Origin of the sequence: Paenibacillus sp. P36 (assembly GCF_045866505.1) — a bacterium.
Taxonomy (GTDB): Bacteria; Bacillota; Bacilli; order Paenibacillales; family NBRC-103111; genus Paenibacillus_E; species Paenibacillus_E chondroitinus.
Genome location: NZ_AP038372.1, coordinates 510,971 through 626,313 on the forward strand (window position 1 = coordinate 510,971; position 115,343 = coordinate 626,313).

The following is a 115,343-nucleotide window of genomic DNA, read 5'->3' on the forward strand; positions in this document are numbered from 1 at the left end:
GAGTAAATGCTCCCTGATCCACGGATATTAGCGAATTTCGGCTTTAATCGCTTCCACATTTCTTAATGTGATTAACTTTTTATCAATTTGTATGAGGTCGTCGTCCTGGAGCTCTTGCAGCACCTTGGTAACGGACTCCCGTACAGTGCCCACCATATTGGCGAGCTGCTGATGCGTCAATTTGACATTAATCAGAAGGCCGTCCTGTGCAGGGATGCCATGCTGCTCGGATAGGCGAATAATGGTTTTAATAATGCGTGAACGCACGCCAAGAAACGTCAGATCATAGATCTGGTCATTGGCCTGACGCAATCGGCCCATCGTTGTTTCCAAGAGCTTTAGGCATAGCCTAGGGCTCTTCTCCATGTATTGCACGAAGGAAGTGCGCTTCAGCGCATAAAGTGTGCAGGCTTCCAGCGTCTCAGCGGTTGCCGATCGGGTAAGACCGGCGCTAATCAGAGACATCTCACCAAAAAAATCCCCGTCCCGAAACAAAGCCAGAATGATCTCCTTGGCTTCATCCAACCGATATATTTTGACGACACCCGATTTGATAAGGAATAACTCCTCGCCTGCATCGCCTTCTAAGAATAGAATGCTGCCCTTCTTCACTTTTTTTTCAATAAACAAAGGCGCGATGCCTAATAAATCAGCTTGTGAGAGTTCTTGGAAAAGAGGAACATTTTGAAGTAGGGGGACGATTGATTTCACAGGGCTCTCAACTCATTTCAGGATAATATTGGTTACCGTTATCGTACTACTTTCCCGAAAAACCGTAAACAATTTCCACCATTAATAGTCCCAAAGGAGGATGTCCAAGGATGTCCCTAGGTCGCCACACAGGGGTCAAATGAAAAAAAAGAGCTGCCCTCAAGTAGAAACATCTACTCGATGGACAGCTCCTTGTATGGCTAGCTTATTTCGCAGCGTCGTAACGCTTGCCAACTTCAGCCCAGTTCACAACGTTCCAGAACGCTGCGATGTAGTCAGGGCGTTTGTTTTGGTAGTTCAGGTAGTAAGCGTGCTCCCAAACATCAAGACCAAGGATTGGCGTTTCGCCTTCCATGATCGGGCTGTCTTGGTTAGGCAAGCTGTATACTTTCAATTTGCCAGCTTTGTCAACAGCTAGGAAAGCCCAGCCGGAACCAAAGCGTGTTGTTGCTGCTGCAGCGAAGTCAGCTTTGAATTTGTCAAAACCGCCAAGCTCGCTCTCGATAGCTGCTGCAAGCGCGCCAGTAGGTGCTCCGCCAGCGTTTGGTGCGATAACTTCCCAGAACAGGGAGTGGTTCGCGTGTCCGCCACCGTTGTTGCGAACAGCAGTGCGAATATCTTCAGGAAGGCTGTTCAGGTCAGCGATCAGGTCGTTAAGGGATTTATCGTGCAGAGCTGGATGCTTGTCCAAAGCTGCATTCAAGTTCGTCACGTAAGCGTTATGGTGACGATCGTGGTGAATTTCCATCGTTTTTGCATCGATGTGTGGCTCAAGTGCATCGTTCGCATAAGGAAGAGCTGGTAGTTGATGTGCCATTGTATAAATACCTCCTAAAATTATGTAGATTCAACTTCTTCATTATGAAGGAATTTCGATAATAAAGCAACATCTATGTTTACTAAGTCAGACGCCGCGACGTTGAATTTCCTGAATGATTTGACTGTGGATATGGGTGCCCTGCTCATTAAGCCAAGGGGATAAGTCGCTCATTTGCCTGTGGCTGCTCTGGAGTTCAATCTCCGTCCATTCACTGGGCTTCATTGTGCTAAGTACTTGGAAGTCGCGGATTTTCCGCGGATATTCTGAACTGGATTCCTCGTGGGTAGACATGGTTTCACCTCGCATTCCTCCTATAACATCCGAAATTTTTCCACCTTTTATACATGCCTAATCACAAAAAGCTGATTTTCACTGGCCCCGAAAAAAAGTCGTGAATAATCCGTGGAAATTCAAGGGAAAATGAGACGAGAAGATTGGATGAGGTAAGAGGGTGTACATGATGAGTTTTGTTCGCCGATTATTTCGCTGGACGAACCGGATATTCATTCAAGGGCCCGAACCGGGGCAGAACAATCATTTCACGCCAGGGAGCAACTCGCTGCATACCACTCTTACAGAGAATGTAAAGTTACTGCAGACGCTTTTTAACAAAACACCAGATTTGGTCGTCCGTACCTTCACTTATAAACAAATGGATAGCCAAGCGGCACTTGTGTACCTGTCCGGACTTGTCGATAAAAATGCAATCAACAACAACGTCTTGCGCCAGCTCATGTTTCACCATGCGGATACAACAGAGGGCGAACTGCCTGTAACGCTTGGACTTATGAGCACGATAGCGACATGGGAGCAAATAGAGACCTCTATTTTGCACGGATATAGCGTCCTCTTCGTTGATAGGCTGCCACATGCCTATGCCATGGATACGCAGGGCTGGCCGCAAAGGGCGATTACAGATTCGCAGATCGAGGCTTCATTAAAAGGAGCTCATCAAGGATTTGTCGAAACGGACGCTCAAAATATTGCGTTAATTCGCCGGTATATTAGCAGCACGGAGCTGAAAATCAAGGAGTATTATATAGGCCAAAGAGCGAAAATCAAGGTTTCACTTTTATATTTAGAGGATGTTGCGTTGCCCGAGCTTTTGCAGGAACTGGAGAACAGAATTACGGGGTTAAATGTAGACTGCATATTAAATACAGGAGAACTTGCCGAACATATCGAGGATAACTCCTTCTCCTTGTTTCCGCAATTTATTACGACGGAACGGCCCGATACAGCGGCCTCCCAAATTTTGCAGGGAAGAATTTGCGTTGTGCTCGATCGTTCGTCCAGCGTATTGGTTGCACCCATGAACCTGGTGTCCTTTTTTCAAGGCATTGATGACTACAGCATGCGTTGGCCCGTGGCGACCTTCCTTCGGCTGCTGCGCATATTGGCCTGTTTTGTGGCTGCTTTCCTGCCGGGGATCTATATTGCCTGCATTTCCTTCAATCATGAAGTAATTCCTCTAGATCTTATTTTATCTATCGGTGAGTTTAGAGCTGTTGTTCCATATCCGCCGCTTATTGAAGCCTTAATCATGGAGATTATGCTCGAAATGCTTCGTGAAGCCGGCATTCGCTTGCCAGCTCCCGTAGGACAGACGGTAGGCATTGTAGGCGGGATCGTTATCGGGCAAGCGGCTGTTCAAGCGGGCATCGTCAGCAATCTTATGGTCGTAATCGTGGCCTCTACGGCGGTGGCTTCTTTCATCCTTCCCAACTATGACATGGCCTCGTCCATTCGGTTAATCCGGTTTCCTATGATGATTATTGCATCCATTTTTGGCATTGTCGGAATCGTAGCCGGGTACATGGTTTTGATTGCGCACCTCATTAATTTAAAGTCACTTGGCCAGTCCTACACCTCACCGCTTGCCCCCATACGCCCAGGGGATTGGAAAGATGGTTTTGTACGTCTGCCACTGTGGAAGATGATTATGCGCCCCCAAAGCGTTAGAACTCTTCAGAAAAAGAAGATGACCTCAAAACGGGCAGAAGGTGATGACAGCTAATGCCACAAACAGAGAATACCTATGAAAATAACAAAATAACACGCTTACAGTTTATCTTTTTGATTCATGGGATGCAGGTAGGTGTAGGCGTGATAACGATGCCATCCACTTTGGCAGGAATTAGTGGGACGGATGGGTGGATCGCGATTTTTGGGGGCTGGGTATGTTCGGTTGTGGCGAGTCTGGCTATGATCCAAATCATGAAAAAATATCCTGGCGGGACCGTGATCCATCTGGTAAGGCATTACTTTGGCAAGTGGTCCGGTACCCTTTTGACCCTCATTATTGCTGTCTACATGATTCTGTTCGCCTATTTAATTTTTGACCGAATGGCTCTGATCATTAAAACTTGGATTATGCAGCAATCTTATACTTATGTGCTTATGTTGTTATTTGTTGTGCCGGCCTTTATGGTCGTAAAGGGAGGCGTTCGAAGTTTAGGACGCTTCGCAGAAGTCGTGATTTTAAGCACTGTATGGATGCCGTTCATCCTGTTATATGTATTTAAGGAGGCAAATTGGATAAACCTGCTTCCGGTTCTAAAAGAGGGTTGGATGCCAGTTTGGCACAGTGTAAGCTCAACGATCCTCTCCTTTTTGGGTTTTGAAGGAATCATGTTTTTTTACCCTTATTTGGAAAATAAAAAAACAGCTTCCGCCAACGTGGTAATCGCTAATACCCTAACACTTGCGGTTTATTTATTTGTGACGATCATTTGTTTTGTTGTCTTCAGCCCAGATGAAATCACCCAATATCAACTAGCGCCGCTTTCCGCTGCCAAAATCATCGAATTTCGTTTTCTAGAGAGGTTCGATATTATTTTTTTATCCGTCTATACACTCCTCATTTGCAAAACGTGGTTTCCTGCACTTCATATTGCCGTGCAATGCACCGAGCAATTGATTGCAAAAGGGAAAACGAACGCACATATGATCGTTCTGTTGGCAGGGATGATCGCAATCACCTTCTTTTGGGATCTGAGTTGGCATGAAAGTAAAGTTTGGATCGCGTATTTTAATCAGCTTGGAGTGGGTGTAGCGTACTTGCTTCCCTTTGTTCTATGGGGACTCCTTATCATGAAGAATTGGATCGTGAGGTGGCGGAATTGATGCGGGTTCGAAGAGCAATCCTGCTCCTTATTGTTGTGCTGTTGATACTTCCAGGATGTGATGATCGGACTGACTTGGAAGACATCTCTCTTCTTCTTATGCTGGGTATTGATCTGGACAAGGACAATAATCTTGTCTTTTATTCTTCAAGTCCTGTATTTAACAAGGAAGCGAAGGAAAAAAATGAGCAAACCAAGGTGTATTCCCCGACCGTGAGAGGAGCAAGAAACGAGTTGGATGCTCGTGTTTCAGCGCTTATAAGTTCTGGTAAGGTCCAAAGTATTCTTGTAGGATCGCGTGTTCTAGAGCACGAGGGATGGCTCAAGATGTTGGACATTTGTTTCAGAGATTCCAAATCGAATATATTGGCGAAAGTTATTGCGGTTGATGGCCCTGTCGAGGACATTATGTTCTTCAAGCCCTTGAATAAACGAAGGCTTCCACTGCATGTGGCTACGCTTATTGATACAGCAAAAGAGAGAAATCTGATTGCAGCGACAACACTTCATAATCTGCACAGTCAGATATATGAAAAGGGAATAACGCCATACTTGCCGCAATTACGCAAAAATAGAGAAATTGTCGCGACGGGGACTGCACTGCTGAATAAGAAAGGAAGATATGTAGCGAAATTGAATACCGCAGAAAATCAACTTTTGCTATTGCTTCAAGGAGGCATAGAAGGAAGTCTTTCGTATTCTGTGCAATTGCCGGAAGAAAGCAAGGACGACCTTTTTTCCGAAGGAGCGGTCACTTTTTATATCATGCATTTCACAAGGAAAGTGAAGGTAACTTATTCACAAGATCAGTTTCATTTTGATGTCTTGTTGAATCTGCCTATTTTTATGACGGAAAAGATATTCACTCTGGATATAGATAAGGAAGGCAAGAAGCTGGAAGAGATGATTACGACTCAGTTGGACAAGCAATTCAAGGAACTCATTGACAAGTTTCAAAAGCACGAGATCGACCCGATCGGTTTAGGCTTGTTCGCACGTGCTCATCAGTATGAAGCATGGAAGAAGGTGGACGATCGATGGGGCGAGGCGTTTGCCAAAGCGGAAGTAAATGTGCATGTAAATACGCAACTTAAGGACGCAGGGGAAGTGAGGTAGAGCAGAAATAGAGCCATCCTGTATGGGCAGAATGGCTCTATTTTAATTAAAGGTCGGAAGGTAAACCTCAACGGTTGTTCCTTCTTTATCTTTGCTGAACACGTTTATCGTTCCGTTATGGCTTTCAATAATCTTTTTGCTGACCATGAATCCAAGGCCTGTTCCTTTTTCCTTTGTTGTATAGAAAGGCTGTCCAAGCTTAGTTATAATGTCCTCGGGAATTCCGCAGCCTTGATCGATAAAGCGGAGAATCAGGCTGTTTTCGTTCTGTGTTTTCACTTGAATGAGAAGGGTTCCGCCAAGTGACATAGCCTCTATGCCGTTTTTAATGAAATTGATGCAAACCTGTTTTAACTGATTTTGATCGCACAAAATCGGGGGAAGATCGGGTTCGCATTCCGTGATAATTTCCACATTACTAAGAATCGCTTGTGATTCCAGCAACGTAGTTACTTGAGATAAAATGTTGCGAATATCTTTACGATCCGATTGGATCAGCTGAGGTTTAGCCAAAATCAGCAGCTCGCTGAGAATCATTTCGATGCGCTCAATTTCTGAGGACATAATCTCATAATACAATTTTTTCTCGGAAACGCCTGATTTCATAAGCTGAACGAAACCTTTAATTGCTGTGATCGGGTTCCGGATCTCATGGGCGATCCCGGCAGCTAATTGACCGGCGATAGAAAGTTTTTCTGAATTAATGAGCATTTGCTCGGCTTGTTTCTTTTCCGTAATATCGTGACACGTGCCAGCGATGCCAATAATATGACCCGTCGTGTCATGAATAGGAGATAACGTTGTGCTCACATCAACGAGCGAGCCGTCTTTGCGCAATCTAACCGTTTCGAAACCGATTACCGATTGCCCGGATAGGACCTGCTCGTGAAGTTCCCTTGTTTGCTGAGCGAGATTTGGTGGTGTGATGGGCAGCAATTGATGGATGATTTCCTCGGACTTCCACTGAAAAAGCTTGTCGAATGCGGCATTGGTTTCAACGACCTTTTCGTCACGGTCAATGACCCAAATCGCGTCCCCATTGTTTTTGATGAAGGATTCAAGTCTTTCCTTGGTCGCGCAGAGCTCATCTTCCGCCTGTTTGCGTTTTGTAATATCCCGGCCGACGGCGACGATTTTTTCGACATCGCCTTCTTCATTGCGAATCATTTTGACCGTCGTTTCAAACCAAACGTAATGGCCCTCTTTATGGCGGATACGACATATAAACATATTGACATCCGGATTATCGAGCAGACAGCGCTTACCCCAAGCAAGCAAATCATCCGGATGCCAGAGATCTATCATTTTGGTTCCTACGATTTCATCCATTTCATAGCCTAGCAAGCTACGTACAGCCGGAGAAATATGACGGGTTAAGCCCTCCGGTGAGGAAATTGAGATAATGTCCAAAACATGATCGGAAATCATACGATACAGCTCATGAATTTGTTCCAAATGTTTCGTCATGCTGATCTGATAGTGGACGTCTTTTTCATAGAGAAGGCGTTCTTTCTCACGCAGCTCGTTTTCCGCCTGTTTTTGATCGCTGATATCAATAATTTGAGAGACGAAAAACGGATGGTGACTCTCCTCATCCTGAGCAAGAGATACAGCCAAGAGGCACCATACAATATGGCCGTCCTTATGAATATACCTTTTTTCCATTTGATAGGAATCCCGTTTGCCAGTAAGCAGTTCAGTCATTAATTGCAGATCAAGGATCAAGTCCTCCGGATGGGTGATCTCCTGAAAAGTAAGGGAGGACAACTCCAACTCCGAATACCCTAGTATGGTGCAAATAGCCGGATTAGCTTTGAGACAGCGTCCATTCAATGAAACAAGAACCATGCCGATCGGAGCATATTTAAAAGCTTGTATAAATAAAGATTCATTTATTAATCTTTGGTCTATGGACATGGACAAAACTACCTCCGCTAAGGGCTTAACTCAAGATTCCAACTGAAGTGTTCTACCAGGAAGGGGGTTATTCCTGCCTATACGGCATTTAAATTAGGCGGAAAGCCGCAGTGCTAGGCGATAATCTCTCTTAATCTGACAGTTCTTTACATTGCTTCTATCAAATTATACAATTGTCGCAAACTCATTATAGGTATGGAGGTATGGGGTTGCTCGCAATGATACATAATTCGAAAAAGAGATTCCGCTTAAGTCCTCCCCAAGTGCTGGCTATCGGGTTTATTTTGATCATTATCGCGGGATCGATTCTGCTGTCTTTGCCCGTTTCCATAGCGGGGGAAGGTCAAATGACATGGACCGATGCCCTATTTATGGCGACCTCCGCCACTTGCGTAACAGGGTTGTCCGTGATTAATACAGGCGCGCATTTATCAACCTTTGGGGAAATTGTACTTATTTGTCTTGTCCAAATCGGCGGTCTTGGTTTCATGACCATGTCCACACTTATTGCCCTCGTTCTGCGGCGGCGCATCTCCTTCCAGGAGCGTCTTATCCTGCAGGAGGCGATGAATCATGAGTCTACGGAAGGAATCGTTCGGCTTGTTCGAAAAGTCTTGATTTACGCGCTCTACATTGAGCTGGCCGGCGCCGTGTTATATGCAATCCGTTGGTCGTTTGAGATGCCTATCGGCAAGGCCGTATACTTTGGCATATTTCATAGCATCTCGATATTCAATAACGCCGGGTTTGATCTATTCGGAAGCATGCCTGACCGGCCGGGAAGTTTGATGCATTATGTCGAAGATCCCTTCGTGAACATCGTCTCTATGCTTTTAGTCATTTTAGGTGGTATCGGGTTTATCGTGATTTCCGATTTGCTAACGTATCCTAAGAATAAAAAGCTTACTCTGCACAGCAAGGTGGTGCTCAGCGCTTCTGCGGCGCTCATCTTTATCGGGGCTATCGTCATTCTTATCTTCGAGTTCACGAATACGCATACGCTGCAGCCGCTCTCCGCGATAGGCAAGCTGCTCAGCTCGCTGCTGCAGTCCGTTTCATCGCGTTCAGCAGGCATTAATACCATCGATATTCCATCGATGCGGCAGGCGACGCAGTTCTTCATCATTATCATGATGTTTATCGGGGCTTCGCCCGGTTCCTCCGGAGGGGGCATCAAGGTAACGACCTTCGTCATCCTTGTCGGTGCGGTGATCGCCATGATGCGGGGCCAAGAGGAAATCGTGCTGTTCCGCCGCCGCATTTCGAAAGATCGGATCTATAAGGCGATTACGTTCACGCTGCTTTCTTTTTCATTGATTGTCATTGCCACCATTGTTCTGACCATAACAGAGAGCTATCCGTTTCTTGGCGTATTGTTTGAGGTCACATCGGCGTATGCCACAGCAGGAATGTCGATGGGATTATCTTCACAGCTGACAGAATTTGGCAAAGTATTTCTTGTTATACTGATGTTCATTGGGCGGCTTGGACCCGTTACACTCGCTTATATTTTGATTCCGCTGCCGGAGAAAGAACATTTCCGCTACCCGGAAGGAAAGATCACGATAGGATAGCTGATTGCATACGGAGCCTTCAACGGGGAATAGTAAGGTAAAACTTTTCCTGATTGGAGGTTTTTTCTAACGTGTTTTTATTAAATGTTTGCACGACCTTGATTGCTGTTGTCGCAGTGGTTTCCTTAGGCAATATGCCAAAGCTTTTTGACCGTTTCGAAAAATGGGTGTACTACATGGTCATCTTAATTGCGATTGAACAGCTGCATTCAGCGATTGTAGATAATTTCAAATTGATACAATTTGCAGAGTCATTCTGGGCCTTTTACTTTTATAAGCTCAATCAAATCCTTATTTTCCCTATTGGCACCTTGTGGCTGCTCGTTCCTATTTTTCAAGCGAATACACGGTTTCTGATCAAAATCCTCTATATAGGCATCTGGTTTTCAGCCTTAACCGGCTCTTATCACTTATTTCAGTTCTTTGGTATTCTGACCTTAACGGGGTGGAATATCGGTTATTCCATGGTCATCTGGTATACCGCTTTGCTCGAGTTAACCTGCTTCTGCTTAGTTTTCAGAAAAATGCTTGGAAAGTGTGATGGCCATGATCCTCTACCCACCTGAACACTTTGATATCAATGAGTGGTTTACCTTGATTTCACTCGCTGTCACCGTAACCATCGCTTTTCTGCTGCCCAAACGTTTCTCTCCCGTTGCGATTACCGTGTATACCGTATTCACCGTTTTTATCTCTCAGTCGGTTGATTCATTGATTGCCGTCAAACCTTTCGATATGTACGATGTCAGTGATAGTTCCAAGTATGAGGTGATGGACATTGTCATTTATTATCTTAACTATCCTCCGTATACCTACATCTTTTTGTATTTTTATGATAAATGGCAATTAAAAGGCGTAGTCCGAATCCTATATGTAGGCGTCTTCTCGGGGATATCCGTGTTTTTTGAATGGTTAGCCTGCCTTTGTCACGTTTTTACGTTTAATGGATGGAAGCTGTGGTACTCACCATTTGTTTATCTTGTCGTGTTTACGCTGTACATCATTGTCCATCATGCGACAGAGAAAGTATTAAGAGGATATGCAGCAAGGAGCCACTGAGTTCATACTGCCTGACGGGGTCTGACCTGTCAGGCTTTTTTGCGTTCTTGATTTAAAATTTCTAATATCGGGAGAAAGATGATAAAATAAGGTTATCGTTTCGCGGTTATCGGGAGAGAGAAGGAGAAATGAACGAGCACTTACGTGCAGAAAGAAGCATTAGGAGGGGAAATGACATGGAATTTTCTTGGAAGCGAAATCTGGTTACATTATGGATCGGCGTTTTTTTCTGCGGGATGGCCTACACCATATCGGTTCCATTCTTGCCGATATTCCTGCACACGGAGCTCGGGATTGATAAAGGGCTCGAAGCATGGTCGGGTATCACATTTGGCATTACTTTTCTAGCGAGCGCTTTAATTGCACCCTACTGGGGATCACTTGCTGACAAATATGGTCGCAAACCGATGCTCATTCGTTCAGGGTTCAGTTTAAGCGTTCTTTATTTTGCGACGTTTTTCGTACATGATCCTTATCTGTTCTTAGTTGTACGCATTCTGCAAGGGCTGCTTGCCGGCTTCGTTCCGGCGTCCATTGCGCTGGTTGCCACGAACACTCCGGAGAAAGAAGTCGGTTATGCCCTTGGCGTCATGTCTACCGCAGGAGCCGCAGGAAGCGTGATCGGCCCGCTGGTTGGCGGATTTGTCAGCCATTGGGTAGGGAATAGGGAGTCCTTTCTGGTCTCCGGCTGTGTCGTCTTGGTGGCGGCTTTCATCGGCCTATTCGGGGCCAAGGAAAAAAACTTCAACCGCTCCGCCGAGCGTTCCAGCGTCTGGGACGACTTGAAATCGGCTGCGCACAACCGATCCTTCATGATGATCCTTGGCGTCACTATGCTGGTGGCTACCTCGGTCATGATCGTTGAGCCGCTGCTTACCATCTATGTGCTCCAAATGGGGGGCACCCAAAGCTCAGCGTCGCTAAGCTCAGGCATCATCTTCTCAGCGGTTGGCGTAGCCACGGTCATAGCCGCTCCTCGATGGGGCAAGCTCGGGCAAAAGCTCAGCTACTCCAAAACACTGTTCATCGGGCTGCTGGGTGGAGGCATAGGTAATCTGCTGCAGTTGGGCACTCATCATTTGCTGGCATTCGGCATATTGAGGTTTAGTTACGGGCTGTTCTTCGCCGCCGTCTATCCGGCGTTAAATGCTTTGATTGTGAAATTTACGGATCCCAGCTTTCGGGGCAGGGCTTTCAGCTTGAACCAATCGGCTACTCAGCTTGGGACGATGAGCGGTCCGATCATCGGCGGCTTCTTGGGCGGTTGGATCGGAATTCCTCTCGTTTTTGCCATCAATGGGCTTGCCCTGATTGGTGTGGCATTTTTCTACAAATATCGCGGTCCGCAAGCGGTTGTTAAAGAGTCGCAAGCTACTTAGCAACTAACATCGATGCCTGACGGAATTTCATCCGTCAGGCTTTTATTTGTTGCAGTTGGCGGAATGCTTAATGCGCAATTTGTTGAAAACGCTTGCATTTAAGCGCTTTCAAGAGGTTTTTAGAAAAAAACAAAGATTTTTGTGAATTTTAACACATTTTCAGCAGGATTCCGTCCTTTTTTGTCGTATTTACTAAATTACCATAAAATTAATCCTAGAAAATGAATAGGGGATTGGGAGAGAACCGTATGCATGTTCGTTCATTTCAGCTTGGTGATACGTCTTCGGTGACATCACTTTTACAGGATGTTTTGTCGGAAATCTGCTATGAAGAAACGATGGAAGCATTTGCTCGTCAACTTTCTTGGGATACGGAGCTTGTGCTGGTTGCACAAGAAGAATCAGAAATCGTGGGCGTGATTATTGGCACCATCGATAACAACAATGGCTATTACTATCGAATTGCAGTTGCCACAGAGTATCAGCGTAAAGGTATCGGAAAAGCTTTGATCGAAGCGATGAAAATGAGGTTCCTCCAACGGAACGTGAACAAAATTATGGTAACGGTAGACGTCCATAATGAAGTCGTACTCCCTGTGTATGAGTCGGCGGGTTATAGTACATCTGATTTTTCGCGTGCTGCGCATCGGTTGAGCATTGTGAAGAAAGTCAGCGTGTAGTCACGGCAGTGACGAGAGTGAAATTGAACAGATTTGAAGCTAGAGAAGCATATCTGTGCCGCCATTGCATTTGGGGGTCAGATATGCTTTTCTATATAATAGGGGAACTTATCGGCAGCTATCAATAGAGGAGCTTTGAGACATGGATAATTTCGCGCCGTATGTGATAAAAAGCTTCAAACATGACGGACATTTACACCGGATGTGGCTCACGAATTGGCGAGTGCCGCCGCACGTCATGCATGCCGACCATCTTCAGCAGGACATGATGGTGTTTATTAACAGCCAGACGAAGATCCAGGAAGCTGACGGGAAGGAATGGGTCAGCCGTATTCCGGGCGTTTCTTTTTTTATTCCAAAGCAATGGTTTAATATTGTTGCCCTTATTGAAGATACAGGGGTCAGATATTACTGCAACGTAGCGTCTCCTATGTATGTGACAGGGCAAGTGCTTACTTATATCGACTACGACCTTGATGTCATTCGAATGCCGGATCGTTCCGTGCATATCGTAGATGAAGATGAATATGAACGCCATAAACTGAATTATCACTATTCAACACTTGTGGAGTCAAAAGTGAAAGATGGACTTGCCGCCATTTTGGAACTGGCAAGTACGGACAAGCCGCCATTTCAAGATGACTTGGTCATGCATTATTACGAACAGTGGGAAAAGCAAAAGAACGGAGGAGCATGAATGAGCTTCTTTGTAGGCCGTAATGAATCCAATCAAGCAGCTTCACAGTCCAGGAATGTCAAACAGACAGAGGTAAAGAGCCTTACCCATGAGCTGTGGGATTGGACGAAATCCATCCTCGTAGCTCTTCTTGTCGTTATTCTTGTGCATCAATTCGGATTTAACTTGTCCACGGTTCGGGGACATTCGATGGATCCAACGCTGCAAGAGGGAGAATGGCTGTTTGTGAACAAGGCAATTACGTACTTCAAATCGCCTAAACGCGGTGAAATCGTCATCCTGAAGGAGACGGAGGAGTATGCTTTTACCCACCATCCTTTTTTGGTGAAAAGGGTGGTAGCCGTTGGAGGCGACGAGGTGAAAGGCCGAGGCGGCGCTTTGTATGTGAACGGCGAGAAAGTCGAAGAGCCGTATACCGACTCGCCCATCGAGGACGGCGATTTCGGCCCGATGCAGATCGGGGAGGGTCGCGTCTTCGTGATGGGCGATAACCGCCATACGGCGGCGAGTGCGGACAGCCGCAGGTTCGGGGAAGTCCCGGCCAGCCTGATTCAAGGCCGGGCTGAGTATGTGCTGTGGCCATTCTCAATGGCCGCAGACCTGTAAGGTAAATACGAACAGATGAAAGAGGTGAGGGTGTTTTGGCGGTTTCCATTGTCGCAGCGTCAGAGACAGAGATTAGAAAATTACAGCAAGAGATTGTGGAAGCCGCGCCGTCCCTCGGTATAGATAAGATCGGCTTCACGTCAGCTGAACCGTTCACAGAACTGAAAGACATCCTTCTCCGTCACCGGGAGAAGGGGTTCGAATCCGGCTTCGAGGAGCCGGATATCGAGAAGCGGGTGCATCCCGAGCTGAGCTTCGACGCGCCGCGGTCGATCATCTCCATCGCGGTCGCGTACCCGTCGAAGCTGGCTAACCCGCCCCGATCCGAGCCAGGGGCGTATCGGGGGATCATTTCTCGCTCCTCCTGGGGGAGCGATTACCATGATGTGCTTCGCGACCGGCTCGCGAAGCTGGAGGCTTTCATCGCGGAGCGCATGCCGGATGCGCGATTGCAAAGCATGGTCGACACCGGCGTGCTGGTCGACCGCGCTGTCGCGGAGCGGTCCGGCATCGGCTGGTCCGGTAAGAACTGCGCCGTCATTACGCCGGAATGGGGCTCATGGGTCTATTTGGGCGAAATCATCACCAATATTCCGTTCAGCCCCGGTACGCCGATGATAGATCAGTGCGGCGACTGCACGATCTGTATCGACGCTTGTCCCACAGGGGCGCTCGTTGGCCCGGGACAGCTCAACTCATCCCGCTGCATCTCCTTCATCACCCAAACGAAGGGATACATCGCAGATGAGTACAAGCTTAAAATCGGCAACCGGCTCTATGGCTGTGATACCTGCCAGATCGTCTGCCCGAAGAACAAGGGGATGAACTGGACGCATCATCCGGAGTTCGAGCCTGACCCTGAGAAGGTCAAGCCGCTGCTGATTCCCTTGCTCACCATGACGAACAAGGACTTCAAAGAGCAATACGGACGCATCGCGGCGTCCTGGAGGGGCAAAAAGCCCATTCAGCGCAACGCGATCATCGCGCTGGGCAACTTCAGGGACAGCTCCGCTGTGCCTGTGCTTACGGAGCTGCTGCACAAAGATCCGCGGCCTGAGATTAGGGCAACGGCCGCATGGGCGCTGGGGCGCATAGGGGGCGACGATGCCGCAACAGCTCTGGACAAGGCCCGAGGGGCCGAGCAGGAACCGGCGGTGCAGCAAGACATTGAGAAGGCGATGACGGCCATCCGGCAAGCGAATCATGCAAGCTCGCAGACAGGGGAGAAGAATCCGACATGACATCTAATCAGCAATCCGCTGCGAACAAATTGATCTATACGGAAGTGGCTACGCCTATAGGCGCGCTTGTTCTCATTACAAGTCCGAAAGGACTTTGCCGTGTTGCTTTCGGCACCATGAGCCAGAATCAAGCGGACCTGCAAGAGTGGACCACACGTTGGTTTGGCAAGGATACGGAGCTCCAGGAGGATGCAGGAACACTTGCGCCAACCGTACAACAGCTGGAGGAGTATTTTAGAGGAGAACGGCTAAAGTTTGATGGGGAATTGGATTTGCAGGGTACGGACTTTCAGAAAAAAGTTTGGACTGCCCTGCTGGACGTCCCATACGGAGAGACAGCTTCCTATAAGCACATTGCCGAGGCGATTCAATCACCGAAAGCCGTTAGAGCAGTAGGCGGCGCAAATAATAAAAATCCGATTCCCGTAATCATTCCCTGTCATCGCATCATTGGTGTAAGCGGCGACTTGGTGGGGTATGCCGGGGGTCTCGACATGAAAATACATTTACTTGATTTGGAACGCGAAGAACGCCCCCATATGAATCCAAAGAATAACTAACCGTGGAGTGATCCTATGAAATATGTACATTTGGATTCCGTTGAGTCGGGTCAATATTTAGGCCGTACGATATTTGCCAGCAACGGTTCGATTCTGCTTTCGGAAGGCGTGCAGTTAACGGTTTTCATGATCAATACGCTCAATCGAATCGGTGTTACGATGATCTACATCAAGGATCCGAACCTGGAAGATGTGGAGATTCCCGAAATCATTTCAGAAGAAACGAAACGTGTCGTTATGCAGCAAATGGGGCAAACCTTCGCGGCGCTCCGATCCGGCAAGGAATTTAACTCCCGTGCTATGAGCATTTCGATCAACACTTTGCTCGACGAGGTGATGAAGAATCGGGATGTGCTCGTCCAACTGACGGACATTCGGACCAAGGATAACGAGATGTATGTCCATGCGACCAACGTCTGCATGATGGCGGTGCTCGTAGGTATTAATATGGGGTTCAATGAGAGCCAGTTGAAAGAGCTTGCCATCGGCGCCCTGCTGCATGATGTGGGGAAAGTTGAGCTCACCTGTGACGATGAGTCGTCTGACAGCAGGAGGCATCATACATGGCGCGGGTTTGAGCTTTTGAAAACCAAGCGCGAATTCAGCTTGCTGATTGCCCATGTCGCCTTCCAACATCATGAAGCATTGGACGGCCAGGGCATTCCGAGAGGTTTGACCAGCGACGACATCCATATTTATGCCAAAATTACAGCTGTCGCGAATATGTACGATAACTTACTCTTCGATACTTCCATGGGACGCCGGATGCTGCCCTACGAGGCATGTGAGCATATGATGGCGCTGGCTGGAACAAAGCTGGATCGAGAGGTTTTGATTCATTTTCTGAAAACTGTTTCCATCTATCCGACCGGGGCTTCCGTCCGTCTATCGAATCGCGAGACCGGCGTTGTTGTCGGTCAGCATCGCGGATTGCCGACCCGCCCGATTGTCAGAATCGTCAAGCAGGATCAGATGGACAGAGAGCTGGATATTAAGGAAATCGATTTGGCAAAACATACCACCGTTTTTATTGAACAAGTTCTATGATTTATGGCCAAGTCATTTGTAAAGCGATGAGTAGAAATGGTATGATAAGGCAAGCAATCTAACCAATCAACACTTGCAGGGGGCAACGTTATGTGGAGTTATCTTATTCCTATTCTCACTTTGATTGTGGGCTTAGTCGGCGGATTTTTTATCGGCGTGTTTTACTTGAAAAAGCAGTTGGAATCCATGCAAAATAATCCCGAGATGCTGGCCAAAATGGCGAAGCAAATGGGCTACAACATGAATAAACAGCAGTTAAACAAAGCGCAGCAAATGATGAAAAACCAAAAGTGGAAATAATAGTGGGGCTCGTGACCCCTTCAAAGGGCTTTGCTGTCTAACCGTACAATCGGAGGACAGCAGGAGCCCTTCGTGTTATAGTCAGGTTTTGTAAAATTAGGACATACCAGTACGATTCAGAGGTGGCTAGTCGATGGCAAGCAACAAAGACCGCATTCTGGAAGCTGCGATGGATCTATTTCATGATCATGGCTACCAAGGAACGGGACTAGAGGACATTTTGTCGAGCAGCGGGGTATGTAAAAGCAATTTTTATTATCATTTTAAAAGCAAAGAAGAACTGGGTTTAAAGGTCATTGAGCGCAAGGTAGATGAAATGCGGCAATCCGTGTTGGAGCCAAGTCTGGGGAATACTAAATTATCGCCAAAGCAGCGCGTGTTGGAATTGTTTGAACGCATGCTAAGCTTCTGTGATGAGAACGAGTGCCGCAAGGGTTGTTTCTTCGGGAATTTGGCGCTAGAGCTTAGCGATTGCTCAGAGGAGCTGCGTAAGCCGCTCAGCCGCTTTTTCAGCGAGATGGAGACCGAGATTGAGGCTTGTCTGAAAGAAGGCCGGAAACAAGGCGAGCTATCCCTGCAGGGGCTAGCCCCAGTCGAGCTTGCTGCACCTATCGTCTCTCTTTGGCAGGGCGGCATGCTGCTTACCAAAACGCATAAGGACAGCAGGGCTATGAGAGATGGGATCAAGGTTTTGACAGTCTGCATGGGTTAAAGGATATGAATGAGGAGAGTGGAGCCATTGGCATCAGTTGAATACAGAAATACGAGAGTAGCTGAGAATCGCGAGCTGATTGAGAAGCATGTGCGCGAAATTTTGCGATTGATCGGCGAAGATGTGGACCGGGAAGGTTTGTTGGACACACCTGCACGCGTAACGCGCATGTATGAAGAAATTTTTTCGGGCTACGACGCAGACCCGCGGGACGTGCTTGGTGTAACCTTTGATGAGCAGCATGAGGAATTGGTGATCATCAAAGATATTATTTATTACAGCCAATGCGAGCATCATATGGCGCCGTTTTTCGGCAAAGTGCATGTTGGCTACCTGCCGAGCGGTAAAGTTGCGGGGTTAAGCAAATTTGCCCGTTTAGTCGATGTCATCACCCGCAAATTGCAGGTGCAGGAGAGAATAACATCCGAAATCGCCGACATTCTCGATGAAGTGCTGAAGCCGCACGGCGTGATGGTCGTTGTGGAGGGCGAGCATATGTGCATGTGCTCCAGAGGGGTCAAAAAGTACGGCAGCGAGACGATCACATCAGCGGTGCGCGGTTCTTTCCGTACGGATTCAACGCTGCGTTCTGAATTTTTATCATTGATTAATAGGTAATTCGTGAGTAAAGGGGTGTGCATAAAGACAAATGTCTTGTGCAGCATCCCTTTTTTTATGGAGAATGTGGCTGCATGACTTGTTGCCGAATAGATGAATATAGTATTCTTTTATAAATAAATGGCCCCAGGGTGACTAGCGTACATGCTATAGCATAAACTGATCATAGCAAGCATACGAATCGCTAGGTGTACAATTCCGGGGGTTGGCAAGAGCACGAGAGCACCAGAGGGGGCAAGCAGATGAAGAACATACGAAAATTTCGGCCCGGAGAGGCCGCTTCCTCTAAAGTGAGTGAAGAACGGGATGAATTTGAGCGGGATTACGCAAGATTGATCCAATCACCGACCTTTCGGCGGCTGCAGGGCAAGTCGCAGGTGTTCGGAGCCGGTTCAGGCGACTATTACCGGACGCGGCTGACCCATTCGCTGGAGGTTGCCCAAATCGCTAGAGAAGTGGCGAAACGTCTGGAACGGACGAACCCTTTTCTGCAAAAAAGAGAGCATCCGGGTCTCATCATTGACCCTACCGTTGTGGAGTGTGCGTCGATTGCGCACGATTTCGGCCACCCGCCTTTTGGTCACAAAGGGGAAGAGGTGCTGAACCACATCCTGCTGAAGGATCATGGTTTGAAATACGAGGGCAATGCCCAGAACTTCCGAATCCTGATGTTTCTTGAAAAAAGGGCGGGCAGTGAAAGCGGTCTGGATCTTACCGCGGCTGTGCTGCTTGGCATTAATAAGTATCCTTTCCTGCTGGAGGAAGAAGGCCGGCTCAAGGGGGTATACGCCTCCGAGTGGGAGATTATCCGGGAACTGCGGAGGGAATGGAATATGCCGGAAGGCTGCTCCACGTTGGAAGCGCAATTGATGGATTTATGCGACGATATCGCGTACTCTACGCATGATATTGAAGACGGCATTCGGGCCGGCAAAATCCAGATGAACGCTACGTTTTTTGAGAATCAACGCCTGATCCGCCATTTGGTAATGGAAATTTTGAATGATCCCAATAAACACAAATTCGGCTGGGAGCAAGTCGACATCGAGCAAATGGTCAAAAAGGTGCTGACCGACTATCTCGAGCAGTGGCAGCAGATTTTCGTTGAATGCAATCGCGAAGAATCGCGTACGCGCAGAGAGATGAAAGCACGCTGGGTGAGCTCTTTTGCTAGTCGTTTGGACATTCTGGACGATCCTGAACGAGGCTGGAAAAAGGTTGCGCTCGTCAAAGACAGAGCGGAGGATATGAATCTCCTGCGGACCATGGAGATCTTGAAGAAGCTGGCGTGGGTCACGCTGATCAAGGATTTCCGGGTACTGCGCCTCCAGAAGCGGAGCGAGATCATCGTCGAGCGGCTGTGGGAAAGCTTTATCGATCAAGACAGGGGAATGTGGATCATTCCGCCCGATTGGATCGATAGCTATGAGCGCCGGAAGGGTAGCTGGAGCTGGCCGCGGTTCGTGGCGGACTATATATCCGGCATGACCGACGCATACGCGGAGAAGGTGTATGCAGAGCTGTTCGCGAGCAAGTCAGGTTCGATCTACGAGATGGACTAGGCGCAAAAAAATATCGACCCCGCAAGGGGTCGATTTTATAGGGAGGAGGGAATACCAACGTCAGTTAACAGCTGCTACAGTTTCTTTCGGCGTCAGGCCATTAAGAAAGCTGAGAGAAGTGCGCACATACTTTTTGGGCTCTGCGCGGTATAACAATTCATGCTGAGCTTTGGGGATAATCCAAAGTTTGGATTGCGCGTTGTCTTGCACCTTGAAAATATCCTCTACCATTTCATATGGAGCTTTGGAGTCATCCGTTCCATGAATGAAATAAATAGGCATGGAATAAGCGGTTGAAGTGACCTTTTTATATGGAACCTCGTGCAAGCTCACTCCGTTCAATAAAGGGAAAAATAAGCGGACAAGCGGTAGAGACGGGAATTTCGGAACATTCACAACTTGCTTCATATTGTGATAGAGTGTATCCGGATTCAGCATGAACGTGCTGTCCAGAATCATCCCTGAGATATCCGTACCATTTTGGAGAGCGGCTTGCAGCGCTGTTCCAGCACCCATTGAGAAGCCCCAGATATAAATAGGACCATTGGATAAATGCTTAACATAGTTAATCGCTCCCAGCAGCTCCTGTGACTCCTGAATACCACCGGTCATGATGCGTTCATTGCCTGGTTGCACATAGCCATAATCGAACATCAGCACATTGTAGTTCTGCAAATGCAGCTCACGGGCCAAATTATAGAGTGGAACCCACAATTCTTCGCGATTACCGCCATAGCCGTGAGAGAAGATCACGGTTTTGTTGGAAGGAGCGGGAATGAACCAACCGTCTAAATTCGAGGTTCCGTTCAGACTTGGGAACGTAATGCTGCTGTAGGGAAGACCTACGGCTCTCATGGGATCCGAATGAAGCGGATCAATATGTGGCCGTGCCAGCGTCCAGGCAATATAGGCGTGAAAAGCCAGCAACAGCGAGGTACATAACGTCAGGAATGAGATCAGGATGGTGAGAACCAGCCTTTTTTTGCGTAATAGCGGACGGGTAACGACCTGTTCGAGCGTAGGTTGAATTGAGCCTGGGGATAGTGATGTTGATGACATCGCAGTACCCTCCCTCCAGAAAAGTAGTGTGTTCAAATGGGCTGCTCTGAGAAGTTATAAGGAGAAAGGAATAATTATCTAAATTTTCAGATAAGTAATCTATTATCTTAATCTTATTCTGTATGCGCTTACAAGTCAATGAGGGTGCGGGAAATGTAAAGTCACTGTAACCTTTCTGTAACAATTCAAGAAACAGATGTTTGACCTTTACGCAACGTTGGAGTTTGGTTATACTAGATATAACTGGGTTTCATATAGTGAAACTATTTGATGCTTCCGCAGACAGTTGACTATGAAAGTGGTGTTCGTCATGGAAGATAATAAACTGACGGTGCGAGCTGTAGAGCGTGCTTTGGATATTATGCTCTGTTTTACCGAATCGACCGAATTAACGTTGACAGAAATTGCAAGTCGTGTTGATTTACATAAAAGTACGGTGCATCGGCTGCTTGCTTCTTTGGAAGGCAAGGGTTTTATTATGCGCGATGCCGCGACAGATAAATACAGACTGGGCTATCGGCTGTGGGAGCTGTCCGCCAACCTCTCCCAAGAGGGAGACCCCGGCATCATTCTGCTACCGGAGATGGAAAGGCTGCGCGATCTCCTCGGCGAGACGATCTCGCTTTACGTACAGGACGGCCTGGAGCGTATCCGCATCCAAGCCGTGCAGAGCAACCACGCCATTCGCCGTGTGGCCCCTGTGGGGGCGCGAATGCCGCTTTACGTCGGCGCCTCGAGCAAGGTGCTCGTCGCCTTCGCAGAGCCCGCTGTGCAGCAGCAGCTGCTAGCCTCGGCCGACTGGCCGACCGGGCTGGATCAGCAGGCGTTCCTGCAGCAGCTGGGCGACACCAAGCGCGCTGGCTTCGCCACGAGCGTGGAAGAGCGCGAGCCCGGTGCGGCGGCCGTGTCCGCGCCGATTATTGATCGCGGGGGCCGGCTTGTGGCCGCCCTCGCCGTCTCAGGCCCAGCGAACCGGCTTACGCTGGAGCTGATGCAAGAGCAGGCGCCGCTTATTATGGAAGCGGCGCGGCGTATGGGCACGATGCTGCGCTAGCGCATCGTCCCCGCAATCCTCTATCCAAGTACTTGGATAGAGGATTTTTTGCTTCTAGGAGGCCATACTAGAAGAGGGAAGGGAGTGGCAAGTATGAAGAACACCGCCTCGATGCTGGCGATCTGGATTAGTCTTGCCAGCAATATCGTACTGACTGCCATCAAAATTATCGTTGGCCTTCTTTTCAATAGCCAGGTGCTTATAGCGGATGGAATCCATAATGCCGGAGACGTCATTGCTACGGCGACGGCGTATAGCTCCATGCGTGTTTCGTCTAAGCCCGCTGACGTGGACCATCCTTACGGGCATGGCAAAGCGGAGGTGCTCGGCGCTTTTATCGTTGCGATTATTTTAGCTGGAGCCGCCGTATACATTGGTTATCATTCTATTCATGCCTTATTCGAGCCAGCTGGTGAGGCGCATGTGATTGCTTTTATCGCAGCGGTTATCTCGCTCATCTGGAAGCAAATTCTTTATGTGTACACGATGCGGGTTGGCCGTAAAATGAACAGCAAAGGATTGATCGCCACGGCCTATGATCATTTGGCGGATGTCTACGCGTCGATTGCTGCTTCTGTCGGGATCGGGTTGGCGCTGCTTGGGGACCACTTTGGCTACGGATTTCTCGCATATGGGGACCCTGTAGCGGGGATTATCGTCTCCATTCTGGTCTTGAAGCTGGCTTACGAAATGGGCCAAGACTCATTCGGTATTCTTATGGAGCGGAGCGTAAGCACCACACAGATTGAGCAGTACGCGTCGCTGATCCGCTCTGTACCCGAGATCAAGCGGATTGACCGCTTGAGAGCACGCGAGCATGGTCACTACATATTAATTGACGCGCGGCTTGGCGTATCGGGTACATTGACCATCCAAGAAGGCCACGACATTATTCGCGGCATTAAACACAAAATCCAATCTGCGCATAGCGATGTGGACGAAGTCCTGGTGCATTTGAATCCTTGGTACAAGGAGTCTACGTAACTTATAAAAAATGAAAAAACACCTTTCATCAGCGGCTCCAATTCGAAGCGGCCAGATGAGAGGTGTTTTTCATTTTTACTTGGCAAAAATATGATTGCCGATCTGAACCGTCTGCGGACGTGACCAGATCCATTTGCTTGTCGCTGTCTTTGGATTGAAGTAGTAGAGAGCACCACCGGTTGGATCCCAGCCGCGTACAGCATCCTGTGCAGCCTTGTATGCCGTGCTGTCCGGCGTCAACCAGTATTGCCCGTCATCTACGGCCGTGAAAGCGCCAGATTCAAAAACAATCCCTTCGATTGTATTCGGAAACTCACTTGAATTCAGACGATTCATAACGACCGCTCCTACTGCGACTTGTCCTTCATAGGACTCACCGCGAGCCTCGCTGTAGATCACTTTCGCCAGCATATCAAGATCCGTTTGATTAACCGAATACTTACGTAAGCTCTGCCATGTATTAGCACCAACAATACCATCAATCGTTAAGCCATAATTATATTGAAAATTACGTACAGCTGCGGCGGTAACAGGACCGTACACGCCATCTAGCGGCTGTTGGTAATAGCCTAACATTTTAAGACGGAATTGAGCATCCCAGACGTCTCCGTTCTCACTGCCTGGTTGCAACGTTTCAGCCGTTGCGGCTGCTGTTGGATGGCTCCATTCGCTTACTGAAAAACCAAGACCAATCGAAGCGATCAGCATGACAAGGACGAGCCTTTTTAATGAGTTCATCTTCATCTCCCCTTTCGCTGTTACCCATTATAGGTGGGCAGGTAAGGGGGCTCAACCCGCAGTTATTACCAATGTAAGTCAATCACTTGCGGCTCTAAGGATACAGCCATCTCCAAAATCACAAAAAATCCGAGAATGCCATACGGCAATCCCGGATTTCTTAGCTGTGTGTGTATTGCTTTATTGATGGTTATCTTAGTTTTTCTCAGCCAAAATTTGGCGAAGAACGGTTTGCAGAATACCGCCATTACGGTAGTAGTCCACATCAACCAAGCTGTCCAGACGAACAAGTGCGCTGAACTCGAAAGTTGTACCATCTTCACGAGTAGCTGTCACTTTTACTGTTGAACCCGGTTGAACATCGTTGCTCAAACCTGTGATATCGAATGTTTCACGACCTGTGATACCGAGAGTTTTCCAGCTTGCTCCTTCAAGGAATTGAAGTGGAAGAACGCCCATACCTACAAGGTTACTGCGGTGAATACGCTCGAAGCTTTCCGCGATAACAGCTTTAACGCCAAGTAGGAATGTACCTTTTGCTGCCCAGTCACGGGAGCTTCCAGTTCCGTACTCTTTACCTGCGATAACGACAAGGTTTTGTCCTGCAGCTTGATATTTCATGGATGCATCGTAGATGGACTCTACTTCGCCAGTTGGCAGGTAAGTGGTTACGCCGCCTTCTGTTCCTGGTGCCACTTGGTTACGAATACGGATGTTCGCGAAAGTACCGCGCATCATCACTTCGTGGTTACCACGACGGGAACCGTAGGAGTTGAAGTCTTCTCTTTTTACACCATGGTTGATCAGGTATTGACCTCCAGGGCTGTCAACTTTGATGTTACCTGCAGGGGAGATGTGATCCGTTGTAACGGAATCGCCCATGAGTGCCAAAGTTTTCGCGCTGCGGATATCCGCGATATCGTCAAGAACTGTACCCAGATCAGTGAAGAACGGAGGCTCTTGAATGTATGTGGAATTCGTGTCGAATTCGTATAGGTCGCCTTCTGGAATCGCGATTTCGTTGAAACGCTCATTCGCGCGGAATACGTTGTTGTATTTGTCGCGGAACATGTCAGGGCTCATTGCTACGCCAAGAGCTTCTTGAATCTCTTGGTTTGTAGGCCAGATGTCTTTGAGGTAGACAGGTTGATTGCTTTGGTCGTAACCGATTGGATCGTTAGCCAAATCAATGTTTACTGTACCTGCAAGTGCATAAGCAACAACAAGTGGAGGTGATCCAAGGTAGTTAGCTTTTACTTGAGCATGAACGCGGCCTTCAAAGTTACGGTTACCGGAGATAACGGCAGCTACTGTCATATCGTTGTCAGCTACTGCTTTGCTCACTTCTTCAGGAAGTGGACCGGAGTTACCGATACAAGTTGCACAGCCGTAACCTGCCACGTGGAAACCAAGTGCTTCTAGGGACTCAAGCAAGCCTGCTTTTTTGAGGTACTCAGTAACAACCAGGGAACCTGGCGTCAAGGAGCTCTTCACGAATGCAGGTTTTCTCAAACCGCGAGCTACGGCTTTCTTAGCCACAAGACCCGCACCTAGCATAACGCTTGGGTTGGATGTATTTGTACAGGAAGTGATCGCTGCGATTACAACGGAACCAGTTCCCATTTTAACTGTCTCGCCATTCGGGTAGACAACATCAACTTCTTCGTTGATTTTCTCTTCCGTCAGACCGTATCCGCCTTTGTCGATTGGTGTACGAATGATGGAGTTGAAGGACTCTTTCATGTTCGTAAGCTCAACGCGGTCTTGCGGACGTTTAGGACCAGCCAAGCTTGGTACTACAGATCCAAGATCAAGTTCGATGACATCTGTGAATACTGGATCTGGTGTGGAATCCGTACGGAACATGCCTTGTGCTTTGTAGTAAGCTTCTACAAGCGCGATTTGATCTTCTTCACGGCCAGTTGATCTCAAGTAGTTCAATGTTTCGCTATCTACTGGGAAGAAACCGATTGTTGCGCCGTACTCAGGAGCCATGTTCGCAACCGTTGCACGGTCAGCCAAGGAGATGTTGCTTAGACCAGGACCGAAGAACTCAACGAATTTACCAACAACGCCTTTTTTACGCAACATTTGTGTAACTGTTAGAGCCAAGTCAGTAGCTGTAGCGCCTTCTGCCAAGTGGCCAGTCAATTTGAAACCAACAACGTCTGGAGCTACGAAGTAAAGAGGTTGTCCAAGCATACCAGCTTCCGCTTCGATACCGCCGACGCCCCAACCTACAACGCCAAGACCGTTGATCATTGTTGTATGGGAGTCAGTACCTACGAGGGAATCCGGATAAACGACCGTTTCACCATCGATTGTTTTTGTAGCTGCAACAGAAGCAAGATACTCCAAGTTAACTTGGTGAACGATACCTGTTGAAGGTGGAACGGCACGGAAGTTATCAAATGCTGTTTGTGCCCAACGAAGGAAACGGTAACGCTCTTCGTTTCTTTCGAATTCTAAGTTAATGTTCATGTCAAGCGCATCCGGGGAACCGAAAGCGTCAACCATGACAGAGTGGTCGATTACAAGGTCTACAGGAACAAGCGGGTTGATCCGTTTAGGATCTCCACCTTCACGAGCCATTGTCGCACGCATTGCCGCAAGGTCAACGACGACAGGTACGCCTGTGAAGTCCTGAAGAACGATACGAGCAGGAATGAAAGGAATTTCTTTGTTGTCGTCACGGCCTTCAGCCCAGCCGGCGATTTGTTTAACGTGTTCGCTTGTGATTGCACGGCCGTCAAATTGACGGATAGCTGCTTCAAGCAAAACGCGAATGGAAACTGGAAGGTTGCTAACTGTACCGTGACCTTGGTTTTCGAAGTCAGGCAAGCTGTAGTATTGGAACGAATTCGTTCCGACAGTTAACTGCTTACGCACAGAAAAAGTGTCCTTGTTGGACATGGATAATTCCTCCTTTAATATCTTCATCCATTGGTTTCATCTAATGAAACTCAATTTCATTAATCCCCTAACTCAAGTATAGCGTTTCGCTGTGTTTGAGTAAAGATTTATTTCAATCATTTTTACCATCCAAATGTCATATATTGAATCAATTCAAAGCAAATCGGGCTCGTCCTATGATGACTGTTATTTTGCCGCAAACATGTACTTTCCATAAATAAAAGTTTCAATAAAGATTGAACCCGGTAAGCGACGGCGCAGACAATTCTCACACAACTCGTACACAACTTTCCTGCCAAAACTTTTTAGGAGGGTAACCCCGATGTCCTGGAAAACAGCGCTCTATAATTACGTCCATGCTAAAAATCAGTCAGAGCTCGAAGGCTCCGCAGCACCGCTCCAAGCCTACTTGTCAGACAGCGCTTATGTACGTAAGCAGGAGGTCAGGGTTCGCAGGCTTCTGGAAAGTTTTCGCGATCGCGATGCCAAGCTGGTGCGAGGGGAAACGAAGCTGCGCCTTACCGGGGTTAGAGAATCGGCGCATGGCGTTATTGCGGATATCGTGTTGCACCGGTTTATCCACTATCGCATCGGTTCCATCGACCACATGGAGGAGCGCATTGAGCCGGAGCGAGTTGTGATTGACAGCGCAGCGGATCGTTGGCAGGTTAGAAGTACAGAGTCCCTGCAGGGAGAACAATCGCTTCCGAACAAGCCGCGGAGCGTCTTTTTCTCTGAGCAGCCGGATTTTGTGGAAGGCCTTCGCAGAGCACCGTCACTGCCGTATATCAACCATAGTATACTCAACAGCGGAGCCCAGGAATTCGTTCCGCGCAAAATCATTTATAACCGCGACAAAGCCGTCCAATATGCGGAAACGTGGTGGCAGACGCCCAACCCGAAATATGAGCAATTCGAAGTGGATTGCACCAATTATGTGTCTCAATGCCTCTTTGCAGGCGGGGCTCCAATGGACTATACTGGGAAAAGGGATTTGGGTTGGTGGTACGCTGGCAAAAGGGGCAACCAAGAGTTATGGAGCTTCAGTTGGGCGGTTGCCAATAGCCTGCAATCTTTTTTGGCGCATAGCCGCAAAGGGCTGCACGGTCATGAGGTTCATGACCCGCGCGAACTGCAGCCTGGCGACACGATTTGCTATGACTGGGACGGCGATGGCCGGTTTCAGCATAATGTTATTGTGACGGGCAAAGATGCGAATGGCATGCCACTTGTCAATGCACACACGTATAATAGCCGCAATCGTTATTGGGCTTATAAAGATTCGCCAGCATGGACGGAGCGGACCAAATACTTCTTCGTTCGGGTTGCAGATGAAATGTGAACGTAATATTTTGAAGGAATAGAACGACTAGACGGAGGTACGCAATGAGCGGCAAAATAAGAGTTGGACTAATTTATGGGGGGAAATCGGGGGAACATGACGTTTCTTTGCAAACAGCAATGGCCGTTATGAAAGCCGTAGACTTCACCAAATATGAAGTGGTACCGTTTTACATTTCCAAAAAAGGGGAGTGGAAAAGCGGCGCACCTCTCTTGGCACCCGTTGCATCGAAAGAGGAATTGACCTTCAGCAGCGGAGACTCCGCGAATGCACCTGTTTCTAATGCTCTGGCACCTATTTTCGGGGCTGTTCACGCGAAAGGCGATGTAGCGATCTCTTCCGCCGCGGCAGCTGGAACGAAGGAAGCGAGCCTAGATGTTGTTTTCCCGCTTTTACACGGTACATTTGGTGAAGACGGGACGATTCAAGGATTATTGGAAATGGCGAATATTCCTTACGTAGGAGCAGGAGTGCTTGCTTCCGCCGTCGGCATGGATAAAGTCATGATGAAGAAAGTTTTTGCGCAAGAAGGACTTCCGCAATGTATTTTCCGTCATTTCACACGGACGGAGTGGGAGAAGAATCGCGCGTATCACCTCATTGAGCTGGAAACTGCGATTGGTTATCCGTGCTTCGTGAAACCGGCTAATTTGGGTTCCAGCGTCGGTATTTCCAAAGCGAGAAACCAAGAGGAGTTAATTCAGGCGGTTAGTTTCGCCTTCCAATACGATCGCAAAGTCATTATTGAAGAAAATATTGATGCCCGCGAGATTGAAGTTGCTGTTCTTGGGAATGATGAACCTCAAGCGTCAGTAGTCGGCGAAATTGTATCTTCGAACGAATTTTACGACTACAAAGCCAAATATGTCGACGGAAAATCCGCGATGGTCATCCCGGCAGATATACCGGCCGAAACAGCTGAACAAGTTAGACAGCTGGCCGTTCAAGCTTTCTTGGCTGTTGATGGCAGCGGCTTATCCCGCGTTGACTTTTTCTTAGGCAAAGCTGATCAAAAGATCTATATCAACGAAATCAATACGATGCCAGGCTTCACGCCTTACAGCATGTATCCGCTGTTGTGGCAGGAATCCGGCAAACCTTACACCGAATTGCTGGATGATCTCATTCGTCTGGCGGTTGAGCGGCATACAGCGAAGCAAAGTATCCAATATTCTTTTGATGTGGAGTAGATGCTAATGGGATTCCAAACGGAGTTTAACTCGGTCTGTAAGTTCAAGTCCGCGCAGGAGCTTTTCGAGCTGCTGGAGTACGGTCGCGGCAAAATGGTGAAAAGCGGCTTCCGCGTGTTCCCGACAGGGCAGAAGGTCATCGCCTACACGCCTGACAATCAAGCGATCGCCATCGTCAAAATCCTTGCTTCGATCGCGGAAATCAATTTCCAAGGCGAAGAAGTAACGCAAGTGGAGATGGAGCTCGTTCGTCGGTTGACGGAGGAAGAGGCGCAGGTACAGACGAAGCTTGCTCATGAGATGTTTTTTGGTGAGCAAGCTTAGTTGGTGGTAGAGGAAGAGGAAGACATCGTCCGTTAGGGACGGTGTCTTTTTTTGCTTTTGGGCGTGCTTCGCTGCACAAAGTACAAACATTTTGGCCCCTTTAGCCTCCCTTGGCCCCCCTTGGCACCATGGCGTGCTTCATTGTACTTTGTGCAATTTGAAAGCGGATTATTGCTCGCTATCGCTCCCTTCGTTGCACAAAGTGCAATCATATTGGCGCTTGTTGCCCAAAAACTGCAGTTTGCAGGCTGTAATGTTGTACAGAGTACAATATAGGGGAGGGTTGAGGGGGAATTGTGGTACTTATGTTGCATAAAGTACAACGAGGCCAACTGAAACGCCGAAAAAAACTACGCAAACATGTGTCAAATGCGCCAAAAGTCTGCGTTAACGTTGTGAAACAAGCTAAGATCCATCGGAAGAGCCAAAAACCGTTCGCTGCTAGTTGCAACGCCGAAAAACAACGCTAACATGTGTCCAATGCGCCAAAAGTCTGCGTTAACGTGTAAAACAAGCTAAGATCCATCGGAAGAGCCAAAAACCGTTCGCGGCCAGCTGAAACGTCGAAAACAACACTAACATGTGTCCAATGCGCCAAGAGTCTGCGTTGTAAAACAAGCTAAGATCCATCGGAAGAGCCAAAAACCGTTTGCGGCCAACTGAAACGCCGAAAACAACGCTAACATGTGTCCAATGCGCCAAGAGTTTGCGTTAACGTTGTAAAACAAGCTAAGATCCATCGGAAGAGCCAAAAACCGTTCGAGGCCAACTGAAACGCCGAAAAACATCACTAGCATGGACGGGTACGCCAGCCCTGGCGTGTTTAACATCGAAACTGCGAGCAATTTTCCAAAGGAAACCCACCACAAGGTTTTCCTCCCAGACAGGTACTATAAGAAATTAGTACTTATTCTCTCATCCAGCCAGAGCTACAATTAAAGCAGTAGACTTCACAGCAAGGGGATGAACAGGATGAAATTTACCGCCTACTGGCTTTTTAATATCGTGCTCGGCATACCGACGCCGTATGTGCTTATTTATATGATTTTCGGCTTCTATGGATTCATGGCTCCTTCTTCAACTGAACAAAAATATATGGCGGCAGGGGCGCTGCTCCTGTATCTTCTTGTATGGCTGTTTGGCAATTTGCTCACTTTGCGAAAAGAGGACCGCGCCACTAAGCTCGGCATGCTTGCGCTAAGTCCGTTACCTATAGCCATTACGGCTTTTTGCGGTTTTAAAATCATTGCTGCACTTTCCTAGCAGCGTTTCAATGAATGTGGCCACTGGAAAAAGGGTAACCTAACACAGGATTTTTACCTGAACTTTCTTGGGGGTTACATGTGCATGATTATTCGCCTTGGGTATGTGGCGATGTCGACGGTTGTTAAAAATGCTTCACCGTCTAAAACAATGACAGTCACGAACTTCAGCAAGCTGCTGGATCGGGAAGCTGCCATCCGGAAGTTGGAACGCTTAGGTGCGGAAAACCTGCATAATACATTAAGATTACTGCGTCATAACCGGGCTCACGATATCATGGTGTTCCGTTTCTCGTCTAGATTCATCCCTCTTATTGGGCATGAAATGCTAGAGGATTGGGACCCGATTCCGACGCTATCGGCGGAATTCGAGGAACTAGGAGCCTATGCGAAGCAAGCGGGAATGCGCGTGAGCTTTCACCCGGACCACTTCACGGTTCTGAGCACTCCAAGAGAGGATGTCTTGCAGAAGTCCATCCTGGATCTGGAACGGCATAACGCGATGCTGAATGCGATGGGGTTTGGTCCAGAGGCTATGTGCAACATTCATGTAGGCGGTTCGTATGGGGATAAAAAGAAAGCGGCAAAGCGATTTATCCAAAACTTTTCCAAGCTGCGCCCCGAGATTCAAAAGCGGATTACTCTGGAGAACGACGATAAAACATTCAATGCGTTAGAGACATTGGAAATTGCTGAAACAGTAGGAGCGCCAATGGTTCTGGATGTTCACCATCATGCCGTTAATAACGAGGGCGAAGATGCCGCCGAATTGTGGCCGCGTATTCAACAAACCTGGACAAACGGACTCCCGCCGAAGATTCACGTCTCAAGTCCCAAAAGCGAGACCGATCCAAGAAGCCATGCCGATTACGTGGAAGTAGGGCCTCTTCTTGTTTTTCTGCGTGCGATTGCCCCTGTTACCCCAAGGCTCGATATCATGATTGAAGCGAAAATGAAGGATGAAGCACTATTTCGTCTTATGGAGGATTTTAAACTCGAGGAAGGAATCGTTGTGCTCGATCAAGCCTCGATCCAGCTGTAGCGCTTCAGATTTATTTCTTGAATTGTTTGGCAAAATGGGGTACTTTTGAGATTGGGTATGAATGACGTTTAATCCAATGTTGAGAGGGGTTTTTCACGGCCATGAGTCAACTGTTAACAGGAAAAAATATACTTGTCATGGGTGTTGCCAATGATCGCAGCATCGCATGGGCGATTGCTCAATCCTTAGCGGCACAAGGAGCAAATTTGGTCTTTACGTTCGAAAATGAGCGTGTTGAGGAACGCGTGCGCAAGCTCGCTGATACGATTCCAGGTTCTACACTTATGCCTTGTAACGTAACGGTAGACGCTGAAATTGATACGCTGGCTGATACGCTTAAAGCGAAGTTCGGTGTCGTTCATGGCCTTGTACATAGTATTGCTTTTGCAAGAACGGAAGAATTGGACGGACTGTTCGTTGACACATCGCGTGACGGCTTTGCCTTAGCGCATGACATCAGCGCATATTCCCTTGTTGCCGTTTCCAAACGCATTTATCCGCTAATGACAGAAGGCGGCAGCATCATGACAATGACCTACCTTGGCGCTGAGCGCGCAATGAAAAACTACAACGTTATGGGCGTTGCCAAAGCGGCATTGGAAGCTTCCGTTCGCTATCTGGCGGCTGACCTCGGTCAATTCGGCATTCGCGTGAACGGTATTTCCGCTGGTCCGATTCGTACCTTGGCTGCCAAAGGCATCAAAGATTTCAACTCGATCCTGCGTCAAGTAGAAGAGAAAGCTCCGCTGCGCAAAACGACGGAAACAGCAGAAGTTGGCGATACCGCGATGTTCTTGATGAGCAACCTGTCCCGAGGCATCACGGGTGAAGTTATTTACGTTGACGGTGGTTACCACATCGTTGGAATTTAAGCCATTATAATGTCTAATGATAATCGAGAAACCGTATTGCCTACGCGGCAGTATGGTTTTTTTATTTGTAAAATGTCTGAAAATCTCCTTTTTTTATTAATAAATGTATAAATGTACGAATATTTTGGGATGAAACGCACTAGTATTTAAAACGTATAATTTACTATACTTAACTTACTTCTAAATCTAAATAAATAAAAAAGAAAGAGTTGATATAAGTGGTAAATGGTGAGGCGGAGCCGTTCGTCATCGGCAGTAAGAGTTTTACAGCAGTGGCTATCAATACGGCAGCCAAGGCTGGGCAATGGATCAAGAGCAAAATGGGCGATATCAGCCGTATTGATACGAAATTTTCTTCTCAGGACCTGGTGACCGAAGTGGATAAAGGGTCGGAAAAGCTTATTCGCAACTTGATCATGACGCATTTCCCGGATCATTCCATTCTCGGTGAAGAAGGCGTGGAGCCTGGTCCGGAAGCATCGGCCAAAGCACTTCAAGCCATGAGCGAAGAAGAATACTTATGGATCGTAGATCCAATCGATGGAACAACGAACTTTGTTCACGGGTTCCCGTTCTTCTCTGTTTCGATTGCACTCGCGCACAAGGGTGAGATTATTGTCGGTGTCGTTTATGACCCGTCTCGTGACGAACTATTCGTTGCTGAGAAGGGGAAAGGTGCTTATATGCACGGCAAAAAGACAGTCGTATCGCTCGATGGACAGCTGTCCAGCAGTCTGGTTGCAACAGGTCTTCCAGCAGATCGCAATGGCGCATTACCGATTAACCTGAAAGGTATTCAAGCGTTATCTCCCAAAGTGCGCAACCTCCGGATCGCAGGCTCCGCCGCGCTTCACTTGGCTTATGTAGCCTCAGGACGCCTTAGCGGCTTCTGGGAAATTGGTCTGAATGCTTGGGATATTGCAGCGGGCGCGTTGCTGATCCAAGAATCAGGCGGTAAGGTGACCGATACCGAAGGCAGACCTTACAATCTGGCGGTTCGCAACATACTTGCTACCAACGGCCAGATTCATGATGAGCTGCGGCAAGAGTTGGTTAAGGCCGAAGCTACCGGATTTTAGCTTTTGTCATATAAGGCAGAAGAAACCTGAGACATACGTCTTGGGTTTTTTCTACAGTTTTCGAGTTAAAGGCTAGACATGCTTCATGGGGGAAGGGAACTGCAGGGCGCTATTTGATTGAAAATAGCCACTTGAGGCATGGGGAGGGAACTAGGATCCGCTATTTCATCTGTTCGCATAGAAGTTAGGCCATTTCTGTCCGAAATAAAGCCCTGTAGTTCCCCGGAGGCACACGAATATCTATTTTATACATAAATAGAGGATTGGAGTTCCCCTATACATAAAGGAAGTGCTCTCTTGTCAGATTCTAATCTTACTATCTGGTACAAACGGTAGTTATACACTATAATATGAGATATATGCATTATTTAAACGTTTCAATTAACGATCAGGAAATGGATGGAGAACTTATATGACGACGAATTCACAATCGCAAGCGGTTACCGGACCTGACATTATTACCTTTGGCGAAACAATGGCGCTGCTGATGCCTTCCAACGGCAAAGGATTGGAGTACTCGTCTGAACTGCATAGCTTGTTTGGCGGTGCGGAAAGTAACGTGGCAATCGGAGTATCCCGCCTTGGAGGCAAAGTAGGCTGGTTTGGACGTCTAGGTAAAGACCCGATGGGCCGTTTGATTTACAAAAAAATTCGCGGCGAAGGTGTCGATGTTTCCCGTGCAGAACTAACGGCAGAAGCGCCGACTGGGCTTATGATGCGCGAAATGATCATGGGCAAAACGTCCGTGTACTACTATCGCAAAAACTCAGCGGCAAGCCAGATGAGCGCTAAGCATTTGGATGAAGGCTACATTGCTGGGGCGAAAATCCTTCATATCACAGGCATTACACCGGCGCTCAGCGAGTCTTGCAAAGAGGCTGCGTTTGAAGCGGTTCGATTGGCTCGTAAACATGGCGTCAAAGTTAGTTTCGACCCTAACCTGCGGTTGAAACTTTGGGGGATAGACGAAGCGCGTCCCGTGCTTCTAGAACTTGCCAAGCTGGCGGATATTTTCCTGCCGGGTCTTGATGAGCTGAAGCTGCTCTACCAGACGGAGGATTGGGATGTCATTGTGGGCAAGCTGCGTGAATTGTCCGCTGTTTCCATCGTCAAAGGCGGAGAGAACGAAACTTACGTCGTAACCAAAGATTCAATCACAGCGGTTCCTTATTTCAAAGCGGAGCAAGTGGTGGATACGGTTGGCGCAGGCGATGGCTTTTGTGCGGGATTTTTGGTAGGCTTGTCCAAAGAGTACGACTATGCGGAAGCGGTGCGTATCGGTAATCTGGTGGGCTCCTTGATTGTGCAAACCGAAGGAGACTGGGAAGGTGCTCCGACTTGGGAGCAAGTAGACGCAATTCTTAACGACGTTAAACATATAGAACGCTAATTCCATGCTTGCATAAGAAGGGGAAGATTCCATTGAAAAAATTGAAACTTGTTCAGCAAATATCAAGTGAAGGCGTCGTAGCCGTCCTGCGTGGAGAGACGCCGGAAGAAGTAGTTGAAATGGCGGATCAAGCCATTGCAGGAGGCATTAAAGTCATCGAAGTCACGATGACGGTGCCGTTCGCGCTGCGCGCAATCGAGGAGCTGGCGAAGCGCTACTCGAGTACAACGCAGGACGCTTCCAAATACGCGATTATCGGGGTGGGCACGGCCCTAGACCCGGAGACAGCGCGTGCAGCGATCCTGAGCGGGGCCGAGTTCGTTGTCGGCCCGTCGCTTAACCCGAACACGGTTGCACTCTGCAACCGTTACCGTGTACCCGTCATGCCGGGCTGCATGACGATTCAAGAGATTCAAACGGCGCTGGAGCTTGGCGTCGATATCGTGAAGCTCTTCCCCGGCAATCTCTACTCGCCGGCGATGATTAAGGCCATTAAAGGTCCGCTGCCGCAGGCGAACATTATGCCAACTGGCGGGGTCTCGCTGAGCAACCTCGGCGAATGGATTCAGGCCGGCGCCGTAGCAGTCGGCATTGGTTCCGATTTGACCAGCGAAGCGGTCAAAACAGGCGATTACAGCCTGGTTGCCAAACGGGCTGCACAATACATCGAGGCCTATCGAGCGGCCAAGAAGTAGAACGATGGCACATAACGGGGCGAAGCTGCTATTGCAGGTAGATGATCTTCAGGCATCGATTGCCTTTTATACACAACAACTGGGCTGGGAGCTGCTCGCAAGAGCGGCTTCCGGTCCTGTTGCATTGCTGCGAATCACGACCGACTATGAGGCTGTATTGATTAAGCAAACACCGTCTGCTCAGCATCTGGCGGAAGCGCAGACTAAACTGGCAGCAGGCTGGCTGCAGAACAAACACTTTACTCCCAAGAAGGGAGATCTCATCTACATCGGCGTAGCTTCAGTGAATGCTGTGGAGAGTAATCTTCAAGCCAAAGGCTGTAAGGAGCTGCGAAAAGAAGAAAATCCAGGCCACATTCGTAAACTTTTTGTACCAGACATCGATGGACATACGTTTGTATACTGGGAGGAGCTGCCGGCTACCCATACTGAGATTGTAGACATGTATGCAGCGGGTGCTGACGAATTGGAAAGTGCAATAGCGGGATTGACAGAGGAGCAGTTGAACAAATCGCTAGCCCCAGGCAAATGGTCTATTCGCGAGCAAGTCCTACATTTGATCGACCTAGAGCTAGTTACGCTGCATAAAGTGAAATTCGCTTTGGCGGAGCCAGGGCGTGTTTATCAAGGCAACAGCTTTTCACAGGATGATTGGAGCATAGGATTGGATTACCGGAATCGGCCGATTCATGCGGAAGTCCAGTTGTTCCGGGCTATGAGGCAGCATATTCTTGGACTGTGCGAGCATTTGCCCAATGCACTGGAGAGAACCGTCATCACAAAAGATCGTCAAGAGTCTGTGGCACAGTTGCTAAAAATGATGGCAGGCCACGCAAAGCATCATATCCGTGCCGTGAATGAAATTTGTGAGCGGTATGATTGCTGACAAACGAGGAGTCAGAGGCTAGAAACTGAAGTGAAAAAGAATGCCAGAAAACCCCAGGTCATAGACCTAGGGTTTTTATTGATTTTTGGAACATAACTTGTTAAAATAAAGATTGATTCAAATATTTTGAATTATAAACAATTTTATCCTAATTTAATTATAGCACCAAAACAACCTCCATGTCAAATCGTAATAAAATGGTAAGAAAAGAGGCGTTGGGATGAGTCTGACAGATCAAGCAAGAGCAGCAGAAAAGCAAAGAGTGCAGGAAGTTACAGAGAAGATAACTCTCAAAATCACGGAACTGGAGGAGCAGGTCGGCCTGGTTCAATCTGATGTTGTTGAGATTCGTAAACATTATTGGGACGAAGTCACGATGGATATGAGTACGGCGGAAGATGCAGTAGAATCTATCGCCAGCATGAGACAGCAATCAGAGGTGCTTTCCGAGCGGGAACGAACGCATCGACAGGCATCCAAAACATTAGGCAAGCTTAGAAAGCTCGTCCAGTCCCCTTATTTTGGCCGAATCGATTTCATTGAACGTGGTGAGCGGGAAGAAGAGGCTGTCTATCTGGGCATTGCGTCTTTTCTGGATGAGGAAGCGGGTCAGTATCTAATCTACGATTGGAGGGCCCCCATCTCCAGCTTGTATTACGATTTTGCACCGGGAGAAGTTGTATTTAGTACACCGAATGGCACGGTAGAGGGTCAAATGGTTTTGAAGCGTCAATTTGTCATTCGTGATCGTCACATCCAACTGATGTTCGATACTGGTGTGACCATCGGCGATGAACTGCTGAAGCAAGTACTCAGTCGGAGTTCGGATGCGCAAATGAAGACAATCGTTGCAACGATTCAAAAAGAGCAAAACCGCATTATCCGCAACGACAGCGCCCAAATGTTGATCGTACAAGGGGCAGCAGGAAGCGGTAAAACATCAGCCGCGTTGCAAAGAGTCGCTTACCTCCTCTATAAGCACCGGGATAAGCTGAGTTCGGATCAGATGGTTTTGTTTTCGCCAAATCCGTTGTTTAACCATTATGTGTCCACAGTGCTGCCGGAGCTAGGCGAAGAAAATATGCAGCAAACGACCTACCAAGCTTATTTGGAGCATCGTTTGGGCGAGATGTTTGAGGTGGAGGACTCTTTTACACAATTGGAATACGTATTGACGAGGGGCGGTCTTGAACATGTGTCTGAGAGAACGCCAGTGATGGAGGAAGCCTATGAAGCTCGTTTGAGCGGAATTTATTACAAATCTTCAACTGCTTTTCTTGCCGTAATAGAGGCTTATAAGAAGCAGCTAGAGCAAATGGGGATGTTATTTAACCCTATTAAGTTTCGCGACAAAGAGGTGCTTAGCGCGGCTCGTTTGGTGGAGCAATTTTACAGCTATGATTCCGCTATTCGGCTTCCTAACCGTTTGGAGCTCATGAAGGAATGGATATTGGGGCAACTGGAGCTCTTCGCAAAGGTTGAAATCGAGGATGCTTGGCTTGATGAGGAGATTGAGCTTCTCAACAGTGATGAGTACCATCGTGCGTATATTAAGCTGCGCAAAATGGAGGGGGAACGTGATTCCTCTTTCGATGATTATGACCAAGAACGTCATCTGCTTGCTCGAAACGTCCTGAAGGAGCATCTAAAGCCTGTTCGAAGCGCGGTGAAGCAGCTTAAATTCGTTGATATGATCGGTCTATATAGGCAGTTGTTTGGAGAAGAAGCGGTTGCGGATAAAAGGGAACTGATAGCCGACAAGCCGCGCTATTGGTCTGAAATCTGCGGGCGGACACTGGAGGAGCTGGCGCAAGCCAGGCTGCCTTATGAGGACGCTACGCCGTTCTTGTACTTGATGGAAGCTGTCTGCGGCTTCCAGACGAACAACGCCGTGCACCACGTCATTATCGACGAGGCGCAGGATTATTCTCCGTTTCAGCTGGCTTACCTGAAACGGCTCTTCCCGCGCTGCCGCATGACAGCGCTCGGCGATTTGAGCCAGGCGATCTATTCGCACGCTTCCGCGTACAGCGAAATCGATCCGATCGCCGCTCTGTACGGGCCGGATCAAACGGAAGTCATCCGTTTGGTCCGCAGCTATCGCTCCACGCGCGAGATCGTGGAGTTCACCCGCGGCATCGTGCCTGGCGGCGATGCCATAGAGCCCTTCACCCGCGCCGGCGGCAAGCCGCGGGTGATCCAGGCCAGCGATCGCGGATCGCTGCATAGCCTGTTGGCAGCCGAAGCAGCGCGGCTGCTGGATGAAGGCTATGCCTCCATCGCGATCATTACCAAGACCGCGAGCGAGGCCGAGCTCGCACATCAAGCCCTTACGCCCCTGCTGCAAGTACCGCTGGGGCGTGTCACCAAACACAGCCCGACGTTCGAGTCGGGCGTGCTCGTCATCCCTTCGTATTTGGCGAAGGGGGTCGAATTCGATGCCGTACTCCTTTATGATGGTTCCCATCATCAGTACGGCCATGAGAATGAGCGCAAGCTGGTTTACACGGCTTGCACCAGGGCTATGCACGAGTTGTGTATCTTCGCGCTTGGGGACCCGTGTCATTTTATCACAAGCCAGCCGCAGGATACTTATGTGCTTGCTGACAGCGCTGAGGATGTTCTTAATTAGGATGGAAGGTACTATCGGCACTATCCCCAAGAGTCAGGAGATTCTTGGGGATAACAACAGTGATCGGTATCTGTGAATAGCGTTTCAGAAGCTTCTGAGTGAGAGGGATAGTGCCAATAGGCCATCGCGAACCGCGAATCCGCGGACTTAAAGAACCCGGTACCGCACATCATAGGGTGCGCAGTAAACTGGGAAAGGTACTATCGGCACTATCCCCAAGAGTCAGGAAATCATCGCGGATAACACCAGCGATCTGTATCTGTGAATGGCGTTCAGAAGCTCCTGAGTGAGAGGGATAGCGTCTATAGCTGCGTTTCAGGTTGTGTGAGTTGAGTAGGTGGGCATCTGAGTGAAAGGGATAATGCCTATAGTCAACACGAACCGCGAACCCGCGAACTCAAAGAACCCGGTACCGCACATCATTGGGCGCGCAGTAAACCGGGAAAGTTGCTATCGGCATTATCCCCAAGAGTCAGGAGTTCATCGTGGATAACACCAGCGGTCGGTATCTGTGAATGGCGTTCAGAAGCTCATGAGTGAGAGGGATAGCGTCTATAGCTGCGTTTCAGGTTGTGTGAGTTGTTTAGGTGCGCACCTGAAAGGGATAATGCCAATAGTCAGCACGAACCGCGAACCCGTGGACTCAAAGAACCCGGTACCGTACATCATAGGGTGTGCAGTAAACTGGGAAAGGTACTATCGGCACTATCCCCAAGAGTCAGGAGTTCATCGTGGATAACAACAGAGATCGGTAACTGTGAATGGCGTTCAGAAGCTCCTGAGTGAGAGGGATAGCGTCTATAGCTGCGTTTCAGGTTGTGTGAGTTGAGTAGGTGCGCCACTGATAGAAAAGGATAGTGCTTATAGCGGCCCTTCAGACTGTGAGTAGAGCTGATACGCTCTTGAGCGAAAGGGATAACCCCAATAGCTACCGCGAGCGGCGAGCGGCGAATTGCAAACTCAAAGAACCCGGTACCGCACATTTTAGGATGCGCGGTAACCGGGTTGCTTTGAGTTGGTCCCTCTTTGGACGTTGGAGGGGGCTTGCGTTACTTGCTGCGTTCCGCGTCGTACTCACTGGCGAATTCGGCCAGAGACTTCACCTTACCATGTGGATGTCTAGCTTGTTTGCGGCTTTTCCATGCAGCTTCTTCGCGGCGTTTCGATTGGCTCATAGCAAAAAACCTCCTATGGTATGCGGATGGGTGTTGCACTTATAACGTGTGATATGAAGGGCTCTTTTATGCAAAAAAAAGCTCCACAAGACCTTGAAAGAAGGTCCTGTGGAGCTTTGCTTTATCTATTCCGTAGCAACGGATTGGTCAGCTTGCATGTTGACCGGGGAGATACGGATGAAGTTAGCTTCAAGATTGCTTAGCAGACCGTCGATTTTGGCTGCTGCATCCGTTTGACCGGAGTTAGCAAGCTCTGTACGGTAAGCTGTGAGCAATTCAGTAAGGTCTTTGATACTTTGTACGCCAACGGACTCAATTTTAACTTTTGCGCCTTTGGCAATACGACGTTCGATAGCTGCTTGGTCTAGACCCATTTCTGGTACGAGACGTTGGTAGATAACCCCACCTGTCATCCCTGCACAAATCCATGGACCCGGATCGCCCATAACAACGGCACGGCCGTTTGTCATGTATTCGAACGCAAAGCCTTTGAGGTTCGCACGAGCGGCAAGTCCGCCGAGCTCATCTCGTAGAGGTGTCGTGATTTCGCCGCCGAATACAACGTCTGCACCGGAGAAACGGATACATGCACGTGTATCTGCGCTGCCTTGAATCAAGAACAAACCTTTTTGTGCGCCGTAACCGAACGATTTACCAACGCTACCGTTGATGAATGTGTTGTTTTTGCCAAGTGATTTCACGATGGCTACTTTACCACCGAACGCCATTTTACCCAGACCATCCTCGGCACCACCTTGAACGGTAATGTCAACGCCGCGGGCATTGAAGGCACCTAAGCCGTTACCTGGAACCGAACCGTCAACGAGGTTCAGAGCAATAGCAGGCAGTTCATCGTAGCTGCCGTCGAAACGGTCTCTTACGCGATGGCTGGAATAACGAGTTCCGAGAATACGGGACTCCGCATCCACTTTGGACCAGTTGCGAACGATTGGAGCGTCAAACGCCAAGGATTCAGGGAAGAATTCCAGACCTTCTGCACCAGCCGCGATACGGATATCAGAGGATACTGCTGCTTCTTCCATAGCTCTTTCAGCATCAGAAACGAACTGAAGTGGAGCAGGGCGAAGAATGTCAGACAGATCAATGCGATCCAAGTGGCTGATTTGCTCAAGCAGGTCAGAACGGCCTACCAGATCTTGCAAGCTAGTGAATCCGAGGGAAGCAACAACTTCACGTACTTCTTCGCCAATACCGCCAAACAGACGAACCAAGCTGTCAACAGCAACGTCAAATTGACGAGGAACGAAACGGCGAAGACCTTTTTCCTCAGCTTCTTCCATGGAATCGATTTGCGTTGCGATACCAACGTGGCAAGTGTCCAAGTGACAGCCGCGGCATGTTGTACAACCGATCGATTGCATAGCGATACTACCAAATCCGGCACGGTTAGCACCGAGCATAACCATTTTAACAACGTCAGCGCCTGATTTCAGACCACCATCGGACCACAGCTCTACGCGGTGACGAAGACCAGCTTCGATCAAAGCCACGTGGGCAAGTTTAGTACCGATTTCTGTAGGAAGACCAACGTGTGTCAAGGAGTGAATACGAGCCGCACCTGTACCGCCGTCAAAACCGGAAAGCGTAATAACGTCAGCGCCTGCTTTGGCAACACCCACCGCAATTGTACCGATACCTGGTACGACTGGGATTTTTACAATAATTTTCGCTTTGCGACCGCTAGCTTCTTTCAACTCGGAAATGATTTGAGCCAAATCTTCGATCGAATAAATATCATGGTTATTCGAAGGGGAGATCAGGTCAGAGCCGATTGTTGCATTACGAGCTGCTGCGATTTTGGCTGTAACTTTGGAGCCTGGCAAGTGACCACCTTCACCCGGTTTAGCACCTTGACCGATTTTGATCTCAAGGAATGCAACCGCGTTAGCCAGTTCAACGTTAACTCCGAAACGTCCGGATGCCACTTGTGCACCGCGCGTTTTTTTGTAGCGGCCAAGCATATCTTTAATTTCTCCGCCCTCGCCGTTCATGGTTACCATGTTAAGGCGTTCGCCGGCTTCAGCGTAGGCACGGAAAGCTGTTTCGTTCTGCGAACCGAAGGACATGGAGGAAATCAGCATCGGCAAGGAATGGCCGCCAATGGAGATATCAACCTTCGATGGATCAAGCGCCTTGCGGCCTTCTCCAAGTGCTTTCTCCACATTGAATCCAGCAATGTGACGAATGGAGATCGGGTTCTTCTTCTCTTCTTCACGTAGTTTGTCGCGGTAGTCGCCGTAAGAAGCGGCTCCTGATGCAGCATCGCCCAGCGCTTTCCACATACGTTGGAAGAAACGGAAGTTTTTCGCCGCTTTTGCTTTCGGATTGGTGAAATCGTTGTAACGAGCTTCAGCTTCAGCTTCAAGCTGTGCAAAGCCAGTTCCGCCTTTTTCACTACCCAGGTAGTTCACGATATCAAGCACCTCAGCCACTTCCGGGTGGAAGCCGATGGAGGAGAAGAAACGTGTATAACCGCGAAGCTCATGCGTACCGATCGTGGAGATTACTTTCTCCAAACCTTTCGTAAGAGCTCCATAAACTTTACGTGCTGCTGCCGCGTTGCCTTCTTTATCAGAAGCAGTGGAGAACAACAGGTAAGGTGAAATCACGTCGGCACCAAGACCACAAGCTACCGCGATATCATGCAGGTTACGAATCGCTGCGGAACGAAGCACTAATGTCACGTGACGGCGCAGGTTATCGCCGAAAGTAAGCTTTTCCGCACGAAGCGCGATATCGATTTTGGATACAACTAAGTGAGGCTCAAGCCACAAACGATCGTTTTGGTGAGCTTCTGAATCGTCAAGAATGATAAGTGCAGCGCCTGCGCGAGCAGCAGCGATAGCATCAGCAGCCAAAGCGTCCAAACCAGCGCCAAGAGATGTTCCTCTTGCAAAAGTCGTGGAAAGCACGGCTACAGCATTTTCACCTTGTGCACGGAACAAAGCAACCAATTGCTCGTAGGAAGGTTGGGACAGATGCTCTTCGCTATCTACACCGTTCGTACCTTCGAGTACAAGCGGAGCTAGAAGCTCAAGGCGAAGATTGCTATCAACCTGAGAGTAAACCGGTGTACGCGAACCTGCAATCACGCGAGTCGAGAAATGCTCCATTTCACGGTCACGGTCAATCGCCGGGTTGGTAACAACTGCAACGCTCTCTTTAATGAAGTCAGGCACGTTTTGACGTTCCCATGCAATAGCAGCGTGAGGGGAGTCGTGGCCCAGGGAGCGAATTGGCTCAGCGCCAGTTTCGGACATAGTTTCGATATAGGAAATACCGTCGCGATCCCAACCAAACGCACTGTACAATTGATCCGTTGCTACAACATTATCGTTGAGCTCGGCTTGCGTGTCTGTTTTGGAAGGGTTCAGATATTTACGAAGTCCGTTAATGTTCAAACGTTTGCTTGCGCGCTCGTAAACAAGTGACTGTACTTCATGGTAAGGAATGACTTGAACATGTTCACCTGGTGTAAGCACAACGCCGACTTTCTCACCTGGTGCGATAGGCTTCGGATCAGCAACCATGTCGCCAACCGTGATAACGCCTTGCTCCGAGGAGAAGTACAGGGAAGATTCGCTTTCAACCATCCAAACAGGACGTAGACCAAGAGCATCAACGCTGAAAATACATTCGTTGCCGTAACGGGAAACGATACCTGCAGGACCTTGAGCGAAGTGGCCCCAAACTTGACGGAAGTAAACATAAAGATCTTGAAGTTCCGGACGGAATTGTTTCATTTCATTAATAATAGGAGGGAAAACCATTTCCATGGCTTCGAAAAGTGATAATCCAAAACGGTGAATGAACGTTTCAATCGTTCTGTTCATGTCTTGGGAGTCGGAACCACCGCTAACGAGCGGAACGCCAACCATATCTGCTTCGAGACGAAGTTTCTTAACGGTGTTAATTTCACCATTGTGCCCCAGCAGGGAGAATGGTTGAACGCGGAAGAAGCTGGACAGTGTGTTCGTGGAATAACGGTTGTGACCGATTGTAACTTGGGAAGCGAAAAGCGGATCGCGTGTGTCGTTAAAATATTTCGGAAGAATGCTTGCAGCGCCCAACACTTTATAAGCGGAAGTTACATTGCTTAATGTTGCAACGTGAACGTTGTAGCGGTCTTCAATCGCGATATGCAGTTCAAAAAGGTGATCTGCCACTTGACCTTCTGTTTTGTTGCTGATTGCAGCGATTTGCCAGAATGTAGGCTCATCGTTTAAACCGTTAGGACCAAGAACGTTGCTATCTACTTGGTTTTCTTGCTCGAGAATGATGGACACATCGTGGGAAGCAAATAGCTCACGGATGCCATTCTGAATCTCGGTAACGGTCAGGTCAAGTTTGCGCGGAACAAAGATATGTCCAACAGAAAAACGGTTATCATAAGCAAGTTTGCCGTCTAGACCCGCATCTGTTAATTTCTTTTCCCAAAGAGCGCGTGGAATGTCAGTTAAAATACCGCAACCGTCGCCTTCACCGTTAATAAATCCTGAGCGATGTTCCATTTTTACAAGGGCATCAATCGTTTTTTGGATGTTTTCACGGGTAGGATGACCGTTCTTTTCAATAATACAGATAATACCGCAGCTGTCGTGTTCGGTTCCTAGTAGATCTTGAAAACGGCCTTCATTACGCATAATTTCATTCATTGCTCAGGTCAGTCGCCTGACCGTCACCTCCCCTATATATTTAACTCCTCTTTCACTACTTTGCTTGCATTTTGGCACTAATGAGCCCGCAACTCTTAGCATTTTCAATGGATGACCGGAAACCGATCAAAAACGAAATATGCGAGATTTTGAATAAAAATGCAATTTAACTGAATAGCATGCCAATTTCGAGGAAATGGCTCCCTTGAAATCAGTCAAGAATCGACCCGTCATAAAGTAAGGCATCACACACAAAAAACGAACGTGAATTTGTAAATCATGCCCTAACTTTCTAGGAAAATACTGCGAAAACAAGACTTTTCGTTAAAAGGGTAAAAGTAATCTTAGAATAGCACGAAAATGTTCATCCGACAATAGTTGCAGAGCGAAAACAAAAATGTAAGCGTTACCTTTCGTGTATAATGGTGAATAAAGGTAATTTATTTAATGCTTGGCTCCCTCTTAAAATACGAACGAACTATGTTCTTGTTAGGAACATAGTTCGTTTCTGGGACATGTTAGCAAATATGGATAGCAGAAAATACCTTGTGTGCCGGGGCATGATTTCATGTTTTTTTATACGCAATCGTAGTAATTGTGTGTATTTTCGAAAAAATTTAAACATTAGCGAGTTTTCATGATTTTAAAAGCGTGATCCACGGCATCCAGAGTCTGGGCGATGTCATCTTCCGTGTGGGCAATGGTTGTAAACCAAGCTTCGTACTTCGAAGGAGCGAGGTTGATGCCTTGCTCCAGCATAAGCCGGAAGAAGTCCGCGAAGCGTTCACTGTCCGTATCCTGCGCTTCGTCATAGTTGGTGACGGGATGATCGCAGAAGTGGGTGGAGAACGCGCCGCCGATCCGGTTCAGCGTCAAGGCGATGCCGTGTCTCGCAGCAGATTCCGCGATGCCGCCTGCAAGCGTCGCGCCAAGCTGCTCGAGCTTGGCGTACACATCTGCCTGCTGGAGCACCTCCAAGCAGGCGATGCCGGCCGAGATGGAGGCGGGGTTCCCCGCCATCGTGCCGGCCTGATACGCAGGTCCGAGCGGAGCGACCTGCTCCATCACGGCCTTGCGGCCCCCATAGGCTCCGATCGGCAGTCCGCCGCCGATCACTTTGCCGAGGGCCGTAAGGTCTGGCTCGACGGCGGCGAAGCGCGCCGCCGCCTCGGCAGTGCCGCCCTCCACGAGAGGGAGGCCGGGGTAAGTCTGTGCCGCTCCATAATGGAAGCGGAACGCCGTGATGACCTCGTCGTAGATGACGAGGGCCCCGTGTTTGCGAGCAGCTGCGCAGAGCTGCTCGAGGTAGCCGGCATGGGGCATGACCATGCCGAAGTTGCCGACGATGGGCTCCACCATCACCGCGGCAATCTCTCCGTTCCATCGCGCGAGCGCGGCTTCCAGTGCCGGAATGTCGTTGAACGGCACGGTGATGACCTCTTGCGCGATGCTCGCAGGCACGCCGGCGCTGTCCGGCGTGCCGAGCGTGGACGGCCCGGAGCCGGCCGCCACAAGCACTAGATCGGAGTGGCCGTGGTAGCACCCGGCAAACTTAATGATTTTGGTGCGCCCGGTGTAGGCGCGCGCCACGCGGATCGTCGTCATCACGGCCTCGGTGCCGGAGTTGACGAAGCGCACTTTGTCCAGCGATGGAATCGCGGACTTCAGCATTCTGGCGAACTCGATCTCGAGTTCGGTCGGGGTGCCGTACAGCGTGCCGTTCTGTGCGGCGCGGCAAATCGCTTCGGTCACGTGCGGGTGCGCGTGACCGGTAATGATAGGGCCGTAGGCGGCGAGGTAGTCAATGAAGCGATTCCCGTCTACATCCCAGAAGTGTGCGCCTTGCGCACGCTTCATGAAGACGGGGGCACCGCCGCCGACGGCTTTGAATGAGCGGGAAGGGGAATTGACCCCGCCCACGATGTGCTGCAAGGCTTCTTGATATAATTGCTCGGAGTTTTTGCGATTCATAAGAAGTAATCATTCCTTTATTAAGTAGTATGTATATTGGACGGTAACTAACGGACTTAGGAGGCGTTATTTCCATGATTGAGCGTAAATATTGGATGTAACGAAGCCCTCACTAATCTCATAAAAAGCCCCTACTTGAGGGGCTAAAGCCCTGTACCAAGTAGAGGCGTGTAAATCTTCAGTCGCTTGCTTTGCCGTTAAATCTTCTTACTTCGCCGTAGTTTTCACAGAAGACTTCGGCGTAGGTGAAGGCGATGGTTTCGTTGGACCTGTGTCCGCTTCAGCCTTGCCAGCAAATAAGTCTTTCACATATTGCTGCAGCTTATCTTTGTTTGCTGTAATGACCGCAGCTCCTCGAACGTTTTTCTCAACAACAAGTTCTGACGGCGGAAGCTGGGAGGAGACGATGCCATCAGCTTTGGCTTCAAAGCCTAGAGAAGCGAGCTTCAGCATATCCGTCACGCTTAGATTCGTGTCAATGTAAGGATCCATTGCATTCAAAATCTTCGGCAGTTTAATGAGAGAAGATGTTGTTTGCATTTTCTGCGCAACGGCCGTCAGGAATTTCCTTTGGCGTTCTGTACGTGAGAAATCCGATAGAGCGTCGTGCCGGAAGCGTACATACTGCAGGGCTGTTTTGCCATCGAGATGTTGTAGCCCTTTTTTCAAATTAATATCATAGACATGGTCATCTTCCGAGTCGGTATATTTCATATCTTTCTCAACGTCGATATCGATACCGCCCACGGCATCAATGAGAGCGATAAACCCTTTGAAATCGGTATAGACATAATACTGAACCGGGATGCCGAGCAAGTCGCTGACGGTTTTCATTGCTAAGTTCGGACCGCCTGTCGTAATCGCTGTATTGATGCGGTCTTCGCCTTCGCCAGGGATTTTCACATATGTATCACGGAGGATCGAGAAGAGGTGAGCCTTCTTCGTTACCGGGTCAATCGACGCGAGCATAATACTGTCGGACCGTGGCAATTCATTCTTCACCATGCCGCGGGAATCGCCGCCTAAGAGTAAAATGTTTACCCGATTTTTGCCTTCCCATTTGGGAGGGGTGTATTTCTCACCCTTGTCTTTGACCGTTTGGGCGATAAGAGGTGTGCTGCCTTTCGGTGCATCCGGTTTGTTGGAAATATTTTGTGCAAAATGATAAAAGGAATAAGAATAATAACCAGCCACCATTATCAGGAGTAAGCCGATCAGGAGCAAGGTTCGTTTAATAATTCTCATGGTTCTGCGCTCCTTTCTAAGGTAGGGATAATCTGTACTTTTTTTTCTTACAGAATTCATGTATCATGGGTTTGGTGCATTGTTGTACATTTTATCTTTATGATCCATATTATAGATGCTACGAAACTTCGATAGCAAGTTACGGCGAATTTTGCCGTTATATGTAGCCAAGTGTAGCCGAGTCTACCTAGACAGGAGGAAGTTCATGTTAGCCATTGATGTAGAAATGCTTCGCAAAGAATTTCAAGTTCAGCAGAGCCGCGGGGGCTTAAAGGGCGCCTTTCAAGATTTATTTCATAGAGAGTACAAACATGTTACAGCCGTGAAGGACATTAGCTTTCAAATTCCAAAGGGCGAAATTTGCGGATATATCGGTGAAAATGGCGCCGGTAAATCAACCACGATCAAAATGCTGACCGGCATCCTCGTACCGACCTCCGGACATATCAAGGTCAATGGTTTCGTTCCATTTAAAGAGCGCGAGAAGTTCGTTGCCGAGATCGGCGTCGTATTTGGCCAGCGCAGTCAACTCTGGTGGGATATCGGTGTTGTGGAATCTTTTCAATTGTTGAAAAAGGTATACCGTGTCTCTGAAGCCGACTACAAAAAGCGCCTCGACGAACTTGTCGACCGCCTGCAACTAGCTGATTTACTGTCACGACCTGTCCGTAAATTGAGTCTGGGGCAGCGGATGCGCTGTGAGCTTGCCGCTTCGCTGATTCATAATCCGGCGATTCTCTTCTTAGACGAACCAACCATCGGGTTGGATATCGTTGTGAAAACAGAAATTCGTGAATTCTTAAAATCACTCAATCAGCGCTATGAGACAACAATCCTGCTGACTACGCATGATTTGCAGGATATTGAGGCGCTTTGCTCGCGTGTTATTATGCTCGATGACGGCCGGATTATTTATGACGGCGGCCTGGAAGAGCTGAAAGCCAAATGGGGCAAAGGCAAGGAAGTCGTGCTTCAGTTCGAGCATCCAATCACACTGCCGCGTCTGCAGGAGCTGACGAGGGGACTGGATGTGGCGTGGCAGCTTGAGAATGAATTGTCCGCCAAAGTGTTTATTCCTTACGAGTGTGCGAACGTATCTGAAGTGCTAAGCCGAGTGGTCGGCGTGGTGCAGATTCAAGATATCAAAATCAACGAAACCAACACGGATGATATCGTACGAGAAATCTATAAAGCAGGTTCAGCTGATGTGAAACGTCCAGAAGAAACCAAGCAGCCAGAGGGAGCCTTCACACATGCTTAGTGCGTATCTGGAAGTTATTCGCATGCGTTTTCTCATGATGCTTGCTTACCGGGTGAACTACTACAGCGGCATTTTGATTTATGCACTCAATATTGGGGCCTATTATTTTGTTTATAAAGCCATTTATGCCGGGCAAGAGTTGATTGGCGGCCTGACATTGGGCCAGATGACGACGTATGTCGCTGTCTCCTGGATGGGGCGCGCCTTTTACTTCAATAACTTGGACCGGGAAATTGCCAATGAAATTCGAGACGGCAGTGTGGCGATCCAATTCATTCGTCCGTACAATTACGTATTTGTAAAAATGATGCAGGGACTCGGTGAAGGTGTCTTCCGTTTAGTGCTTTTTACAACGCCGGGCATGATTTTCATCTGGCTGTTACTGCCGATTCAATTTCCTAGTGATCCAGGCCTATGGGTCATCTACTTTGTGATGTTGTTTTTCAGTTTCCTAATTAATACGCAGCTTAATATCATTACCGGTTTGTTTGCTTTCTTCCTTGAAAATAACGAAGGCCTGATGCGCATGAAGCGCGTTGCGGTTGATTTATTCTCGGGATTAATTATTCCGATTTCCTTTTTCCCGGGGTGGTCGGAGTCCATTCTAAAGTGGCTTCCGTTTCAAGCTATTACGTACTTGCCGAGCGCCGTGTTTACAGGAAAAATTACCGGTTCGGCCATTTATCAAACTCTTGGCGTACAGGTTCTGTGGTTTTTGCTGCTGCTCGTTCCCATGGTTGTACTCTGGGTCAAATCCAAAACGCGTTTATTCGTGCAGGGGGGTTAACACATGACTTTCTATATCTCCCTAGTTGCTGAGTATCTGAAAAATTACATGAAAACCCGCCTCACCTACCGATCCGACTTCTGGATTGATGTGATTTCCGATTTGATGTTCAATGGGCTCAACTTATTCTTCATTCTCGTCGTTTTTTTGCAAACGCAATCGCTTGGCGGCTGGAATCAAGAACAAATTTTGTTCATTTACGGCTATTTTATGATCCCCTATGGCATATTCATCACTTTTTTTAATCTGTGGGGCTTCAGTGAACGATATATTGTTAAAGGGGAAATGGATCGTATCCTGACCCGTCCGGCTTATAACTTATGGCAGTTGATGCTGGAGAATCTCAGTCCATCATCTTTGTTCAGTGCGTTGGCAGGGTTGATTGTTATGATCTACTCTTGGGTCAAGCTAGGGCTTCCGTTCCATTGGCATGATCCGCTCATTTTTATCCTGATGGTTGTGGGCTCGATTCTCATCTATGCTGGCGTGTACATCTCGCTGACGGCGCTTGGTTTCTACTCTGATGCGCCAACCGGCATTCTGCCGCTGATTTGGAACATCCAGAACTACGGGCGTTATCCAGCCACGATTTATAATAAGCTGCTTCGCAGCATTTTGACGTGGATTTTGCCGTTCGCGTTCGTTGGCTTTTATCCTGCGGCGTATTTCATCGATCCGGCGAACTGGAAGTGGTTCGCGCTGCTCACGCCGATTATGGGCGTTGTTTTCTTCTTTATTGGTATTACGATTTGGAATATTGGCGTGAAACGGTACCGCGGCGCGGGATCGTAATGCTCAGGCCTCCAACTCCGCATATGCGGGTTGGAGGTTTTTTTGCGCTGTTAAGAGGCAACCGTCTACACGTCCTTTTGTCACAAAACGTAAACCTCATTCGCCATATGTACTGAAAAGACAAAACGGAGGCGATGGAATATGACGGAATTGCATAAACTGGGGCAATACGATACAGCAGTAATCGGCGGTGGCTTGGCCGGGCTAATCGCGGCGATCAAATTGGCAAAAGCCGGGCAATCGGTCATTATTTTGGAAAAAGCGGCGCGCTTGGGAGGCCGGGCGATGACGAATAAGAAGAACGGCGCCTTCTTCAATCTAGGCGGGCATGCCATATACCGTGCTGGTCAGGCGTACGCGATTTTGACGGAGCTGGGAGTGCGCCTGGAAGGAGGGAGTCCGTCTACCAAGATAAAGGCGTTGTGGAACAACCAAATCGTTCCCATGCCTGCGAATCTAACCAGTATGCTGACTTCGAAGCTGCTGACATGGTCGGGGAAAATGCAGCTCATGCAGCTCGTGATGAAGCTTACCAAAATGGACGCAAGCCGCATCCCTGACAGGAGCTTAAGAGAATGGGCGGAGGCGGAAATTTCGGATCCGATGGTCCGTCACGTCTTTTACTCGCTGTGCCGAACGGCTACTTATGCGCAGGATACCGACTTTCAGCTGGCAGGACCTGTGCTGGCGCAGTTGCAGCGTGCGTTAAAAGGTGTCCTTTACCTCCATGGAGGCTGGCAAACGATCGTGGATCAGCTTAGAGAACTAGCTGTCAAAGCGGGTGTCCAAATCATAAGCGGCAAAGATGTCAAAGAAATTGCGCTTGAAAATGGCAGGGTTCATAAACTGTTGCTAGCCGATGCTGAGTATGTCCAGGCAGCTAATGTTATCAGCACCGCTTCACCGTCTGAAACTTATAAGCTCGTAAGTGATACGGCTGACCGTACCTTGCTCAAGCAGTGGAAGGATCAAGCTCGTCCGTCCATGGCGGCATGCTTGGATCTTGGATTGAGGAAGTTGCCGGAAGGCGGGCGAAACGTGGCTATGGGCCTCGATCAACCGATTTTCTTCTCTCACCATACGCTGAACGCGCAGTTGAGCGACAACGGAACTTTGGTTGTGCATTTGGTGAAGTACAACGGACCGGGAGAAAGTGATCCGAAGGCCGACGAGCGCTTGCTCACCGAAGCCATGAACACCCTTCATCCAGGTTGGGAAGATGAGGTCGTGGCACGGCAGTTCCTGCCGAATATCACCGTGGTCCATGACACGCTGCATCGGGGAAGGACCAGCCGGTTCACAGGGCCGGCCGTTGAGGGAGTCCGCGGCCTCTATGTGGCCGGAGATTGGGTCACGCACGGCGAAATGCTCGCCGATGCTTCAGCGGCAAGTGCCACGCGGGCGGCACACGCTATTTTAAAGAGCTATGTGATGGCGTAAAATGGAAATAAGCAGGAGGTGTAGACGATGGAAAATGCGAGGGATGCCGAACAGATACAGATATATACGGCATATAAACCGCTTTTGTTTGCATTAGCTTATCGGATGCTGGGGAGTGTCATGGATGCCGAGGATGTCGTCCAAGAAACTTTTCTATATTTTAATGAGAAAAATCCTCAGGGCATTCAGAACCCTAAAGCTTATCTATGCAAAATGGTAACCAACCGCTGCATCGACAAGCTGCGTTCCGCAAGCAAAAAACGCGAAGTCTATGTAGGCCCATGGCTGCCGGAGCCACTTGTGGCGGTGGAGAACCAGGGCGATATGCCAGAACTATTTTATACGCAAAAAGAGTCGTTATCCACAGCGTACCTATTTCTGCTGCAGCAGCTTTCCTGGGTAGAGCGGGCGGTATTCGTATTAAGGGAAGTGCTGCAGTACGACTATGAGGAAATTGCTGAAATTGTTGATAAAAGCAGCGTGAACTGCCGTCAAATTTTCCGCAGAGCCAAAAGTTCGATCAGTACCTTTGCCAGTCAGGACGCCGAGGATGTTGTACAACCCAAGCAGCCAGTAGAAGATCAGGCTAACGCTATCGTGGAGCAATTCGTTCAAGCTTTAGCTTCCGGCAATATGGCTCAGCTGCTGAGCATTGTCAAAACAGAAGCTGTCCTATATTCGGACGGTGGGGGCAAAGTCAGAGCGGCTATACGGCCTATTGAGGGAGCCGAACGCATTGCCATGTTTTTATTTGGGGTATTGTCCAAAGTTCCGAGTGGCTTTAGCTTTCAAATGGCGACCGTAAATGGACAATTGGGCGTTGTATCCTATCAGGATAGACAGCCGAACAATGTGATGACTTTCCATGTTGAAGATGGTCAAGTAGCGGCTGTCTATTTGGTTGCGAACCCTGATAAGCTGAGGCATGTAGCGGAGATGAGTGTTTAAGGAGCTAAATCAATCGTCTATTAAAGCGCTTGGCGAATGACTTTCTTATAATGCTTCACGGAAAGGAAGCCGAAGACGGAATATAAAGCGGTATAAAGCACCATGACCACGATCATGGGTGTCCACAGTTCCGCTCCGAACAGGAACCAGCCGGATTGGACGGCGAAGTAGCTATGCGCAAGGCCGACGACAAGCGGGATTCCGAAGCTGAATAGCTGTTTGCGGCGAATCCCTTTTAATAAATCCTCTTGCGTGTAGCCCAGTTTTCGTAAAATCGTGTAGGTTGGCTTCTCGTCTTCACTCTCATCCATCTGTTTGAAATACAGGATGCAGCCTGATGTAATCAGGAACGTAAGGCCGAGAAAGCCGACGATGAACATCGTAAGTCCCATTCTATTTTTTTGGTTCAGAGTGCTATCCAATCGGGAATCACCGAGATCGTCTTTTCCTAAGCCTAAGTCTCCGAAAATCTGATTGGCGGTTGGCAGTTCAGCTTCGTTCACAATATCGATGCCCTGATAGAGGGAGGACTTCTTTTGCAGCGATGGCACCAGATCCTGTTTTAGCCGTTGGAAGACGGAGTCGTCTACGATGGCAACGGGCATACCGCCGTTTGTGAAGTACCAAGAGACGAAGGATTGTTTCTTCGAACCTAAATAGGTGAGCGGAGTAACGTTGTGTTGTCCGGCTAACTCGATATGCCCGGAATCTTTGAAACTCATAAATTTACTCAACAGATCGTTGGTGCCGGTAAACAGAGTTTGCTCAGGCTTCAAATCGTAGGAAGGCGTATTGGCATCGCTAATCACGGAAAGCGTCATATCCCTCGGATCCGCCATAAGCCCGTTCATTTTGCCGGATAAAATCCCTTCTAGGTTGGCTTTAGTCTGTAGCACTTCAATGGTCGTATCCTTATGCGAAATGTGGCGGGCATCCAGCGCCGCCTTGAACTTGTCGGCATCGTCCTTCTGGGTGATAGCGAAGTGGGCCGGCACATCGTTTTTTGCTGTTTTTTCCGCAGAATAGTACGAAATGTAGCTTAATGACAGCAAAGCGATGGCTAATGCCGATACGGTTGTAATGACAGTCAACAGCAGGGCATTGGATTTCATTCGAAACATAATGGAAGAGAGCGAGAGGACTTCGCGAACATTCAAATACCCGTTTTTCTTCTTGCGAATGACGTTAAGCAGCATGCGAACGGAGCCTCGATAAAACAGATAAGAGCCGATAATAACCGAAGCCAAAATAAAGATCATGGCTGTGAACAATTCGACCATTGTGGTGTAACTGCCGCTAAACAGCTTGGATGAAACATAATACCCGAGCAAGATGAGCGTAATGCCAATCAATCCAAGGACTGCTTCTGCAAGAGATAGCCGCTTTACTTTGATTTCGGTTGACGTAGTAACTCGGAACAGTGACAGGATGGTTTGTCTTTTTATAAACACGTAGTTAACCAGCATGATTAACAAATAAACAGCCACAAAAACAACGAAGGTTTGGACTAACGCCTGGGTTGAAAAGTGGAGCGTTGCAATCGCGTTGACCCCCGTAATTTGGAACAATATCATCAGAATCAGCTTCGACACCGAGAAACCGATAAAGCTTCCGACAATCAGCGAGCTGAAATACAGGATGAAGTTCTCTGTGCTGAGGATCCGGAAAATGGACGTTTTCGTCATGCCGATCAGCTGCAATAAGCCGATTTCCTTGCTGCGCCTTTTTACAAAGATGTTATTGGCATATAGATTGAAAATGGCGACAATTGCGATTAGCAGAATTGAGGCAGACTTGATGGCTGCTGCTCCTTTAATGGAGCCTCTGGTCTGATCCAAAGCGGGATCGTACTGCAAAGTGACGAAAGCAAAGTACAACGCGACGCTGAACATCAAAGCGAATATATATAAATAATAGTGCTTGATGTTCGCTTTCAAATTTTGAATAATCAGCTGGTTAATGCTCATTCTGCACACCGCCTAGGACTGCTTGCGTCTTCATGATATCTTGAAAGAACGCTTGTCTGGATTCCTGCCCTTTATAAAGCTGCGTGTAGATTTGCCCGTCTTTGATGAAAATAACCCGGCTCCCATAGCTCGCAGCGACGGAGTCGTGCGTGACCATGACGATGGTAGCTGTTCGCTTTTCGTTCATATCGCTCAGCTTATGCAGTAAATCCGATGCGGATTTGGAGTCGAGCGCCCCGGTTGGCTCATCTGCAAAAATAAGGCCCGGCTCATGAACGAACGCTCTGGCCGCGGAGGTCCGCTGTTTTTGACCGCCTGAGATTTCATTGGGATATTTATCCTTGATTTCATAGATGCCCAGCTCCGTGGCGACGGCTTGAAACTTGGACTCAGCGTCCTGTTTGGAAGTTCGAGCAATAGAAAGCGGCAGAAGAATATTTTCTTTGACGGTCAAGGTGTCGAGCAGATTATAATCTTGAAAAATAAACCCCAAATGCCGCTTGCGAAACTCGGCTAATTGCTTTTCTTTCAAAGTCGTAATCTCTTTGCCCTCGATTTGAATAGAGCCTTGGCTGACCTTATCGATGGAGGAAAGCACATTCAGCAGCGTGGTTTTCCCCGAGCCCGACGCCCCCATAATACTGACGAACTCTCCCTTTTCAATCCGGATATCGAGCCCCTTCAGAACTTCTTGCTTGTTGAATTTATTGCCGTAGCTTTTGTGTATTTTCACTGCTTCCAGAATCGTCATTTCACACACTCCTTTATTCGATAGCTTTATTATAAAAAGAGCTGCCCGGTTTCTCCCGCGATCGGGCGAACAAAGAAGAGAGGCATGTGACAAAGTTGTCACATGCCTGTAATGCGCATGACCTCATTCGGCAGGGGGAAGGTGAGGGTGAACGTGGTGCCAGCGCCCGGCTCCGATCTCACGGCGATGTGAATCAGCATCGATTCGGCGGCTTTCTTCGCCAAATAGAGGCCCATCCCCGTAGCGGCACTGTCTTGGTGCCAGGCTGTGGAGGTAAAGCCTTTATCGAAGATGCGCGGCAAATCCTTCGGTTCGATCCCGCGGCCATGGTCGCTGACCTCAAGGACCGTCCGTTCGTCGCGGCGGCGCGTTCGGATGACGATATCCGCAGCATGAGGGTCATTGTACTTCACGGCGTTCGTCAGCAGCTGACGTAGAATGAAAGCGAGCCATTTGGCGTCGCTCAGCACGTCCGTCACTTCGAAATCAAGATCGAAGCCGATGCCTTTTTGGATGCACCATGTCTGTAGCGTCTTAATTTCTGCATAGGTCAATGATTCCAAATTCACCTGTTCGATATACAGGTCGTTCTCCATGAACGGGAGCCGCTTCTGATGAAGTTGTTTATCCAGGAGTAGGTGAATCCGCAGCCATTCGTAGGTTAAAGCGGTCTTCATCGTCTCATCTTCCAGACGGTCCATCATGAGCCGCATGGCGGTGAGCGGTGTTTTGACTTCGTGAATCCACGCCAGCAAATCGTCCTTCTCCTGTTCCAGTGCGACCTGATGCCTGGACGCGGATTGACGGAGATGCTCAGCCAGATTTATCATGCTGGTCTCTACGACAGACTCCAAGGGACTATCCGCGCCCGCTAAGGCGGAGAGATCCAGATTGTTGTCTCGTTCCTCAAGCTGTTTATAGAAACGAGTTTCTTTGTTGTAGCGAAAAATGAAAAAAATCAGAAATAACGTTGTCGTTAGAAAAACGATGTAAAGAATAGGGCCAAAGGGAATGGCCTTATCCAAAAAGGCAATAAGCAGAACAAGAGCCTGTGCGGAAATAAAGAAAAGAAGCCAGCTTCTTCTTTCGACGAGATAGCGTCTAATCATGGAAATGAGCCTCTTCTGTGGCCATATAACCTTGCCCGACCTTTGTTTCAATAAAACGCCCTAACCCCAGCTCGTCCAGTGTTTTCCGAAGTCGATTGACATTGACAGTTAAGGTGTTGTCGCTGACAAACCGTTGGTCGTCCCAAAGGCTGTTAATGATGACGTCCCGGCTGACGATGGTGTTCTTACGTTCGATCAGCAATTTGAGAATGAAGATTTCATTTTTCGTTAATTCGATCGTACCGGTTTCGTTCGTCACCGTATTTTTCTCGTAATCAATCGTAGCGCCGCACCAGGTTTTCAATTTGAGAGGCTCCGTATTGTAATTATAGACCCGGCGGAGAATCGCATGGATTTTGGCGATAAGCACGTCGAAATGAAACGGCTTCTGGATGAAATCATCGGCGCCCAGCTGAATCGACATCACCATGTCCGTTGGATGATCGCGTGAGGACAAGAAGACAATGGGGACATTGGAATGAGTTCGAATCATTCGGCACCAATGGAACCCGTCAAATTTCGGGAGCTGAATATCAATAATCACGAGATCTGGTTTCAAGGCCGCGAAAGTCTCGATGACCCGGCCAAAATCCGTGATGCCGTGCACATCGTAGGACCACTGAGCGAGCCGGTCCTTCACTTCTTTGAAAAGCGTGGCATCATCTTCGATCAGCAATATTTTAAACATAGGGAATCACCTGCTTGCGACTAATTTCTAACATTCATTGTAATGGATAAACGAGATGAGTGCGAATGGCCGGTGTCTACCTGCCAAAACAAAAGAACCTTAATCCCCACGAAACGTGGGAATCAAGGTCCATTTTGTTACGCTTATTCAGCAGGGGTAGGAACAGTAGTAGGAGCAGGAACAGGAACAGGTTTCGCATTCTTAGCTTCCTCTGGTAATTGAATATCTATCGGCTGGTTCACATCTTGATAAGTCATAGACATGGTCATATCTACTTGTTCAATTGGAATATTTGGATCTTCACCATATTCGACGATATAATCGCCGTCCATGCTGACAGGAAGTTTCGTCTGCTCATCTACCGTAAGCACAGCAGATAAGGAAACGCTCATTCCTGCAAGCGCAGGCGAGTTAAGCACCTCTTTGAAAGCATCCTGACTGCCGCCAAGTCCACTTAATGTTTTGACAATATCAGCGGTGTTGGTTAGCTTGCCTCGTATAGAGACCTTGCGCTGTTTCTGCCCATCCTTCTCCGTCGTGCCAAGATCTTTGTAGAAGAAATATGGCGTTACCAAGGTTTTACTTACGTCCATGCTTTTCTTCTGCAGCTCCATCACCTGCTCGAAGGTAAATGGCACTTGTTTGGACATATCATACCACTCGACGCCGTCATTTGTTGCATTAGGCATGGACATGAAAGTCCCTTGACTAACCATGTATTGCTCCATGTTGATCGTTTTCATGACCATATCCGAGCCTGGGACAGCAGTCGTAATGGATTGATGAAGGCCTTGATCTTTATTATAGCTGATGTCTGACTTGACGGTTGTCTGCAGGTTGTTCAGCGGAGATCCCGCATTTGGATAAAGCAGAATATGCATGCCCATCTCCATGTGACCGCGGAACGTTTTTAGATCCGTTGGTGAGGTTGGATCCGCAACGAGCCAGGAGGACACCGAAGTGTCGTTCGCTAGCGCTTTTTTGATGGCTGCTCCTGCTGTGTCTAGAGTAATACCGGCAGTTTGGCCGCTGAAATCAACGCTGTAATCGCTTTTCAAAACAGTGCTCGCCTTACTGTCGGCAAGACCTAGAAATCTTCCCAGAATGAGGGAAGCCTCCGCGGGGCTAACGGCTTGTTCCAGGCGGAATGTGCCGTCTGAATATCCCTGCAGGATGTGGCGTTCACGCATGATACGTACAGTGTCAGCATAGGGAGAATCCAGACTGACGTCGGTTGGCAGAACAGTTTGCTTATTCACAGGTGTCAGTTTCAGCTCATCGGTAATTTGTTTAATGAATTGTCCGCGTGTAATAAGTGCGCTATCATCCGCTGCTGCGGCAGAGACTGATAGAGTAGGGAGGGCTAGTGTCAGTCCCAGTGTGGAGAGTAATGACATACGTTGAATAGGATGCATGACGATTCTTCACTCCTTTAAATTTTATACCATCCTATTAAACCTACCATGATTTTCATGTTATATGCTAGTTTTGGACATGCCGGTTTGATGTGAGGCTGCAAATATCGCATAATGAGTGAAGAGAAGTAAGGAATGGATAGAGGAGCGTTCATAGAATGGCTAAGAAAAAAGAGCAAGAGACGGTCAAACGTCTTGCCCCTGATTTTACACTGCCTGCATCGAATGGCAGCAGCGTGTCGCTGCATGACTATAAAGGTAAAAAGGTAGTTATCTACTTTTACCCGCAAGATAATACGCCGACCTGCACGCAGGAATCCTGCGATTTCCGCGACTATAACGGCAAGTTCGCCGAGCTCGGGGTCGAAGTCATCGGCATTAGCCCTGATGAACTGAACGCCCATCATAAATTTATCGCGAAATATGAGCTGCCTTTCCTGCTGCTTTCTGACAGCGACCACCAGGTGGCTGAGAAGTACGGGGTATGGGCGCTCAAAAAGCTGTATGGCCGTGAGTACATGGGCATTGTCCGTTCGACCTTCCTTATTGACGAGGAAGGCTACATCGTGAAGGAATGGAGCAAGGTGCGGATAAAAAACCATGTCCAGTCGGTGCTGGAAGCGGTTGAAGCGCTATAAGAGGAAGGCTGTCGAGGGAGGTTCTCGGCGGCTTTTTTTTTATTTTTCATTTGGGATCATTGGTTTAAAATTTATTTTGTTGAATAATAATGTATTTAAGTTAGTTTAAGTTGAATTAATAATCATTAAATTAATGGTTGAATATACCAATAAAATTAGGTAGACTGGAGCTGTGGGGTGATGTTAGTGCCTATTACATATGCGGAAAAGAATTTTTTTAGTAAGCATTCGAGTGAAATCGCATTGGAATTACTGAAGTTGGGCAGCTATGACAACAGTGTGTTGTTATTCAAGGTACTCGCACATGCAGTGAAGAATAATGACGAACTTGTTCAGTCACTAGACGAATCGATCTTTGAAAATGAAGAGTTATTCAAAGAGAAATTTTCGCACCTCTTAGAACATGCTCTGTTACAAGCTACAAAACAAGAAGTTCCTACGGCTTTTGCAAATGAGTTGAGCGAGTCAGGTATTAGTTGGGCACCGGTTAAAGAATTTACACCTGGAGAGCTGTCAAAGTTTTTTGGGGTGAGTGTGGTGACGATTCATAAATGGATGGATCAAGAGCGTTTTGTTGGTATTAAGCGTGCGAAGGGTAACAAGCATAATTATATCCCTGAGGATACCGAGTACATTACTCCATCAGGAAAGAAAATGATGGTTAGAGACATCGTTATGATGTGGCATAAGCAAGAATCAGAAAGTGTTCACAAGCTTAACGAGAACGACTTAGCTTACTACACACGTCAAACTGCTATGTATGAAGAAAAATACGGTGGTGAATTCAAAAAGACGCTCGGTGCCAAAAGCAATTTGAACCCCGAAGAAGAAACCGATGCTCAGGTCTGGCAACACTTGCTCAGGAGGCAAAAGGTTGAGTTTAGAGATCCCGAAGAGTAATTTTTATTTCATTGAACAAAACTTTGCTGACATCATTGAAGAGGTCCGAGACGGTGTTGGTGGTCTAAAGAGTGATACCAGGAGTGCGCGCAAAACAATTGTATTCAGGGACATGTCAAAAATGCATTGCATTGAAGAGCTAAATAGAATGGGATATATAGAGTTATATTGGTACGATTGGTATGATTCCGAGAAACAGATTATCATGAAGTTTCACGCTCATTATCATCAGGATGGAACACCAATTAGGATAACTAAGTATGATCCTTACCACATTCATAATCATGTTGATGGACGTATGGTTAATGAGAAGTTCCGTGAACTTAACGAAATTCTTGAGTTTATTCGCATCAGACAGTTTTCTTTAAAAGAAAAATAATAATTGAGGCTATCCCCCGATCCGGGAGGATAGCCTTTTGTGGTTGTATACGAGAAGTAGTGAAAGAAAGACTCGCACCTCCAAGTTTACACTCACGATCCTTTGAGGAACAGGCAGAATGGCTCAATCCTAAAACTCTTTACTCTAGTTCAATGGCTCGGCGAACGCGAGGAGAGAGTGAGGGAACTACAGTCCGCTATTTCATCTAGAAGCATCCGTTTGCTAGTTGGAGTGGAACTGTGATCCTCTATTCTGCCAATTTTAAGCGAAATACTAGATTTTTCAACAAATAAGACCCTGTAGTTCCGTCTAGCCCATGAGAACGACCGATTTAACCAAAATAGAGGACGCTAGTTCCCTTTCTCATCTCTCCAGATACTACTTCTCCTCATCGAAAAATTACTGCTAGACAAGAGACATACTCCCCGTCCATCTCCCATATACTCTATCAGTTAGTAAAATGATAGAACAAGCGGAGGGATCATCGCATGCGTTTTCATGTTCAACATGCAGCCATTAAACGGAAAAGTTTTCAACTCATTATGGTCATGCTACTACTAGTTTCCCTATTTCTCTCTGCGGTCCCTGTTAGGGCCACGGAAGGGGATGGAACCTCCGCAAAAGATGAGCAGGAGATCTACCAAAAGCTCAAAACGGGCAAACGCCTGCAGCAGGAAGAGAAAAACTATGTAACACCTGAGCAGCCTACGGTTTATTTAACCTTCGATGATGGTCCTAGCAAGTTAACGGGCAAGGTTCTGGATATTTTAGAGCAAGAAGGCGTGAAAGCTACATTTTTTGCGCTGGGCGAGCAGGCCAAAGAGTATCCAGATATGGTGAAAAGAATTTTGAAAGACGGACATACCCTCGGCAATCATTCCTATAATCATGTATATAAAGAGCTTTATAGCGATTTTCAAACGTTTTGGGATCAAATTCAACGCAGTGAGGAAATCTTCGCCGACATCGCAGACACCCGCCCGCAATTCGTGCGCGCTCCTGGGGGGACCTATACCAATTTCGATGCCTATTACTACTATTTAATGGATAAAGCGGGTTATACCGTCGTTGACTGGAATGTAGACAGCGGTGATTCGAAGAGAGTTCATGTTCCGGCAAATGAGATCTGGCAAACGGTCAAGGATTCACCGCTCGAACATGAATTGACGGTTCTATTTCATGATGGCACGGGGCATGAATCAACCGTAGAGATCCTGCCTAAAGTGATCGAATATTATAAGAACCTGGGTTATGCTTTCGCCCCCCTGACAACTGATGTAAAGCCGAAGCAATTCCAAGTGGGGAAATCCAAGTGGTCAAGAAACATGAGTGCGGCTCATTTTCAACAACTATGGGAGGAAACACAACAATATGCGACCGTACACCAGCATCCGGGCCTGCAGCAAGTCAAGGAGGAGCCTAAGAACACAGATGAGCAGCTAGGGAAGCAAAAGGTGGCAGCAGCGGAGACAGAGACGCCGACGGTGGCTGTAAAGCCGACTGTGCCGCTAAAGATTAATTTTTCTAAGTGGAGCAGTGTCACCTTGGAGCCGGCACAATATCAATTGCGATCGGATCGTATTGAGCTATCATTGCGTTTTTTAATTGAAAAGTTAGGTGGAAACGTACAGTGGCAGGATAAAACGAAGACAGCTAATGCTCACTACGGCATTTACGATATTCAATATGACTTACCGGCGAGAACGATTCGCGCCTATGCTTTGGGAAATAACGTAGCCACCTACTCGCTCGCAGATATGGAACTGCAGGAGGGGACGATGGTCGTGCCCCTGCGTAAAACGGTAGATTCGCTAGGAGGTAAAATTACGGACACGGTGATGGAAGAGGGCAGACGGGAAGTGGCGATGGCCTTCCGACAATTCTATATCCTGAAAGATAATAATAGTAGTCTAAAAAACTCTCTATTTGCCCTAGCAGGTTAATGTCTAAAAGAGTAGAAGACTGGAAAAACTAGAAGCATACCTTTAAGTAAGGAGGCTTCTTGACTATGCAGTCGAAAACACGAATATTCGATCAGCCGCAGCCTCTCGTGGAACGGATGATCCTGAATGTGGAGAAAGTGATTGTTGGCAAAAGAGAGACGATCGAGCAGGCATTTATCGCGATGTTAAGCGGCGGTCATCTTTTATTGGAAGACGTGCCGGGTGTGGGAAAAACGATGTTGGTGCGCGCTTTGGCAAGAACCATTGGTTGCGAGTTTAAGAGAATACAATGTACGCCGGATTTGTTGCCATCCGATGTGACGGGCGTGTCTGTTTATAATGCGAAGACAGGCGATTTTGAATTTCGCCCTGGACCTTTAATGACGCCGATCGTATTGGCGGACGAATGCAATCGGACCTCTCCGAAAACACAATCTGCTTTTCTGGAAGCGATGGAAGAGAAGCGGGTCACAGTGGATGGGGTGGGCTATGAACTGCCGAAGCCTTTCGTCTTGCTGGCAACTCAAAATCCCGTAGATTATGAAGGGACTTACGCACTTCCTGAAGCGCAAATGGATCGCTTCCTGATGAAGCTATCCTTAGGCTATCCGACGCCGGATCAAGAGATTCTGATGCTCGACCGACTCCAGGATCGCCATCCGATCGACCAAGTGAAGCCTGTTATTGTGCAGGATGAGTTTGTGCAGTTGCAAAGAGAAGCAGCTATGATTCATGTCGATAATACGTTAAAAGATTTCATCGTGCGCCTTGCTTTAGCTACAAGGGAACATACGGATTTGTACCTTGGTGCAAGTCCAAGGGCATCCCACGCGTTGATGCGTGCTGCGCAAACGTCCGCTTATATGAAGGGCAGAACGTTTGTTGTGCCGGATGATATTAAGGATTTGGTGCTGCCTGTTTGGACGCACCGGCTTATTCTGACCTCCGAGGCTCGGATGACGGGCAAGTCGGCGGAACGGATATTAGCGGATCTATTAGCTTCCTTGCAAACTCCAGTACTTCGCTATGTTTCGTCGAAGTAGGGGGCACATTCATGAAAAGCTGGGGTAAATCGTCGCTGCTCTTTGTGGGGTGTGTCCTATCGGTTCTGTTGGTTTATTGGCAAGGTGGCTTCGCTGCCTGGTATTTAGGATGCTGCCTGACTTTGATATGGATTCAGGCTGGATTGTTTTATGTCTTTGCGTTCAGAGGGCTGTCGATCAACCGGCAGTTGTCGGGAGAAGTATTTGTGGCGGGTGAAGATATCACGATTAGCCTCGGGATTGTACACCGTGCGCGGGTGCCAATGCCTTGGTTGGTCGTTAAAGAAACGTGGGTCCACGAAGCAAGCGGGGCTCAGTTGATCTATAGCAAGCTGCTTTTCCCATGGTTTCAGTCCACGATCCTTTTCCACTATAAAATTACGGGCCTGATGCGCGGCGTATATCGCTTCGCAGGCTGTGAAGCGGTCACCGGCGATATGTTCGGTTTCGCCGTTCGTCGAACGCGCCGGGACGAGATTCACCGGTGCCTCGTTTATCCGAAGGCGGATACGCTGGGCCGCTCCGGCATGACCTTTCACGCGGACGACGGCGACGTGCCTACCACCCGCGGTCCCAAAGCGGAGACACCGCTCATCAGCGGTGTCCGTGAGTATGCCAGCGGTGACCCGTATCACCGCATTCATTGGAAATCCACAGCCCGGTTGAACCGGCTGATGACCAAAGACCCCGAGCAGGCCGCCTCCGCGAAGCGGATGCTGCTGCTCGATGCGACGCCTGCGGCGGCTCCAGCTGAAGCGGCTCAGCCGCTGCTGGAGAAGGGCGTCGCCCTCGCGGCAGGCTTCTTCGAAGCCGCCGCTGGCGGGCGCGAGAGCTGCGGCTTCGCCAGCAGCTCGAACGGAAAGCGAATCGCGCCGACGATTCGCCCGGACCTGACGCTCGCGTACGAAGTACTCGCGAGCGTGGGCGGCAAGCCCGCCATGGCCTTTCCTGACCTCGTCAGGAAAGAGGCGGCGGCCTTGCCGCCGGATGCGTCGATAGTGTGTATCACATCGACGCTGGATGTGGCGCTGGTGCGCGCGATTGCGGATGCGCGCACCAGGCGCCGTTCCGTGCACGTGATCTACGTGCACGCCAAGCCCTCCCTCTCGGTCGCTGAGCGAGAGGGGGCTTCGCAGCTGCAAGCCGCAGGCTGCAGCTTTACGGAAGTGCCACACCCGCGGGGCCAGTGGCCGAAGCAAGGAGGTGTCGCGGATGCAACCGCTTGAACCACGGCGCGATTCGCGCATGCTCTTTCCATCATCGAACTCGTCTCGCAAGTCAGATGAGGGGGTTCACCTTTCAGGAGCCATTCCACCAGGCCCCATCTTCCACGCCAGCGCAGTAACTGGCACGGGGACATCATCGCCGCTCCACCAAACCTTTTTCCGAGACATCTTGATCTCTCTCTTGCTGTTTTTACTGATTTCAGAATGGCTCCGTCCATTGGCGTGGATGGCAGATACGTCGATTGAATCCGGCCCGATATTGGTCGTTTTTGCGTTATGCATCGCCATAGATTGTTTCAAAGTTCCTTATGCTTGGGGATGGACAGCCAAAGGTGTGTTGATCCTGCTTTTCGTCGGATTTATGTTTGACAGGGAAACCTTTATAACCGGAGCGTGGATCTTTGACTTGCTTGGAACGATCGTTCAGGATGCCGGTTATCTGATGCAGGCCCATTTCGACCTTATCAGCGGTGAACTCAGGACCTTGTTATTTTTGCTGGGCTGGTCGCTGCTTATTTCCGTGATACAGGCGCTCATGCTGCAAAGACAGCACAGCCTATGGTTTGTTGCTGCCACATTGAGTTATCTGGTTGTCCTACAATTGGTATTTGGTGCGGATACGGTGCAAGGCATCATGCGCACAATAGGATATGGATTGCTGCTGTTAGCGCTGCTGAATCTTTCGAGAATCGAGCAAACCTACGGCTTTGCTTCGGTTCGTCCCGGAAGCGCTTTTAGGTGGGTTGCCGTTAGTGCAGCCATAGTGGGGGTGCTAGCCGCAGCCGCCTGGTATTCGGCCAAGCAGGCCGAGCCGGAAGCTCTGATGAAGCCGGTAAGCTGGGCGTATATGTCCGATCGGTTGTTTGAACTTTACAATGAGGAGACGCATGCTGGAGGAACTGTGGCCAAATCAGGTTACGGTCAAAATGATACGTCCTTAGGAGGTCCACTCCAAGTAGACACGACTCCGGTATTCACTGCCAAAACCTCAGAGTCAACTTACTGGCGCGGAGAATCCAAAAATTTCTACGACGGCAAAGGCTGGACGCAAACGAATCAAACACTTGAATCGTACGCAGCGCCTGTTCAAACAAGTTCTGAAGGGCTTGTTACACAGGAAGTTTTGTGGAACGACAAGTCGCCGAATAAGCAGTTGTTCTTAGGTGGCAATCTATTGGGGGTGGACTCTCTTCTGACGGAGAAGGGGAAACCGTTATCACCTGACATTCTGCTTAAGTCTACACTCAGCGGTAAAGTGATTTTGCCTGATATCGCAGATCCTTTGTCTTATTACAAAATAACCGTGGAGCCTGTAAAGGAAGATCCGACTTTGCTGAATTCGGACGTCGGTTCCTACCCGCCTGAGATTACGGGCGATTATTTGCAGCTGCCGTCAACGTTGCCAAGGTCAGTTCGCAGCATTGCTGAACAGATCACAGCGAACCGGCTTACGCCTTATGCCAAAGCTGTTGCGATTGAGCAGTATTTGAGCCATACCTATACGTACAGCCTTGAGAAGCCGACAGCTCCAAGTCGAAACGAGGACTTTGTTAGCCACTTTTTGTTCGTGGATAAGACCGGTTATTGTGATCATTTTTCAACGTCGATGGTTGTAATGCTGAGGTCTGTGGGTGTACCAGCTCGTTGGGTAAAAGGGTTCGCGCCTGGCACGCTGCAGTCTGTTGACAGCGGCGCGGATCAGCTTCAAGAAGTATTGGTTCGCAATTCCGATGCGCATTCCTGGGTGGAAGTGTATTTCCCATCAATGGGGTGGGTGCCGTTTGAACCTACACCTGGATTCTCAGGGATTTCTTCTGACCATCCAAGAGAGACCTTAACGACGGCTGCTATGGAGCAATCGGCGATGACCGCTTCACTGATGAATATTCCGGCGCCTGGGAATTTTACAGCAAGTTCAAGCGAGTGGCTACAAGCCGCGAAGCATACCGTCATCGATTATGCCAAAACAAATCGAAACCCTCTCATCCTGTTGCTAGGAGGCCTCCTTGTGCTGGCGGCTTTTGTCCTACTGCTGAAGCGAAAAGGTTTCTTGTTTAACGGAGCGCTCGTTCCATTTTACAAACACAGCTTAAATCATCCGCATCCCCTGATTCCTTATATGGATCGTTTGTGGCTCCAATTATTCCGTAAATATGGCGTCAAACCTAAGGATCAAACCGTAAGAGACTATGTCACCGCTTTGAGTTTCAAGCATCAGGGCCAAAAGCAGGCGCTACATAAGTTTGCTTTAATCTATGAAAGCATCCGCTATGATGCCGTCAATTCTTCGCATTATACGAAGCGGGAAATTGTGGCAATATGGAAAGCCATTCAAAAGACACATTAAACCCCTTTACATCCTAGGTACCTAATGTTTAAAATTAGTACCTATAAATAGCGGTAAAAGGACAAGGGTACCCTTGACACCTCAACCGCTATGAAATTAGGAGGTCGGATAATGAGTAAACCGAGTGAAATGATCGTCGTTTTAGATTTTGGAGGCCAGTACAACCAACTGATTGCTAGACGAATCCGTGATTTGGGCGTGTACAGCGAGCTGCTGCCGTTCAATACAACGGTTGAGAAAATTCGCGAGCTTCAGCCAAAGGGTATTGTGTTCTCTGGCGGTCCATCCAGCGTGTACGGTGAGGGAGCACCAGCTGTTGATCCGCAAATCTTCGATTTGGGGATTCCGATTTTGGGGATTTGCTACGGCATGCAGTTAATTGCTCATCAATTGAACGGTAAAGTTGAACGTGCGCATACGCGTGAATATGGCAAAGCAGATCTTTCGTTTACCAATGAAAGCCCGCTGGTGAAAGGCTTGGAAGCGAAACAAACGGTATGGATGAGCCATGGTGACCATGTATCCGTTCTTCCTGAAGGTTTCGTCATCGAAGCGAGCACGGATTCCCTTGAAATTGCCGCAATGAGCCATCGTGAGCGTAATATTCATGCGGTACAATTCCATCCGGAAGTTCGTCACTCCCTTCAAGGGAACGAAATGATCAGTAACTTCATCTACGGCGTTTGCGGTTGTGAAGGTGATTGGACGATGTCCTCCTTTGTTGAGGATATGGTCAAAGAGCTTCGCCAAGAAGTCGGCGACAAGAAAGTCCTTTGCGCGCTTAGCGGCGGGGTGGATTCATCGGTTGTGGCGATTCTTTTGCATAAAGCGATTGGTCCACAATTGACTTGTATGTTCATTGACCATGGCTTGCTGCGTCAAGGCGAGGCAGAAAGCGTTATGGATACATTTGTAGGCAAATTCGATATGCAAGTGGTCAAAATCGATGCGCGTGAACGTTTCCTCGGCAAATTGGCTGGCGTAGCTGATCCGGAGCAAAAACGCAAAATTATCGGTACCGAATTTATCCGCGTGTTCGAAGAGGAGTCCGGTAAATTCGATGACTTTACATTCCTGGCACAAGGTACGCTATATACGGATATCGTAGAAAGCGGTACAGCTACAGCGCATACGATTAAATCGCATCATAACGTAGGCGGACTGCCGAAAGATATGAAGTTCAAGCTAATCGAGCCGCTCAAAACTTTGTTTAAAGACGAAGTTCGCAAAGTGGGCGAAGAGTGTGGTCTTCCTGCTGCAATCGTGTGGAGACAACCATTCCCAGGTCCTGGTCTGGCTATTCGTGTTCTTGGCGAGGTCACAGAGGACAAGCTCAAAATTGTTCGTGAATCCGACGCCATCCTGCGCGATGAAATCGCGAAAGCAGGCTTGGATCGCGAGATCTGGCAATACTTCACGGCTCTTCCGGGCATGAAAAGCGTTGGGGTTATGGGAGATGCTAGAACATACTCCTACACTGTAGGTATCCGTGCAGTTACTTCCATCGACGGTATGACAGCCGACTGGGCGCGTATTCCGTGGGATGTGCTGGAGAAAATCTCCGTTCGTATCGTGAACGAAGTGGAGAATGTAAACCGTATTGTCTACGACATTACGTCCAAACCGCCTGCTACAATTGAGTGGGAATAGATAAAATGGAAAAGACGAACATTCTGGGAAAATTTAACCCTGGAATGTTCGTCTTTTTTATTGACAAAGGGTTATTTCCGCACTAAAATGTGAAATGGATAACAGTTTTTCGTATAATCTTGGGGATTGGCCCGAGAGTTTCTACGAGATCACCGCAAATGATCTGGCTACGAAAAAAAGGACGGAATCTGTGTGAGTTACTATGACTTTTTGTGCTATGCATAGAAGGGGCAACTCTCATAGGGAAGCTCCTTTTTCGTACCCGGAATCAGGCAACATGATTCCGGGTTTTTTGCTGTTCCCCACCATTCGTTTTAGGAGGAGTAGGAAAAATGGATCGCTATTTCAAATTGAAACAAAACGGCACGACCGTAAGAACAGAAATCATGGCGGGGATTACAACCTTCATGACAATGGCTTACATCCTTGCAGTCAACCCAGACGTGCTAAGTGCTTTTAAATCGGGAGCTACCGGCGGTGACTGGACTTCGATTTTCTTGGCTACGGCGATTGCTGCGGGTGTTATGACAATTGCTATGGGGTTATTCGTTAACTTTCCTGTTGCGCTTGCGCCGGGAATGGGCTTGAACGCTTATTTTGCAACGATTATCTTGACATCACAAGGTAAGTTTACGTTTTCAATGGGGTTAACCGCCGTATTTATCTCGGGGATCATCTTTATTATTTTAACCGTGACCCGAATTCGTCAGATCCTCCTTGTCGCTGTTCCAGATGGCCTGAAGCATGCGATTACAGTGGGAATCGGCTTGTTTATCGCGATGATCGGTTTCAAAAACAGCGGTATTCTTACTGTCGCAGTAGAAAGCGGCAATGATATCAAAGCTCATCAATTTACAGATGTTCTTTCATTTGAAACAGTGTTTCATATGGGTTCATTAGAAGATAAAAGCGTTATTCTAACAATTATCGGTGTTCTGTTGATTTCCATTTTTATGGTGTTGCGCATTCGCGGTGCGATCTTGTTTGGTATCCTGGCCACTACAGTAATCGGCTACTTTATGGGGATGGTTAATCTCGGTACGTTGACAAGTGCAGATACGACATGGGTACCTGATTTAAGCAAGCTTCGATTCGGCGATTTTGACTTTGCAGGGATTATGACAACGGGGATTGTTTCCGTTATTGCTACATTTACGTTCGTTGAGTTGTTTGATACATTCGGCACAATGGTTGGAACAGCAAGTCGTGCTGGAATTATGAAGAATAAAGAAGAAGGCAACAAGCGTGTAGGTAAAGCGATGTTTGTTGATGCAATCGGTGTTAGTGGTGGTGCATTAGTTGGTACGAGTACGGTCACTGTATTTGTAGAAAGCGCAGCAGGTGTGGCAGAGGGTGGACGTACTGGTTTGACCGCCGTAACTACGGGCGTATGTTTCTTGCTTGCTCTGTTCCTAGCTCCAATTGCAATGTTGATTCCTGGTTCCGCTACGGCGGCTGCTTTGATCGTTGTTGGTGTTCTGATGGTGCAATCGATTCGTGAGATTGATTTCCAAGACTTCGTTATTGCTATTCCAGCGTTCCTTACAATTGTATTGATGCCTTTCACTTACAATATTGCGAATGGGATTTCCTTCGGTATTGTTACTTATGTGGTACTGGCAGCAGCAGCGAACTTGGGTGGTAAAAGTGAGAAGCGTTATTCCATTCACTGGCTTATGTGGGTATTGGCGATTCTTGTTCTAGCTCGTTACATCTTTATAGGAAGTCAAGGTTAAAAAGCTTTAGGCTCTGGTGCATGACGCGCCGGGGCTTTTTTTTGTTACCATATTTTACAATTAGAAAAAGACTTGCAATGCCTTTGCGTATTTGTTATATTACTTCTTGTCGCTTCGGCGGTCGAACGAAAGAACGAAAGTAACTGAAAAAAAGTTCTTGCAATCGAATAGGCTGATGTGGTATATTGATCAGGTCGCTTTTGAAGGCGATGGATGAATAAGGAAGAAATTGATCTTTGAAAACTGAACAACGAGTGAGTAAGCACAGTCGAGTAATCGACTATAAATGAGATGAATAATCTCGCTAGCAAGTCAATGAGTACAATCAGCTTTTCTATTATGGAGAGTTTGATCCTGGCTCAGGACGAACGCTGGCGGCGTGCCTAATACATGCAAGTCGAGCGGAGCACTTCGGTGCTTAGCGGCGGACGGGTGAGTAACACGTAGGCAACCTGCCTATAAGACTGGGATAACTATCGGAAACGATAGCTAAGACCGGATAACTGGTTTTCTCGCATGAGAGAATCATGAAACACGGAGCAATCTGTGGCTTATAGATGGGCCTGCGGCGCATTAGCTAGTTGGTAGGGTAACGGCCTACCAAGGCGACGATGCGTAGCCGACCTGAGAGGGTGAACGGCCACACTGGGACTGAGACACGGCCCAGACTCCTACGGGAGGCAGCAGTAGGGAATCTTCCGCAATGGACGCAAGTCTGACGGAGCAACGCCGCGTGAGTGATGAAGGTTTTCGGATCGTAAAGCTCTGTTGCCCTAGACGAACAGCAAGGCGAGTAACTGCACTTTGTGTGACGGTATAGGAGAAGAAAGCCCCGGCTAACTACGTGCCAGCAGCCGCGGTAATACGTAGGGGGCAAGCGTTGTCCGGAATTATTGGGCGTAAAGCGCGCGCAGGCGGTTAATTAAGTTGGGTGTTTAAGCCCGGGGCTCAACCCCGGTTCGCATCCAAAACTGGTTGACTTGAGTGTAGGAGAGGAAAGTGGAATTCCACGTGTAGCGGTGAAATGCGTAGAGATGTGGAGGAACACCAGTGGCGAAGGCGACTTTCTGGCCTATAACTGACGCTGAGGCGCGAAAGCGTGGGGAGCAAACAGGATTAGATACCCTGGTAGTCCACGCCGTAAACGATGCATACTAGGTGTTGGGGATTCGATTCCTCGGTGCCGAAGTTAACACAGTAAGTATGCCGCCTGGGGAGTACGCTCGCAAGAGTGAAACTCAAAGGAATTGACGGGGACCCGCACAAGCAGTGGAGTATGTGGTTTAATTCGAAGCAACGCGAAGAACCTTACCAGGTCTTGACATCCCGATGTAACACCTAGAGATAGGTGCCCTCTTCGGAGCATTGGAGACAGGTGGTGCATGGTTGTCGTCAGCTCGTGTCGTGAGATGTTGGGTTAAGTCCCGCAACGAGCGCAACCCTTGATCTTAGTTGCCAGCATTTCGGATGGGCACTCTAAGATGACTGCCGGTGACAAACCGGAGGAAGGTGGGGATGACGTCAAATCATCATGCCCCTTATGACCTGGGCTACACACGTACTACAATGGTCGGTACAACGGGAAGCGAAGCCGCGAGGTGGAGCCAATCCTTATAAGCCGATCTCAGTTCGGATTGCAGGCTGCAACTCGCCTGCATGAAGTCGGAATTGCTAGTAATCGCGGATCAGCATGCCGCGGTGAATACGTTCCCGGGTCTTGTACACACCGCCCGTCACACCACGAGAGTTTACAACACCCGAAGTCGGTGGGGTAACCCGCAAGGGAGCCAGCCGCCGAAGGTGGGGTAGATGATTGGGGTGAAGTCGTAACAAGGTAGCCGTATCGGAAGGTGCGGCTGGATCACCTCCTTTCTATGGAGACTCGGGTCTGAAACGACCCAGTCAAGTATCTTCGGATACACATCGCTTACTCACTCGTGTTCAGTTTTGAAAGGTTAATCCTTTCAATTACTTGTTCCTTGAAAACTAGATAACGAAATGAAACGTAAAGTAAGAACTTAGGTAGCAATACCAAATGTATTTTTCTAGGTTAAGCTAGAAAGAGCACACGGAGGATGCCTAGGCACTAGGAGCCGAAGAAGGACGTGGCGAACGACGAAATGCCTCGGGGAGCCGTAAGCAGGCTTTGATCCGGGGATGTCCGAATGGGGGAACCCAGCTGTGGTAATGCGCAGTTACTCATTACTGAATACATAGGTAATGCAGAGGCAGACCCAGGGAACTGAAACATCTAAGTACCTGGAGGAAAAGAAAACAAAAGTGATTCCGTCAGTAGCGGCGAGCGAAAGCGGAATAGCCCAAACCAAGGAGCTTGCTCCTTGGGGTTGTAGGACCTCGTTGTGGCAAAAGTTCGTTAGGCGAAGTGATCTGGAAAGGTCCGGCATAGAAGGTAAAAGCCCTGTAGCCCAAAATGAACGTATGCCTAGAGGTATCCTGAGTACGGCGGGTCACGTGAAACCCCGTCGGAATCCGGCAGGACCATCTGCCAAGGCTAAATACTCCCTAGTGACCGATAGTGAAGCAGTACCGTGAGGGAAAGGTGAAAAGCACCGCGGAAGCGGAGTGAAAAAGAACCTGAAACCGTGTGCTTACAAAAAGTCAGAGCCCTCTATATGGGTGATGGCGTGCCTTTTGTAGAATGAACCGGCGAGTTACGTTCCCGTGCGAGGTTAAGTCGAAGAGACGGAGCCGCAGCGAAAGCGAGTCTGAATAGGGCGCTTTAGTACGTGGACGTAGACCCGAAACCGTGTGATCTACCCCTGTCCAGGGTGAAGGTGAGGTAACACTCACTGGAGGCCCGAACCCACGAATGTTGAAAAATTCGGGGATGAGGTGGGGGTAGCGGAGAAATTCCAATCGAACTCGGAGATAGCTGGTTCTCCCCGAAATAGCTTTAGGGCTAGCCTCGGATGTGGAGTTGTGGAGGTAAAGCACTGATTGGGTGCGGGGCCCGCCAAGGGTTACCAAGTCCAGTCAAACTCTGAATGCCACAAACTTAAATCCGGGAGTCAGACAGTGAGTGCTAAGATCCATTGTCAAAAGGGAAACAGCCCAGACCATCAGCTAAGGTCCCCAAGTGTGTGTTAAGTGGGAAAGGATGTGGAGTTGCACAGACAACCAGGATGTTGGCTTAGAAGCAGCCACCATTGAAAGAGTGCGTAATAGCTCACTGGTCGAGTGACTCTGCGCCGAAAATGTAACGGGGCTAAACACGCCACCGAAGCTATGGCTTGCACGTTAGTGCATGGGTAGGGGAGCGTTGTATGTACGTTGAATTCTGACCGTAAGGACAGGTGGAGCGCATACAAGTGAGAATGCCGGTATAAGTAACGAAAAGATCAGTGAGAATCTGATCCGCCGAAAACCTAAGGGTTCCTGAGGAAGGCTCGTCCGCTCAGGGTAAGTCGGGACCTAAGGCGAGGCCGAAAGGCGTAGTCGATGGACAACAGGTGGAAATTCCTGTACCACCGTAGCCGTTATGAGCAATGGAGTGACGCAGAAGGATAGTGACGCGAGCTGATGGATGCTCGTCCAAGCAGTGAGGCTGGTTAGTAGGCAAATCCGCTAACCGTAAGGCTGGGCTGTGATGGGGAGGGAAATTTTAAGTACCGAAGGTCATGATTTCACACTGCCAAGAAAAGCTTCTAGCCAGGCGAAGGTGCCCGTACCGCAAACCGACACAGGTGGGTGAGAAGAGAATTCTAAGGCGCGCGGAAGAACTCTCGTTAAGGAACTCGGCAAAATGACCCCGTAACTTCGGGAGAAGGGGTGCCTCGGTAGGGTGAATAGCCCGAGGGGGCCGCAGTGAAAAGGCCCAAGCGACTGTTTAGCAAAAACACAGGTCTGTGCGAAGCCGCAAGGCGAAGTATACGGGCTGACGCCTGCCCGGTGCTGGAAGGTTAAGAGGAGTGGTTAGGGGCAACCCGAAGCTATGAATTGAAGCCCCAGTAAACGGCGGCCGTAACTATAACGGTCCTAAGGTAGCGAAATTCCTTGTCAGGTAAATTCTGACCCGCACGAATGGCGTAACGACTTGGGCGCTGTCTCAACGAGAGATCCGGTGAAATTTTAATACCTGTGAAGATGCAGGTTACCCGCGACAAGACGGAAAGACCCCATGGAGCTTTACTGCAGCTTGATATTGGACTTTGGTACGATCTGTACAGGATAGGTGGGAGCCTTAGAAGCCTGAGCGCCAGCTTGGGTGGAGGCGCCGTTGGGATACCACCCTGATCGTATCGGAGTTCTAACCTGGTACCGTAATCCGGTATGGGGACAGTGTCAGGTGGGCAGTTTGACTGGGGCGGTCGCCTCCTAAAATGTAACGGAGGCGTTTAAAGGTTCCCTCAGAATGGTTGGAAATCATTCGCAGAGTGCAAAGGCATAAGGGAGCTTGACTGCGAGACCTACAAGTCGAGCAGGGACGAAAGTCGGACTTAGTGATCCGGTGGTACCGAATGGAAGGGCCATCGCTCAACGGATAAAAGCTACCCTGGGGATAACAGGCTTATCTCCCCCAAGAGTCCACATCGACGGGGAGGTTTGGCACCTCGATGTCGGCTCATCGCATCCTGGGGCTGAAGTAGGTCCCAAGGGTTGGGCTGTTCGCCCATTAAAGCGGTACGCGAGCTGGGTTCAGAACGTCGTGAGACAGTTCGGTCCCTATCTGTCGCGGGCGTAGGAAATTTGAGAGGAGCTGTCCTTAGTACGAGAGGACCGGGATGGACGTACCGCTGGTGTACCAGTTGTCTCGCCAGAGGCACCGCTGGGTAGCTATGTACGGAGGGGATAAGCGCTGAAAGCATCTAAGCGCGAAGCCCCCCTCAAGATGAGATTTCCCAGTATGTAAGACCCCTTGTAGACGACGAGGTTGATAGGTTCGAGGTGGAAGTGCAGCAATGCATGCAGCTGACGAATACTAATCGGTCGAGGGCTTAACCAAATCAGCTGACTAAGCAGCTAGTCGCTACGTCTAACGTAGATGACAAATTCACTTTACGCAAGTTTCGTATCTAGTTTTCAAGGCGCAAACCACGCTTTGACTGTTTGGTGATGATGGCGGAGGGGACCCACGCGTTCCCATCTCGAACACGACCGTTAAGCCCTCCAGCGTCGATGGTACTTGAACCGCAGGGTTCTGGGAGAGTAGAACGTTGCCAAGCACAATGAGAAACCTTACAAGGAGAAATCCTCGTAAGGTTTTTTATCGTTTACTGCCATTACCGTGGGGTACTTACATAGCGATGAGGAGGGCGAGTACCTGCACCTTTTGCAGTAAAGTTGGATGAACGAAAGGCATAAAGCACATCATTGCCTCGTTAGGTTGTATTTAATACAACCTAACAGATACTTTTCCGCTACGAAATAACTTCCCGTTGCATAAAATACAACCATTTCACCGAAATATGCGAAAAAGGGGCTCGCAACTCAAAGAATGTTGCACTTTGTACAACGAAGTGGCAATCTCTCGCTATTTTTGCGTGATTTAAATGCATAAAATACAACATAGGCGACGCAGGAGTCCCCCCTGGTGAGTTGAACGTCCAAAGAAACCAAACATTGTTTGTCATTTTTACAAAAGTGCGGATAGAATCAGATAAATCATTTAAACTTAGATTACAATAAGGCAAAGTTTACTTTGATGCCTGCTTGCAGATGTATGTACATATAGATGCTGAAGTTGCAACAAGAGATAGGAGTGATGCGTGTGGGGAATACATATGTTCAGATTGGAATGGCGATGCTGCGTACGGGGATTCTGGGATATGGCGGTGGACCGTCGATAGTCCCGTTAATCCGGTATGAGGCAGTGACGCGTTTTCAATGGATGAAAGATGAGGAGTTCATGGAAGTATTAGCGATAGCGAATACGCTGCCGGGACCCATTGCAACGAAGTTGGCCGGGTATCTGGGCTACCGCCTTAAAGGAACAGCTGGAGCGGCAGTTGGGGTGCTTGCGCATATTGTGCCTACCTGTGTGGCGATGGTGGGGTTATATTCATTTATTCAATTTTTTAGTACGTCGCAAGTGATCAAAGGGATGATAGCTGCTGTTGTGCCGATTGTTGCGGTGATGCTAGGTGTCATGGCGTATGAGTTTGGGGAGAAAGCCATCAAGGGATTGGGCTGGGTGGCAGGTATTACTTTTTTCGTAATCTCTTTCTTGCTGCTGCAGACGTTTTCTGTGCATCCGGCGATTGTCATTTTTCTCTTCCTCCTATATGGCGCCTTCCATCATAAGCTCAAGGATAAGTGGAAGAAGAGACAGCTGGGGACTGGTGAGGACGCATGATGGAATGGTGGCATTTATTCGTTAGTTTTTTTCTGGCAAATGTGTTTGGATACGGAGGAGGACCATCTTCGATCCCATTGATGTATCAGGAGATTGTCACGAACCATGACTGGATGACCAGCAGCGAGTTCTCTAATATGCTGGCGCTGGGGAATGCCTTGCCTGGGCCGATCGCGACGAAGATTGCCGCTTATGTCGGGTTTCAGCTCGGCGGATGGGTCGGGGTTTTGGTGGCTGTAGCGGCAACGGTGGTTCCGTCGATCATCGCACTCATCATTTTATTGAATATCCTGCAGAAATATAAGCAATCTCCTGTGATAAAAGGAATGACGCTGCTTGTACAGCCCGTAATTGCTATCATGATGGTGCTTGTTACATGGAGCAGTCTGGTGGAGTCTACAAAGGCAATTGGATATCTTCAGTTTATTGGCATCGCGGCAGTCGCATTTTATCTCATTCAAAAGAGAAAGATTCATCCTGCTTTTGTCATTGTGGCCGGCTTTGTATATGGCGGCATCTTTCTTTCCTAGAGAGCGATTAGCTAAGGAGCAGTCACAAAACGTCTGTAGAGACGCTTTGTGACTGCTCCTTTTTGCGTTCGCGTTATGTTAGTTGACGCTTCTTTTGGTGCTTAGCACAAAGTAAGAGGTATTTTTCGTATGCAGCGCTAATAAGATGTGATGTTAATTGACGTATATTTCACCTGAACAGTATAGTGGAAAAAATGGATAGAAGTATGTAGCAGCAGCAGATCCTTCATGGGGAGATGCTGTTTTGAGCATATGCGGTAATACGAGGAGGGGCGCGATTGAAGAAAGAGGAGCAGTACTCCGTTGAGATGATCCGGATTGTGAAGCAATTTGGCTCGGTGATCGCGAACGATGAGGTGAATTTTCAGGCAAAAGCAGGAGAAATTCATGCGCTGCTCGGGGAAAATGGCGCCGGCAAAAGCACGATGATGTGCATGCTCTCCGGGGTATATCGCCCCACACATGGCGAGATCCGCTTGCGTGGCGAGAAAGTGCGCATTCGCTCACCTAAGGATGCGATGCGGCTTGGCATCGGCATGGTGTTTCAAAACTTCAGGCTTGTGCAGACTTTAACGGCCGCGGAGAATATTGTGCTTGGCGAAACGTCCTCATTCTGGAGAGGCCAACGTTGGTTAACTCGGAAATCAGAGGAGATTGAGGCGATTTCCAAGCATTTTGGGCTGCCGTTCCCAGTCGACAGGCCGATCTGGCAGCTATCCGTCGGCGAGCAGCAGCGGGTAGAGATTGTGAAGACGCTCTATCGCGGAGCCGACTTCATTATTTTGGATGAGCCGACGTCGGTCTTAACGCCAGGTGAGGTCGAGCAGTTGTTTGAGACGCTGAACCGAATGAAGCAGGAAGGCAAAACCGTCATTATGACCACACATAAGCTGAAAGAAGTGATGTTCGCTTCCGATCATATTTCTGTGATGCGCAAAGGAAAAATGATTGCAACGATGGCGAAATCAGAGACGAGCGAACGTGATTTGGCGCAGCTGATGGTCGGACAAGAGAGCGTAAATGCCCGAACCGTTGTGAGGGAGAAGCCCTTGGGCAGCCCTATGCTGGTGGTCAGCGGTTTGAACGTTTATGCAGATCAGGGACGTAAGGTGCTGGATGGGCTTCATTTTGATGTGAAGGCAGGGGAAATTGTCGGGGTTGCCGGCGTCTCTGGAAACGGACAAAAAGAGCTAGCGGAAGTGTTAACAGGACTTCGCCCATGGAAAGACGGTGACATCCGTTTTGATGGCAGTCCGCTGCGCAACGGTTCAGTGCGGGGAGCTATCGAGCAAGGCATCGCCCATGTGCCGGAAAGCCGGATGAAGAGCGGTCTCGCGGGAAGCTTGGGAGCGGTCGATAATCTGCTTTTTAAAACCTACCGTACCCCCGAACGCTCACGCTTTGGTCTACTTCGCACAGAGAAGAATCGGAATTGGTCGCAGAAGCTTGTTGAGCTTTTTGATGTGAAGACGCCGGGAATCGATGCGCCTGTGCACCACTTGTCGGGTGGCAATCAACAGAAGCTGCTCCTCGCCAGGGAAGTGGACCTCGATCCGAAGCTGATGGTAGCGGTACATCCAACGCAAGGGCTCGATGTAGGTGCAACAGCTGGCGTACACGATCTGTTAGAGGGACTGCGGAAAAAGGGACGTTCTGTCCTGCTCATATCCGAGGACTTGGATGAGGTGCTGCAGCTATCGGACCGGATTATGGTCATGTACGGCGGACGCATCGTGGGCAATATGGCCCGAGAGGAAGCGAACCGCGAATATATCGGTATGCTGATGGCGGGGTCTGAGGAGGAGGACGCAGGATGAGTGAACAACAAACGGTCGGAACGATTCCGATGGAAGCGAAAGTCGTCAAGCGGGAGTCAGGCATGCGTCTGCCGTATCGTTTGGAGATTGACCCGGCGGGTCGCGAAAGCCCATGGTGGATGACCATTGTGTCCATCATTTTGGCGTTGGTAGCTTGCGGTATTTTTATCTCTTTGAATGGCATGAACCCGATTACCGTCTATGCCAAAATGCTGACAGGAGCCTTCGGCTCTTCCTTCGGTCTGACGGAGACGTTGGTTAAGGCGATCCCGCTGCTGCTGTGCGGCTTGGGCGTATCGATTGCGTACCGGATTTCCGTATGGAATATCGGTGCGGAAGGGCAGTTTTTGGCTGGTGCTATGGCGGCGACAGCGGTAACGATCTATTTTCCACACCTTCCAATGTACCTTTCAATTCCCTGTATGCTGGTGGCTAGCATCGCGGCCGGGGGACTTTGGGGGCTGTTGACGGCGATCCCGAGGACCTATTTTCAAGTCAACGAACTGATTACTTCCTTGATGCTGAATTATGTGGCGCTGCTCGCTTTGAATTATGCGGTATTCGGCCCATGGAAAGATCCGAAGGGTTTCAACTTCCCAGGATCGCCGATGTTCACTGCGGCGCAATCTTTGCCTACTTTTGGGGCTTCGCGGCTCCATTTGGGCATCATTTTTGCCATCGTTGGTGTGCTGCTTTATGCGTTCGTCATTCGATATACACGTTGGGGATATGAACTGCGACTCATCGGAGCCAATGCAGAAGCGGCGCGGAATGCAGGCATAAGGATTTCCAGGCATGTGTTAGTGGTTATGGTCATTAGCGGAGGTCTGGCTGGGCTTGCCGGCATGGGGGAAGTATCGGGTGTGGCGCATCGTCTCATGTACGGGATTTCTCCGGGGTATGGGTATACGGCGATTATTGTGGCATGGTTGGCGAAGCTGAATCCGCTTAGTTTGGTGGTTTCGTCGGTGCTTTTTGGCGGATTAATTGTTGGTGGATATAGTGTGCAAACGATTGGTCTCCCGTCGTCGATTTCGTCGATGATTCAAGGAGCTATCTTATTTTTCCTGATTGCAGGCGGTATGGCGGGGAAGTTTCGCATGCGTCGTAACAGCTGATTAACTTGAGACAACAGTAGCCATTGAGGAGAAGGGGCTGAGTGGGATGGAGATCCTTACGCAATTAATTGTTTCGGCTATTTCTTCGGGGACTCCGCTGCTTTTGGCCGTGCTTGGTGGGATTCTCATCGAGAGGTCCGGTATCACCCAGTTAGGAGCAGAAGGGCTTATGCTGATGGGAGCGGTAACTTCTTGTCTTTTGTACATACATACCGGGAGTTTAGCTTTGGCTATTCTCTGTGTTCTTGCCGTGAGTGGACTGCTGGGACTGCTTCATGGGGTGCTGAGTGTATCGCTGCATGCGAATCAAGTGGTTTGCGGATTGGCGATGACGATTTTTGGTACCGGTCTTAGCGCATACCTGGGTAAGCCGGTGAGTGGGCAGCCTCTGACCGGAGCTGTGCCAAAGCTTCATTTGACTTGGCTGGAGAATGTGCCTTTTTTGGGGAAGATTTTTGCGCATATGGACCTGTTTACTTGGTTTAGTTTTGTGCTGGTGCTTGTGATGCATCTGTTTATCCATCGGACTTCATGGGGGCTGCACTTGAGAGCTGTCGGGGATAATCCTGCAACTGCCGATGTCATGGGTATACCTGTCGTGGCAATTCGGTATGGCTGCGTTATCATCGGTTCCATGTTAATTGGCCTAGGTGGAGCAGATCTGCTGCTTGTGTACACGCCGACATGGAATGAAGGGATGACGTCCGGGCGTGGATGGATTGCCGTGGCGCTCATTATTTTTGCCAGATGGAATCCGATTCGGGCCTTGGTGTGCGCGTATTTCTTTGGGGTTCTGGATATTCTGGGTTTCCGGGTACAGCTGATTGGGAGCCATATTCCTTCTTATTTTCTGAAAATGATTCCCTATCTCGTAACCATTCTCGTTCTTATGTACTTAGGCTGGCGTAACCGCAACAAGCCTTCGGGCGCGCCGGAAGCGCTTGGCGTTCCCTATATAAGGGAGCAAAGATTTTAGACGAACATGGAGGGTAGCCGATGAATGGACCAGAGAATCACTTATTCTATTTAAAAAGATGTGTTGAACTTTCCGTCTTAGCCAGACAGTCTGGCAATACGCCATTCGGTGCACTGTTGGTAGGGCCGATGGGTGAGGTTCTTTTGGAGCAAGGCAATATAGAGATAACTGAGTCCAACTGTACGGGGCATGCTGAAACCACACTGATGGAAGCGGCCTCGAAAAAATACAGCAAAGCCGAGTTATGGGCATGCACGCTGTACACGTCTGCTGAACCGTGCGCCATGTGTGCGGGTTCTATTTATTGGGGCAACGTGGGACGCGTTGTGTATGGCATTTCGGAGACGCGTCTGGCTGAATTGACCGGGGAGGATGAGCAGAACCCGACGTTGGATTTGCCGTGTCGGGTTGTTTTTGCTCGAGGCAGCAAGCCTATACAGGTGATCGGCCCGGTTCCGGAGATTGAGGCGGAGGCCGTTGCGGCGCATGCTGGTTATTGGGGGTGAAAAGCGCGTTGCAGAAGCCCAAAAATGAAAACCGCTAGGGAGAATTCCTTGTCCCAAGCGGCTTTTTTTGTAATTTCACAAAAAAAGTTACTGATGTTATGAAACTTTACAAACTTCTTTCATATAAATTGACCCATGGGGATGGCGCATTTACAATGAAACAAATCTTGATCAAGAATGGTTAACATTTACATCGTTGGAGAGGTGATGGGGAGTGGCGCTAACGCTTCAAGAAGTGAATGAACTGACACAGAAAGGGTTCGTCGAGACCTTCGGCCCTTTGTTTGAACACTCCCCTTGGGTGGCTGAGCGGGCGTGGAGTTCACGGCCTTTTGCAACAAGGCAGGATCTGATCAGCAGTCTGGAAAGGGAAGTATGGCGCGCGGATCGGGAAGAGCAGTTGGCTCTGCTGCGAGCTCATCCCGACTTGGGAACGCGAGTTCGCATGACGGACCACTCCGTAAATGAGCAGGCGGGAGCTGGCCTGAACCAGTTATCACCGGAAGAATACGAGCAGTTTCTTCAGCTTAACAAGCAGTATACGGAGGCTTTTCAGTTTCCGTTCATCATGGCCGTCAAGGGTCAGACCAAGGAGACGATTCGCGAAGCGCTGAGCCATCGCATTCATCGAGAGGTGCAGGAGGAGATGGGTAAGGCTTTACAGGAGGTTTGCAAAATCGGGCGGTTTCGCCTAGAGGCCGTGCTAGTAGACGAAGCGGAGGGGAAAGCGATGAAGAACGGATCTGAGAGAATCATGTACTACGGCAAAGGCGACGTATGGGTGTACAGGTCTTACGCAAAACCGCTAACCAATCTGACGTTAATCCCTGAATCGGGTTTTGTGGGACGAGACAATGTGCTTTTTGGGATGAATATTAAGGTGGCGGTTAGTGGGGAGAAGTTTTTCACTTCTTTTACAGAGGGGGATAACACGCTGGTCGTAGCCACGGATTCCATGAAAAATTTCATCTTGCGCAAAGCTGGAGAATACGAAGGCGCAACGGCTGAAGGATTTCTCGCCTTCGCAAGCCGCAAGCTGTTAGAAACATACCCGCAGATGACCGGGGTGAAAATGACAGCCGACCAAGTTGCTTTTGATCCGCTGCCGGTACCGGGAGCTAAAGGTTTTGAGAATGGGAATCTGGTCTACCGGTATTCACAAAATGAGCATCCGACAGCCAAAGTAGAGCTTACAAGGACGGAAGAGGGCATCGCGATTCAGGAGCATGAAGGCGGTATGGCCGATCTGAAGTTGATCAAGGTGAAGGGCAGTTCATTCGCAGGCTTCGTAAGAGATGAGTATACAACACTGCCGGAATCCTATGACCGCCCGCTTTTTATTTTCCTGGACATTGCTTGGAGCTATGAGGAAGTGGAAGATGCGCTGGATTCGGATCTGGGACGTTATGTGGCTGCGGAGCAAATTCGGGACATCGCACATACGGTTTTTCATGAACAACACTCGCCATCGATTCAAAATCTCATCTACCGCATCGGACAGCGCGCATTACTAAGGTTCCCGCAGTTAAAAGAGATTCGGTTCGAATCCAACAACCGTACTTGGGAAACGATTCTGGAACACGCCACGGCAGGTGAAGGAAAGGTGTTCACAGAGCCAAGACCGCCGTATGGTTTCCAAGGCTTTTCGATGACAAAGCAAGATCTGGAGGGCCTATGAGCACTGGAATAACAACGCACGTTCTGGACATTAGTCAAGGCAAACCGGCACAGGCGGTTCGGATAGAGTTGTACCGTCTTCAAGAGGGAAGGGCCGAGCTTCTTCGGGCCGAAGTCACGAATGCCGATGGCCGATTGCAGGGACCGATGCTGAGCGGGGAAGCTTTTGTACCCGGAACCTATGAGCTAGTTTTCCATGTCGGAGATTACTTCAGAGAGACGGGAGTCCTTCTATCCGATCCTCCTTTTCTGGATCAAGTGCCCATCCGTTTCGGCGTTGCCGCAGCAGATAGCCATTATCATGTCCCGCTTTTGATAGCACCGTGGGGATATAACACATATAGAGGAAGCTAGTGTTTGGAAAAAAGTGTGGCTATATCTACGTCCGAGGGAGGATTTCGCATGGATGATCAACAGTTTGACCTCGTGATTCGCAAAGGTACCGTGGTGCTCATGGATGCCGTGCGGCAGGTAGACATCGGTATTTTAGGCGGCAAAATTGCTGCGCTAAGCGAAAATCTCATGTGCTCGGAGCAGACGCCTGTTTATGAGGCGGAGCACCTGCATATTCTGCCCGGCATGATCGATGCACATGTTCATTTCAACGAACCGGGGCTTGGTCATTGGGAGGGGTTCGCGACAGGCTCGTCGGCTCTTGCAGCAGGAGGATGCACGACATTTATCGATATGCCGCTTAATGGCGTACCTCCAACTGTAAGGCTCAGCGCTCTGGAACAAAAGCTGGCAGCAGCCCAAGGACACTCCGTAATCGATTATGCCCTGTGGGGAGGCTTGGTTCCCGGCAATATCGGGAATCTACAGGAACTGGCGGAAGCGGGCGTCATCGGCTTTAAGGCTTTCATGTCTTGTCCCGGCGGAGAAGGGGAAGATATTTTCGCTGAGGTGGACGACAAAACCCTCTATAGAGGCATGCAGGAGATCGCCCGCTTGGGGTTGGTGCTCGCTCTTCATGCTGAAAGCGAAGAGATCATATCCAAGCGAGCCGCCAAGGCTCAAGCGGAAGGCAGACGAGGAGCGCTCGACTACGTCGCGACGAGGCCGATTGCTGCAGAGCTGGAAGCGGTGAACCGCGCGCTGTGCTACGCAGAGCAGACGGGCTGCCGGCTGCACTTCGTGCATATTTCCAGCGCGGAAGGTGTGCAGGCCATCACGGAGGCGAAGGCCAAAGGGCTGGACGTCACGGTGGAAACGTGCCCGCATTATTTGGCACTGACCAGCGCCGATCTGGCGCAGCTGGGTCCTGTTGCGAAGTGCGCACCTCCGCTGCGCACAGCGGAAGATCAAGACCGGCTGTGGGCGGAGCTGATGGCCGGGCGGCTTGATATTCTCGCTTCGGATCACTCCCCATGCCCAACGTCCATGAAGCAGGGGGATTTCTTCGAAGCGTGGGGCGGTATCTCCGGGGCGCAGAGCTCCATGGAGCTGATGTTGGATGAGGGCCACCTTCGCAGAAATGTGTCGCTGCCCGAGCTGTCGAGGATGCTTTCGCTTGAGCCTGCCAAGCGTTTTGGACTATATCCTCGCAAAGGGGTTATTGCCGTCGGAGCGGACGCCGACTTCGCATTGGTTGATCTGAGCAGGGGGTATACCCTGCAGGCGAATGATTTGCTTTACCGCCACAAGCATAGTCCTTATGTGGGGCGGGCGTTTGGATGCCGTGTGCAGGCGACCTTTTGCCGTGGAAGTAAGGTGTATGAGCTTGGAGAAGGAGTTACGGAGGCGGCGGATGGCGCATGGTTACGTCCTGCAGTGATCGTTGGAGGTGAGGTCGGTGGCTAAAAGAGTACCGAATTCACTTGATTTGCTGTCCCAATTCGGAGAGCGGATGCTTGAGGAGTTGGAGGAGCTTTCCTCGTATGGGGCTAATGCCGAAGGAGGCGTGACTCGACTGCTGTATACGGAACCTTGGCTAAGAGCACAGCGAGCGATTGTTAGCAAAATGCAGCAGCTGGGATTGGAAGCCGGTTTTGATGCGGTTGGCAATGTATTTGGAAAATTGCCGGGTAGTCAGCCGGATGCGAAGCCGTTACTGACTGGTTCACATATCGATACGGTCAAAACCGGCGGAAAGTACGATGGCGCCTACGGTGTCGTCGCCTCGATGATGGCTTTGGGTTATCTGAAAGCAGTTTACGGTGCTCCGAGGCGAACGTTAGAAGCAGTCTCGTTCTGTGAAGAAGAGGGCAGCCGATTCCCGTTGGCCTACTGGGGCTCAGGGCATGTCACCGGCGTAAGACCCTTGCGGCTTGCGGCTGAGATTGCAGATAGCGATGGCATAACTTTGCTTGAAGCGATGCGGGAAGCAGGATTTGATGTCACAGATGCTACAACTGCTGGGCAGCAGTATCCGGCAAAACGCAAATTCATTGGCGGCTATATCGAAATTCATATTGAGCAAGGTTCTATTTTAACCTATAAAAAGAAACAAATTGGCATTGTAACGGCCATCGTTGGCCAAATCCGACTAACTGTACAGGTAACAGGGAGCTCCAATCATGCGGGAACAACACCGATGAAGATGCGCAAGGATGCGCTCGCCGGAGCGGCAGAAATGGTGGCAATAACGGAGCAAATGGCCCTTGAGGCAGGAGAGCCGCTTGTTGCTACTGTGGGACGTTTGGAAGTGAAGCGGGGAACCTCGAATGTGGTGCCGGGCGAAGTGGAATTTACACTGGATATTCGGCATACTGACGAGCCGGAGATGCGTACATTTTGTGTAAGGTTGCTAACAAAGCTCGAAGAGATCGCGATGCGAAGAGGGCTTATTATAGAAACGGTTGAAAATTTACATGCTCCACCAGTCGCGATGCAGGAAAGCATGGCGAACGAAATTGAGGCTGCCTGTGAAGCCGGCGGATTTCTGCATATGCGGCTGCCAAGCGGCGCAGGACATGATGCTCAGCTGTTCGGACCGATCTGTCCGTCAGCGATGATTTTCGTACCGAGTGTTGGCGGCATAAGTCACAGTCCGGAGGAATTTACGGAAGCGGATGATCTGATCGCCGGATTCCACACACTGGTTCACGTGTTGTACCAATATGGCTATGGGGGGAAAGCAGATGAAAAGCTATAAGGACTTGTCGCCCTCACTGAGAACCATTATGACCCCCGGACCGGTAGAGGTCGACCCACGGGTGCTGCGTGCGATGTCGTATCCGATTCTGGGACAGTTCGATCCGGAATTTACAGAATTAATGAATGAAACGATGGAAATGCTTCGCGATGTGTTTCAAACGAGCAATCAATGGGCCTTTCCAGTAGATGGCACCTCGCGTTCCGGTATTGAAGCCGTGCTTGTAAGTGTTATTGAGCCAGGGGACAAGGTGCTTGTTCCTATTTATGGACGTTTCGGCCATCTGCTTGTAGAAATCGCTGAACGCTGCGGTGCAGAGGTTCTCATGTTGGAGCGGGAGTGGGGCTCTGTGTTCGAGGCACAGGAGATCATAAACGCCATCCACCGAGAAAAACCGAGCATCGTCGCGATGGTTCACGGCGAAACGTCAACAGGCTGCATCCAACCTCTTGAAGGCATTGGCGCAGCTTGCCGGGAAGTGGATGCACTGCTTGTGGTAGATGCGGTAGCTACAATTGGTGGTGTCCCGGTTCAAACGGATGCTTGGCAGCTCGATGCTGTCATCGGCGGGACGCAGAAATGCTTGTCCGTCCCATCCGGCATGTCGCCGATCACCTATAATGATCGAGTCGAGGCCAAGGTGCTGCGACGTAAAACGATTGAACGGGGGCTGCGTGACCAAGGGGCGGCCGTCTCCAGTTTGAAGCCAGTGGCGAGCAACTATTTTGACTTGGGTATGCTGCAGGACTACTGGAGCCCGAAGCGGCTCAATCATCACACGGAAGCGACATCCATGCTTTATGCTTTGCGCGAAGGGCTGCGATTAGTCCTGCAGGAGGGACTGGAGGAACGCTTCCTTCGTCATAAGCGTCATGAAGCAGCGCTGGTCGCAGGCTTGCAGGCCATGGGGCTTACGCTATATGGGAACCCGACATGCAAGCTGCCGGTCGTCACTTGCATCCGCATTCCGGATGGGATTGACGGGGAGTCTGTACGCTCGATGCTGCTGAATACGTTCGGAATCGAAATTGCCAGCTCTTTCGGGCCGCTGAAGGGTCAAATTTGGCGAATCGGCACGATGGGCTTTAGCTGTAATCAAAAGAACGTACTTCACGTTCTTGGCGCTCTGGAAGCTGTTCTTCTCTGGCACAGAGCTGATGTGAATGTTGGTGCAGCGCTGCAAGCAGCCCTCACTCAATATGCGCGTAAGGAGGAGGAACAGCCATGTTAAACATCATGCCGCGAGCGGAGAATGCCATGGTTGCTACGCCACATTATTTGGCTAGCAGCGTGGGCAGCGCGATTTTGCAGCAGGGAGGCAATGCTTTTGACAGTGCGATAGCCATTAGCGCGACGCTCGGCGTTGTGTATCCGCATATGACGGGCATTGGCGGTGATGCTTTCTTCCTGATGTACGATGCAGCGACAGGCACTCATATAGGCTTCAACGGAAGCGGGAAGTCTGCTGCGCTGGCGAGCCCTGATTTTTACGAGGCCAAAGGCTTGCAAGCGATTCCGCAGAGAGGGATTCTAAGCGCAATCACGGTGCCGGGCATGGTCGATGCGTGGTGGCAGGTGTGGGAGAAATACGGCAAGCTGCCATGGGAGAAGCTGTTGGAACCCGCAATTTCCTATGCGGAAAAGGGGTTCCCGATTTCACGAAATTTACGCTACTGGATGAAGAAGGATGAAGCTTTCATTCTGGCTTCTGAACAGCTTAGTGCGATCTATACGGCTGGCGGCGAGCTTTTGAAGGAAGGGGACCGACTGGTTCAGAAAGAGATGGCCGAGACGCTGCGCCAGATTGGTCGGGATGGCCGGGATGCTTTTTACAATGGCGCTGTCATGAAGGCAGTTGTGGAACATATGCAGCGGGATGGCGGATTGCTGCAGGAAGAAGATTTCACGAGTTATGCCGGGGAATGGGTGAAGCCACTCTCTACCACGTACCGTGGCTATGAAATTTATCAAATGCCGCCGAACTCGCAAGGATTCACAGCGCTAATGATGATGAATATGCTGGAAAATATAGAAGTAAGCGCAGTGCCCAGAGCTTCAGCCAACTTTTATCATATCATGTCGGAAATTATTAAAAAGGCGTTTAAAGACCGTGATCTGTATTTAACTGATCCCCACTTTCGGGAGATTCCGCTGGAGCGTCTGCTGTCCAAGACTTATGCCAAGGAGCTCTGGCAGGCCATACAAGATGAGCCGTTTAAGGCAAGTGAGCATTTATCTCCGGCAATTGGCCAAGATACGGCTTATGCGGCTGTCGTTGACGAAGCGGGCAATTCCGTTTCCTTTATACAAAGCCTCTATTTCGACTTCGGCGCTGCCTATGTGCCGGGGGATACGGGGATGATTATGCAAAATCGGGGCTCTTTTTTCTCGCTGGACCCTGCTTGCGCGAACGTGTTGGAGCCGAAAAAAAGGTCGTTCCATACGTTAATGCCGGCTATTGTCAGCAAGGAAGGTAAGCCGTACATGTTATATGGCACCCAAGGCGGGGAAGGTCAGCCGCAAACGCAGCTTTCCATCCTTACTGGTGTACTGGACTATGGATTGTCCATTCAAGAAGCAATATCACTTCCCCGTTGGGTCTACGGGCGTACATGGGGGGAGGACGGAGATGCGTTGAAACTTGAGCATCGTTTGGATGATGACGTCTATGCCCGTCTCAAAAAATGGGGACATCGGGTAGAACCAATGAAAGCATGGGATGGCATCATGGGGCAAGCGCAAGGGATCGTTATTGATGAGCGGGGTTTTATGAGCGGAGCTGCGGATCCGAGAGGTGACGGTCTTGCAATCGGCTGGTAAAACGATGGTAAGACGATGATGCCATATGAAGCGAGGTGATCTGAGGGATGGAAGCCTACGACATTTTACAAGCGGTAGAGGATTGTGCGCAGTCAGCTGTGTTGGCGACGGTCATTCATGTAGAAGGGCATGCTTACCGGAAGCAAGGAGCCATGATGCTGCTGCTCTCGGATGGTGGCTTGTACGGGAGCATCTCCCCGGGCTGTTTGGAAGCCGATCTATCCGGATATGTCTCCCTCGTCGAGGTATCACAGAAGCCGCAAATGGTGGAGTACGACATGCGGCCTGCCGATGATTTCGGCTGGGGTGAAACGATCGGGTGCGGCGGATTAATTCGCATTCTGCTGGAGCCGGTCACGGGTGAACTGCTGGTTCACCTCCTGACGGCCAAAGCGGCTGTGGACCGCGGGGAAGTGATGCGGTTAACGCGCTCGTTTGCTGAGGGGTATTCCGATATACAGTATTACTTGAGTGGTGTAGATAAGGAGGCGTCATCTTCTTCCTCTGATTGCCAATCGTTGTCCAATGCGTATGTTTACACGTTCAAGCCTAAGCCCAGAGTCATCGTGTTTGGTGCTAATCAAGATGCTATTCCGCTTGCAGGGCTGGCCATTAGCAGCGGATTTCGCGTAGTGGTCGCGGATTGGCGCGACGCCTACTGCACGCAAGAACGCTTTCCGGGTGCGGAGACGGCTGTTGCTTTTCCAGGAGAGCTGGTTAAAAAGCTAAGATTGGCCGCTGACGACTATGTGGTTGTTATGAGTCACCAGTTCGATAAAGATGCTGAATTCGTGCAGGCAGTTCTGAAATCGTCACTGCGCTACCTCGGCATTATGGGGTCACGTTCAAGATCCGAGAGGCTGCTGGATGGTGCGGAGCGACCGAAATGGGTGCATTATCCCGTTGGATTGAACATCGGCTCGGAGGGCCCTATTGAAAATGCTATTAGCATCATAGCGGAGTTAATTAGTATAAAGCGTGGTGTACGCGCAGATGAAGAATGGAGCTCCTCCGTCAGATCGGGAGATATCCAAGGGTGCCGCCCATGGTGAGCGTAAGGAAGCGAAAGGTCGTCGGCGTCTATCTGGCAGCCGGCAGCTCCAGGCGAATGGGGACATCGAAGATGTCCTTAGAATTGGTGAGAGGCGTTCCTCTAGGTGGAGTTGCTCTCCAGCAAGCGCTGGGCTCGGAGCTAAGCAGTGTGGTTGTTGTCGTGCGAGAAGGTGACTCCTTGGATTGGCTGCCGGCAGCTGCTTTAGCACAAATACCGCTGGGGGGCTGCCATATTGCGGTCTGCCCAGATGCAGCAAGCGGCATGGCGCATTCGCTGCGCACGGGCATTCAGGCAGCCAAGGAGCTGGGAGCAGAAGGAATCATGATTCTGCTGGCGGATCAGCCATTCGTTGATAGGGCGATGTTGTATAGCCTTACGAATGCATTCAATGAGCATACGGGAGAGGACTATATTGCCAGCGGAGAACAAGGTCAGCCGAAGCCTCCGCTGATTATGGGACCGAGCATGTGGCAGGCCACAGCTTCACTCAAAGGGGATGTCGGAGCGCGTTCCCTGTTCCGCTCGCCATTGTACCGGGGGCGTATCCTTGAGGGTACCGAGTTACTATTCATGGACATAGACACAGCAGACCGATATGAAGAGGCGAAAAAGCTATCGAAAAAGCTATTTGCTAACCACTTCATGTCAATTTAAATAACATATTTGAAGCGAAAAGTGCATTATTACTAATGATGCGCTATTTTTTTATACAAAAACACAAAATGATGTTAAGTTAGTTGACTCTGTTTTTGCAAATTGTTTATAGTTGATCTAATTTAACTACGGATAATTTGTGGAAAACGGCGGTTCAGAATACGCTGAGGAGGTTTTGTTCATGTCAGTTCCTTTGTACCAGCTGCCGGAGCAGCAGCCTTCGGTATGGCAGCCGACAAGCGTAGAGGAAGCCATGCAATTAAAACATCAATGGGGAGACAACTCGGTGTTAATCTCGGGCGGCACATGGCTTCGCACACGCTGGGAAAATGGTCTTTCGTCGACCCCGCAGCACTTGATCAGTTTGGGGCGCATTCCCGCTCTTTCGGGTTTAACCATTGACACACAAGGTCATGTTCATATAGGTCCAGCCTGTTGTTTATCTGATTTGATGGACAATGAGTTGATGAGGCAGCGCTGCGGTCTCTTGGTGCAAGCTTGTTCCGAAATTGCAGCACCTTCTGTCCGTAATTTAGCTTCGATCGGAGGCAATGTGGTAACCCGCACGGGAGATCTCATTCCGGTTCTCCTTGTCATGGATGCCCAAGTGGGGTGGTCGGATGGGCAGAAAGAGCGCATGCTGCCGCTAAAGGAGTGGCTGGAAAGCAAGCTTTTTACCTCAGATGAAATGATGACCAAGATTGTGGTGCGAGCTTCTGGGCAGGTTGCTGCGAAACAGACTGAGGCAGAGCAGCAGACTAACGTGGAGCCGAACAAGGTAGAACAACTCGAACAAGACGCTTCCCGGATCCATGAGTTTTATTTGAAAGTAGGCCGAAGAGAGGCTTTTACCCCATCTGTCGTAACGGTTGCAGGCAGTTTAAGGATGGAGGCGGACGGAACTATTGCCGCTATTGCTTTAAGCGCAGGCGGAGGAAGCGCAGTTCCGGCGAGGTTCACCGAGCTTGAGGACGCGGTCACCGGTAAGCTTTTATCCAAAGAGGTCCTGCAAACGTTGCATAAGGGAGTGTCTGAAGGGTTCGAGGCTGTAGCGGATGATTACGCAGGTGTTGCTTACCGCAAGATAACGGCGGCAAATCTGATCGTTTCCGAGTGCTACAAAGCTTGGCGAAAAGGGGGCGGAGCCTATGCTCCTAGGTCGTGATACGTATGCTAAAAAGTGGATCATTCGTCCCGATGGTGAAGAGAAGGTCACGGGGAAGCTCCAATACCTGACGGATTTAACGGCACCGGGGATGCTGTATGGGAAAGTGCTGAGAAGCAAGTACCCGCATGCGTGGATATTATCCATAGATACCAGCAAAGCCAAAGCGGCAGCGGGTGTTCGCGCCGTTATTACAGCGGAGAATGTGCCGGGCATGAATTTGTTCGGCATTGCCTTTCCTCATCAGCCTGTCCTCTGCCAAGACCGTGTCCGTTATATCGGTGATGCCGTGGCGGCCGTAGCAGCGGATACCGAGGAGATCGCGAAGTATGCGCTTAGTTTAATTGAAGTTGTCTATGAGCCTCTGTCGGTTGTAGACAATCCGGAAACGGCGTTGGACGAAGGAACTGTGCGCCTTCATCCGGATGGCAATTTGCTGCATCGAACCAGCCTGAAGCAAGGTGAGGCGGAATCTGCTTTCGCGCAGTGTGCGCATATCGTAGAGGAGACTTACTACACTCCGAGGCAAATGCACACCTACATGGAAACGGAGGGCGGCCTTTTTATTCCGGAAAAAGATGGCCGACTGACGGTATACTCGCCAACGCAGCATGGTTATAAAGATCGAATGCAGCTAGCCCGGATTCTCGCCATGGAAGAAGAGCAGATTCGCGTAGTATCCAGTCCCATCGGCGGATCGTTCGGCGGAAAGGATGAGCTGAATGTGCAGCCATTCGGAGCCCTGCTTGCGCTAATGACAGGCGCTCCCATCAAGATGCACAATTCCCGCAGGGAGTCGGTCATTGCCGGGATCAAAAGGCATCCGATGCGCATCACGATGAAGACGGGTACGGATGCAAATGGACATCTTATCGCGCATCAAGTCAGCATACTTGCGGATACAGGCGCTTACGCAACGTTGGGCTGTGAAGTGCTGAACTTTGCCACTGAACATGCGATTGGGCCGTATACGATTCCTCATATTGATGTAAAAGGGACTAGTGTTTATACGAATAACGGCGTATCCGGGGAGTTTCGGGGCTTCGGCGGCAATCAGGTGATTTTTGCCGTGGAGAGTCAGATCGAGCGGCTCGCTGAGAAGCTCGGAATGGACGCTTGGGAGCTGCGCAGGCTGAACTTGCGCGCTCCGAGCGACCCCGGCCCGATGGGCCAGGAGATTGTGCCGACCGAAGGCGCCATCCAGGTATGGCACAAGGCGCAGGAGTCGCCGCTCTGGGCGAAGCGGGGCCAGCAGAGCCAGAAGGGCCAGCCGCAGGCGAGCGAGCTTGAGCCATGGCTGCGCCGTGGCGTCGGCGCCTCGATGGTGATGCACGGCGCCGGGCTCGGCCTCGGCATCCCGGATCACTCCGGCGGGCGCATCGAGCTCACGCCGGAGGGCAAGATCCAGGCCTCCTTCGGCTTCGAGGAGTTCGGGCAAGGGCTTTACGCAGCGCTCACGCTGATGCTGCAGGATTGCTTCGGCTGCGCCGACGGTGACATCCGCATCGTCATCGGCGATACCGACCGCGTGCCGAGCAGCGGCTCGAGCACGGCGTCACGGGCCACCACGATGATGTGGCGCGCCCTGCAGCGGCTGAAGCCGCCGTTCGTGCAGGCGCTGCTGGAGCAGGCGGCTGCGCTTGGCGGCTTCGCGCCGGAAGAGCTGACAACCGGCATAGGCGGAATCCATCGCAAGGGCGATGGGGAGAGTGAGCCGGTTGTGACGTATGCGCAGTTGGCGGCTGCTGCCTTATCAGCAGCTAAGCCGATCTTGGCGCAGACGGCTTTTGACTACCCGACGACACCTGCGGGGCAGGTCGGAGCGCATTATTTATACTCCTACGCAGCCGCCATTGTGGAGGTAGAAGTGAATATGCTGACAGGACGGGTGAGGGTGGTTGCGACGGACCACGTGATTGCAGCCGGTCCTGTCATTAATCCGATGGGCTTCCTCGGTCAAATCGAGGGAGGCAGCGTAATGGCTTTAGGCTTCACATTAACGGAGGACGCCGCTATGCAGGAGAGCTCCTATGTGAGGCATAATTTGGACACGTATCTGATTCCGACTTTTCGAGATAGTCCGCAAATCATTCGTGTAGAAGCGATTGAAGAATTACCCGAGGGCGATACATTCGGTCCGCGCGGGGTAGGCGAAATCGGCAGCGTCGGATTGGCGCCGGCAATTACAGCAGCTGTTCGCCACGCAACCGGCATTTGGGTGAATCGGCTTCCGATTTCACCGGAAGACATCGTGCAGTCCATCGACTGGTTAGAAGGGGTGGAGGCCATTGATTAATACAACGTATGTGCTGGAATGCTCCATCAACGGGAAAGAGATCGCGATTCCCGTTCCTGCTTCCAAGCGGATGTCAGATATTTTAAGAGACGACTTGCGCCTAACCGGTACCAAAGTTTCTTGTGAAATTGGACGATGCGGCGCCTGCATGGTGCTGCTTGATGGAAAGCCTGTAAATGCGTGTCTGCTAATGGCTTATCAAGCCGCAGGTAAGCAGGTAACGACCATTGAGGGGATATCCGGAGGGGAAACGCTGCATCCTGTTCAACAAGCGATGTTAGAGGAAGGAGGGCTGCAGTGCGGATATTGTACCGCCGGGATGGTTGTGACGTTAACGGCCTTGTGGGCCAAAAACCCCGCCCCGACAAGGGCTGAGGCCGAGCAAGCACTGTGCGGCAATTTATGCCGCTGCACTGGTTATGAAGGCATTTTCAGAGCGGTAGAACGATGTGGTTTGTCGATAAAAAGAGAGGGGTAGAAGCCATAATGCCAAGAAAACTGATGTTGTCCTTAACAGCTATCTTCCTAGTGATCTTATCCGCTTGCTCCAGTTCACCCACATCCACGACGAGCACCACGACAGCACCAGCGAGCTCCCCTGCGGCGGCTTCAACTGCGGGCACAACACCTTCAACCTCTACAGAGAAAAAGTTGCCTAGAGTCGCCTTTGTTTATATCGGAGTGCCCGGTGACGGAGGCTGGACCTATGAGCATGATCAAGGCCGTTTGATGATGGAGAAAGAGCTCGGTATCAAAGCGACTACGGTTGAAAATATTCCTGAGGGTCCTGATGCGGAGCGGGTTTTTGAAGAGTTGGCACAGAAAAACGATATTATTTTCGGGACCTCTTTCGGTTATATGGACCCGATGTATAACGTGGCGCAAAAACACCCGAATGTGAAATTCCTTCATGCCACAGGCTACAAAACACTGCCTAACATGGGGACGTACATGGGACGCGAATATCAAAGCGCCTACCTCGTCGGCATGGCTGCAGGCAAAATGACGAAAAACAATCATATGGGCTATGTGGGCGCGTTCCCGATTCCGGAAGTCATTTATACCATTAATGCTTTCACCTTGGGCGCACAAAGCGTGAATCCGAACGTGGACGTTTCCGTTGTTTGGAGTAACACCTGGTTCGATCCGGCCACGGAGAAGCAAGCGGCCATTTCCCTGCTGGATAAAGGCGTTGACGTGCTGGCTGCGTATCAAGATTCGCCTGCTGGAATTCAAGCGGCTGCTGAGCGCAAGGTATGGGGCATCGGCAACGATTCCGACATGGGGCGATTCGCTCCGGAAACGTACATTTCCAACCCGAAATGGAATTGGGGCCCTTATTATGTGAAAACGGTAAAAAGCGTCATGGACGGCACTTGGAAGTCCGAAGCCTACTTTGGCAGCATGAAGGAAGGCATCACGGAAATGGCACCGCTTGGCAAAAATGTGCCGGCTGACGTGAAGGAGCTTATCGAGAAGAAAAAGCAGGAGATTTTAGCGGGAACCTTCGATGTGTTCCAAGGCCCGATTGTCGATCAGGACGGCAAAGTTCGATTTGAACAAGGCAAAAAGATGACAGATGAGGAAATCCTGGGTACAACCTGGTTTGTTAAGGGCATTAAAGGTGTCATTCCAAAATAACGTGGGAAAGGTTGTGGGACGATGACGATACAAGATAAGACGCTTCTTGATGAATGGCATCCGGTATTGTTGTCGTCGGCGCTGACGGATCGACCGGTTCCTGTCGTTGTACTGGGGGAAAAAGTGGCTGTTTTCCGCACTTCTGACGGCGTTCACGCCTTCAAAGACTTGTGCATTCATCGGGGCGTTCCGCTCTCTCTGGGCAAAGTCAAGTCAGATGAACTCGTGTGCGCTTACCATGGCTGGTCTTATAACGGCTGCGGGACGTGCACGCGAATTCCCTCACTGCCTGCCAATCGGGCGATTCCTTCGAAAGCGAAGGCTTTTGTCTACGCTTGTGTAGAAGCGCACGGATTTGTTTGGGTCTGCCTGGGGCAACCGGAAGGGCCGATGCCGAAGGTGAGCGCTTATATCCCAGAAGGCTTCAAAGAAGTATGGATGGGACCGTATACTCTGCAAGCCGCAGGTCCTCGTATTATTGAGAATTTCCTCGATGTCTCCCACCTCATGTTTGTTCATGAGGGTCTGCTGGGCGATAGTGATTATGCTGAAATTGGCGATTATCAGGTGCATGAGGAGGACGGTGTCCTCACCTCGGAGGAAATCGTCGTCTACCAGCCCGACCCCGATGGGACAGGGCGTGGGGTACATAGCCGTTACGTGTACGAAGTGTATGGCCCACTTAGCGTTGCTTTTACGAAAAGAGATCGGGATACGGATCATATCTTCCGTTTGTTCCTCATGGTGCTGCCGGAATCCGAGCAGCGCAGCCAAGCCTTTATGCTCAAGCAGCGTAACTATGCGTATGAGGAGCCGGATGATATTTTCATCCAGTTCCAGGACCTGCTGATCGAGCAGGACCGCGAAATGGTTGAAAATCAGAAGCCGGAGCTGCTGCCGCTGGATTTGCAGGCGGAGCTGCATTTGAACACGGACCGATTAAGTATTGCGTATCGCAAGCGGTTAAGGGAATTAGGCGTCACGTTTGGGACTGCTTAATGTGGTTAAATAATAGGGCTATCGAAGGGGCAGGGAATGCCTTTTTGGTAGTCTTTTTTTATGAGAAAGAATCGTATAGTGGGAACTACGGTCCGTTATTTCTGCAATTTGCAGCCATTTGGACATCGAGAGGGAACTACGGTCCGCTATTTTGCCGATTTTGGCGGAAGTGTGTGGGAATCCGAAGAAATAAGTCCCTGTAGTTCCGTTTGAATAGTAAAATATGCGATATATATTTAAATAGCGGACTCAAAGTCCTCTATTGTTATTACCTTGCCGCTCCCCTATCGCCTCACAACCCCTCTCAAATATATTCCATATGTGTACTAATTAACATATTATTTGTTATACTGATTCACGTCGCAAGAGTAGTAGACTGGAATGGCCAACTTTTCGTATGAAAAAATCAAAAAAGATCGTATAACAGCCAAAAGCTGGTTATACAATCCTTTTTGATTTTGGTAAAATAAGACAACGGGATTAGAACCAGTTGCAGATTGGTTCGGTTTGTTTTTTCTCTCTTGTTGTAAAGGTTTTCATGATCGCTGACGATTCCTCTCTAGAAAGGGCACCAGCAACTGCTAGAGGGTTTGATACTGGGTTTAATTCAAGATTTTTAAGCATGTGAACAACGTCGTGCAGCTTAGAGGCTAATTGGATAGTCATTGTGTAGAAAGACTCCCTTCAACAATTTTTTAACTACTATTTGATTATATCAAATGTTTGGAGGACGTGTAGTATGGATACTAGAAAAACGTATTTATTTAGTTTTTTTGTCGCAATATTTGCATTCTTGCAAATCTGGTGTTCTTATATAACGTTTCATTCGCCATATATCGGTATCATGGTAGCCTTGAATAAGGCAGATCAATGGGAGGTAACTGAGGCTCATTCGCAGAGTGCAAGCGCTAAATTAGGGATTAGAGTAGGAGATGTTGTAAAGCTTGTTGATGGAAAACCCCCTGAGGATTCTAAGTATGTGGTCAAATGGGGCGCTATTGAACAAGCAAACACATTGCTTATATCCAGAGTTGGAATTGATCATGATTTTAAAATAGTGAAAAATAGTACGACTCTCTATGACGTGATTCCCTTAGCAGAAGAATCTATCTGTATATTTTTAGCCTGTATCCTCTTGTTGAAATTGCGCCGTTCTCCATCTGCCAGGTTGCTTTCCGTTGTTTTTGTGGCGATGGGGTTAATTTACATGAGTCTAGGTGCCTCGATTAGAGGTGACCTGCTTGGAAAGATTGTAATATCCTCTTTTATGATGATACTACCGGTTGTCTTCTTGCATTTTATAGTGACTTTTTTTAAGGAAAAAGGAGAATTACAATTCGCTACGGGGTATATCAAATATATTTATGCCATTCTAGTAGTGATAGCGATGCTGCGAGGATTTTACTTAATGCCATCAATGACTCAGTTTTATCGGTTGGATGGCATTGTAACGTTAGTTTTTTTCATTATAGGCTTTTTAATTAATATTTGTGTGATTGCTTACATGTATTTTAAAGTTCGTAATGATAAAACGTACTTATCCAGCATAGTAAAAAGTGTCTGTTTTTCTTTGTTCATTTCTATATTTCCTATCATATGTCTGTCTTTTCTTCCTAAACTTTTTCTTGGCATTTGGGTCATTGATGCGATTTATACGAGTTGGACGATCATCTTGTTCCCGATTTCATTTATCTACTTAATAGCTTCTAATCAGCTTTATGATATTGGCATGGTGATTCGCCGGTTTATCTTTGCTGGTCTTGTGTCGGTCATTCCAGTCAGTTTGTTCACGGGTATCTACGCTTTCCTGTTTAGCCACGAGGTGAACGAGAAGCAAATCCTGTTTGTTTTCGCTGGTTCGATATTCCTGGGATCGCTTCTACTCTATGCAGCTGAGTACGGGACGACGCGTCTTGAGCCTTTTCTTTTCCCGAAGAAGCATGTCCTGCAGTTAGCTTTAAAAAAGATATCGAAAAATTTGGGAGCCATCTCCACACTGCGAGAGCTGAAGGATATTATTCTGATCGACATTGTGAATACCTTGCAGGTTCTTGGGGGCGCCATCGTATTTCGCCATGAAAATGAAAAAATAGAAATTATTACGCAAGGTGAAATTGATGCTTTGGAAATTGAACGTTTGATCCATGAGGCATCCTTGCCTAACCATCCTGATTTTACAAGTATAGAGATAACGGGGCACGGGGCATTTACGGGATATTTGGTAATGACACGCAAGAAGACCAATATGCTCATTTCAAAAGAGGAGAAGCAGTGGCTCCAGTTTATTACGACGTATTTGGAAATTAGTCTGGAAAACGTACACTTGATACGCAAGTTAACGGGGAATTTGCAAAAGTTTGCCGCACAGCTTCCGCATGAAGCGGTCGCGCAGGACATTCAATGGTTTCGTAAGGTAATGTTTGAGCTGCAAGAAGAGGAACGGATTCGCATTGCAAACGATTTGCATGATACGACCATGCAGGATTTATTTTTCCTTAAACGAAGAATTTCCTCCATTGCGGATAAAAGTACCTTGGAAAAGTCCGATCAGGAACAACTTAACAACATGAACAATTTTGTGGATATGATTAATGCAAGTTTGCGCCAGAGCTGTTTTGAATTGAACCCGCATTTATTGAGAGAAGTAGGACTGATTCAAACGCTTCAAATGTATGTAGAGAAGGAAGCCTATACAACGCCGTTCGAGCTTTCTATTGACGTAGGCTCAGTAGCTTATATAGAAAGCAAGGATTTGCCGACAAAACGCCATCTCTTCCGAATTGTGCAAGAGCTGCTGAATAACGCAAAAAAGCATTCGCAAGCGGCAAGAGTCATCTTTACCGTAGAGGAAGCGGATCATTATTTTTATATCCATTATGAGGATGATGGTGTAGGGTTCAATGTTCAAAATGAAGGCGTACAAAAGGAGATCGGAGCTTCTGGCATGGGGATTGAACAAATTAGAAGCCGAATTATTCATATGGGCGGTCAAATGGTCTTGAACACGATAAAAGGGCAAGGCACGTCATTTAGAATGTGGATTCCTATTGAGGAAGTTATTTCTGCCTAAAGGAGTCCGACCGTTAACACGAAAGAGATAAAAGCGAGGCGAATGGAGCATGAAGCAAAGTGTGAAAGAATATATGGTTCGCTTGGTGGACGAGTATATTGAGGTGAAGGACTTAAACGAGCTTTTGAAGTCTTTCATTGCGGATAAAGAAAAAGAGAACGGGGCTTGGGCTAAGGTCACACTTTGCACGCACTATATGTTGGGTGGGGATTCACCTCATATTGATCGTTACGCGGCACTCGCGGAGTTGGCCAATTTAATCTTGGACGTTGTGGATGATCTGCAGGATCAGGATCAAGAGGACAAACCTTGGATGAAATGCTCACAAGCGGAGGCATTGAATGCGGTTCTGGCGTTGATCATGGGATTCTTCGGTGAATTGGGACAGCTGCAGATCAAACCGGAATGGCTCGTCGAGGTTACGAAGATCATTGGACGCTCGATCAACGGACAGCACAAAGACGTGGTGAATGCAGCCGTCTCCGTGGAGGATTATCTGGTGATGACGCAGGAGAAGTCGGGCTCTCTTTTTCGTTTAGCTTGTTTTATGGGATACATGACGGTGGATTCCCCGCGGGAGACGATTGAGCAGCTTCATGAGCTGGCCGATTGCTTCGGTCTCATTCATCAGATTCAGAATGATATGCGCGATATCGTCCGCTATGATGTGAAAAATGATTTGTACGGTAAAAAGCGCACGCTTCCTATTCTGTATTTGCTCTCTGTCGAGGACGAGGCGTTTACTCCATTGAAGGAGTACTATGAAGGGGCAATTTCGTCGGATGTTCTTTTGCAGGAGAAGGAAACGTTTATTCAAATGATCAAGGACTCCGGATGTCTGGAGTATGGACAGGTTGTGCAGTCGGTATGTGTTCAAAAAGCGGAGGAGATCTATGAGAAGCTGCAAGGAGTTTCCCCTTGGAAGGAAAGGTTCCGGGAAGTGACGTATGGCAGTTTTGTTGTGGAAGAGTAAGCATAATCGATCAGGAAGGGCGATAAACGATGATCATAGTAGCCGCAGACGGAACCGCCGATTATATCCGTATTCAGGACGCAATCGATAGCCTTTCTGAGGAGAGAGCGGAAGAAACGGTCATTTATGTGAGAAGCGGCGTATATGAAGAAAAGCTGCATATCACGAAACCGTGCATCAGACTCATTGGGGAGTCAGCTGAGACGACGATTATTACGAACGGTGATTATGCGAAAAAATTATTTCCTAATGGCGAGCCATACCACACCTTTTATTCCTATACGGCCTTAATTGGTGCGAATGATGTCACCATGGAGCGGCTCACTTTCGAAAATACGGCGGGAAAAGGGGAAGAGGTCGGGCAAGCCTTGGCCGCCTATGTGGACGGAGACAGGGTATCGTTCCGGGATTGCCGGTTCATCGGGCATCAGGATACGTTGTTTACGGGACCGTTGCCGCCAAAACCGCGAGACCGTTCGACTTTCGGGGGGCCGCGTGACGGCATACCGCCGCGCAACGTGCGGCAGTACTATGAGCGCTGCTATATTCGAGGCGATGTTGATTTTATTTTCGGATCGGCAACCGCAGTATTTCAGGATTGTGAGATTGTCTCTTCCGGCAAAGGCTGGGTGACAGCCGCGTCTACGCCCGAAGACGTTCAATACGGATACGTGTTTATTGGCTGCAAGCTGACGGGGGAAGCGCCTACTGAGTCCGTCGGGCTTGGAAGGCCTTGGCGAAATTACGCCAAAGTGGCATTCGTGCGCTGCTGGCTGGGCCCGCATGTGAAGAAAGCAGGCTGGGACCGATGGAACGAGCGGGAAAGTGTGGAGGCGCTTGTTTTCGCCGAGTATGGGAATATCGGACCTGGCGCGGATGTCGGGGAGCGGGTGGAATGGTCTAAGCAGGTGACGGAGCAGGAGGCGGAAGCGCTTGACGTTGACCGCATTCTTGCGGGGCGGGATGGGTGGAGTCCACGAGGAGCCTGGGCTTCTGGCCAGCGTGATGGATGACACGTACTTCTCAGTAGGGGCGATTGTTGAAGGCATAGCAGAGCTGGGCCTTTTGCCACTCGTGGGGTTGACACATATGAAAGCCGATAGTTTCAATCGCGTGTGCGGTTGGGGGTGTCGGTTTTTTTGGCATCGACTCTAAATACGAAGTGAGTCCATGAGATCATTGACAATCCTTATCATTTAAAATAAAATAAATACTATATTATAATAATTATAAACAAGTAGTTGTTATCCGATAAGAGCGCACCTAAGCGCCTTAAAATAGATCATAAATCGCAGAGGAGGTTTCCACAATGGCAAAACACGATCTGAATCAAGCGCTGCAGCGCATGCGCGCCAAAAACATTCCCTTAACTCCACAGCGTTACGCGCTGTTGGAATTTATGTACGACCAGGGCAGTTACACAACGGTCAAAGAGATTTGTGATGCATTAGTCGTCAAATATCCGACGATTAATGCGATGACGGTGAACAGCTCTCTGCATGTGTTCAAACAGCTGGGTTTGGTGAAGGAGCTGACCATGATCGGAAGCTCCATGCGGTATGAAGCCGCGTTGAGCTCATAAGCATTAACGGCTACAACAAAGAAAGCGCCCCAACGCTACGAAGAAGCTCTCTCACAGCTTCGCGCAGTCGTTGGGGCGCTTTTTGCGATCTCACTTAAAATCAGACAACGGAATCGGAAACTCCAGAATTCCCAGCGCATAAGGGGCGTACTCGTAAAGCCCGAAATAAACGACGACGGTGTCATCTTTTAAATAAAAGCCTTGATCATTACGAATAGATTCGAACGGTTCAATAAGTTCATAATCATTCGCTTTTAATTGCTTCTTAATCTCTTGATTGATAATAGTCTTATAGGTCGTGTTATTCGAAGTCACCTGCTGAAGAGTCAGCTCATTTCCCGTATCCAGATCGAACGTATGGGCATCCCAGGAATAGAACCCGTGCGCACCGCCAGAGAAAGTGTAAACGATAAAATACAGACTTAGCTTATGGTCCTGATTATAAGTAATTTGATAATTGACATCGAACGTATTCGGAAAATCCGGTTCATTCCCGTTGCTATCCTCGGTAAGATCGGCTAATTGTTGGATGGCCGCGGCTCTATATTTGGCAATCTCATTTTGAATGAATGTGTTAATTTTCGTGCTTGCAGCGGAATTCGCCCAGCCTTCGATCTGAGGATACTGCAAGCTAATGCTGCGGTTATCACTCTTCGTTTGCGTCTCGGACTTGTTCGTCAGCTTAAGTTCGTTTTCTTTGATTTTAGAAATACTCACGACACGGCTTTTATCGTTGTAACCGATCGAATAGCCCATTTGCTCCAGCAGCAGACGAAGTGGCAAATAGGTTGTTCCATCGATAATGACGGGAGGCAGAGGCGCGAAAAAGGTGTGACCATTCAGCGCATATTGCGTGCTTTGGTTTTGCATGCTTATTGTCTTATTAGGCCCGCTGACGGTGACGGTTTTGGTCGTTGCATCCCAGGAAGTCGTCAAGCCCAGTTCCTTGCTAAGAAAAGCGAGGCCGACGTAGGTGTCGCCATCCTTCGATTTACCACCAGGCACACTAAGCAGTTGATCCCCGATCTGAATATTAATCGTTGCGAGCTGTACGCTGAAATCCACGCTGTCGGATTGGGCATACACACTTGCCTGCTGCGGGAGAAGAGCAGAGCTTGCAGCGACTAGCAGGGCTGTAGCCAATGCGATTTTTACAGAGAACATCTTCTTTTTCATTTGAACTCTCTCCTTTTTGAAGTCATCTATCTTATTAGACGATATTTGCGCGGAAAAGTTTGTGTCATTCTTCGGATTTGTCGAAAAAAAGATGAGGGTCTTTTCCTATTCTATACCCGAATACCGAACAAGTCTAACCATGATGTGAGGGTGAAAATAGAAAGAATGTCTCAAAAGTTTGTTTTTAGAGAAAAAAACAGCAAAAAACGAACTATTCAAAAGATTTACCTAAAAATCGTTCGTTTTTTGAAATTGACATGACACGTCAGTTGGTAGTAAACTAGGGAAGCGGGAAATGAAGCCGCACTAATTGAAAATGTCGAATCAACTCGTATAAAATCAGGGATAAGGCCTGAAAGTTTCTACCCAAAAACCATGAATTTTTGGACTACGAGGAAGCGAATGAGGGAAACCATAGGAAGATGATGGTCTTTTTGCATTCGGTTCTTTTGCTGTCCAGCGGATAGAATCGTGTATTCTAGCTCTGGGCATTTTTTGGTTTAGAGGGTTTGACCATATTTACCATACAATAGAGAGTGGGTTAGTGATGACGGTACGTGTTGGTGTCATAATGGGAAGCCAGTCGGATTGGGAAACGATGAAGCACGCATGCGACATGTTGGAAGAGCTGGGAGTGCCTTATGAGAAAAAGGTGGTTTCCGCGCACAGAACGCCGGATCTGATGTTCGAATATGCAGCCGCAGCGGCAGGCCGCGGCATTCAAGTCATTATCGCCGGAGCAGGCGGAGCGGCACATCTACCAGGAATGGTAGCAGCCAAAACGGAGCTTCCGGTTATTGGTGTTCCAGTCAAAACATCGACGCTGAACGGTCTCGATTCCTTGCTTTCGATCGTGCAGATGCCGGGCGGCATTCCGGTTGCTACGGTGGCGATCGGGCATGCAGGCGCAACGAATGCAGGCCTTCTGGCTGCGCAAATTCTGGGCGCTTTCGATCCTGAGCTGCAAGCGAGGGTCAGAGCACGCCGTGAACGCGTCGCGCAGACAGTGATGGAAAGCAGTGACCTGTTATGACAGACACAGCAGGTGGTAAGGTCATCAAGCCCGGCGGCACGATCGGCGTCTTGGGCGGCGGGCAGCTAGGCCGCATGCTGGCCTTGGCCGGTCGCAACATGGGGTATCGCTTCGTAACGCTCGATCCCACAGAGGATGCGCCATGCGGACAAGTCGCAGATGAACAGATTCTTGCGAATTTCGATGATGTCGAAGCGGCGCGGAAGCTTGCGGCATTATCCGATGTGATCACTTACGAATTCGAGAACGTGGACGCTCACGTGACTAGCATTCTTATGAATGAGTCCTATGTTCCCCAAGGAAGCGAGCTTTTATATACGACTCAGCATCGCCTTCGCGAGAAGAGAGCTATTGAGGCGGCAGGCGTTCCGGTTGCCCCTTATACGGAAATCAAGAGCGCCGCAGAGCTGAAAGAGGCAGTCATCAAGTTCGGCACACCGTGTGTGCTCAAAACGGCAACGGGTGGTTACGATGGCAAAGGCCAATGGGTCATTCGCTCTTTAGATGAAGTAGAGGAAGCCTACGAAACGCTGAGCCGTGCCAAAACCGAGCTCGTTCTCGAACAATTCATTCATTTTGACAAAGAATTATCCGTTATTGCAGCAAGAAGCCCTCGCGGTGAGGTGAAAGCATTCCCTGCAGCGGAAAATATACATGTACATAACATCCTGCATCAATCCATCGTACCTGCCCGCATCCCAGCGGATGTGCAGCAGGAAGCCGAGAAGCTGGCGACGCGAATCGCCGAAGGACTTGGCGTGATCGGATTGATCGCCGTAGAGCTGTTCCTGACGAAGGATGGCCAGCTATACGTTAACGAGCTTGCGCCGCGCCCGCACAATTCCGGTCATTACACGATGGAAGCGTGCCGCACGTCACAGTTCGAGCAGCATGTTCGAGCGATTTGCAACTTGCCGTTAGGTTCGACGGAGCTTTTATCCCCAGTGGTTATGGTGAATTTGCTCGGCGAGCATATCGAACCGCTTAACGGCCAGATCGACCAGCCCGGTTTCTTGGAAGATGCAGACTTAGGCGTTAGCGCCAAGGTTCATCTGTACGGGAAAAAGGAAGCAAAAGAGAAACGCAAGATGGGACACATTAATCTGCTGACAAACGATGTAGAGCAAGCACTGACTTGGATAGAACGCACGACGATTTGGGAAAGTAAGTAAATGATAATTATTGGAGGAACGGCAAAATGATCGAACGTTATACGCGCCCCGAAATGGCGAGCATTTGGACTGAGCAAAACAAGTTTCAAGCATGGCTCGAAGTTGAAATTTTATCCTGTGAGGCTTGGGCTGAACTAGGCGTAATCCCGAAAGAAGATGTGAAAGTGCTGCGCGAGAACGCAAGCTTCAACATCGACCGCATCTACGAAATCGAGCAAGAAACGCGTCATGACGTTATTGCCTTCACAAGAGCGGTATCCGAGACATTGGGGCCTGAGCGTAAATGGGTTCACTACGGATTAACTTCAACAGACGTTGTAGATACGGCACTTGGTTACTTGCTAAGACAAGCCAACGAGATTTTGGACAAAGACATTCAGAACTTCATAGAAATTCTTCGCAATAAAGCGATTGAACATAGAGATACAGCCATGATGGGCAGAACGCATGGTGTGCATGCAGAGCCGACGACGTTCGGACTCAAAATGGCGCTTTGGTACGAGGAAATGAAACGTAACCTGGAGCGTTTCCGTTTTGCCGCTGATGGCGTACAATTCGGTAAAATCTCCGGTGCAGTAGGCACCTACGCGAACATCGATCCGTTCGTAGAGCAGTACGTGTGCGAGAAGCTTGGCACGAAAGCAGCTCCGATTTCCACACAAACGCTGCAGCGTGACCGTCATGCCGAGTACATGGCTACTCTGGCGCTCGTTGCTACATCCCTGGACAAATTCGCGACAGAAATTCGCGCCCTGCAAAAGAGTGAGTTCCGTGAAGTGGAAGAGCCGTTTGCAAAAGGTCAAAAAGGTTCCTCTGCAATGCCGCACAAACGCAATCCGATCGGTTGCGAGAGCATTTCCGGTTTGTCCCGTGTCATTCGCGGGCATATGATTTCGGCTTACGAGAACGTGACGCTTTGGCATGAGCGCGACATTTCGCACTCCTCCGTTGAGCGTGTCATCCTTCCGGATGCTACACAATTGCTGAACTACATGCTGAACCGTCTTGGCAACATCATTAAAAACTTGACGGTGTTCCCGGAGAACATGAAACGCAATATGCGCAGCACGTACGATGTGCCTTTCTCCGGCCGCGTCATGACGAAGCTGATCGACAAAGGTTTCTCCCGCGAGCAAGCGTACGATACTGTACAGCCTAGAGCGATGCAAGCTTGGGAAGAGCAGCGTTCGTTCCGTGACATCGTAGAGAATGAGCGTACAATTACGGAAGTATTGAGCCCGGCTGAAATTGCGGATTGCTTTGATCCAAGCTGGCATTTGAAACATGTGACTACAATCTTTGACCGTTTAGGTTTGAAATAGAAGGCACTTTGGGAGAGAAGGGATGGGTTGTCTGTGGCAGGTAAAATCCTTGATTCAGCGGTTGAACTCGTAAAAGCGCCTCTGGTACACAAAGGCAAGGTACGCGAGCTGTATGATTTGGGTGAAAATTTCCTGATCGTCGTGACGGATCGGATTTCAGCTTTTGATTACATTTTGAAGCCGGGTGTTCCTGACAAAGGATACGTGCTTAACGCGCTCAGCAAGTACTGGTTCGAAATCACGAGCGGTTATATGAAAAATCATATCGTTCACACGGATGTCGAGCTGCTTCAAGATATTATTCCGGATGCGGCAGCGAGAGAGCTTCTGAAAGAGCGTATTATTGTAGCGAAAAAAGCGGAGCGCATCTCCATCGAGTGCGTCATTCGCGGATATATCACAGGCAACGGCTGGAGACAGTACGAGAAAACCGGCGAGATCAACGGCCGTAAGCTGCCTGAAGGATTGCGCAAAAACCAACGTCTCCAGGACCCTATTTTCACCCCGGCGGCGAAAAATGATGTCGGCCACGACGAGGACATCTCCATCGAGCAGATGGTTGAGCTGGTTGGCGAAGAGCTGACGTACGCGCTGCAAGAGCGCAGCATCATGCTTTATACGCTAGCTCATTCCATTTGTGAGCGCAAAGGCATTATTTTAGCAGATACGAAGTTTGAATTCGGCTTTTATGCAGGTGAACTGATTATTATTGATGAAATTTTCACGCCGGATTCCTCTCGTTATTGGTCGGAAGATAAATATGCCTTGGATATCGAGATTGATTCCATGGACAAAGAGCCTGTTCGTACGTATTTGGCGAGTTCCGGTTGGGATAAAAACAGTGAGCCGGATGAGCTTCCAGCTTCTGTCGTGGAAGAGACTGCGAACCGATACAAAGAGATTTTGCACCGTTTAGTCGATTCAGAAAATTAGAGCAAGCACATACGAGGAGGAGAATAGAAAATGAAAGCAACGGTCTACGTAACGATTAAGCAGAACGTATTGGATGTGCAAGGAACAGCGGTGCAAGGAGCGCTTCATTCCATGGGTTTTGAGGAAGTTGGCAAAGTGCGCATCGGGAAATATTTGGAGTTGGAACTTGGAACAACGGATAAAGCAGAAGCAGAAGCACGCGTGAAAGCTATGTGCGAGAAGCTGCTTGCGAACACAGTTATCGAAGACTACCGCTACGAGTTGGCCTAATAGAGATCAGGAGAGGGAGGAAACGTCATGAATTTTGCGGTTCTTGTATTTCCGGGATCGAACTGTGACATCGACTGCTACAAAGCAGTTGAGGACACGATTGGACAACCGGTTGATTATGTGTGGCATACGGCGGACGATTTGTCCAAATACGATTGCATCCTCGTGCCGGGCGGATTCTCTTATGGGGATTACCTGCGCTGCGGAGCGATTGCACAATTTACGAATGTGATGAAAGCTGTGGCTAAAGCGGCGGAAGAAGGCAAATACATTCTAGGTATTTGTAACGGATTCCAAGTCTTGACGGAAGCTAAATTGCTGCCAGGCGCTTTGCTGCGCAATAACGGCATGAAATTCCGCTGCCACCAAACAGTTTTGAAAGTGGAAAACAATACAACGGCCTTCACGCGTGATTACGCCGAAGGTGAGCTTATCAATATTCCGATCGCACACGGCGAAGGCAACTACTATTGTGACGATGCTACATTGAAAGAACTGCAAGAAAACAATCAAATCGTTTTCCGTTATGAAGCAGGGTCTAACCCGAACGGATCCCTTGACGATATTGCCGGAATTAGCAACAAAGCAGGCAATGTTGTAGGTATGATGCCCCATCCGGAGCGCGCCATTCATGAGATTCTGGGCTCCGCAGACGGCAAGAAAATGTTCACATCTATTCTAAGTGCTTGGAGGGAAAAACATGACGCAGCAGCTATCCGCTAAGGAACCAACAGCCGAACAAATCGCGGAGCAGAAAATTTACAAGCAAATGGGCGTAACGGACGAAGAGTTTGCCAAAATTTGCGGCTTCCTTGGACGTAATCCTAACTATGTGGAGATCGGCGTATTTAGCGTAATGTGGTCCGAGCATTGTTCTTACAAAAATTCCAAACCAGTGCTTCGCAAATTCCCGGTTACAGGACCTCGCGTTCTGATGGGACCTGGCGAAGGCGCAGGGATTGTAGATATCGGGGACAACCAAGCGGTTGTTTTCAAAATTGAAAGTCATAACCACCCTTCCGCCATCGAGCCTTACCAAGGCGCGGCGACAGGTGTGGGCGGTATTATTCGTGATATTTTCTCCATGGGCGCACGCCCGGTGGCTTTATTGAACTCTTTGCGTTTCGGCAAGCTGCAAAATGACCGCGTGAAATACCTGTTCGAGCACGTTGTATCCGGTATCGCTGGTTATGGTAACTGTATCGGGATTCCGACAGTCGGCGGCGAAGTGATGTTCGACGAGAGCTACGAAGGAAATCCGCTCGTTAACGCAATGTGCGTGGGTCTTATCGACCACGACAAAATCCAACGCGGTGTTGCCAAAGGTGTAGGCAACCCAGTGTTCTACGTCGGTCCGGCAACAGGCCGCGACGGTATCCACGGTGCGACATTCGCTTCCGAGGAATTGACGGCTGAGTCCGAAGCGAAACGCCCGGCGGTACAAGTGGGCGATCCGTTCATGGAAAAGCTCGTGCTGGAAGCGTGCTTAGAGTTAATCGATTCCGGCATCGTGCTCGGAATTCAAGATATGGGCGCTGCAGGCCTTACCTGCTCCAGCGCGGAGATGGCAAGTAAAGCCGGCAACGGCATGGAGCTTTACCTGGATGAAGTTCCGCAGCGCGAAGAAGGCATGACAGCTTATGAAATGATGCTGTCCGAGTCGCAAGAGCGCATGTTGTTCGTTGTTGAGCCGAAGCATGAGGCGCAAGCGAAAGGTATTTTCGAGCGCTGGGGTCTGCACTGCGCGAAAGTCGGTAAGGTAACCGACGACGGTTACCTGAAGCTGATCCACCACGGTGAAGTCGTGGGGAACATGCCAGTAGGCGCACTCGTCGACGAGTGCCCGGTTTACAATAAGCCGAGCAAGGTTCCGGCTTATTATGAAGCAAGCGCAGCGATCGACACGACGCGTTACCCAGAGGTAACGAAGCTGACGGATGCGCTGAAATCGGTGCTCGCGTCCCCGACGGTAGCGAGCAAAGAGTGGGTTTACAACCAGTATGACCACATGGTTCGTACGGATACAGCTGTGCGTCCGGGTTCGGATGCAGCGGTTGTGACCATTCGCGGCACGCGCAAAGGTCTTGCGATGACTACCGACTGCAACGGACGTTATGTGTACTTGGATCCGGAAGTTGGCGGACGGATCGCCGTTTCCGAAGCAGCGCGTAACGTTGTTTGCTCCGGCGCTGAGCCTTTGGCTGTTACGGACAACCTGAACTTCGGTAGCCCTGACAAGCCTGAGATTTTCTGGCAGTTGGAGAAATCCACTGACGGTATGGCGGAAGCTTGCCGCTTCTTGGATACGCCGGTTATCGGCGGTAACGTTTCTCTTTACAATGAGAACGCCAAAGGCGCAATTTACCCGACACCGGTTATCGGAATGGTAGGTCTGGTGCATGACATCGACCACATCACGACGCAAAGCTTCAAAAAAGAAGGCGACATCATCATCCTGCTCGGCGAGACGAAAGCGGAACTCGGCGGCAGCGAATTCCAATATGTGATTCACGGCGTAACCGAAGGCCGCCCTCCAGTGCTTGATCTAGCAGTGGAGAAACGCCTTCAAAACACAGTGCTTAAAGCGATCCAAGAAGGTCTTGTCGCTTCTGCGCATGACTTGTCCGAAGGCGGCTTGGCCGTTGCTTTGGCAGAAAGCTGCATCAGCGGCCGTGTAGGCGCTGACGTTAACGTAGCTTCCGAGCTTCGTCCTGATTTCGCATTGTTCAGCGAATCCCAATCCCGTATTTTGCTAAGTGCTTCCCCGGACAAAGCGGATGCTCTGAAGCACTGGGTTGCTTCGCAAGGCGTGCCTTATCAAGAAATTGGAACAGTAACAGGTACAGTACTAACTGTGAAAATCAACAACGAACAGCGTCTCCAGTCTTCGGTTAACGAGCTGGCGAAAGTCTGGAAGGATGCGATTCCATGTCTAATGGCATAAAACAATCCAAGGCCCTAAAGCTTCCTGCGGCTCCCCTGGTTAATCTGGGGGATCAGCAGCACGAGCTTTGGACAGGGGAGTACTTCAACGAAGGTGTAGGCGGCCATGGCGGATTGTTTGATAAGCTGAATGAAGAGTGCGGCGTTTTCGGGGTGTATGGTCATTCCGAAGCTTCCTCTCTATGCTACTATGGCCTTCATGCTTTGCAGCACCGTGGACAGGAAAGCGCTGGTATTTGTACGGTAGAAGACGGCAAGTTTAACTACTATCGCGGTATGGGGCTTGCCAAAGAGGTATTCACTGGCGAAAACTTGTCACCTTTGACAGGTTCCACAGCAATTGCACACGTGCGGTATTCGACTGCAGGCGAAAGCAAGCTGGCGAATGCACAGCCGTTAGTTTTCAAATATCGTGAGGGCGATCTGGCCATTGCGACGAACGGTAACCTCGATAATGCGAACATTATCAAGCGTGAGCTTGAGCGTAAGGGATCGATTTTCCAAACGACAAGCGATACGGAAGTCCTAGCGCATCTGATTGCCCGTTCGGAGCATGACGATATCGTGGATGCGGTCAAAGACGCTTTGACGCAAGTTATTGGCGGATTTGCCTTCCTGATCATTACCAAAGATAAAATGATTGCTGCGCTTGATCCGAACGGTTTGCGCCCATTCATGATCGGCCGTCTCGGCGATTCCTACTTGTTCGCTTCTGAGTCCTGCGCTTTTGATGCGGTGGGAGCTACTTATTTCCGTGATGTACAGCCAGGCGAACTCATCGTGCTGGATCGCGATGGTTTCCGTTCCGAGCAGTTCACGGAGAGCGGTCGACGCGCCATTTGTGCGATGGAATATATCTACTTTGCTCGTCCGGACAGCGACATCGATACCGTAAACATTCACTCCGCTCGTAAGCGGATGGGTAAAAAGTTGGCGATGGAAGCTTTCGTTGATGCGGATGTAGTAACCGGCGTGCCGGATTCCAGTATCTCGGCGGCAATTGGTTTTGCTGAACAAACGGGTATCCCTTATGAGTTGGGGCTGATCAAGAACCGCTACACAGGGCGGACGTTCATCATTCCAAGCCAGGAGCTTCGTGAACAAGGTGTCAAAATGAAGCTGAGCGCCGTTCGCAAAGTAGTTGAAGGCAAACGTGTCGTGATGATCGATGATTCCATCGTTCGTGGAACAACGTCCCTTCGCATTGTGAATTTGCTTAGAGAAGCTGGAGCTACAGAAGTGCATGTGCGGATTTCTTCGCCGCCTTTCATGAATCCATGCTACTACGGCATTGATACACCGGATCGGAAAGAGCTGATCGCTGCGATGAACTCTATCGAGGAAATTCGTAAGGCGATCAACGCGGATTCCCTGCATTTTTTAACCAAAGAAGGGCTGCTCGATTCCATTGGTCAAGGATCGGCCGGTTCCCAGAGCGGGTACTGTACAGCTTGCTTCGATAATACGTACCCAACGGAGATTGTGGATGTAACGAAGGTTGGTTGTGCTTGCGATTAAGGATAGGGGAGGCTTCGGTCTCCCAATATATATAGACAAATATAAGGAGTGGTTGCGAAGTGTCGGATGCTTACAAAAAGGCCGGAGTCGATATCGCGGCAGGTAACGAAGCAGTAGAACGGATGAAAAAACACGTCAAACGGACTTTCCGTCCTGAAGTGTTAACGGACCTCGGCGGCTTCGGCGGGCTGTTCAGCTTGAACAAAGACAAGTATGAGGAGCCTGTGCTTGTATCTGGAACGGACGGCGTGGGCACGAAGCTGAAGATTGCTTTTGCAATGGATAAGCATGATACGATTGGGATCGACGCGGTTGCTATGTGCGTGAACGATATTATTGTTCAAGGCGCTGAGCCGCTTTTCTTCCTTGACTATCTCGCTTGTGACAAAGTAATTCCAGAGAAAATTGAAGCTATTATCAAAGGGATCGCTGACGGTTGTGCGCAGTCTGGCTGCTCACTCATCGGTGGCGAAACGGCGGAAATGCCGGGCATGTATGCACAAGGGGAGTATGACATTGCCGGCTTTACGGTTGGAATCGTCGATAAGAAAAAGATCATCGACGGTACGACAATCCGTCCTGGAGACGTAGTGTTAGGTCTGGCTTCAAGCGGTGTGCACAGCAACGGGTTCTCTCTTGTGCGCAGGCTTTTGCTGGAAGAGAAAGGGTACACGCTTCAAGGGCATGTGGACGAACTGGGCGATAAGCTTGGCAACGTGCTGCTAGAGCCTACTAAGCTGTATGTGAAGCCGATTCTGGCGATGCTGGAAGACGTAGCGATCAAAGGCATGGCGCATATTACAGGCGGCGGTTTTATCGAAAATATACCGCGTGTTCTGCCTGACGGTGTGAACGTGGATATCCAATACGGCTCATGGCCGATTCTGCCGATCTTCTCTTTGATGCAGCGTGAAGGCGGCATTTCGAACAACGATATGTTCCGCACGTTCAACATGGGGATCGGGATGGTTATTATCGTGAATGCGGATGATGCGGAGAAAGCGATTGCCGCAGCGGAAGCGCAAGGCGAGAAAGTTTACCGTTTGGGCGTTGTTACTGAAGGCGAGCGTGTCGTAACGTTCCAAGGAGCTGAGGTGTAATGCAGCCTTATCGAATAGCGATCTTTGCTTCGGGCAGCGGCTCGAATTTCCAAGCGATCGTGGATCAGGTACAGAAGGGGAAGCTTGATGTCAGCATCGAGCTTCTTGTCTGTGACCGTCCGCAGGCTTACGTGGTGGAGCGTGCCAAGGAAGCGAAAGTGCCTGTGTTCGCGTTCCGTCCCAAGGAATATGCCAATCGTGAGGCTTATGAGGCTCTTATTTTGAAGGAGCTGCAAGACCGCCAGGTTGATTTGGTTGTGATGGCAGGCTACATGCGTATTATTACGAATGTGCTGGTTGAGCCGTTTTTTGGCCGGA

At 49.2% G+C, this 115,343-nt stretch carries 96 protein-coding genes, 3 rRNA genes and 2 riboswitches (2 of these 101 running past the window's edge); of the genes, 81 read left to right on the plus strand and 18 right to left on the minus strand.

What is annotated here, in order from left to right; genetic code table 11:
• A protein-coding gene (gene mutY / locus ACKTT9_RS02405) for an A/G-specific adenine glycosylase (protein WP_407870349.1) crosses the window boundary here: on the plus strand, positions 1-6 show its 3' portion. The gene continues 1,116 nt to the left of window position 1, outside the view; 6 of the gene's 1,122 nt are visible here — the last part of the coding sequence; the start codon falls outside the window, past its left edge; its stop codon occupies positions 4-6.
• Positions 7-27: 21 nt separating this feature from the next.
• Here the strand turns inward: mutY and ACKTT9_RS02410 are convergent, their stop codons facing one another.
• The 3 genes from ACKTT9_RS02410 to ACKTT9_RS02420 all read right to left on the minus strand — a co-directional run bounded on the left by ACKTT9_RS02410 (position 28) and on the right by ACKTT9_RS02420 (position 1,822).
• The gene (locus ACKTT9_RS02410) at positions 28-711 is read right to left on the minus strand and encodes a Crp/Fnr family transcriptional regulator (RefSeq protein WP_407870350.1); all 684 of its coding nucleotides are present in this window, start codon (positions 709-711) and stop codon (positions 28-30) included.
• Positions 712-916: 205 nt separating this feature from the next.
• The gene (locus ACKTT9_RS02415; RefSeq protein ID WP_157323446.1) at positions 917-1,528 is read right to left on the minus strand and encodes a superoxide dismutase; all 612 of its coding nucleotides are present in this window, start codon (positions 1,526-1,528) and stop codon (positions 917-919) included.
• An 87-nt stretch (positions 1,529-1,615) separates the two neighbouring features.
• Complete coding sequence (locus tag ACKTT9_RS02420) at positions 1,616-1,822, minus strand: hypothetical protein (RefSeq protein ID WP_407870351.1); 207 nt, start codon at positions 1,820-1,822, stop codon at positions 1,616-1,618.
• Between the two features lie 169 nt (positions 1,823-1,991).
• Here ACKTT9_RS02420 and ACKTT9_RS02425 point away from each other — a divergent pair, with 169 nt between their 5' ends.
• From ACKTT9_RS02425 to ACKTT9_RS02435, 3 genes are read left to right on the plus strand one after another with little or no spacing between them, the layout of a single operon-like run.
• On the plus strand, positions 1,992-3,548 hold the full coding sequence (locus ACKTT9_RS02425) for a spore germination protein (protein ID WP_407872942.1): 1,557 nt from the start codon (positions 1,992-1,994) through the stop codon (positions 3,546-3,548).
• Complete coding sequence (locus ACKTT9_RS02430) at positions 3,548-4,657, plus strand: GerAB/ArcD/ProY family transporter (RefSeq protein WP_407870352.1); 1,110 nt, start codon at positions 3,548-3,550, stop codon at positions 4,655-4,657. Before ACKTT9_RS02425 ends, ACKTT9_RS02430 begins: the two co-directional genes overlap by 1 nt.
• Positions 4,657-5,772 carry a Ger(x)C family spore germination protein gene (locus ACKTT9_RS02435; protein ID WP_407870353.1) on the plus strand — a complete coding sequence of 372 codons (1,116 nt, stop codon included), beginning with the start codon at positions 4,657-4,659 and terminating at the stop codon, positions 5,770-5,772. Before ACKTT9_RS02430 ends, ACKTT9_RS02435 begins: the two co-directional genes overlap by 1 nt.
• A 42-nt stretch (positions 5,773-5,814) precedes the next feature.
• Here ACKTT9_RS02435 and ACKTT9_RS02440 read toward each other — a convergent pair whose 3' ends face one another.
• Positions 5,815-7,689 (minus strand): PAS domain S-box protein, encoded by a 1,875-nt coding sequence (locus ACKTT9_RS02440; RefSeq protein ID WP_407870354.1) that lies wholly within the window; start codon positions 7,687-7,689, stop codon positions 5,815-5,817.
• A 203-nt stretch (positions 7,690-7,892) separates the two neighbouring features.
• Here ACKTT9_RS02440 and ACKTT9_RS02445 point away from each other — a divergent pair, with 203 nt between their 5' ends.
• From ACKTT9_RS02445 to ACKTT9_RS02510, 14 genes are all read left to right on the plus strand, one after another.
• Positions 7,893-9,263: a TrkH family potassium uptake protein gene (locus tag ACKTT9_RS02445; RefSeq protein ID WP_407870355.1), complete on the plus strand. Its 1,371-nt coding sequence runs from the start codon at positions 7,893-7,895 to the stop codon at positions 9,261-9,263.
• Positions 9,264-9,334: 71 nt separating this feature from the next.
• Positions 9,335-9,829: a hypothetical protein gene (locus ACKTT9_RS02450; RefSeq protein WP_407870356.1), complete on the plus strand. Its 495-nt coding sequence runs from the start codon at positions 9,335-9,337 to the stop codon at positions 9,827-9,829.
• On the plus strand, positions 9,810-10,322 hold the full coding sequence (locus ACKTT9_RS02455; protein ID WP_407870357.1) for a hypothetical protein: 513 nt from the start codon (positions 9,810-9,812) through the stop codon (positions 10,320-10,322). The genes ACKTT9_RS02450 and ACKTT9_RS02455 overlap by 20 nt, the downstream gene beginning before the upstream one ends.
• A gap of 176 nt (positions 10,323-10,498) precedes the next feature.
• Positions 10,499-11,701, plus strand: a complete 1,203-nt coding sequence (locus ACKTT9_RS02460) for an MFS transporter (RefSeq protein ID WP_407870358.1) — start codon at positions 10,499-10,501, stop codon at positions 11,699-11,701.
• 248 nt (positions 11,702-11,949) lie between these two features.
• Positions 11,950-12,381, plus strand: coding sequence for a GNAT family N-acetyltransferase (locus tag ACKTT9_RS02465; RefSeq protein WP_127455051.1), 432 nt, complete (start codon positions 11,950-11,952; stop codon positions 12,379-12,381).
• A 142-nt stretch (positions 12,382-12,523) separates the two neighbouring features.
• Entirely contained in the window at positions 12,524-13,078 is a 555-nt protein-coding gene (locus ACKTT9_RS02470) for a DUF402 domain-containing protein (protein ID WP_157323431.1), read from the plus strand.
• Positions 13,079-13,684 carry a signal peptidase I gene (gene lepB / locus ACKTT9_RS02475; RefSeq protein WP_407870359.1) on the plus strand — a complete coding sequence of 202 codons (606 nt, stop codon included), beginning with the start codon at positions 13,079-13,081 and terminating at the stop codon, positions 13,682-13,684. It abuts the gene before it with no gap.
• Between the two features lie 47 nt (positions 13,685-13,731).
• Positions 13,732-14,925 carry a tRNA epoxyqueuosine(34) reductase QueG gene (queG, locus tag ACKTT9_RS02480; RefSeq protein ID WP_407872943.1) on the plus strand — a complete coding sequence of 398 codons (1,194 nt, stop codon included), beginning with the start codon at positions 13,732-13,734 and terminating at the stop codon, positions 14,923-14,925.
• A complete protein-coding gene (locus ACKTT9_RS02485; protein WP_407870360.1) occupies positions 14,922-15,485 on the plus strand; it encodes a methylated-DNA--[protein]-cysteine S-methyltransferase in 564 nt (187 codons plus the stop codon). Before queG ends, ACKTT9_RS02485 begins: the two co-directional genes overlap by 4 nt.
• A gap of 15 nt (positions 15,486-15,500) precedes the next feature.
• Positions 15,501-16,532: an HD-GYP domain-containing protein gene (locus ACKTT9_RS02490; protein WP_407870361.1), complete on the plus strand. Its 1,032-nt coding sequence runs from the start codon at positions 15,501-15,503 to the stop codon at positions 16,530-16,532.
• A 90-nt stretch (positions 16,533-16,622) separates the two neighbouring features.
• Positions 16,623-16,832 carry a YneF family protein gene (locus tag ACKTT9_RS02495; RefSeq protein ID WP_127455063.1) on the plus strand — a complete coding sequence of 70 codons (210 nt, stop codon included), beginning with the start codon at positions 16,623-16,625 and terminating at the stop codon, positions 16,830-16,832.
• A gap of 133 nt (positions 16,833-16,965) precedes the next feature.
• Entirely contained in the window at positions 16,966-17,544 is a 579-nt protein-coding gene (locus ACKTT9_RS02500) for a TetR/AcrR family transcriptional regulator (RefSeq protein ID WP_407870362.1), read from the plus strand.
• A gap of 9 nt (positions 17,545-17,553) precedes the next feature.
• Positions 17,554-18,162 carry a GTP cyclohydrolase I FolE gene (gene folE / locus ACKTT9_RS02505; RefSeq protein ID WP_407870363.1) on the plus strand — a complete coding sequence of 203 codons (609 nt, stop codon included), beginning with the start codon at positions 17,554-17,556 and terminating at the stop codon, positions 18,160-18,162.
• A 242-nt stretch (positions 18,163-18,404) separates the two neighbouring features.
• Positions 18,405-19,724 (plus strand): deoxyguanosinetriphosphate triphosphohydrolase family protein, encoded by a 1,320-nt coding sequence (locus ACKTT9_RS02510; protein WP_407870364.1) that lies wholly within the window; start codon positions 18,405-18,407, stop codon positions 19,722-19,724.
• Positions 19,725-19,784: 60 nt separating this feature from the next.
• On the opposite strand, the gene ACKTT9_RS02515 is transcribed toward ACKTT9_RS02510, so the two are convergent.
• A complete protein-coding gene (locus ACKTT9_RS02515) occupies positions 19,785-20,783 on the minus strand; it encodes an alpha/beta hydrolase (protein WP_407870365.1) in 999 nt (332 codons plus the stop codon).
• Between the two features lie 310 nt (positions 20,784-21,093).
• Between ACKTT9_RS02515 and ACKTT9_RS02520 the strand changes: the two genes are divergently transcribed.
• Both ACKTT9_RS02520 and ACKTT9_RS02525 read left to right on the plus strand, forming a co-directional pair.
• Positions 21,094-21,837, plus strand: a complete 744-nt coding sequence (locus tag ACKTT9_RS02520) for an IclR family transcriptional regulator (protein WP_127455072.1) — start codon at positions 21,094-21,096, stop codon at positions 21,835-21,837.
• A 93-nt stretch (positions 21,838-21,930) separates the two neighbouring features.
• Positions 21,931-22,821: a cation diffusion facilitator family transporter gene (locus tag ACKTT9_RS02525; RefSeq protein WP_407870366.1), complete on the plus strand. Its 891-nt coding sequence runs from the start codon at positions 21,931-21,933 to the stop codon at positions 22,819-22,821.
• Between the two features lie 75 nt (positions 22,822-22,896).
• On the opposite strand, the gene sleB is transcribed toward ACKTT9_RS02525, so the two are convergent.
• Complete coding sequence (gene sleB, locus ACKTT9_RS02530) at positions 22,897-23,559, minus strand: spore cortex-lytic enzyme (RefSeq protein ID WP_127455076.1); 663 nt, start codon at positions 23,557-23,559, stop codon at positions 22,897-22,899.
• A gap of 195 nt (positions 23,560-23,754) precedes the next feature.
• A complete protein-coding gene (acnA, locus tag ACKTT9_RS02535) occupies positions 23,755-26,472 on the minus strand; it encodes an aconitate hydratase AcnA (RefSeq protein WP_407870367.1) in 2,718 nt (905 codons plus the stop codon).
• Positions 26,473-26,794: 322 nt separating this feature from the next.
• Between acnA and ACKTT9_RS02540 the strand changes: the two genes are divergently transcribed.
• From ACKTT9_RS02540 to helD, 11 genes are all read left to right on the plus strand, one after another.
• Positions 26,795-27,814 (plus strand): amidase domain-containing protein, encoded by a 1,020-nt coding sequence (locus ACKTT9_RS02540; protein ID WP_407870368.1) that lies wholly within the window; start codon positions 26,795-26,797, stop codon positions 27,812-27,814.
• Positions 27,815-27,858: 44 nt separating this feature from the next.
• Positions 27,859-29,004 carry a D-alanine--D-alanine ligase gene (locus ACKTT9_RS02545; protein WP_407870369.1) on the plus strand — a complete coding sequence of 382 codons (1,146 nt, stop codon included), beginning with the start codon at positions 27,859-27,861 and terminating at the stop codon, positions 29,002-29,004.
• A 6-nt stretch (positions 29,005-29,010) separates the two neighbouring features.
• Positions 29,011-29,328, plus strand: a complete 318-nt coding sequence (locus ACKTT9_RS02550) for a hypothetical protein (protein WP_157323415.1) — start codon at positions 29,011-29,013, stop codon at positions 29,326-29,328.
• A 972-nt stretch (positions 29,329-30,300) separates the two neighbouring features.
• Positions 30,301-30,591, plus strand: a complete 291-nt coding sequence (locus tag ACKTT9_RS02555) for a hypothetical protein (protein ID WP_157323413.1) — start codon at positions 30,301-30,303, stop codon at positions 30,589-30,591.
• An 84-nt stretch (positions 30,592-30,675) separates the two neighbouring features.
• Positions 30,676-31,632, plus strand: a complete 957-nt coding sequence (gene uvsE / locus ACKTT9_RS02560; protein ID WP_407870370.1) for a UV DNA damage repair endonuclease UvsE — start codon at positions 30,676-30,678, stop codon at positions 31,630-31,632.
• Positions 31,633-31,733: 101 nt separating this feature from the next.
• The gene (gene fabI / locus ACKTT9_RS02565) at positions 31,734-32,504 is read left to right on the plus strand and encodes an enoyl-ACP reductase FabI (RefSeq protein WP_127455090.1); all 771 of its coding nucleotides are present in this window, start codon (positions 31,734-31,736) and stop codon (positions 32,502-32,504) included.
• Between the two features lie 218 nt (positions 32,505-32,722).
• Positions 32,723-33,583, plus strand: a complete 861-nt coding sequence (locus ACKTT9_RS02570) for an inositol monophosphatase family protein (RefSeq protein WP_407870371.1) — start codon at positions 32,723-32,725, stop codon at positions 33,581-33,583.
• Positions 33,584-33,995: 412 nt separating this feature from the next.
• Entirely contained in the window at positions 33,996-34,973 is a 978-nt protein-coding gene (locus tag ACKTT9_RS02575; protein WP_407870372.1) for a sugar kinase, read from the plus strand.
• A 32-nt stretch (positions 34,974-35,005) separates the two neighbouring features.
• Positions 35,006-35,668 carry a bifunctional 2-keto-4-hydroxyglutarate aldolase/2-keto-3-deoxy-6-phosphogluconate aldolase gene (locus ACKTT9_RS02580; RefSeq protein WP_157323405.1) on the plus strand — a complete coding sequence of 221 codons (663 nt, stop codon included), beginning with the start codon at positions 35,006-35,008 and terminating at the stop codon, positions 35,666-35,668.
• A gap of 4 nt (positions 35,669-35,672) precedes the next feature.
• Positions 35,673-36,554 carry a DinB family protein gene (locus ACKTT9_RS02585; protein ID WP_407870373.1) on the plus strand — a complete coding sequence of 294 codons (882 nt, stop codon included), beginning with the start codon at positions 35,673-35,675 and terminating at the stop codon, positions 36,552-36,554.
• Between the two features lie 220 nt (positions 36,555-36,774).
• The gene (gene helD, locus ACKTT9_RS02590) at positions 36,775-39,186 is read left to right on the plus strand and encodes an RNA polymerase recycling motor HelD (protein ID WP_407870374.1); all 2,412 of its coding nucleotides are present in this window, start codon (positions 36,775-36,777) and stop codon (positions 39,184-39,186) included.
• A 1,049-nt stretch (positions 39,187-40,235) separates the two neighbouring features.
• On the opposite strand, the gene ACKTT9_RS02595 is transcribed toward helD, so the two are convergent.
• The 4 genes from ACKTT9_RS02595 to ACKTT9_RS02610 form a co-directional block, all read right to left on the minus strand.
• A complete protein-coding gene (locus ACKTT9_RS02595) occupies positions 40,236-40,361 on the minus strand; it encodes a DUF6254 family protein (RefSeq protein ID WP_220138883.1) in 126 nt (41 codons plus the stop codon).
• 125 nt (positions 40,362-40,486) lie between these two features.
• Positions 40,487-45,037: a glutamate synthase-related protein gene (locus ACKTT9_RS02600; RefSeq protein ID WP_407870375.1), complete on the minus strand. Its 4,551-nt coding sequence runs from the start codon at positions 45,035-45,037 to the stop codon at positions 40,487-40,489.
• Positions 45,038-45,661: 624 nt separating this feature from the next.
• Complete coding sequence (locus ACKTT9_RS02605) at positions 45,662-47,008, minus strand: glutamate-1-semialdehyde 2,1-aminomutase (protein ID WP_407870376.1); 1,347 nt, start codon at positions 47,006-47,008, stop codon at positions 45,662-45,664.
• 207 nt (positions 47,009-47,215) lie between these two features.
• Positions 47,216-48,253, minus strand: coding sequence for an LCP family protein (locus ACKTT9_RS02610; protein WP_407870377.1), 1,038 nt, complete (start codon positions 48,251-48,253; stop codon positions 47,216-47,218).
• A gap of 205 nt (positions 48,254-48,458) precedes the next feature.
• Between ACKTT9_RS02610 and ACKTT9_RS02615 the strand changes: the two genes are divergently transcribed.
• The 5 genes from ACKTT9_RS02615 (at position 48,459) to ACKTT9_RS02635 (ending at position 53,481) form a co-directional block, all read left to right on the plus strand.
• Positions 48,459-49,514: an ATP-binding cassette domain-containing protein gene (locus ACKTT9_RS02615; RefSeq protein WP_407870378.1), complete on the plus strand. Its 1,056-nt coding sequence runs from the start codon at positions 48,459-48,461 to the stop codon at positions 49,512-49,514.
• The gene (locus tag ACKTT9_RS02620) at positions 49,507-50,301 is read left to right on the plus strand and encodes an ABC transporter permease (protein WP_407870379.1); all 795 of its coding nucleotides are present in this window, start codon (positions 49,507-49,509) and stop codon (positions 50,299-50,301) included. The genes ACKTT9_RS02615 and ACKTT9_RS02620 overlap by 8 nt, the downstream gene beginning before the upstream one ends.
• 3 nt (positions 50,302-50,304) lie before the next feature.
• Positions 50,305-51,093: an ABC transporter permease gene (locus ACKTT9_RS02625; RefSeq protein WP_127455109.1), complete on the plus strand. Its 789-nt coding sequence runs from the start codon at positions 50,305-50,307 to the stop codon at positions 51,091-51,093.
• Positions 51,094-51,234: 141 nt separating this feature from the next.
• Positions 51,235-52,533, plus strand: a complete 1,299-nt coding sequence (locus tag ACKTT9_RS02630; RefSeq protein WP_407870380.1) for a phytoene desaturase family protein — start codon at positions 51,235-51,237, stop codon at positions 52,531-52,533.
• Positions 52,534-52,560: 27 nt separating this feature from the next.
• Positions 52,561-53,481, plus strand: a complete 921-nt coding sequence (locus tag ACKTT9_RS02635; protein ID WP_407870381.1) for an RNA polymerase sigma-70 factor — start codon at positions 52,561-52,563, stop codon at positions 53,479-53,481.
• A 20-nt stretch (positions 53,482-53,501) separates the two neighbouring features.
• Here the strand turns inward: ACKTT9_RS02635 and ACKTT9_RS02640 are convergent, their stop codons facing one another.
• The 5 genes from ACKTT9_RS02640 to ACKTT9_RS02660 form a co-directional block, all read right to left on the minus strand.
• Complete coding sequence (locus ACKTT9_RS02640) at positions 53,502-55,448, minus strand: FtsX-like permease family protein (RefSeq protein ID WP_407870382.1); 1,947 nt, start codon at positions 55,446-55,448, stop codon at positions 53,502-53,504.
• Positions 55,438-56,199, minus strand: coding sequence for an ABC transporter ATP-binding protein (locus ACKTT9_RS02645; RefSeq protein WP_407870383.1), 762 nt, complete (start codon positions 56,197-56,199; stop codon positions 55,438-55,440). Before ACKTT9_RS02645 ends, ACKTT9_RS02640 begins: the two co-directional genes overlap by 11 nt.
• Positions 56,200-56,297: 98 nt before the next feature.
• Entirely contained in the window at positions 56,298-57,308 is a 1,011-nt protein-coding gene (locus ACKTT9_RS02650) for a sensor histidine kinase (RefSeq protein WP_407870384.1), read from the minus strand.
• A complete protein-coding gene (locus tag ACKTT9_RS02655) occupies positions 57,301-57,996 on the minus strand; it encodes a response regulator transcription factor (protein ID WP_407870385.1) in 696 nt (231 codons plus the stop codon). The genes ACKTT9_RS02650 and ACKTT9_RS02655 overlap by 8 nt, the downstream gene beginning before the upstream one ends.
• Positions 57,997-58,139: 143 nt before the next feature.
• Complete coding sequence (locus ACKTT9_RS02660; RefSeq protein WP_407870386.1) at positions 58,140-59,411, minus strand: DUF6612 family protein; 1,272 nt, start codon at positions 59,409-59,411, stop codon at positions 58,140-58,142.
• A gap of 158 nt (positions 59,412-59,569) precedes the next feature.
• On the opposite strand from ACKTT9_RS02660, the gene bcp reads away from it, so the two are divergent.
• The 31 genes from bcp (at position 59,570) to ACKTT9_RS02815 (ending at position 97,933) form a co-directional block, all read left to right on the plus strand.
• A complete protein-coding gene (gene bcp, locus ACKTT9_RS02665) occupies positions 59,570-60,049 on the plus strand; it encodes a thioredoxin-dependent thiol peroxidase (protein ID WP_407870387.1) in 480 nt (159 codons plus the stop codon).
• A gap of 180 nt (positions 60,050-60,229) precedes the next feature.
• A complete protein-coding gene (locus tag ACKTT9_RS02670; RefSeq protein ID WP_407870388.1) occupies positions 60,230-60,949 on the plus strand; it encodes a hypothetical protein in 720 nt (239 codons plus the stop codon).
• On the plus strand, positions 60,924-61,328 hold the full coding sequence (locus ACKTT9_RS02675) for a DUF6516 family protein (protein ID WP_407870389.1): 405 nt from the start codon (positions 60,924-60,926) through the stop codon (positions 61,326-61,328). Before ACKTT9_RS02670 ends, ACKTT9_RS02675 begins: the two co-directional genes overlap by 26 nt.
• A 488-nt stretch (positions 61,329-61,816) precedes the next feature.
• A complete protein-coding gene (locus ACKTT9_RS02680) occupies positions 61,817-63,271 on the plus strand; it encodes a polysaccharide deacetylase family protein (RefSeq protein ID WP_407870390.1) in 1,455 nt (484 codons plus the stop codon).
• Positions 63,272-63,336: 65 nt separating this feature from the next.
• A complete protein-coding gene (locus ACKTT9_RS02685) occupies positions 63,337-64,314 on the plus strand; it encodes a MoxR family ATPase (RefSeq protein WP_127458692.1) in 978 nt (325 codons plus the stop codon).
• An 11-nt stretch (positions 64,315-64,325) separates the two neighbouring features.
• Complete coding sequence (locus tag ACKTT9_RS02690) at positions 64,326-65,540, plus strand: DUF58 domain-containing protein (protein ID WP_407870391.1); 1,215 nt, start codon at positions 64,326-64,328, stop codon at positions 65,538-65,540.
• The gene (locus ACKTT9_RS02695) at positions 65,527-67,887 is read left to right on the plus strand and encodes a transglutaminase-like domain-containing protein (RefSeq protein ID WP_407870392.1); all 2,361 of its coding nucleotides are present in this window, start codon (positions 65,527-65,529) and stop codon (positions 67,885-67,887) included. Before ACKTT9_RS02690 ends, ACKTT9_RS02695 begins: the two co-directional genes overlap by 14 nt.
• A 111-nt stretch (positions 67,888-67,998) precedes the next feature.
• Entirely contained in the window at positions 67,999-69,537 is a 1,539-nt protein-coding gene (gene guaA / locus ACKTT9_RS02700) for a glutamine-hydrolyzing GMP synthase (protein ID WP_407870393.1), read from the plus strand.
• A gap of 89 nt (positions 69,538-69,626) precedes the next feature.
• A riboswitch (purine riboswitch) is annotated at positions 69,627-69,727 on the plus strand.
• Positions 69,728-69,869: 142 nt separating this feature from the next.
• Positions 69,870-71,273: an NCS2 family permease gene (locus tag ACKTT9_RS02705; RefSeq protein ID WP_407870394.1), complete on the plus strand. Its 1,404-nt coding sequence runs from the start codon at positions 69,870-69,872 to the stop codon at positions 71,271-71,273.
• Positions 71,274-71,609: 336 nt separating this feature from the next.
• A 16S ribosomal RNA gene (locus tag ACKTT9_RS02710) occupies positions 71,610-73,145 on the plus strand.
• A gap of 176 nt (positions 73,146-73,321) precedes the next feature.
• A 23S ribosomal RNA gene (locus ACKTT9_RS02715) occupies positions 73,322-76,236 on the plus strand.
• A gap of 103 nt (positions 76,237-76,339) precedes the next feature.
• Positions 76,340-76,456, plus strand: a 5S ribosomal RNA gene (gene rrf, locus ACKTT9_RS02720).
• Together the 16S, 23S and 5S rRNA genes form the textbook arrangement of a ribosomal RNA operon.
• 572 nt (positions 76,457-77,028) lie before the next feature.
• Positions 77,029-77,586: a chromate transporter gene (locus ACKTT9_RS02725; protein ID WP_407872944.1), complete on the plus strand. Its 558-nt coding sequence runs from the start codon at positions 77,029-77,031 to the stop codon at positions 77,584-77,586.
• Complete coding sequence (locus ACKTT9_RS02730) at positions 77,583-78,116, plus strand: chromate transporter (protein ID WP_407870395.1); 534 nt, start codon at positions 77,583-77,585, stop codon at positions 78,114-78,116. Before ACKTT9_RS02725 ends, ACKTT9_RS02730 begins: the two co-directional genes overlap by 4 nt.
• Positions 78,117-78,424: 308 nt before the next feature.
• Positions 78,425-79,933 carry an ABC transporter ATP-binding protein gene (locus tag ACKTT9_RS02735; protein WP_407872945.1) on the plus strand — a complete coding sequence of 503 codons (1,509 nt, stop codon included), beginning with the start codon at positions 78,425-78,427 and terminating at the stop codon, positions 79,931-79,933.
• A gap of 29 nt (positions 79,934-79,962) precedes the next feature.
• Entirely contained in the window at positions 79,963-81,051 is a 1,089-nt protein-coding gene (locus ACKTT9_RS02740) for an ABC transporter permease (protein ID WP_407872946.1), read from the plus strand.
• A gap of 46 nt (positions 81,052-81,097) precedes the next feature.
• Complete coding sequence (locus ACKTT9_RS02745; RefSeq protein WP_407870396.1) at positions 81,098-82,027, plus strand: ABC transporter permease; 930 nt, start codon at positions 81,098-81,100, stop codon at positions 82,025-82,027.
• Between the two features lie 20 nt (positions 82,028-82,047).
• The gene (locus tag ACKTT9_RS02750; RefSeq protein ID WP_407870397.1) at positions 82,048-82,533 is read left to right on the plus strand and encodes a nucleoside deaminase; all 486 of its coding nucleotides are present in this window, start codon (positions 82,048-82,050) and stop codon (positions 82,531-82,533) included.
• A gap of 214 nt (positions 82,534-82,747) precedes the next feature.
• Positions 82,748-84,211: a factor-independent urate hydroxylase gene (gene pucL, locus ACKTT9_RS02755; RefSeq protein WP_407870398.1), complete on the plus strand. Its 1,464-nt coding sequence runs from the start codon at positions 82,748-82,750 to the stop codon at positions 84,209-84,211.
• Positions 84,208-84,564, plus strand: a complete 357-nt coding sequence (gene uraH, locus ACKTT9_RS02760; RefSeq protein WP_407870399.1) for a hydroxyisourate hydrolase — start codon at positions 84,208-84,210, stop codon at positions 84,562-84,564. Before pucL ends, uraH begins: the two co-directional genes overlap by 4 nt.
• 48 nt (positions 84,565-84,612) lie before the next feature.
• Positions 84,613-86,010 carry an allantoinase gene (locus tag ACKTT9_RS02765; RefSeq protein ID WP_407870400.1) on the plus strand — a complete coding sequence of 466 codons (1,398 nt, stop codon included), beginning with the start codon at positions 84,613-84,615 and terminating at the stop codon, positions 86,008-86,010.
• Positions 86,003-87,304: a M20 family metallo-hydrolase gene (locus tag ACKTT9_RS02770; RefSeq protein ID WP_407870401.1), complete on the plus strand. Its 1,302-nt coding sequence runs from the start codon at positions 86,003-86,005 to the stop codon at positions 87,302-87,304. The genes ACKTT9_RS02765 and ACKTT9_RS02770 overlap by 8 nt, the downstream gene beginning before the upstream one ends.
• The gene (locus tag ACKTT9_RS02775) at positions 87,291-88,535 is read left to right on the plus strand and encodes a pyridoxal-phosphate-dependent aminotransferase family protein (RefSeq protein ID WP_407870402.1); all 1,245 of its coding nucleotides are present in this window, start codon (positions 87,291-87,293) and stop codon (positions 88,533-88,535) included. The genes ACKTT9_RS02770 and ACKTT9_RS02775 overlap by 14 nt, the downstream gene beginning before the upstream one ends.
• Positions 88,529-90,124 (plus strand): gamma-glutamyltransferase, encoded by a 1,596-nt coding sequence (gene ggt / locus ACKTT9_RS02780; protein ID WP_407870403.1) that lies wholly within the window; start codon positions 88,529-88,531, stop codon positions 90,122-90,124. Before ACKTT9_RS02775 ends, ggt begins: the two co-directional genes overlap by 7 nt.
• A gap of 47 nt (positions 90,125-90,171) precedes the next feature.
• The gene (locus ACKTT9_RS02785) at positions 90,172-91,176 is read left to right on the plus strand and encodes an XdhC family protein (protein ID WP_407870404.1); all 1,005 of its coding nucleotides are present in this window, start codon (positions 90,172-90,174) and stop codon (positions 91,174-91,176) included.
• Positions 91,170-91,832: a nucleotidyltransferase family protein gene (locus ACKTT9_RS02790; protein ID WP_407870405.1), complete on the plus strand. Its 663-nt coding sequence runs from the start codon at positions 91,170-91,172 to the stop codon at positions 91,830-91,832. Before ACKTT9_RS02785 ends, ACKTT9_RS02790 begins: the two co-directional genes overlap by 7 nt.
• Positions 91,833-92,013: 181 nt before the next feature.
• A complete protein-coding gene (locus ACKTT9_RS02795) occupies positions 92,014-92,997 on the plus strand; it encodes an FAD binding domain-containing protein (RefSeq protein WP_407870406.1) in 984 nt (327 codons plus the stop codon).
• On the plus strand, positions 92,981-95,293 hold the full coding sequence (gene pucD / locus ACKTT9_RS02800) for a xanthine dehydrogenase subunit D (protein ID WP_407870407.1): 2,313 nt from the start codon (positions 92,981-92,983) through the stop codon (positions 95,291-95,293). Before ACKTT9_RS02795 ends, pucD begins: the two co-directional genes overlap by 17 nt.
• A complete protein-coding gene (locus ACKTT9_RS02805; protein WP_127455571.1) occupies positions 95,286-95,771 on the plus strand; it encodes a (2Fe-2S)-binding protein in 486 nt (161 codons plus the stop codon). The genes pucD and ACKTT9_RS02805 overlap by 8 nt, the downstream gene beginning before the upstream one ends.
• Positions 95,772-95,779: 8 nt before the next feature.
• On the plus strand, positions 95,780-96,934 hold the full coding sequence (locus ACKTT9_RS02810; RefSeq protein ID WP_407870408.1) for a BMP family ABC transporter substrate-binding protein: 1,155 nt from the start codon (positions 95,780-95,782) through the stop codon (positions 96,932-96,934).
• Positions 96,935-96,955: 21 nt separating this feature from the next.
• A complete protein-coding gene (locus tag ACKTT9_RS02815; protein WP_407870409.1) occupies positions 96,956-97,933 on the plus strand; it encodes a Rieske 2Fe-2S domain-containing protein in 978 nt (325 codons plus the stop codon).
• A gap of 480 nt (positions 97,934-98,413) precedes the next feature.
• Here the strand turns inward: ACKTT9_RS02815 and ACKTT9_RS02820 are convergent, their stop codons facing one another.
• A complete protein-coding gene (locus ACKTT9_RS02820; protein WP_157317305.1) occupies positions 98,414-98,599 on the minus strand; it encodes a hypothetical protein in 186 nt (61 codons plus the stop codon).
• A gap of 73 nt (positions 98,600-98,672) precedes the next feature.
• On the opposite strand from ACKTT9_RS02820, the gene ACKTT9_RS02825 reads away from it, so the two are divergent.
• The 4 genes from ACKTT9_RS02825 to ACKTT9_RS02840 all read left to right on the plus strand — a co-directional run bounded on the left by ACKTT9_RS02825 (position 98,673) and on the right by ACKTT9_RS02840 (position 103,558).
• On the plus strand, positions 98,673-101,003 hold the full coding sequence (locus ACKTT9_RS02825) for a sensor histidine kinase (RefSeq protein ID WP_407870410.1): 2,331 nt from the start codon (positions 98,673-98,675) through the stop codon (positions 101,001-101,003).
• A gap of 49 nt (positions 101,004-101,052) precedes the next feature.
• Positions 101,053-101,976 (plus strand): polyprenyl synthetase family protein, encoded by a 924-nt coding sequence (locus ACKTT9_RS02830; protein ID WP_407870411.1) that lies wholly within the window; start codon positions 101,053-101,055, stop codon positions 101,974-101,976.
• A gap of 29 nt (positions 101,977-102,005) precedes the next feature.
• Positions 102,006-102,989 carry a pectinesterase family protein gene (locus ACKTT9_RS02835; RefSeq protein WP_407870412.1) on the plus strand — a complete coding sequence of 328 codons (984 nt, stop codon included), beginning with the start codon at positions 102,006-102,008 and terminating at the stop codon, positions 102,987-102,989.
• A 296-nt stretch (positions 102,990-103,285) separates the two neighbouring features.
• Positions 103,286-103,558: a Fur family transcriptional regulator gene (locus tag ACKTT9_RS02840; RefSeq protein ID WP_407870413.1), complete on the plus strand. Its 273-nt coding sequence runs from the start codon at positions 103,286-103,288 to the stop codon at positions 103,556-103,558.
• A 90-nt stretch (positions 103,559-103,648) separates the two neighbouring features.
• Here ACKTT9_RS02840 and ACKTT9_RS02845 read toward each other — a convergent pair whose 3' ends face one another.
• Complete coding sequence (locus ACKTT9_RS02845) at positions 103,649-104,734, minus strand: stalk domain-containing protein (RefSeq protein ID WP_407870414.1); 1,086 nt, start codon at positions 104,732-104,734, stop codon at positions 103,649-103,651.
• 309 nt (positions 104,735-105,043) lie between these two features.
• A riboswitch (purine riboswitch) is annotated at positions 105,044-105,145 on the plus strand.
• 136 nt (positions 105,146-105,281) lie between these two features.
• On the opposite strand from ACKTT9_RS02845, the gene purE reads away from it, so the two are divergent.
• The 10 genes in view from purE to purN are tightly spaced (at most 59 nt apart) and all read left to right on the plus strand, a layout consistent with a single transcriptional unit that may run on beyond the window.
• Positions 105,282-105,767, plus strand: a complete 486-nt coding sequence (purE, locus tag ACKTT9_RS02850) for a 5-(carboxyamino)imidazole ribonucleotide mutase (RefSeq protein WP_315955656.1) — start codon at positions 105,282-105,284, stop codon at positions 105,765-105,767.
• Positions 105,764-106,939 carry a 5-(carboxyamino)imidazole ribonucleotide synthase gene (gene purK / locus ACKTT9_RS02855; RefSeq protein WP_407870415.1) on the plus strand — a complete coding sequence of 392 codons (1,176 nt, stop codon included), beginning with the start codon at positions 105,764-105,766 and terminating at the stop codon, positions 106,937-106,939. Before purE ends, purK begins: the two co-directional genes overlap by 4 nt.
• Positions 106,940-106,965: 26 nt before the next feature.
• The gene (gene purB / locus ACKTT9_RS02860) at positions 106,966-108,261 is read left to right on the plus strand and encodes an adenylosuccinate lyase (RefSeq protein WP_157317298.1); all 1,296 of its coding nucleotides are present in this window, start codon (positions 106,966-106,968) and stop codon (positions 108,259-108,261) included.
• Positions 108,262-108,294: 33 nt separating this feature from the next.
• Positions 108,295-109,194 (plus strand): phosphoribosylaminoimidazolesuccinocarboxamide synthase, encoded by a 900-nt coding sequence (locus tag ACKTT9_RS02865; RefSeq protein ID WP_407870416.1) that lies wholly within the window; start codon positions 108,295-108,297, stop codon positions 109,192-109,194.
• Between the two features lie 30 nt (positions 109,195-109,224).
• Positions 109,225-109,464 carry a phosphoribosylformylglycinamidine synthase subunit PurS gene (gene purS / locus ACKTT9_RS02870; RefSeq protein WP_079414612.1) on the plus strand — a complete coding sequence of 80 codons (240 nt, stop codon included), beginning with the start codon at positions 109,225-109,227 and terminating at the stop codon, positions 109,462-109,464.
• 27 nt (positions 109,465-109,491) lie between these two features.
• Positions 109,492-110,187 (plus strand): phosphoribosylformylglycinamidine synthase subunit PurQ, encoded by a 696-nt coding sequence (purQ, locus tag ACKTT9_RS02875; RefSeq protein WP_407870417.1) that lies wholly within the window; start codon positions 109,492-109,494, stop codon positions 110,185-110,187.
• On the plus strand, positions 110,165-112,408 hold the full coding sequence (gene purL, locus ACKTT9_RS02880) for a phosphoribosylformylglycinamidine synthase subunit PurL (protein WP_407870418.1): 2,244 nt from the start codon (positions 110,165-110,167) through the stop codon (positions 112,406-112,408). Before purQ ends, purL begins: the two co-directional genes overlap by 23 nt.
• Entirely contained in the window at positions 112,393-113,925 is a 1,533-nt protein-coding gene (purF, locus tag ACKTT9_RS02885; RefSeq protein WP_407870419.1) for an amidophosphoribosyltransferase, read from the plus strand. Before purL ends, purF begins: the two co-directional genes overlap by 16 nt.
• Positions 113,926-113,984: 59 nt before the next feature.
• Positions 113,985-115,025: a phosphoribosylformylglycinamidine cyclo-ligase gene (purM, locus tag ACKTT9_RS02890; protein ID WP_315955661.1), complete on the plus strand. Its 1,041-nt coding sequence runs from the start codon at positions 113,985-113,987 to the stop codon at positions 115,023-115,025.
• Positions 115,025-115,343 carry the 5' portion of a phosphoribosylglycinamide formyltransferase gene (gene purN, locus ACKTT9_RS02895; RefSeq protein WP_407870420.1) on the plus strand. The gene runs 299 nt beyond the window's last position, so only the first 319 of its 618 coding nucleotides appear in the window; its start codon is at positions 115,025-115,027; its stop codon lies beyond the right edge, outside the window. Before purM ends, purN begins: the two co-directional genes overlap by 1 nt.

Coding starts and splice junctions, on each gene's coding strand:
- ACKTT9_RS02740 (WP_407872946.1), top strand. CDS start 79,963: ATGGAAGCGAAAGTCGTCAAGCGGGAGTCAGGCATGCGTCTGCCGTAT.
- acnA (WP_407870367.1), bottom strand. CDS start 26,472: ATGTCCAACAAGGACACTTTTTCTGTGCGTAAGCAGTTAACTGTCGGA.
- ACKTT9_RS02490 (WP_407870361.1), top strand. CDS start 15,501: ATGAAATATGTACATTTGGATTCCGTTGAGTCGGGTCAATATTTAGGC.
- helD (WP_407870374.1), top strand. CDS start 36,775: ATGAGTCTGACAGATCAAGCAAGAGCAGCAGAAAAGCAAAGAGTGCAG.
- ACKTT9_RS02540 (WP_407870368.1), top strand. CDS start 26,795: ATGTCCTGGAAAACAGCGCTCTATAATTACGTCCATGCTAAAAATCAG.
- ACKTT9_RS02835 (WP_407870412.1), top strand. CDS start 102,006: ATGATCATAGTAGCCGCAGACGGAACCGCCGATTATATCCGTATTCAG.
- ACKTT9_RS02615 (WP_407870378.1), top strand. CDS start 48,459: ATGTTAGCCATTGATGTAGAAATGCTTCGCAAAGAATTTCAAGTTCAG.
- ggt (WP_407870403.1), top strand. CDS start 88,529: ATGTTAAACATCATGCCGCGAGCGGAGAATGCCATGGTTGCTACGCCA.
- ACKTT9_RS02635 (WP_407870381.1), top strand. CDS start 52,561: ATGGAAAATGCGAGGGATGCCGAACAGATACAGATATATACGGCATAT.
- ACKTT9_RS02650 (WP_407870384.1), bottom strand. CDS start 57,308: ATGATTAGACGCTATCTCGTCGAAAGAAGAAGCTGGCTTCTTTTCTTT.
- ACKTT9_RS02685 (WP_127458692.1), top strand. CDS start 63,337: ATGCAGTCGAAAACACGAATATTCGATCAGCCGCAGCCTCTCGTGGAA.
- ACKTT9_RS02420 (WP_407870351.1), bottom strand. CDS start 1,822: ATGTCTACCCACGAGGAATCCAGTTCAGAATATCCGCGGAAAATCCGC.
- ACKTT9_RS02435 (WP_407870353.1), top strand. CDS start 4,657: ATGCGGGTTCGAAGAGCAATCCTGCTCCTTATTGTTGTGCTGTTGATA.
- ACKTT9_RS02460 (WP_407870358.1), top strand. CDS start 10,499: ATGGAATTTTCTTGGAAGCGAAATCTGGTTACATTATGGATCGGCGTT.
- ACKTT9_RS02645 (WP_407870383.1), bottom strand. CDS start 56,199: ATGACGATTCTGGAAGCAGTGAAAATACACAAAAGCTACGGCAATAAA.
- ACKTT9_RS02455 (WP_407870357.1), top strand. CDS start 9,810: ATGATCCTCTACCCACCTGAACACTTTGATATCAATGAGTGGTTTACC.
- ACKTT9_RS02525 (WP_407870366.1), top strand. CDS start 21,931: ATGAAGAACACCGCCTCGATGCTGGCGATCTGGATTAGTCTTGCCAGC.
- ACKTT9_RS02640 (WP_407870382.1), bottom strand. CDS start 55,448: ATGAGCATTAACCAGCTGATTATTCAAAATTTGAAAGCGAACATCAAG.
- ACKTT9_RS02775 (WP_407870402.1), top strand. CDS start 87,291: ATGAAAAGCTATAAGGACTTGTCGCCCTCACTGAGAACCATTATGACC.
- ACKTT9_RS02595 (WP_220138883.1), bottom strand. CDS start 40,361: ATGAGCCAATCGAAACGCCGCGAAGAAGCTGCATGGAAAAGCCGCAAA.
- ACKTT9_RS02510 (WP_407870364.1), top strand. CDS start 18,405: ATGAAGAACATACGAAAATTTCGGCCCGGAGAGGCCGCTTCCTCTAAA.
- ACKTT9_RS02515 (WP_407870365.1), bottom strand. CDS start 20,783: ATGTCATCAACATCACTATCCCCAGGCTCAATTCAACCTACGCTCGAA.
- ACKTT9_RS02575 (WP_407870372.1), top strand. CDS start 33,996: ATGACGACGAATTCACAATCGCAAGCGGTTACCGGACCTGACATTATT.
- ACKTT9_RS02440 (WP_407870354.1), bottom strand. CDS start 7,689: ATGTCCATAGACCAAAGATTAATAAATGAATCTTTATTTATACAAGCT.
- ACKTT9_RS02845 (WP_407870414.1), bottom strand. CDS start 104,734: ATGAAAAAGAAGATGTTCTCTGTAAAAATCGCATTGGCTACAGCCCTG.
- purF (WP_407870419.1), top strand. CDS start 112,393: ATGTCTAATGGCATAAAACAATCCAAGGCCCTAAAGCTTCCTGCGGCT.
- ACKTT9_RS02545 (WP_407870369.1), top strand. CDS start 27,859: ATGAGCGGCAAAATAAGAGTTGGACTAATTTATGGGGGGAAATCGGGG.
- ACKTT9_RS02630 (WP_407870380.1), top strand. CDS start 51,235: ATGACGGAATTGCATAAACTGGGGCAATACGATACAGCAGTAATCGGC.
- ACKTT9_RS02790 (WP_407870405.1), top strand. CDS start 91,170: ATGGTGAGCGTAAGGAAGCGAAAGGTCGTCGGCGTCTATCTGGCAGCC.
- ACKTT9_RS02820 (WP_157317305.1), bottom strand. CDS start 98,599: ATGACTATCCAATTAGCCTCTAAGCTGCACGACGTTGTTCACATGCTT.
- ACKTT9_RS02430 (WP_407870352.1), top strand. CDS start 3,548: ATGCCACAAACAGAGAATACCTATGAAAATAACAAAATAACACGCTTA.
- ACKTT9_RS02550 (WP_157323415.1), top strand. CDS start 29,011: ATGGGATTCCAAACGGAGTTTAACTCGGTCTGTAAGTTCAAGTCCGCG.
- ACKTT9_RS02415 (WP_157323446.1), bottom strand. CDS start 1,528: ATGGCACATCAACTACCAGCTCTTCCTTATGCGAACGATGCACTTGAG.
- ACKTT9_RS02745 (WP_407870396.1), top strand. CDS start 81,098: ATGGAGATCCTTACGCAATTAATTGTTTCGGCTATTTCTTCGGGGACT.
- ACKTT9_RS02680 (WP_407870390.1), top strand. CDS start 61,817: ATGCGTTTTCATGTTCAACATGCAGCCATTAAACGGAAAAGTTTTCAA.
- fabI (WP_127455090.1), top strand. CDS start 31,734: ATGAGTCAACTGTTAACAGGAAAAAATATACTTGTCATGGGTGTTGCC.
- ACKTT9_RS02465 (WP_127455051.1), top strand. CDS start 11,950: ATGCATGTTCGTTCATTTCAGCTTGGTGATACGTCTTCGGTGACATCA.
- ACKTT9_RS02520 (WP_127455072.1), top strand. CDS start 21,094: ATGGAAGATAATAAACTGACGGTGCGAGCTGTAGAGCGTGCTTTGGAT.
- ACKTT9_RS02825 (WP_407870410.1), top strand. CDS start 98,673: ATGGATACTAGAAAAACGTATTTATTTAGTTTTTTTGTCGCAATATTT.
- ACKTT9_RS02750 (WP_407870397.1), top strand. CDS start 82,048: ATGAATGGACCAGAGAATCACTTATTCTATTTAAAAAGATGTGTTGAA.
- purK (WP_407870415.1), top strand. CDS start 105,764: ATGACAGACACAGCAGGTGGTAAGGTCATCAAGCCCGGCGGCACGATC.
- ACKTT9_RS02815 (WP_407870409.1), top strand. CDS start 96,956: ATGACGATACAAGATAAGACGCTTCTTGATGAATGGCATCCGGTATTG.
- ACKTT9_RS02555 (WP_157323413.1), top strand. CDS start 30,301: ATGAAATTTACCGCCTACTGGCTTTTTAATATCGTGCTCGGCATACCG.
- ACKTT9_RS02600 (WP_407870375.1), bottom strand. CDS start 45,037: ATGAATGAAATTATGCGTAATGAAGGCCGTTTTCAAGATCTACTAGGA.
- ACKTT9_RS02765 (WP_407870400.1), top strand. CDS start 84,613: ATGGATGATCAACAGTTTGACCTCGTGATTCGCAAAGGTACCGTGGTG.
- ACKTT9_RS02605 (WP_407870376.1), bottom strand. CDS start 47,008: ATGAATCGCAAAAACTCCGAGCAATTATATCAAGAAGCCTTGCAGCAC.
- ACKTT9_RS02445 (WP_407870355.1), top strand. CDS start 7,893: ATGGGGTTGCTCGCAATGATACATAATTCGAAAAAGAGATTCCGCTTA.
- lepB (WP_407870359.1), top strand. CDS start 13,079: ATGAGCTTCTTTGTAGGCCGTAATGAATCCAATCAAGCAGCTTCACAG.
- bcp (WP_407870387.1), top strand. CDS start 59,570: ATGGCTAAGAAAAAAGAGCAAGAGACGGTCAAACGTCTTGCCCCTGAT.
- folE (WP_407870363.1), top strand. CDS start 17,554: ATGAGGAGAGTGGAGCCATTGGCATCAGTTGAATACAGAAATACGAGA.
- purL (WP_407870418.1), top strand. CDS start 110,165: ATGACGCAGCAGCTATCCGCTAAGGAACCAACAGCCGAACAAATCGCG.
- ACKTT9_RS02500 (WP_407870362.1), top strand. CDS start 16,966: ATGGCAAGCAACAAAGACCGCATTCTGGAAGCTGCGATGGATCTATTT.
- ACKTT9_RS02425 (WP_407872942.1), top strand. CDS start 1,992: ATGAGTTTTGTTCGCCGATTATTTCGCTGGACGAACCGGATATTCATT.
- ACKTT9_RS02670 (WP_407870388.1), top strand. CDS start 60,230: ATGTTAGTGCCTATTACATATGCGGAAAAGAATTTTTTTAGTAAGCAT.
- ACKTT9_RS02610 (WP_407870377.1), bottom strand. CDS start 48,253: ATGAGAATTATTAAACGAACCTTGCTCCTGATCGGCTTACTCCTGATA.
- ACKTT9_RS02655 (WP_407870385.1), bottom strand. CDS start 57,996: ATGTTTAAAATATTGCTGATCGAAGATGATGCCACGCTTTTCAAAGAA.
- ACKTT9_RS02795 (WP_407870406.1), top strand. CDS start 92,014: ATGTCAGTTCCTTTGTACCAGCTGCCGGAGCAGCAGCCTTCGGTATGG.
- purQ (WP_407870417.1), top strand. CDS start 109,492: ATGAATTTTGCGGTTCTTGTATTTCCGGGATCGAACTGTGACATCGAC.
- sleB (WP_127455076.1), bottom strand. CDS start 23,559: ATGAACTCATTAAAAAGGCTCGTCCTTGTCATGCTGATCGCTTCGATT.
- ACKTT9_RS02705 (WP_407870394.1), top strand. CDS start 69,870: ATGGATCGCTATTTCAAATTGAAACAAAACGGCACGACCGTAAGAACA.
- ACKTT9_RS02690 (WP_407870391.1), top strand. CDS start 64,326: ATGAAAAGCTGGGGTAAATCGTCGCTGCTCTTTGTGGGGTGTGTCCTA.
- uraH (WP_407870399.1), top strand. CDS start 84,208: ATGAGCACTGGAATAACAACGCACGTTCTGGACATTAGTCAAGGCAAA.
- ACKTT9_RS02830 (WP_407870411.1), top strand. CDS start 101,053: ATGAAGCAAAGTGTGAAAGAATATATGGTTCGCTTGGTGGACGAGTAT.
- ACKTT9_RS02810 (WP_407870408.1), top strand. CDS start 95,780: ATGCCAAGAAAACTGATGTTGTCCTTAACAGCTATCTTCCTAGTGATC.
- ACKTT9_RS02625 (WP_127455109.1), top strand. CDS start 50,305: ATGACTTTCTATATCTCCCTAGTTGCTGAGTATCTGAAAAATTACATG.
- pucD (WP_407870407.1), top strand. CDS start 92,981: ATGCTCCTAGGTCGTGATACGTATGCTAAAAAGTGGATCATTCGTCCC.
- uvsE (WP_407870370.1), top strand. CDS start 30,676: ATGATTATTCGCCTTGGGTATGTGGCGATGTCGACGGTTGTTAAAAAT.
- ACKTT9_RS02725 (WP_407872944.1), top strand. CDS start 77,029: ATGGCGATGCTGCGTACGGGGATTCTGGGATATGGCGGTGGACCGTCG.
- ACKTT9_RS02620 (WP_407870379.1), top strand. CDS start 49,507: ATGCTTAGTGCGTATCTGGAAGTTATTCGCATGCGTTTTCTCATGATG.
- guaA (WP_407870393.1), top strand. CDS start 67,999: ATGAGTAAACCGAGTGAAATGATCGTCGTTTTAGATTTTGGAGGCCAG.
- ACKTT9_RS02730 (WP_407870395.1), top strand. CDS start 77,583: ATGATGGAATGGTGGCATTTATTCGTTAGTTTTTTTCTGGCAAATGTG.
- ACKTT9_RS02585 (WP_407870373.1), top strand. CDS start 35,673: ATGGCACATAACGGGGCGAAGCTGCTATTGCAGGTAGATGATCTTCAG.
- ACKTT9_RS02840 (WP_407870413.1), top strand. CDS start 103,286: ATGGCAAAACACGATCTGAATCAAGCGCTGCAGCGCATGCGCGCCAAA.
- ACKTT9_RS02660 (WP_407870386.1), bottom strand. CDS start 59,411: ATGCATCCTATTCAACGTATGTCATTACTCTCCACACTGGGACTGACA.
- ACKTT9_RS02485 (WP_407870360.1), top strand. CDS start 14,922: ATGACATCTAATCAGCAATCCGCTGCGAACAAATTGATCTATACGGAA.
- ACKTT9_RS02470 (WP_157323431.1), top strand. CDS start 12,524: ATGGATAATTTCGCGCCGTATGTGATAAAAAGCTTCAAACATGACGGA.
- purS (WP_079414612.1), top strand. CDS start 109,225: ATGAAAGCAACGGTCTACGTAACGATTAAGCAGAACGTATTGGATGTG.
- ACKTT9_RS02695 (WP_407870392.1), top strand. CDS start 65,527: ATGCAACCGCTTGAACCACGGCGCGATTCGCGCATGCTCTTTCCATCA.
- purB (WP_157317298.1), top strand. CDS start 106,966: ATGATCGAACGTTATACGCGCCCCGAAATGGCGAGCATTTGGACTGAG.
- purE (WP_315955656.1), top strand. CDS start 105,282: ATGACGGTACGTGTTGGTGTCATAATGGGAAGCCAGTCGGATTGGGAA.
- ACKTT9_RS02495 (WP_127455063.1), top strand. CDS start 16,623: ATGTGGAGTTATCTTATTCCTATTCTCACTTTGATTGTGGGCTTAGTC.
- ACKTT9_RS02785 (WP_407870404.1), top strand. CDS start 90,172: ATGGAAGCCTACGACATTTTACAAGCGGTAGAGGATTGTGCGCAGTCA.
- ACKTT9_RS02735 (WP_407872945.1), top strand. CDS start 78,425: ATGATCCGGATTGTGAAGCAATTTGGCTCGGTGATCGCGAACGATGAG.